This is a genomic window from Streptomyces sp. NBC_00569, from assembly GCF_036345255.1.
Classification (GTDB): domain Bacteria; phylum Actinomycetota; class Actinomycetes; order Streptomycetales; family Streptomycetaceae; genus Streptomyces.
Genome location: NZ_CP107783.1, coordinates 1247995 through 1363337, shown reverse-complemented (window position 1 = coordinate 1363337; position 115343 = coordinate 1247995). Strand labels below are relative to the sequence as shown.

Here is a 115343-nt window from a genome sequence, read left to right as displayed (position 1 = left end):
CGCTATGGTCATGAACGGCCTCGCCGAACTCCCGATTTGGGTTGAGTGCCCGAACTAAGACTTGTCCCGTAAACGATCTTCGGCATGGTCGGGTGCCGTTGGCCGTCGCGGTACGGGCTGTCCATCCAGCGAGGTTGAGGTTGTGCATGCGGGCGATGCCGCGCATGGCGTGGTGGACGCCGTCTCCCTTGAGGCGACAATCACGCAGAATCTTCCAGCACTTCATGCGGGCGAAGACGTGCTCGACGCGAGCTCTCACCTGCTTGTGGGACGTGTTGTGTGTGACCTTCCAGTCGGGAAGTTCCTCGCCCGTGCGGCGGCGATGCGGCATCACCAGGCCGGTACCCGGATAGCCGCCGTCCGCGATCGTAGTGGTGGCACCAACCGCGTCCCTGGCGCCGGATTCCGCCCATGCCTTGCAGTCATTGCGGTTGCCCGGAAGAGGCCGGCCGACCACGACGACGAGCCGGCTGTCGGCGTCGATGACGACTTGGTGGTTGGTGGAGTATCGATAGTTCTTGGACTGCTCCGCGACTGAGTGGTCACGGGTGGGGACCAGGGTGCCGTCCACGATGAGGACGGCACCCTTGGCGAACCGCTCGCGCTGCCGCAGCGCAAGTTTCGGGCCGAGGTGGTCGACACCCCGAACAGCGGGGCCAGTTGTCGCAGCGTGAGGTTGGTGCGCCAGTAACCAGCAGCAGGCGATCCTCCAGCGGCAGCTTCCATGGCCGCCCCCGGACCGAGGCGTCCGCTTCCTCCCGGCGTAGCTGCTTCACCAACTTCCCAAAGACCCGCGGGCTCAGCCCGCTGAAAGGGGCTATCCAAGTCGGCTCCGACGCCGTGATCACGCCAGCCACATCAAGATCATCCCAAGGGGACGGCTCGATCTCGATCACCCAGTCCTTCAGTTGAGGACCTTGACGTACCAGTGATCCGCCTTGCCATGCCCTTCGTAGGGTCCGGTTTCCTCGTAACCGTGCCTGGTGTACAAAGCCCGTGCCTCAGTGAGTTGGGTGTTGGTCTCGCACACGATCCGGGCAGCGCCCAGCCTCCTGGCTGATTGCTCGACGGCGAGGAGGAGGCCCCGGCCCAACCCCGCTCCCCGCCCAGCGGGGCGCACGAACATCCGCTTGAGCTCCGCAGTCTCCGGAGCACCTCTGAGCAGCCGCAACCCTGCGCAGCCCAGGAACTCACCCTCATCCCCGCGCGCAACGAGAAACTCGCCGTCGGGCGGGCTGAGCGCATGGTGAGGATCTTCAGCAAGCACCGCTTGCAGCTCTGCCTCTGTACCTGGGCGCCCCAGCACCCGCCGCCCCATCTCGGTGAAGTACTCCCGCATCACCTCATCGACATCCGCGCCAATGACAGGCTCCGCCTTGATAGTCCACGTTGGCATGCAGGCCATGGTCCCCGAGCGACCTGTGGCCGTCCACCGTCCTCCCGACAGGTTTCCAACCAACCACCACGCCACAGAGATCGTTTACGGGACAAGCCTTGGTGTCTCGTGATCCGGATTGCTTCACGTCCGGGGTGGTGTGCGTGGTGCCGTGCCGCACACAGTCGTGCTGCGTTGATCGAGGAGGGTGGACAGGCAAGTGTATGGCCTACACACTTAACGAATGATCAACGGAGTTCTTGACCAGGCGCAGCCCTTCGGCCCCCTCGGCAAGGGCGAGCGCCTTGCCCTGGTGGACGTCGGGTCGGGCGTCTTCGAGGGCTACTGCCACGGTGGCCGCGCGCAGGAGCGCGCCTATGGAGGAGCGGTCGTCGGCCAGGCCCTGGCCGCGGCGTACCGCACCGTCGAGGACGACCGGTCCGTGCACTCCCTGCACGCCTACTTCCTGCGCGCCGTCACGCCCGAACTTCCCACGAGGTACGTGTCCGACGCGGTCCGGGACGGGCGCAGCTACTCCGTGCGCCAGGTGACCGCGTCGCAGGGCGGCAAGGAGGCGCTCACGATGAGCGTGTCCTTCAAACTGCCGCAGCCGGAGGGGAGTCGGCGGCAGCCCGGTATGCCGGACGTCCCGGGTCCCGAAGGCCTCGACGACGGCTTCGCGTTCCGTCCGGCGACGCATCCGCTGCGTACGGCGGTGGAGTGCCGGCAGGTGCCGGACGCCGTCGGTCCGGACGAGGGGCAGATCGAACGCTTCGCCTGGTTTCGCTCGGTCGGCGCGCTCCCCGACGACCCCGCGCTGCATGCCTGCGCCCTCGCGTACATCTCCGACGCGCCACTGGCCCCCACGGCGCTCGTGCCGTACGGCGAACCGCGGCCGGTCGGTGTCGTCCTCGCCTCGCTGGACCACGCCATGTGGTTCCACCGCCCGTTCCGTGCCGACGAGTGGCTCCTGTACGCCTGCCGCAGCCGCCTCGCCGGCGACGGACGCACTCTGGCGTACGGCGAGTTCTGGGACCGGCGCGGGCAGCTCGTCGCGTCGGTGGTCCAGGAGGCGCTGCTGCGGGCCAGGGCCTAGCCCTGGCCCGCGTCACCGGCGAAGGCCTCCAGCTGCCGCCTCGACTGCTCGATCCGCTGCGCCCCGGGAACGCCGTCACCCGGACGGCGCCCTCTTGCGTGCGTTCAACGCATTGACGCCGTGCTGTGGGGCCGCGATGCTCACGGTCCGCGCCTGTCCTGCGACCACTCGCCGAAGCCGACGCCGATGGAGGACTCCCGCATGGGCCCGTTCCTGCCCGACGCCGTACGACAGCACGCCGCGCTCACCCCTGGCGCTCCCGCCGTGACAGAAGGTTCCCGGACGCTGACCTACGCCGAGCTCGAACGGCGCGGCAACCGAGTCGCGCAGGCACTCCTCGCCGCGGGTCTGCCCCGGGGCACGCGCGTCGGCTATCTCGTCCGCCCCGGAGTCCTCTCGGCGGAGCTCCTGATGGGCTGTGCCAAGGCGGGCTTCGTCGCCACCCCGCTGAACTGGCGCCTTGCCGGGCCCGAACTGGTCGCGGTCGCCCAGGACGCCGAACTCGGGATCGTCCTGACCCAGACCGAATTCCTGCCCGGAGCGCGTGCGGTGCGGGCCGCGCTGCCCGGCATCACCCTCGTCACCGAGAGCGGGGCGGACGCGGGTGAGTGCACGTACGAGAACTGGCTGGCCGCGGCGGGTGACGCCGATCCGGGTGCCGGGAGCGAGGACGCGGTCTTCCTCCAGCTGTACACCTCCGGCACCACCGGGCTGCCCAAGGGTGTCCAGCTCACGCTGAACAACTGCTCCGCGGATGAAGCCCAGTTGCGTGAGATGGGCTGGACGACCGCGTCCGTCTCCCTGAACGTCATGCCTGTCTTCCACATCGCCGGGACCGGCTGGCTGGTGAACGCGCTCGCCGCGGGCGCCCACACGGTGCTGGTCCCCGACCTCGTGCCGTCCGCCGTGGTCGACCTCATGGAGCGCCACCGGGTCACGCACGTCTTCTTCGTGCCCGCCGTGCTCCACGTGCTGACGACGCTGCCCGACATCCGCGAACGCGACTTCTCCGCGCTCCGGTTGATCGTCTACGGGGCCTCGCCGATCACGCCCGTTCTGCTGCGCCGCTCCATGGAGATCTTCGGCTGCGGTTTTTACCAGAAGTACGGTCTGACCGAGACGACCGGCTCCGCCGTGCGGTTGCTGCCCGAGGACCACGTCGTGGACGGACCGCGCTCCGCGCTCCTGCGTTCGGCGGGCAACGTGTGGCCCGGCGTCGAGGTGGCCGTCGCGGACCCGGTCACCGGAGATCATGTGGCGCCGGGAGTGGTGGGGGAGATCCTCACCCGCTCCCACCAGGTCACCCCGGGCTACTGGAAACGGCCCGAGGAGAACGAGGCGCTGTTCACCGCCGACGGCTGGCTCAGGACCGGCGACGCCGGCTACCTCGACAAGGACGGCTACCTGTTCATCACCGACCGGATGAAGGACATGGTGATCACGGGCGGAGAGAACGTGTATCCGATCGAGGTCGAGTCCGTGCTCGCCGAGCACCCCGGTGTCCTGGACGTGGCCGTCTTCGGTACCCCCGACGACAAGTGGGGTGAGGCCGTCACCGCCGCCGTCGTGCGGCGGCCCGGGGCGGACGCGGTCACCGCGCAGGACCTCATCGACTTCACGCGCGAGCGCATCGCCTCGTACAAGAAGCCGCGGATCGTCCACTTCGTGGCGGAGCTGCCCCGCAACCCCAGCGGCAAGATCCTCAAGCGGGTCCTTCGCCAGGAACTCACCCATCGCGTCGATTGAACGACCGTTAAGCCGGTGGGCGGTGCCAGGCCCGGGGACCTGGCCTGGAAATGCGTGACAAAGGCCCCAAAGTTATGCTCGGAGGGTTCCCGTCGTCGACGGCGCGGGGCCGGACGGAGCGCGGGAGGCGACCGGCCCGGCCGGCCGGGGTCCTTGCTCACTTCTCCGGAGCGAACGCATGGCAGGAAGGCGCAGGGCGGAGATCGGCCTGGGGGAGCGCCTTGCGCTGAACCGTGTGGGCACCTTCGAGTGGGACCTGTCGGAGGGGACCTTCGAGCTCGACGCGGCGGGCCTCGCCGTGTACGACATCGGACCCGATGAGTACGACGGCCGGCCCGAGTCCCTGCTGTCGCGCGTCTCCCCCGAGGAGGGCGCCCGGACGGGCGCCGCCGCGATGTCGGCGATCCACGCGGGACGCTCCTCCTACGGTGCCTACTTCCGCGTACGGCGCCGCGACGGCCGGGAGCAGTGGACCCATCTGCGGGGCCGGATCCTCAGGGACGAGCACGGCACACCCCGGCACGTGGTCGGCATCGTGCGCGACGCCGACGGGGACCGTGCCCAGCTCGCCATGACCAGCCCCGTACAGCTCGCGGGGTGGCAGCGGATGACCACCGTCCTCCAGGCCACCGCCGACGCCCTGTCCCGGGCCATGACGGTGGCCGACGTGACCGCCGTCCTCACCGGCGAGGGCGGGCTCGAACTCTTCGGGGCCGACGGACTCGTCCTCGGTCTCGTCGAGGGCGACACGCTCCAACTCGTCGCCCTGGCGGGCGAGTCGACGCCCGAGCTCGACGAACTCAAGCTGCACCGCATCGACGAGTCGCTGCCCCTCGCCGAGGCGGTGATCACCCAGCGCCCGCGTTTCGTGACCTCCCTGCGCGAACTCGCCGACGCCTTCCCGCGTCTCGGTCCGTACGCCGAGCGCCTTGATCTGGACGCCGCCGCGTTCCTGCCGCTGGTCGCCCAGGCCCGCTCCGTCGGGGGTCTCGCGCTGCTGTTCCGGGGGCGCGAGGAGTTCACGGCCGAGGACCGCGACCTGTGCCTCGGCCTAGCGGGCATCGTCGCCCAGTCCCTCCAGCGGGCCATCCTCTTCGACGGCGAACGCGACTTCGCGACGGGGCTCCAGTCGACCATGCTGCCCCAGCACATCCCCAAGTTCCCGGGCGTCGAGATCGCCGCCCGCTACCACGCCGCGGGCAGCGGCCGACAGGTGGGCGGCGACTGGTACGACGTGATCTCACTGCCCCGACGCAGGATCGGCGTAGTCGTCGGTGACGTCGAGGGGCACGACACCCAGGCCGCCGCCGTCATGGGCCAGTTGCGCATCGCGCTGCGCGCCTACGCGGGCGAGGGCCACCCGCCGTCCACGGTCATCGCGCGTGCCTCGCGCTTCCTCGCCGAGCTCGACACCGACCGCTTCGCCACCTGCACGTACGCCCAGGTCGACCCCGCCACCGGAGACGTACGGGCCATCAGGGCCGGCCACATGGAACCGGTGCTCCGGCACGCCGACGGCCGCGTCAGCACCCCGCCGGTGCGCGGCGGGCTCCCGTTGGGCCTGGCGACGGAGTTCGAGCAGGAGGAGTACCCCGAGACGCGGCTCGACCTGCTGCCCGGCGAGGCGATCGTCCTGTTCACCGACGGCCTCGTCGAGCATCCGGGGCGCGACATCGCGGCAGGCGTGCAGGCCGTGACCGAAGCGGTGCGCAACGGGCCCGTCCGGGCGTGCGCCGTCGCCGAGCGTCTGTCGGAGCGGGTGTCGCAGGTCAGGCCGACCGCCGATGACGTGGCGCTGCTCGTCCTGTGCCGGGACCTCGACCAGGGCACTCCGCTCGCGCCGCGCATCCACCAGTACCTCCACACCGCGGACCCCCAGGGGCTCGCCGAGACCCGCACGGCGCTGCGAAGTGCCCTGGAGGACTGGGGATTCGGCGCGGTGGCGGACGACGTGGAGCTCGCCGCCGGTGAGCTGATGGTGAACGCGCTCCTGCACACGGAGGCCGGCGCCGTCATCACCCTCGAAGTGCTGCCGGGACCGGCCCGGCGCGTCCGGCTCTGGGTCAAGGACCGGTCGAGCGTGTTCCCGCGCCGCCGCACACCGGGCGAGGCCGCGACATCGGGTCGCGGGCTGCTGCTCGTCGACGCGGTCGCGGACTGTTGGGGTGTCGAGCCGCGGGGTGAGGGGAAGGCGGTGTGGTGCGAGTTCGTGGAGACGGAGCCGGAGCCGCCCGGCGGTAGGTGACACAAAAGAACTGGGTAGGCGGCCGTGCCTAGGACACGGCGAGGTCCTCGCCGGTCTCGTCGAGGTGGGCCGCCATGGCCGCCACGGCTTCCTCCGGGGCGCCCGATGCGATGGCGGCCAGGATCCGCCGGTGGGCCGTGATCGTCGCCCGTTGGCTGTCGCCCCGGCGGGACCTCCCCTCGTAGCTGGCGAGCCGGTGCGCGGTGAGGATGTCCGAGAGCGATTCCAGGACGAGTTCCAGCATGCCGTTCCCGGCCATGCGGGCGATCTCGTGGTGGAAGGCGAGGTCGAGGGCCACGAAGCGGTCGCGGTCCTCGACGGCGTCCTCCATCTCGTCGAGCAGGGTGCCGGCCGCGTCCGCCGAGGCCTCGCCGGACGCGACCCGGGCCGCCGCGCGGGATGCCAGCGCTCCCTCGATCGCGCCGCGCGCGTCCAGGACGTCGGCGACCTCCAACGACTGCTGGCGCAGGCGGAATTGGAGGATCTGCCCGAACACCCGCGCCGAGGGGACGTTGACCCTGGCCGGCCGGCCCTGGCTCGACACGAGGATCTCGCGGGCGGACAGCACCCGGATCGCCTCGCGCACCGCGAGCCGGTTGACCCCGAACCTGGCCGCGAGTTCGCCCTCCGAGGGCACGTCGTCGCCGGGCTCGAGCCCCGACTCCTCGATCAGATCGACGATCTCGCCGGCGACCTGGTCGAACAGCGTGGTGCGGCGCACTGCCACGTGGGAACTCCTTCGGGGGATGTGCCGGGCGGGCCCCAGCGTACCGTCGGCGTCACGGCGGGAATCAGGCGTGTGCGCTGCTCAGCACCACGTACTCCCACTGCCCGAGCGGGCGCGACAGCAGTGGGCGGCCGTCGCGCCAGGCGGCGGTGAGGCGTTCGCCCCGGGCCGTCACCTGGACCACCGAGCGCGGTTCCGGCATGCCCTGCGGCAGCCGGAGCCGGAAGTCGTCGGCCTCGTCCGGCGACGCGTTCCACACCACGACGCGCCAGTGGGTGCCGTCGGTCAACGCCTGTGTGACGAGCCACGGATGTCCCGTGGCCCGCGCGTGCGCGCCCCGCGACAGCCAGTCGAGCACGGCGCCCAACTGGGCCTCGCGCTGCGCGTTCATCAAGGTCATGCCGGGGGTGTGCGCGGGCCAGGGCGTGACGGCGACCCGGCCGCCCAGCGCGTTCTCGTACAGGACGAGTCCGCTGCCCCTCTCACGGTCGAGCTGGTCGCGGACGACGCTGGCGACGCGCGCGTCCGGCGCGGGGTCGAACGCGACCACGGTGGAGCGGTCGTAGCTCTCGGTGTCCAGGGAGATCGCGCAGCCGGGGCGCAGCGAGAACTCGGGGTCGGTGCAGATCTCGCGGGCGTGGCCCTCGGGGGACCGCCTCGCTCCGGTCGCGCCGATCAGCGGGCCGTAGCCGCGCTCGAAGAGGATCCGGGCCGCCACCGAGTCGAGCAGGAGTCCCTGGCTGAGCCACTCGCGCAGTTCGGCGTCACCGAAGGCCCAAGTCGCCTCGCCCGAAAGGGCGTTGACGCTCGCTCCGCCCCGGGCGGTGACGGCGTGGCCCGCGGCGCCGAGCAGTCCGGCCCATGAGCCGTGCGGGACGACGAGGGACTGCCAGCCCGCACGCTCCGTGTGGGTGTGCCTGCCGGTGCGCTCCGACCAGGGCAGCCCGACGCCGACCGTGCGGAAGGTCTTGGGGAACGTCTCCGACAGCCAGTCGAAGGTGTCCCGCCACTCCGCGAGGAACGCGGCGCGGCGGGGTTCGTCGTCGGGGTGGTTGCCGAGGAAGTCGTAGAGGCTGATCGCGAGGCCGTCGCTGCCGAGGATGTGGGCCAGGGACATCTGCGCGCCCGTCTGGCGGAAGGACTTGTTCCACTGTCCGTAGGGCCAGCACTCGATCTCGGGGAAGCTGCGCAGGCCGGTGGGCTGCACCGCGCGCTGCATGTCCAACTGCTGAATCGCGCGCGGCAGTTCGGGTCCGGCGCCGTCCGAGTAGCCCCAGAAGTGCGGTCGGTGCACGGTGGGGAGGTCGAGCCAGGCCTGCCAGTCGCGGCCCTCGGCGGCGTGGGAGTCCGTGCGCGAGGACATGAGGCCGAGCCGGTCCCCGAGAATCTCCCGCCAGGACCCGAGGAGTTCGCGCTGGGTGGTGTCCCAGAAGTCGAGCCACCGTTCCCGCCAGGGGTGCGGGTCGCCGGGCGCGGTGCAGGCCGCGACCAGTTCCTCCCGCGTCGTCGTGATCCCGGTGCGGCGGGCGAACTCGGCCAGGTGGAGCGGGCAGAAGCAGCCGCCCCAGTCGAGCGGGCGGTGGTTGTGCAGCCGGATGTCGTCCTCGATCCACACCGTGTCGACGTCCTCGGCGGCGTAGAGACGCAGGGTCTGCGCGAAGTATGCGCGCCAGGCCGGGTCGAGCGGGCACACCTGCACGGCGGCGGCCGTCCCGTGCTGGTCGGTCATCGTCTGCCACGTCTGGCCGGGCTCGAGGGAGCGGGCCCAGTCGCTGTGGCCCACGGTGTGGCCGGGGTTGAGGCTCACGGCGACGCCTTCGGCGCGGAGCCGGGTGCGCCACGGCCGCGTGGCCGCCAGCCAGTGCGCGACGCGGTCGAGGCTCTCGTGGCCGTCGTTGAACTCCAGGCCGAAGAGGAATACGCAGATCTCCTCGGCCCGCGCCTCCCGCGCCAGGGCCAGCAGCCTGTCGCCGGCCTGCTTCGGATCGTCGGCCGGATCCACCTGGAGGCGGAGCACATAGCGTGAGGTCACTCGTTCGCACCTTCGGTCTCGGGGCCCGGCCGGGGGGCGCGGCGCGGGGCGACCCCTAGCGTCGCTACTTAGCAGCTAAGCTGTCAAGGGTTACCAAAAGCCGGATGAGCGTCCGGGCAGGCGGAGCGAACGAGGAGTGGCGATGGGGCGGTTGGCGGACCGGGTGGTCCTGGTGACGGGCGGGGCGCGCGGCATCGGCCGGGCGGTCGTCGAGACGGCCGTGCGCGAGGACGCGGCCGTGGCGTTCCTCGACCTGGACGAGGAGGCCGGAGCGGCGCTGCGCGACGAACTCGCCGGCAAGGGTGCCCGCGTGGCCTTCCGCCGGGTCGACGTCACGGACGGGCGGTCGGTCGCCGACGCCGTGAACGACGTGGCCGCCGCGCTCGGACCGGTCGACATCCTGGTCAACAACGCTGGGCGCAACGTCTACGCCGACCCCGTCGCGATGACCGAGGCCGAGTGGGACCAGGTCTTCGACGTCGACCTGAAGGCGGCCTTCCTGTGCGCGAAGCACACCCTGCCGTCGATGATCGAGCGGGGCAGCGGGGCGATCGTGAACATCGCGTCCCTGCACGCCAAGCTGACCTGCGCCGGCATGTACCCGTACGCGGCGGCCAAGTCCGGTCTCGTCGGGCTGACCCGCTCGATGGCTCTGGAGGTCGCGCCTCACGGCGTACGGGTCAACGCGGTCAGCCCCGGTTACATCAGGACGGCCCTGGTCGACGAGTACTTCGACCAGAACCCGGACCGGGACGCCGAGCGCAAGACGCTCGACGTCCATCCGCTGGGCCGCATCGGCACCCCCGAGGAGGTCGCCGAAGTGGTGTGCTTCCTCGCGTCCGACGCGGCGTCCTTCGTCACCGGGGCGGAGTGGGCCGTGGACGGCGGGCTCGGCGTGCGGTTCGCCTGATCTCCGCCACGGGGGGAGCCGCCGTGACCGGTCGGCCGGGGATCAGCCGACCCCGGTCGCGGCGGCGATGCGCTCCCGGGTGTGCCGCAGTTCGGTGACCACCGGCCGGCCCGTCACCAGTTCGCCGCCGTCCACGAAGCCCTCCTCGCGGTCGCGCAGCGCGTCGATCAGCCGTCCGCGCCAGCGCTCCAGCAGCGCGGCGTGCTCGGGCCGCCGCGCCAGGTTCACCAACTCCTTCGGATCCTCGGCGAGGTCGAAGAGCTGCTCGTGCCCGTCGCCCGACATCCACAGATACTTGTGCCGCCCGTCGGTCACCCACTGCAGCGACTGCCCCAGATAGGTGTGCTCGCCGTGCAGATACTCCCGCCAGTCGTCCGGGCGTTCACCGCGCAGGAACGGCAGCAGGCTGCGCCCGTCGACACTGTCCGGCACCGGAAGTCCCGCCGCCTCCAGCAGCGTCGGCATCACGTCGCGCAGTTCCACGACCTCGTCGGCCACCGAACCGCCCGCTCCGCCGCGCATCGACGGCGCGAGGTTCATCAGGATCGGCACCCGCGCCGAGCCCTCGAAGCCGAGTGCCTTGCGGAACATGTGGTGGTCGCCCATCATCTCGCCGTGGTCCGACACGAAGCAGAACATCGTGTCGTCACCGAGACCCGCCTCGACCAGCGCCTCGCGGAACCGCTTGATCTGCAGGTCGATATGCGCCATGTGCCCGTAGTAGCCCGCCCGTGCCCGGTGGACCAGACGCGGATCGATCACGCCGACGGCGGCCTCGTGGAAGCCGTCCTTGCGGTACGGCGCATAGTCGTCGACCCAGTCACCGACCACGGGTTCGTACGGGTCGAGGGCCATGTACTGGTCGAAGGCCCACTCGGGCGGGTCGTACGGATGGTGCGGCCGGTGGAACGACAGGTAGAGGAAGAACGGCTTGGTGGGATCCCGGCGCGGCAGCCACTCGATCGCCTCGGTCACCGCCCACGTCGTCGGATGGAGCGCCTCGGGCTTGTCCCAGGGGCGCGCGACGATGGAGTTGCAGCTGACGCCGTGGTCCGCGTAGTCGGCGGCCGGCGTCATCCCGGGCTGGCGGCGCAGCCAGGGCACGTAGTCGTCGAAGAACTCGAAGTTACGGCTGTGACGCCTGCGGGCGTGGTGCAGATAGCCGTCGTGCAGCCGCACGTCGTCGAAGCCGAGGCGGGCGCGCTCCGGGAAGACGTGCATCTTGCCGACGGCCTGCGTCTGGTAGCCGCCGCGCCGGAACTCGCCCGGCAGCGTCACCGGGTGGACCTGCTCGAAGGGCACCCCCTCGCGGTAGCCGACCCGACCGTGCCGCTCCTGTGACTGGCCGGTGAAGAGGGCCACGCGGGCGGGGACACAGGTCGGCGTCGCGGAGTAGGCGCGGTCGAAACGCACGCCTTCGCCCGCGAGTTCGTCCAGGTGAGGGGTGTGGACGTCGGGGTGGCCCGCGGCGGAGAGGCAGTCGCCCCTCCACTGGTCCACACAGATCAGTACGACATTGGGCTGGCGCAAGAGGAGCTCCGGGTCCGGGAATCCCGTCGGCCCCGGTCACCGCCGACGGGTGGGCGACGGTGACGATCATGCCTGGAGCGGGCCGACCCGAACAGGGTGCGCGCGCGATCTGGTCGGACGGGCGATCAGGTCGGGCCGGCGCTGTCGACTTGGCGACAAGAAGTCATGACGCGCTCAGCAGCGCGGCGACGTGCCCGCGGCGGCGGCCCGGCTCCGGTACTCCGTCGGCGTGATGTCCACCAGCAGCGAGAGGTGGAACAGCTCCGGGTCGGAGCGGCGGATCAGCTTCGGTGTGCGCCGGATGACCAGCTGCCGGAACGTGGCAGGCCACACGGACACCGCACCGAGGTCGAGGACCCGCTGGGTGGCCGGGAAGCCATGGGCGCGGTCGCTGGTCATCCGCACCGGCGCGTGGGTCCGCCCCACCCGCTCCGCCCAGTACGCCAGACGGTCCGCCGTCGGCACTTCCCCGCTCCGGAAAACCGTCTCGTTCAGCACGCGTCCTTCTCCCCGTCCGTGTGCGTCAGAAGATCAGACACGTCGGCGACAAACGTCCGATGGACGGGTCCGGGCCTCACCCGGGGCGACGCCCTAGGCTTCACGAGGCACAGGCCACGACCTCAGGAGCGCGCACCGTGTACGACCCCGCACCGGCCCACCCGTACCCCGACAGCACCAGCCCGCAGGAGGCTCCCGCCCCGCACCCGCTGCTGGCGCCCGTGCTGGGCCTCCTGGGCACCTGGCGTGGCCGCGGCCAGGGCGGATACCCCACGCTCGACGGGGACTTCACGTACGGGCAGGAGGTCGTCCTCAGCCACGACGGCCGGCCGTTCCTGCGTTTCGAGGCCCGGGCCTGGCTGCTCGACGGCGACGGTGCGCCGCTGCGGCCGTCGGCCCGGGAGAGCGGCTGGTGGCGGCTCCAGCCCGAGGGCCGGGTGGAGGCGCTGATCACGCAGCCGACCGGCATCGCGGAGATCGCCGTCGGTTCCGCGGACGGCAACACGGTCGACCTCTCCACCGACCAGGTGGCGCTCACCCCCACCGCCAAGGAGGTCAAGGCCACGCGCCGCCGCTACGCGCTGGCCGACGACGGCACCCTCATGTTCACCCACGACCTCGAGGCCGTCGGCATGCCGCTCCAGCACCATCTGTCGGCACGGCTGCGGCGCGAGGCCTAGCTCACGGGTCGATCGGGTCAACGGCCGTCGCGGACACGGGACTTAGGGCAAGGGCATTCACGTGAAGGGTTGGCAGAAAGTGGCCACCCGGTGGTTACCCGGAAGTAACTGTGGCTGCTTTGATGTGGCGTGCTCACGTCCCTCACAGCATCCCCACAAGAAACGGGAGGCCACGTGTCCCGCGTTGCCCGCCGCACGACCGGTTCCGCCCTCGCCGTCACCCTCGCCGCCGCCTCCGCGGTCCTGACCGCCCCGCAGGCGTCGGCGGCGACGTCGGCCGATACGCCCAGGCTCAAGGTCCTGACGTACAACACGTTCCTGATGAGCACCAACCTCTACCCCAACTGGGGTCAGGCGCACCGGGCGGCGGCCATCCCGGCCGCGCCCTTCTTCCAGGGCAACGACGTCGTCGTGCTCCAGGAGGCGTTCGACAACACCACGTCGGACGCGCTGAAGAGCAACGCGTCGGCGCAGTACCCGTACCAGACCCCCGTCGTGGGGCGGTCCAAGGACGGCTGGGACGCCACCGGCGGCTCCTACTCGTCGACGACGCCCGAGGACGGCGGCGTGACGCTGCTCAGCAAGTGGCCGATCGTGCACAAGGAGCAGTACGTCTACAAGGACGCGTGCGGCTCCGACTGGTGGTCCAACAAGGGCTTCGTCTACGCCGTCCTCGATGTGAACGGCGCGAAGGTGCACGTGGTCGGGACGCACACCCAGTCCACCGACTCCGGGTGCGGGGCCGGTGAGGCGGTCAAGGACCGCAGCCTCCAGTTCAAGGCCATCAAGTCGTTCCTCGACGCCAAGCACATCCCGGCCGGCGAGCAGGTCATGGTGGCGGGCGACCTCAACGTCGACTCGCACGGCGGGGAGTACGCCTCCATGCTCGCCGACGGCGGATTCGTCGGGGCCGACGCGCGGACCGGGCACCCGTACTCGTTCGACACCGGGACCAACTCGATCGCGAGCTACCGCTACCCGGGCGAGCCCAAGGAGGACCTGGACTACGTCCTGCACGTCCAGGGCCACGTGCGGCCGGCCGGATGGGTCAACAACGTGGTCAAGGAGACCACCGCGCCCTGGACCGTCAGCAGTTGGGGCACCAGCTACACGTACACCAACCTGTCGGACCACTACCCGCTCCAGGCCGGACGGCAGTGACCCGCGCCCGGCGCCGGGAGCAGGGTCAGAACGCGTCCGCCAGGAACGCGAGGCCCGCGATCAGGCCGATGTAGGCGAGCACGGCCAGGGCGCACACGAACAGCAGCAGCCAGCCGACCACGATGCCGAGGAGCGCCGTCCCGCGCCCCTCGCCGTCGAGGCGGCGCCCGCGGAAGCGGCCGACGTGGCCGGCCGGGACGGCGATCAGGGCGCTCAACACGGCCATGCCGACGAAGATGCCGGGGTTCAGCCAGGCGAGGCCGGTGTAGAAGTTGGCGAGCGACGCGACGCCGAAGCCCGCGAAGGCGATGCTCACCTTCGCGGGCCGGTTCCTGCCGCCGAGGCCGTGCCCGGACCCTGTCCGTGCCTGTGTGCTCTGCGAGCCGCCGCTCACGGTGCCCCCCTGGGCTGGTGTCCGGTGCAAGGCGTGAATCCTACGGGGGCGCCGCGACAGGGCTCGACACAGGTGCCTGCCCACGAGCACGGCCTCTCCTGTGGCGCCCGGCGACCCCCTCCGCAAGGCTGGAAGGGGGGCCGCCGCACGGATCAGGAAGGGCCCCTCATGCCGGACGCGCAGGACCCCGCCCCACACTCCGCCTCGGCGCGGGGCGTACGCGTCACGGAGAACGGGCCGTACCTCGTCACCGGCGGAGTCCCCCTCATCCAGCTGGTCATCGTCACCGACGCGCGGGGCCAGTCCGTCGAGTGGTGGCAGCAGCGCACGTACGACACCGAGGAGACGTACGAGCTGTGCCGCTGCGGGCAGTCCGCGAACAAGCCGTTCTGCGACCGCAGTCATGAGCGGGCCGGGTTCGACGGCACCGAGACCGCGAGCCGGCTGCCCTATCTGGAGCAGGCCGACGAGCAGGACGGACCCGAGCTCACCCTCACCGACGCCCAGCCCCTGTGCGCCTTCGCGCGGTTCTGCGACGCGGACGGGCAGGTGTGGAACCTCGTCGAGGAGAAGGGCACCGCCGACGTCGTGGAACGGGAGACGGGCGACTGCCCCTCAGGGCGCCTCGTCGCCTGGAACCTCGCCGAGCGGCGCCCCGTCGAGCCCGAACTCCCGCCGTCCATCGGCATCATCGAGGACCCGCAGGAAGGCGTCAGCGGAGGGATCTGGGTGCGCGGCGGCATCCCGGTGACCGCCGCCGACGGCACGACGTACGAAGTCCGCAACCGCGTGACCCTGTGCCGCTGCGGAGCCTCGCGCAACAAGCCGTTCTGCGACGGCACCCACGCGTCGATCGGCTTCAAGGACACCTGACCCCACCGCGCCCCCGTACCCGCGGCCGTACGCCGTACGGGTCATCCAGCGCGCCGCCGTCCGCGCCTGCCACTGGAATGGACGAGTGCCCCCATGGAGCGGACCCCTCACCCAGAGCCCCGGCAGCGCGACGCCCGACGACTGTCTGGCGCGCAACGACTGGATCTGCGGCGAGTATCTGAGCACCCGCCGTCACATCCTCCTCGACGCGGTCGTCCAGCACCTCCAGCTCACCGCGCTCGCCGTCCGGATCGCACTGGTGCTCGCCGTGCCGCTGGCCGTCGTCGCGCGCCGCTGGTCCCTCGCGTCGGGCCCGGTCCTCGCCCTGACGACGATCCTCTACACGATCCCGTCGCTCGCCATGTTCTCGCTGCTGCTGCCCGCGTACGGTCTGTCCGCGTCCCTCGTCGTCGCGGGGCTCGTCCTGTACTCTCTCACCCTCCTCGTGCGGAACATCCTCGCGGGCCTGCGCGCGGTCCCCGAAGGCACCCGGCAGGCGGCGCGCGGCATGGGATACGGACCGGTCAGGCTGCTGCTCACGGTGGAGCTGCCTCTCGCCCTGCCGGCCGCGATGGCGGGCCTGCGCATCGCCATGGTCTCCGCCGTCTCCCTCGTGACGGTGGGCGCCATCGTCGGCTACGGCGGCCTCGGCAACCTCATCTACGCGGGCATGAACACGTTCTTCAAGGCCCAGGTCCTCACCGCGTCCGTGCTGTGCGTCGTCATCGCGGTAGCCGCCGACCTGCTGCTGCTCGGCGTACAGCGGATCCTCACTCCCTGGACGAGAGCGAGCCACGGGTGAAGACCCTCACCGACGCCTGGGACTGGCTCGCCGACGCCTCGCACTGGTCCGGCGACGACGGCGTCTGGCACCGGCTCGCCCAGCACCTCGCCCTCACCGTCGTCTGCCTCGTCATCAGCTGCCTGATCGCCCTGCCCGTCGCGCTCGTCCTCGGGCACCTCGGCAAGGGCGGCGCGCTCGCCGGGAACATCTCCAACGTCGGCCGTGCCGTCCCCACCTTCGCCGTCCTCGTGCTGCTCCTGCTCACCCCGCTCGGCAGGTTCGGAGAGGGGCCCACGGTCGTCGCCCTGGTCCTCTTCGCGGTCCCGCCGCTGCTCACGAACGCCTACGTCGGGATGCGCGGAGTCGACCGTGACATCGTCCAGGCCGCTCGTGGCATGGGGATGACCGGACGGCAGATGCTGTTCCAGGTCGAGGTGCCCCTCGCCCTGCCGATGATCATGAACGGGGTGCGGATCGCCGCGGTGCAGCTCGTCGCCACCGCGACGATCGCGGCCCTCGCGGGCGGCGGCGGCCTCGGCCGGATCATCACCGCCGGATTCAACCTGGCGAGCACCCCGCAGGTCGTCGCGGGCGCCGTCCTCGTCGCCGTCTTCGCGCTGCTTGTCGAGGGCGCCTTCGAGCTCGCCGAACGGTTCGCGCCCGCCCTGGCTCGGAGGAAGGCCTGATGGCGGCCTTACGACGACGGGCCGCAGCAGCAGCCGTAGTCCTGCCGCTCCTCCTGGTCGGCGCCTGCGGCGGCGGCCCCTCCCTGGAGAACCAGGGCGCGGTCACCGCCCCGCCCGGCGACAGCAAGCACCTGACCATCGGCACGGCCGGCTTCACCGAGAGCGACCTGCTCGCCCAGATGTACGCCCTGCTCCTGAAGCAGGCCGGCTACAGCACCAAGATCCTGTCCGTCGCCAACCGCGAACTGTACGAACCCGCCCTGGAATCCGGCCAGATCGATGTCGTGCCCGAGTACGCGGCGACCTTCGCCGACTGGCTCAACGCCAAGACGAACGGCGCCAAGGCCCCGCCCGTCGGATCGCCCGACCTCGACGCCACCATGAAGGCACTGCACGGCCTCGCCGCCCCGCGCGGACTCGCCGTCCTCGCCCCCGGCAAGGCCGTCGACCAGAACGCCTTCGCCGTGACCACCGCCTACGCGAGGCGGCACCGCCTCAAGACCCTCAGCGACCTCGGCGCGTCCGGCCTGAAGGTGCGCCTCGCCGCGGGCGACGAGTGCGTCCAGCGGCCCTACTGCGAGCCGGGCCTGAAGAAGACGTACGGCATCGACGTCACCGGCGTCGACCCCAAGGGCGTCGGCACCACCCAGTCGAAGAAGGCGGTGCAGGACGGCAAGGACCAGATGATGCTCACCACGACGACCGACGCGACCCTGTCCGACTTCGGCCTCGTGCTGCTCGCCGACGACAGACATCTGCAGAACGCCGACTACATCGTGCCGGTGGTCAACCGGGCGCGGGCGGGCAGCGAGCGCGTCGCCGAGATCCTCGGCGCGCTGAACTCCGTACTGACCACGCAGGACCTGGCGTCCATGAACCAGCAGGTGGACAGCTGGCGCAGGCTCCCGGAGGACGTGGCGCGCTCGTACCTGGAGTCGAAGGGTCTGCTCAAGAGCTGACTTTGCCTGAGGGGCGACGGGCCGCTCACGCGTCGGCGACCGACTCGAAACTCACCTCGTCCCGCGCCACGCCCTGGGCGTCCGCGTCCACCGAACGGCGCAGCGCCTCGTGGAGCTTCGCCGGGGTCAGGACGCCGAGGAAATGGGCGCCGTCGAGGACCGCGACCCAGCCCGCGTCGTGCTGGAGCATCACGCCGAACGCCTGCTTGAGCGGGGCGCCGACGGGCACCCATGCGTTCATGCGGTGGGCCAGGTCGCCGACCAGCCCCTCCTCGCCCGCGAGCGACAGCTCGTCGATGCCGACCCAGCCGTGCAGATCGCCGTCCGTGTCGAGGACGACGGACCAGCGCGCCCCCTCGTCACGCAGCCGCGCGGCGGCCTGCCGGGCGGGCTCGCCGGCGCGGGTCACGGCGGGCTGGTCCAGGTCGTCCGGCTCGATCTCCGTCACGGAGAGCCGCTTCAGACCACGGTCGGCGCCGACGAACTCGGCGACGTACGGCGTCGCGGGCGTGCCGAGCACCGCGCCCGGAGTGTCGAACTGCTCGATACGGCCCTGTCCGTACACCGCGATCCGGTCGCCCAGCCTGACGGCCTCCTCGATGTCGTGCGTGACCAGGAGAACCGTCTTGCGCACCGCGGCCTGCATGCGCAGGAACTCGTCCTGCAACTGCTCGCGGACCACCGGGTCGACGGCGCCGAACGGCTCGTCCATCAGGAGCACCGGCGGGTCGGCGGCGAGCGCGCGGGCCACACCGACGCGCTGGCGCTGGCCGCCCGACAGCTGCTCGGGGTAGCGGGAGCCGTACTGCTTCGGGTCGAGTCCGACCAGGTCGAGCAGTTCGGCGGCCCGGGCGCGCGCCTTGGACTTCTTCCAGCCGATCAGCGCGGGCACGGTCGCCGTGTTGTCGAGAATCGTGCGGTGCGGGAAGAGGCCGACCTGCTGGATCACGTATCCGATGCGGCGGCGCAGCTTGACCGGGTCGACCTGCGAGATGTCCTCGCCGTCGACGAGGATCCGGCCCGACGTGGGCTCGATGAGGCGGTTGACCATCATCATCGTGGTGGTCTTCCCGCAGCCCGACGGGCCGACCAGGGTGACCAGTTCGCCCTCGCCGACCTCGAAGGACAGATCGTCCACGGCCGTGGTGCCGTCCGCGTACCGCTTGGTGACTCGGTCGAACCGGATCATTCCCTCACGCTAACCGCGACGGTCACTCCCCGCTCACCAGCACCACCTCCAGGGTGCGCGGGCCGTGCACGCCCTCGACCCGGTCGAGTTCGATGTCACTGGTGGCGGAGGGACCGGAGATCCACGTCAGGGGCCGCGTCGGGTCGAGCCGCTCCAGGGCCTGCGGAACCGACGAGACGACCTGGTCCGGGACGCGCACGACGCAGATGTGGTGATCGGGGATCAGCGTGATGCGGCGGCGCCCCTGGTCGGGCGAGCCGTCGAGCACGATGGTGCCGGTCTCGGCGACGGCGACCGCGCAACCGGTGACCACGCTCCCCACCTTGTCCACGTCGTGCGTGGTGCTCACGGCACGGTCGTGCACCCGGGTGGGATCGGCGGCGGACATCCACTCGGGCGGAAGGCCCGGGGGCACGAGCACGTACTGCGGTCCCCGCGCTGCGAGCAGCCTCATGATCAGGTCCGGGAGCTCCTCCTCGTCCTGGCAGCGATGCACGATCGCCCGGTAGTCCGCCAGGTTCGCGGCGAGCAGGCCGACGGTCTCCTCGGTCGTCCGGGAGCCGTGCTCACGCCGGTACTCCCGGTCCACGGCCGTCTCGTACGACGTCTGCGCATCGCCCCGGGGCGCCTCGCCCAGCGCGCGCCGGACCCGGCCGAGGATGATGTCCCTGCTGCTCACTTGCCGCTCTCCTTCTTGCCGTGCGTGCGCTGCCACCAGTCCCTGAACGGCTCCGCCGGCACCTGCGGCAGATCCCGCGTCGCGCTCCAGGCCCGGCCGGGGCCGGGGAGCGTACGGGGATGGAAGCGGCGCGTGCGCGAGGCCACGCGCTGGCCCGCACGCAGCGCTCCGGGATGGACGAACGCCCAGCCGGCCGCGCGCATGGCGGCCCGCTCCGCCGCATGGCCCTTCGCCGGCTTCAGGACCACCCTGTTGCCCTGCCGGGTGGCCGGTCCGCCCTGCACGACCCGCTCCCGCAGGTGCACGAGCACTTCGGGGATGTCGATGGCGACGGGGCAGACCTCGTAGCAGGCGCCGCACAGGCTGGAGGCGTAGGGGAGTGAGGCGTCGATCTCGCTTGTGGTGCCCCTGAGTTGGGGGCTGAGGATCGCGCCGATGGGGCCGGGGTAGACGGAGCCGTACGCGTGGCCGCCGGCCCTCTCGTAGACCGGGCACACGTTGAGGCAGGCCGAGCAGCGGATGCAGCGCAGGGCCTGGCGGCCGACCTCGTCGGCGAGGGTGTCGGTGCGGCCGTTGTCGAGGAGGACCAGGTGGAAGGCGCGCGGGCCGTCCGCGGTCTCGGTGTCGCTGGTCCCGGTCCACATCGACGTGTACGGGTTCATGCGTTCGGCCGTCGAGGAGCGGGGGAGTGTCTGGAGGAAGACCTCGAGGTCGCGCCAGGTGGGGACGATCTTCTCGATGCCGACGACCGAGATCAGGGTCTCGGGCAGGGTGAGGCACATGCGGCCGTTGCCCTCGGACTCCACGACGACGAGGGTGCCGGTCTCGGCGACCATGAAGTTCGCCCCGGAGATGCCGACCTTGGCGCGCAGGAATTTCTCGCGCAGGTGGAGGCGCGCGGCTTCGGCCAAGTCGGCGGGGGTGTCGGTGAGGTCCTCGGGGGCCGGGCGGCCCCACTCGCCCATCTCCTTGGCGAAGATGTCGCGGATCTCGCCGCGGTTGCGGTGGATGGCGGGGACGAGGATGTGGGAGGGGCGGTCGTGGCCGAGCTGCACGATCAGTTCGGCGAGGTCGGTCTCGTAGGCGGCGATCCCGGCTTCTTCGAGCGCTTCGTTGAGTCCGATCTCCTGGGTGGCCATCGACTTGACCTTGACCACTTCGGACTCGCCGGTCTCCTTGACCAGGCGTGTCACGATCCGGTTGGCCTCGGCGGCGTCGGCGGCCCAGTGGACGACGCCGCCCGCCGCGGTGACGGCCTCCTCCAACTGCACGAGGTAGGTGTCGAGATGGCGCAGTGTGTGGTCCTTGATCTGCTTGCCGGCCTCGCGCAGGAGCGCCCAGTCGTCGAGCTCCGCGACGGCCTTGGCCCGCTTGTCGCGGATGGTGTGCGTGGCGTGCCGGAGGTTGGCGCGCAGGGTGGTGTTGCCGACGGCCTCGTGGGCGGCGACGGGAAACGCGGGCATGCCGACGAACGTGCCGCTCATGACAGGGGCTCCTCTTCCGTGCTCGCCAGGATCTCCGCGATGTGGACGGGGCGCATCGAGGTGTGCAGGCGGGACATCGTGCCACCTAGGTGCATCAGGCAGGAGTTGTCCGCCGCGCACAGGACGTCGGCGCCGGTCGATCCGGCGTTGCGGACCTTGTCCTCGCCCATGGCAGCCGAGACATCGGAGTTCTTGACGGCGAAGGTGCCGCCGAACCCGCAACACTCCTGGGCACCCGGCAGCTCCTTGAGGTCGAGTCCCTTGACCGCCTTGAGCAGTTGGTAGGGCCGGTCGCCGAGCCCGAGGGAGCGCAGGCCGTGGCACGTCGGGTGGTACGTCACGGTGTGCGGGTAGTACGCGCCCACGTCCGTCACCCCGAGCACGTCCACGAGGAACTCGGTGAGCTCGTACGTCTTCGGCACGACCGGTGCGAGAGCGGCCGCGAGCCCGTCGCCGCGGCCCTCCGCGCGGGCCCGCTCGCCCATGCGCGGGTACAGCTCGCGCACCATCGCCCCGCACGACCCGGACGGCGTCACGATCGCGTCGTATTCACCGAATACATCGGAGAACTTCCGGGCGAGCGGCTCCGCCTCATGGCGATAGCCGGTGTTGTAGTGCGCCTGCCCGCAACAGGTCTGCCCCATCGGGAAGTCGATGTCGACACCCAGCCTGGTCAGCAGTTTCACCACCGCACGGCCGGTGTCCGGATAGAGCGTGTCGTTGACACACGTCAGGAACAGTGCGACGCGCATCGCGGCCCCTTCGTATCGATCATCGGATGGGTGCAGGGTACGCGGCAGGCGGCCCGGAGGGGAGACACCTGGCGTCACCGTTCGGTGAGGCGCCGTTCGGCGGCCCGCCACGCGGTGTCGTTCCCCCGCGGCTCGTACCGGGTCAGGGGCTGGGTTCGGGCGAGGAGTTCGCGCATCGCCGCCCGGTCGCCGACGAGGCCGTGGGCGCGCGCCTGCACGAGTACGTTGCCCAGGGCCGCCGCCTCGGCGGGGCCCGCCACGACCGGGAGACCGCAGGCGTCGGCGGTCAACTGGCACAGCAGCGCGTTACGGGCGCCGCCGCCCACGATGTGCACGACGTCGACCGGGTGGTCGGCCAGGTGCGCCGCGTCGGCTATCGCCCGCCGGTGCGCGAGCGCCAGGGAGTCGAGGATGCACCTGGTCGTCTCGGCCCGGGTGCGCGGCACGGGCAGGCCGGTGGCCCGGCAGGCTTCCGCGATGCGCTCGGGCATGCGCCCCGGGGCGAGGAACACGGCGTCCCCCGCGTCCACCACCGACCGCAGCGGCGCGACGTCCCCCGCCTCCCGCAGCAGCGCCCCGAGTTCGGGATCCCCCCAGGCGCGCAGGCACTCCTGGAGCAGCCACAGGCCCATGATGTTGCGCAGATGGCGGACCGTGCCGTCCAGTCCCAGCTCGTTCGTGAAGTTTGCGGTACGGCTCGCTTCGCTCAGGACGGGGGCATCGAGTTCGAGACCGGCCAGCGACCAGGTGCCGGTGCAGATGTAGGCGAACCGCTCGCCGGGAGCGGCCGGGACGGCGGCCACCGCAGAGGCTGTGTCGTGCGAGCCGACGGCCGTCACCGGAACCGGACCCGTCAGCCCCGTCTCCTCCAGCACCTCCGGCAGCAACTGACCCGCCGGGTCCCCGGGCCGCCGCAGCGGCGGGAGGAGCCCGAGATCGACCCCGAGGCGCTCGGCGACCGTGGACGCCCAGTCGCCGGTGCGCGGGTCGATCAGCTGAGTGGTCGAGGCGTTGGTCAGCTCCGTGCCCTGCTCGCCTGTCAGCCAGTACGAGATCAGATCAGGGATCAGCAACAGCCGTCGCGCAGAGGCGAGTTGAGCGGATCCCTGTGCCGCCACGAGCTGGTAGAGCGTGTTGAACGGCGCGTACTGCAACCCCGTCGCCGCGTACAGCTCGGCCGCCGGCATGCTCGCCCACACCTTCTCCGCCACGCCCTCCGTGCGCCCGTCGCGGTAGTGCACGGGATGGCCGAGCAGTGCGCCGTCCGCGTCGAGGAGGCCGTAGTCCACGGCCCAGCTGTCGATGCCGACGGACGCGATCCGCCCGCCCGCCGTGGCGCCGGCGGCGCGCAGCCCGTCCAGCACGCCCGCGTACAGGCCGAGCACGTCCCAGCGCAGCCCCTCCGGAAGCCGCACCGGACGGTTGGGGAAGCGGTGGGCCTCCGCCAGGGCGAGGGTGCCGGGGCCGACCCGGCCGACCATGACGCGCCCGCTGGAAGCACCCAGGTCGACCGCGGCGAACGCGCCCGTCCGGGCGGGAACCGGAGGCGCCATGGCCGCGCTCATCGCAGGAAGGCCGCGGCGACGCCGGCGTCCACCGGAATGTGCAGCCCCGTCGTGTGCGTGAGGTCCCCGCCGGTCAGGGCGAACACCGCGTTGGCGACATGCTCGGGCAGTACCTCGCGCTTGAGGATGGTCCGCTGCGCGTAGAACTCGCCGAGCTTGTCCTCCTCGATCCCGTACGTCGCCGCGCGCTGCGCGCCCCAGCCGCCCGCGAAGATCCCGGAGCCGCGCACCACTCCGTCCGGATTCACGCCGTTGACCCGGATGCCGTGCTCTCCCAACTCGGCTGCCAGAAGCCGGACCTGATGTGCCTGGTCGGCCTTGGTCGCGGAGTACGCGATGTTGTTCGGGCCCGCGAACACCGCGTTCTTCGAGGCGATGTACACGAGGTCGCCGCCGAGCCCCTGCGCCCGCATGACACGCGCGGCCTCGCGTGACACGAGGAAGGAGCCGCGCGCCATGATGTCGTGCTGGAGGTCCCAGTCCCGGGCCGTCGTCTCCAGGAGCGGCTTCGAGATGGAGATGCCCGCGTTGTTCACCACGAGGTCGACGCCGCCGAACGCCAGGACCGCCGCGCCGAAAGCGGCGATGATCTGCTCCTCCGACGTCACATCGACCGTGACGGCAACCGCCTTGTCGGGACCGCCCAACTCCTCGGCCACGGCGGCCGCGTTGTCCCCGTCCAGATCCGCGACGACCACGCACGCGCCCTCCGCCACGAGCCTGCGGGCGATCGCCTTCCCGATCCCGCTGCCCGCGCCCGTCACGAGCGCGACCCGGGTGGCGAGCGGCTCGGGCTTCGGCATCCTCCGGAGCTTGGCCTCCTCCAGGGACCAGTACTCGATGCGGAACTTCTCCGACTCCTCGATCGGCGCGTAGGCCGACACGGCCTCGGCGCCGCGCATCACATTGATCGCGTTGACGTAGAACTCGCCCGCGACACGCGCCGTCTGCTTGTCCTTGCCGAAGCTGAACATGCCGACCCCGGGGACGAGCACGATCGCCGGATCGGCACCCCGCATCGCCGGGGAGTCAGGGCCCGCGTGCCGCGTGTAGTAGGCCGCGTACTCCTCGCGGTACTCGGCGTGCAGCTGCCTCAGCCGCGCGACCGCCTCGTCCAGGGGGGCCGTCGGCGGCAGGTCGAGGACCAGGGGCCTGACCTTCGTCCGGAGGAAGTGGTCGGGGCAGGACGTGCCGAGGGCCGCGAGGCGCGGGTGCTCGGTGCGCGACAGGAAGTCGAGCACGACGTCCGAGTCGTCGAAGTGGCCCACCTGGGGCCGGTCCTGGGAGGCGAGCGCCCTGATGAACGGGGCGAGTGCGGCGGCCCGCTCCCGGCGGGCGGCCGGTCCGCCGCCGGTGTACCCCGCGAGCAGCGGGCCGAACGGCTCGGCCCTGCCCCGCTCGGCGAGGAACGCCTCCGCGGTACGGATGATGTGCAGGGAGCGCCGCTCGCACTCCTGTGCCGTGTCGCCCCACGCCGTGATGCCGTGACCGCCCAGGACGCAGCCGATCGCCCTCGGGTTGGCCTTCTTGACCGCCGCGATGTCCAGGCCCAGCTGGAATCCGGGCCTGCGCCACGGCACCCACACCACCGTGTCGCCGAAGCACTCGGCGGTCAGCTTCTCGCCGTCCGCGGCGCAGGCGAGAGCGATCCCGGAGTCGGGGTGCAGGTGGTCCACGTGCGCCGCGTCCACCAGTCCGTGCATCGCGGTGTCGATGGACGGCGCGGCGCCGCCCCTGCCGTGCAGGCAGTAGTCGAACGCGGCGACCATCTCGTCCTCGCGCTCCACCCCCGGATACACGCTCTCCAGGGTGCGCAGCCGGTCCAGGCGCAGGGCGGCGAGCCCGTCGGCCGTGAGCGTCCCCAGGTCGCCGCCCGAGCCCTTGACCCACATCAGCTCGACGTCACCACCCGTCACCGGGTCGGTCGACGTGCCCTTCGCCGAGGTGTTGCCCCCCGCGTAGTTCGTATTGCGCGGATCCGCGCCCAACCGGTGCGAACGGGCCAGGAGTTCGCTCACGCACGCGTGCTGCTCCGTCATGTCGCTCATGCCCCCCATCCGGCCTGCTCGCCTCCGACGCGGTCCTTCACGATCCGCTCCTGCCATCCTGACCGCCGGTAGGCCCCCATGGGATCCGGGTCGAGCCCCAGTTCTTCCCTGACCTCCTCCAGCAGGGGACGCACGTCCGTGTTGTACGCGTCCATCAGCACCCCGTTGGCCGCCAGCACATCGCCCTCCCGCTGGGCCGCGGCGAGCGCCTCGGCGTCGACGAGCAGCGCCTTGGCCGTGGCCTCCTGGACGTTCATCACCGAGCGGATGATCGCGGGGATCTTGGCCTCGATGTTGTGGCACTGGTCGAGCATGAACGCGATCCCGGAGTCGGTCTCCAGACCGCCGCCCCGCCGCACCTCGTACAGGATCCGGAACAGCTGGAAGGGGTCCGCCGCGCCGACCATCAGGTCGTCGTCCGCGTAGAAGCGCGAGTTGAAGTCGAACGCGCCGAGGCGTCCCTCCCGCAGCAGGAACGCGACGATGAACTCGATGTTCGTGCCCGGCGCGTGATGCCCGGTGTCCACACACACCTGCGCCTTCTCGCCGAGCCTGAGGCAGTGCGCGTACGACGTGCCCCAGTCCGGCACGTCGGTGGCGTAGAAGGCGGGCTCGAAGAGCTTGTACTCGAGCACCATGCGCTGGTCGTCGCCAAGCCGGTCGTACACGGTCCGCAGCGCCTCGGCGAGCCGGTCCTGGCGGTCCCGGAGGTCGTCCTGGCCGGGGTAGTTGGTGCCGTCGGAGAACCACAGCTTCAGATCGCGCGAGCCGGTGGCGTCCATGATGTCGACGCACTCCAGGAGGTGGCCGACGGCCTTGCGGCGCACCGCGGGGTCCGGGTTGGTGACGCTGCCCAGCTTGTAGTCGTCGTCCTGGAAGACATTGGAGTTGACCGCGCCCAGCTTCACGCCGCGCTCCTCGGCGTACGCGGCGAGCTTCGCGTATCCCTCGGGTCCGCCCTCGACGCGGTCCCACGGTATGTGCAGCGCCACGGTCGGCGCGGCGCCTGTGAACGCGTGGACCTGCGCGGCGTCGTCGAGCTTCTCCCGCGGGGTGCGGGGCACGCCGGCCTGGGCGAACACCTTGAAGCGGGTGCCCGAGTTTCCGTATGCCCAGGACGGTGTCTCGATCGACTGGCGCTTCAGGACGGCCTTGGCGGCCGTTGTCCGCGCCTCGTGTGCTGTGGACCCGGTCATGTCTCTCCTGTGAACGAACGATCGTTGTGAAACGATTCAAAGCCTGACGCTAAAGGGCCGTGCGGGGCGTGTCAACGGCCCCGCACGGCCTTGTCGGTGACGGTGCCCGCGGCGCGATCTCCCAGGCCGCAGGCGCAGTTCAGCCTTCGTGCGTCAGCGTGAAGCGGTGGGTGCCGGGGGTGAGGGCGGAGACCGTCACGCGGCCGGAGTCCAGGCGCACCCCGGACGCCGCGGATCTGCCGTTCCGCCAGAGCGTCCGTCCGCCCGAGCGCACCGTCGCGCCCCGGCCGCCGTCCGTGGGCAGCGCGACCACCCCCCGGGTGCCCCGCGGCGCACGTACGGTCAAGGTGTACGTGTCACCCTCGCGCTCCCACTCCACACCCAACGGTCCGTGTGGTGTGGGTAGTTCACCCCGGGCCCAGCGCACCGAGCCGGTGAACGGACGCACCTCCCAGGCGGCGTACCCCGGCGACGTCGGCCTGGCGCCGAGCAGCTGATGGGTGAGCGCGGGCAGCACTCCCGTGGACCATCCGTGCGCCATGCTCGTGTACGCGCCCTCGTACAGCGAGCCGTTCGGACCGATGCCCTCCCAGTGGGTGATGCCGGGGTCGTGGCTGTCCATCCACCCGTAGGTGCGCTTGATCTGGTCGATCGCCGAGTCGGCGAGGCCGCTCTCGAAGCGCGCCACGAACTCCGGGTACGAGGTGAAGGCGTACACCCGCTGGGAGGCGCCACCGAAGAGGGTGTCGTTGTCCATGAAGGCATTGCCGTAACGGAGTTTCGTCGTCGCGTCCAGGTGGGCGAGCGCCGACGCCGCCCGCTCCGCGCCCGCGACGCCCGACGTGATGGCGATCGCGTTGCCGTCCTGCGCGTGCCGGACGGCGCCGGTCGCGGAGTCCAGATAGGCGCCCGCCGCCTCGTCCCACAGATGCGTGTTGACCGCCTGGGCGACCTTGTCCGCCCGCTCCCGCCACCGCCCCGCGTCCGCGTCATGACCCACGTGCTCCGCGATCCGGGCCGCGTCCTTCAGGGCCTGCACGTAGTTGGCGTTGTAGTACGTGATCCGGCCCGTGCGCCCGAGGAACGCGTAATCCCCGTACCCCGACGTGCCGTTGAGGCCCTTGCTCAGCAAGCCCGCGTCGTCCGTCACGCTCGGGTACCACGTGTCGAGGACCTTGACGAGCTGCGGGTAGTAGCGCTCGGCGTAGTCCTTGTCGCCGGTGTACAGGACGTAGTCCCAGCTGCACGTCACCCACCACAGCGGGTAGTCGAACAGAGGGAGCGTGTACTGGTTGATGGAGGCCGGCGGGATCCAGCCGTCGGCCCGCTGGTGCTCGGCGAGGTCCGCCAGCACGTTGCGCGCGGCCTCGGCCGCGTCGTCGTGCGTGAGATAGAGGGTGCGCCCCGCCACCGCCACGTCACCGACGTACGGATCCCGGTCGCGCTTCGCGCCGTCGTGCAGGACGAGCTTCCCGTCGAGCGATGCGCTGAAGGCGCCCCGCGGGTCCACGTCGTCCTCGCGGAAGGTGTCGACGACCAGCTCGTTCGTGTACGAGGCGCCGTACCAGTAGCGGTTCAGCTCCTCGTCGGAGCACAGGAACCAGCCGCGGTACGACTCCGGTGTGCCGAGATACGCAGTGAAGTCGAGCGACACGGCGTCCACGGCGACGGTGCCCCACGGCTGCGCGGCGGGCGCGTCGGACGGCAGCGCGTCCAGCGTGATCTTGAGATAGCGGAAGCCGTGCAGGCCGTCCGCGTACACCTTGTCGCCGCCCGAGGCGTAGCCCTTCTTGTCCGTCCACTGGGCGCCGGCCGCGGGCACGGCGTACTGGTCCGTTCCCTTCGAGGCGCCGCCCGCCTGGTCGTTGCGGGTGAAGTCGGAGCGGTCGGTGAGGAACTGGAGCGTCTCGGAGAAGGCGAGGCGCACCCCGGGACGGTTGCCGGACGCCGAGGCGAAGTCGACCTTCGGGTGGCCGACGACGACCTTGCCGAAGTCGAGTGTCACGCTCGGTGCCACGACCGGGTCCACGGCCTCGGGCCAGATCTCGTTGATCCGCGTGAACACGCCCTGCCCGAGGTCCTGGGCCGAGGTGACCGTGATCCGCACCCGCGCCGTGGACACCGGCGCGTCGAAGCGGACGGCGCGCTGCACCGCGCTGTTGCCGGTGACGGCGGCGACCTTCCGCCAGTCCGAGTCGACCCAGGCGTCCACCGTGAAGTCCGTGGGTACGCCGTCCGTGTCGGACACCAAGGTCAGGCCCGAGAGCGTGCGCGCCTCGGGCACCGTCACCGTCAGGGTGTCGGGGAAGGATCGCTCGGTGTCGTCGTTCCAGAAGGTGTCGAGGTCGCCGTCGACGGCGTGCTGCGCGTCGTACGTGCGCGGTCGGCCGTCGCCTCCGTTGTTGCCGGCGTGGGTGGTGGAGCCCTCGGCGGTGGTGCCGTCGGGCCAGCGCGGCGGCGCGGGAGGTTCGGGGCGGCGCAGGACGGTGACCTGGCCGCCAGGTTCGAGGAGGGCGTCGGGACGCGTCACGTCACCGGCCGACCGGACGATCCGCACCGGCCGCACCGTGCGGCCGGACGGCGCCTGGACGTAGCGGTGCCAGGCCGCGTCCGGGACCTGTCCGGCACCCGAGCCCGCAACCGGTGCGGTTGCCGCGGCCGTTACCGCGCCCAGGAGGGGCAGCCCGGCCGCGGCCAGCACCGCCCCGCCCACACCTGCTCCGAGCACGGCACGCCGGTCGGGCCCCTGTGCTGTCTTCACGTCATCCGTCACGTCTGTGTGCCTCCGTCCGCCCGCGCCGGGACGGGGCAGGAGTGAATCGATGTGGGCATGGGCTCATCTCGGCCTCGTGGTCCGTCAGTCGGAGAAGCGGTGGGTGCCGGACGCCGCGGCGAAGACGGCGCAGCCGTCGTCCATGCGGAGGAACTTCGCGGTCCCGTGGGTCACTTGGGCCACGTCGGACGCGGGGATCCACACCTCGGCGGTCGTGTTGGCCGGCACGGTGAGGGTGAGCCGGAAGCCGCCCGAGTCCACCGACCACTTGGTGCTGATCGGCCCCTGGACGGAGTCGTAGCGCCCCTCCGCCCGCGTGATCCCGCCCCCGGGCCGTGGCCGCACGAGGATCTTGCGGAAGCCCGGCTCGGCCGGCGCGATACCGGCGATGTTCGCGTACATCCACTCGCCGACCGAGCCGTACGCGTAGTGGTTGAACGAGTTCATCCCGGCGTCCTGGAAGCTGCCGTCCGGCTTGATGGAGTCCCAGCGCTCCCACATCGTCGTCGCGCCCTTGTCGATCTGGTAGCCCCAGCTGGGGAAGGACCGCTGGACGAGCAGCCGGTAGGCGACGTCGGTGTGTCCGGCCGCGGTGAGGACCGGCAGCAGGCGCGGCGTGCCGAGGAACCCCGTCGACAGGTGCCAGTCCTTGGCCTTGACGAGAGCGACGAGACGGTCGGCGGCAGGGCCGCGGTCGCTCTCCGCGAGCAGGTCCATCGACAGGGCGAGCACGTACGCGGTCTGCGTGTCGCCCTTCACCTTGCCGCCGTCCGAGACGTACGCCGCGCGGAACGCGTCGCGCACACTGCCGAACAGGGACGTGTACGGCGCCGGGTCCTTGCCCAGCGCCTTCGCCGCCCGTGCGACGAGGTCGGCGGCGTGGGCGAAGCAGGCCGTCCCGATGACGTCCTTGGGCGTCTCGTCCTGGAGGTTGAGCCAGTCCCCGAAGCCTTCGGCCGGGCGCAGGAATCCGCTGCTGTGCTTCTCCAGGTAGTCGAGCCACTTCAGCATCGACGGCCACGACTCCTCGAGGACGCGCGTGTCGCCGTACGCCTGGTACAGCGCCCACGGGACGGTCACGCCCGCGTCGCCCCAGCCCGCGACGCCGTTCCCGACGCCGGGCATGTCGGGGGCCACGTTCGTGAACGCGCCCTCGTCGCTCTGGCCGTCGCGCAGGTCGCCCAGCCACTTGGTGAGGAAGCGGGCCGACTCCATGTTGTAGGCGGCCGTCGGCGCGAAGACGTTGATGTCACCGGTCCAGCCGAGCCGCTCGTCGCGCGCCGGGGTGTCGGTGGGGATCGAGACGAAGTTGCCGCGCTGCCCCCAAGTGATGTTCTGGTGCAGCTGGTTGAGCATCGGCACGTTCGTCGAGAAGTCCATGGTGAAGGGTGCCGCCGTATGGATGACCCGCCCCACGACGGCGTCGAGCGGCGGCTTGCCGGGGTAGCCGGTCACCTCGACGTAGCGGAAGCCGTGGAAGGTGAAGCGCGGCTCGTACGTCTCCTTGCCGCCGCCCTTGAGGGTGTACGTGTCGGTGGCCTTCGCCGTCCGGAGGTTGGCGGTGTAGATCGTGCCGTCCGGGTTGAGGACCTCGGCGTGCCGCAGCCGTACGGTGGTGCCGGCCTTCCCGGCGACGGTGAGGCGGACCGCCCCGACCATGTTCTGACCGAGGTCGTAGACGAACACGCCGGGCTTCGGCTCGGTCATCTTCCGTGCGGGCAGCTCGCGTTCGAGGCGGGTGGGCCCGCCCGCCTCGGCCACCAGGGCGGCGCTCACCTTGTCGACGGCGGTGGCCGCGACCCAGGCGGAGTCGTCGAACCCGGCGCGCGTCCAGCCCTCGGTCTCCAGGCGTGCGTCGTACTCCTCGCCCGCCATCAGGTCGGCCTCGGTGACGGGCCCGGTCGTGGCGCGCCAGTCGGTGCCGGACAGCACCCGCTCGGTCGATCCGTCGGTGTACGTGACCTCCAACTGGGCCAGGAACGCGGGCCGTTCGCCGTACTGATGCGGGCCGAACCAGGCGATGTTCCCGGCGTACCAGCCCGCGGCGACCGTCGCCCCGAGCGCGTTGGCCCCGGACTTCACCAGCCCGGTCACGTCGTACGTCTGGTACTGGACGCGCTTGCGGTAGTCCGTCCAGCCCGGCGCGAGCCGGTCCTGGCCGACCCGCTCGCCGTTGATGTGGGCCTCGTACAGGCCGAGGGCCGACGCGTAGAGGCGCGCCCGCGCGACCGACCGGCCCTTGAGCCGGAACTCGTGGCGCAGCTGGGCGGCGGGGGAGTGGGATGGTGTGACCTTGCCCCAAGGGCCCGAGCCCCACTTCGCGAGGGGCTTCGCGGCCTTCCACGAAGTGTCGTCGAACCCGGCCGACTTCCAGTCGCCGGCGGGCTCCTGGTCGGCGGCCTTCCAGTCGGCGCCGGTGACGAAGGTCTTCACGCCGTCGGCCGTCGTCAGCTCCAGGAGGCCGAGCAGGCCGGCGGGGCTGTCCGTGGCGTTGACGGCGGAGACGGCCAACGTGGCCGCACCGGCGCGGAGCTGGGCGGTCACGTCGACGACGGCCGGGCGGCGCCAGTTCTCGGCCGGGCCGTCCGGGTCGGCGTGCGCCACCTCGGTGCCGTTCACGTAGGCGGTGTAGCCGTCGTCGGCGGTCATCACCAGGCGGGCCCGGGTCAGACCTTCCGGTATGTCGGCAAGGCCGCGGAAGTAGCGGGTTCCCGCCGGGGCGCCGGCGGACGGGTCGCCCTCGGGGAACCAGATCCAGGAGGCGTCGTCGAGCGCGGGCGCCCCGATCAGCGCCGCGGGCGCGCCGATCCACCGGGCGGACCAGTCGGACGCGGCGGTCAGACCGGTCTCCCACCAGGACGGCTCGCTCCACTCCGAGGCTCGGCCCGCGGTGTCCCAGACCCGGACCGACCAGTAGTAGCGGGTACGCGCGGCCAGGGCGGGGCCCGCGTAGGGGACGAGGGTGGACTCGGGGGACGCGACCTTGCCGCTGTCCCACACATCGGGGTCGTTCAGGCGGCTCGCAGTCGTGGCGACACGTATTTGATAGGCGCTCTGGGCCCGCCCCGGTTCGTCCGACTCCAGGGGCCAACTCAGCCTGGGATGCGGCACGTCGAGGCCGAGCGCCTGGCTCACGTACTCGACGGTGGGTGCGCTCACGCGCACGGCCTTCGTGGCCCGAGCTCCTGCGGCGGCACCCGAGGCGGGCGCCGCCTGCGCGGCTCCCGGTGCGGCGGAGGCGATGGCCGTCCCCAGGGCGGCCGTCGCGGTCGTGCTGAGCAGTCGTCTTCTGCTGATCACACTCGGCTCCATACGACTCGGCTATGAATCGTTTCAGCATGGGAAGCTAAAGTGACGAAAGTGGCCTGTCAAGGGTTTGCTGCAGCGCTACAAAGGGTTGAGAGATTTCCAAGTCCCCACCATTGACGCCGCAGTTGGTGCGGGACTAGCTTCCGTGCAATCCGTTTGAAACCTTTCATAGTCAGCTCTTCAGACCCGATCGGTGCCATTCCCATGAGAGAGCCCCCCGTCCTGGCCGTAGAGGGACTCGACAAGTCCTTCGGTGCCGTGCGCGCCCTCCACGGCGTGTCCCTGCAGCTCCACGCCGGAGAGGCGCACGCCCTCGCCGGAGAGAACGGCGCGGGGAAGTCCACCCTCATCAAGACGCTCGCCGGGGTCCACCGGCCCGACGCCGGCACCGTGCTCATCGACGGCGAGCCCGTCACCCTGCACGGACCCGCCGACGCCCGCGACGCCGGGATCGCGGTCATCTACCAGGAGCCCACGCTCTTTCCGGACCTCTCCGTCGCCGAGAACATCTTCATGGGGCGCCAGCCCCGCCGCTCCCTCGGCCGGATCGACCACAAGGCTGTCAACGCCGCCGCCGCCGCGCTCTTCGCGCGCCTCGGCGTCGACCTCGCCCCCGAGCAGCCCGCGCGCGGCCTGTCCATCGCCGACCAGCAGATCGTGGAGATCGCCAAGGCCCTCTCCTTCGACGCCCGGGTCCTGATCATGGACGAGCCGACCGCCGCGCTCACCGGCAGCGAAGTGGCCCGCCTCTTCGCCGTGGTGCGCACCCTGCGCGAGCAGGGCTCCGCCATCCTCTTCATCTCCCACCGTCTGGAGGAGATCTTCGGGCTCTGCCAGCGCGTCACGACCCTGCGCGACGGCGCCCTGATCGCGAGCGAATCCGTCGATGGCCTCACGGAGGACGACCTCGTACGCCGCATGGTCGGCCGCGACCTCGACGAGCTCTACCCCAAGCAGACCACCGACATCGGCGCGGTCGCCCTGAGCGTGCGCCGGCTGACCCGCGAAGGCGTCTTCACCGACGTGTCGTTCGACGTGCGGCGCGGCGAGATCGTCGGCCTCGCGGGGCTCGTCGGGGCCGGTCGCAGCGAGGTCGCCCGTGCGGTCTTCGGCATCGACCGCCGGGACGCGGGCACCGTCGAGGTCGACGGCCGCGCGCTCGCCAACGGCGCCCCCAGCATCGCCATGGCCGCCGGACTCGCCCTCGTGCCCGAGGACCGGCGCGCCCAGGGACTCGTGATGGGCATGTCGATCGAACGCAACATCGGGCTCACGGGGCTGCGCACGACCGCGCGGGCCGGGCTCATGGACCGCGGGGCCGAGCGCAGCCGCTCACTGGACTGGGCCGTGAAACTCCAGGTCAAGTACGCGCGGATCGCCGACGCGGTCGGCACCCTGTCCGGCGGCAACCAGCAGAAGGTCGTCCTCGCGAAGTGGCTCGCCACCGGCCCCCGCGTGCTGATCGTCGACGAGCCGACGCGCGGCATCGACGTCGGCACCAAGGCCGAGGTGCACCGGCTGCTGTCCGCACTCGCCGCGGACGGCGTCGCGGTGCTGATGATCTCGTCCGACCTGCCGGAGATCCTCGGCATGGCGGATCGCGTACTCGTCATGCACGAGGGCCGTCTCACGGCGGAGATCCCGCGCACCGAGGCGACGGAGGAGTCCGTGATGGCGGCGGCGACAGGGAGGGCGGCGTGATGCGCGGCCCGAGCGAAGCGAACCCCGGAAGGAGGACCCCATGACCGTCACCGCGCAGCCGCCCGCGCCCGCAGTCGACCCGGACAAGGCCGGCGGTACCCGGCTCGTCGACCGTGTGTTCAAGATGCGTGAACTCGCCATCCTGCTGGTCTTCCTGGTGATGATCGGCGTCACCCAGGCCGGCAACACCGAGTTCCTCTCGGAGCAGGGCATCAAGGACCTGCTCCTCAACGCCACCATCCTCGTCCTCGTCGCCACCGGGCAGGCGCTGGTCGTGATCACGCGCAACGTCGACCTGTCCGTCGGCTCGACGCTCGGCATCACCGCCTTCGCGGCCGGTGACTTCCTCCACGGCGGCGGCAACTCCGTCGTCGCGATCGTGCTCGCCGTCGCCCTCGGCGTCGGCTGCGGGCTCCTCAACGGCGCCCTCGTCAGCCTCGGCCAGGTACCGGCCCTCGTCGTCACCCTCGGCACGCTCTACGTCATCCGCGGCATCGACTCGATCTGGGTCGGCTCGCGGCAGATCACCGCGTCCGATCTGCCGGGCGGATACGTCGACTTCGGCTCCGGCGGCATCTCCGCGGTGCCGTATCTCGCGCTGATCGCCCTCGCCGTCCTGGTCGCGGTGGCGTACTACCTGCGTCACTTCGGCGGCGGGCGCGAGCTGTATGCGCTCGGCTCCAACCCGGAGGCCGCGCGACTCGCCGGCATCCCCGTGCGCCGGCGGATCCTCGCCGCGTACACCGCGTGCGGAGCACTCGCCGGGCTCGCCGGAGCCCTGTACCTGGCCCGCTTCGGCAACGTCGACTCCGCCACCGGCAACGGCTACGAACTCACCGTCGTCAGCGCCGTCGTGGTCGGCGGCGTCGCCTTCACCGGCGGCTCCGGCAGCGTCTACGGCGCCGCGCTCGGCGCCCTCCTGCTGACGTCCATCAACAGCGTGCTGCCCGCCCTGGGCGTCAGCTCGGTGTGGGTGCTCGCGATCAACGGCGTCCTGCTGGTCCTCGCCATCGCCGTCGACCGGGTCGTCGCCCTGCGCGTCGCCGAGGCACTCAAGAAGAGGGCTGCATTCAACAGAAGGAATGGCCGCCATGGCTGATCTCCCCCTCGCCCGCGCCGTCCGGTGGGACACCGTGGTGAGCGCCCTCCTGGTCGTGCTCCTCCTGGCGTCGTTCTCGTTCGTCGACGGCTTCGGCAACGCGCTCAACCTGTCGTTCCTGCTCGGCAACACCCTGCCCATCGCACTGATCGCGCTCCCGATGACCCTCCTGGTGGTCGCCGGCGAGATCGACCTCTCCGTCGCCTCGACGGCCGGACTGTCCGGGGCCGTGATGGGCTCCCTGTGGAACGCGGGCATGGCCATCGAGACGATCATCCCGCTGTGCCTCGTCCTCGGAGTGGTCTGCGGGCTCGTCAACGGCCTCCTGGTGACCCGCCTCGGCCTGCCGTCCCTCGCCGTCACGATCGGCACCATGGCCGCCTACCGCGGCATCGCCCAGATCATCCTCGGCTCGGACGCGGTCACCGACTTCCCCTCGCAGTACCTGGACTTCGCGGCGGGACGCATCGGCCACACCTTCCTGCCGTACGCGTTCCTGCCCTTCCTCGCGCTGCTCGCGATCGCGGTCGTCATCCTGCACGCGACGCCGTTCGGACGCTCCCTCTTCGCGATCGGCGCCAACGAGGAGGCGGCGCGCTTCGCCGGGATCCGGGTCCGGCGGCACAAGCTGTGGCTGTTCGTCGCCACCGGCCTCATGGCCTCCCTGACCGGCGTTTTCTGGGCCCTGCACTACGCCAGCGCCCGCTACGACAACGCCACCGGGCTCGAACTCTCCGTCGTCGCCGCCGTGCTGCTCGGCGGCATCGACTTCGACGGCGGCAGGGGCACGCTCGGCGGCGCGATCGCCGGAGTGTTCCTGCTCGGCGCCCTCCAGAACGCGATGAGCCTGCTGAACGTCTCCGCCCAGTCGCAGATCGTCGTCACCGGCGTCCTGCTGGTCGTCTCCGTGCTCGGACCCCGCGTCGCCCGGCAGATCGCGACCGCCCGAGCGGGCCGCCAGGCCACCATCCCCTCGCACTGACCTCACGTACCGCCCGAAAGGGGCCCACGATGTCCGCACTCGCACTCCGCCGAGCCTGCCTGGCGCTCGCCGCCGTCACCTCCCTCGCGCTCGCCGCCACCGCCTGCGGCGGCACCACCAAGGACTCGGCCAAGGACGACGACGCCGGCACCTCCTCCCACGCCAAGGCCGACCCGGGAGCCGCGACCAAGAAGGGACTGAAGGTCGCCTTCCTGCCCAAGCAGGTCAACAACCCGTACTTCACCACCGCCGACAAGGGCGGCGAGAAGGCCGTCACCGAGCTCGGCTCGACGTACAAGGAGACCGGCCCCAACAGCGCCACCGACACCAGCGGACAGGTCAGTTACGTCAACACGCTCACCCAGCAGCAGGTCGACGCGATGGCCGTCTCCGCACAGGACCCCGGCGCCCTGTGCACCGCCCTCAAGCAGGCCATGAAGAACGGCATCAAGGTCGTCACGTACGACTCGGACACCAAGCCCGAGTGCCGCAACGCCTTCGTCTCGCAGGCCAGTGCCGAGGCGCTCGGCCGCACCCAGGTCCAGCTCCTGGGCGAACAGATTGGCTACAAGGGCGAGATCGCGATCCTGTCCGCCGCGCAGACCGCGACGAACCAGAACACCTGGATCGACTTCATGAAGGACGAGCTGAAGAAGCCCAAGTACAAGGACATGAAGCTGGTGAAGGTCGCGTACGGCAACGACGACGCCCAGCAGTCCTTCCAGCAGACCCAGGGCCTCCTCCAGGAACACCCCGAGCTCGCCGGGATCATCTCCCCGACCACCGTCGGCATCAAGGCCGCCGCCCAGTACCTGTCGGGCTCCAAGTACAAGGGCAAGGTCGCCCTGACCGGCCTCGGCACCCCCAACGACATGCGCAAGTACGTCAAGAACGGCACCGTCGAGGGCTTCGAGCTGTGGGACCCGGCCAAGCTCGGCGAGCTCGCCGCCCGCACCGCCGTCGCGCTGTCGTCCGGGCAGATCACCGGCAAGGAGGGCGAGACCTTCAAGGCCGGCGCCATGGGCACCTTCACCATCGGCAAGGACGGTGTGATCGACCTCGGCAAGCCGACCGTCTTCGACCGGAAGAACATCGACGACTACCACTTCTGAGGCCGCCGTCCTGCGCGTCCCCCGTCCCACAGCCACCAGCGCATTCACGGGTAATCTGAACCATTCCCGTCGCTCATCGCCCCATGGAGGTCCCCGCCCGATGGCCCAGTCGGTGGGTATCAAGGACGTCGCCCGCGCCGCCGGAGTCTCCGTCGGCACGGTCTCCAACGTCATCAACCGCCCGGACTCCGTCGCCTCCGACACCAGGGCCCGGGTGCTGTCCGCCATCGACCGGCTCGGCTACGTACGCAGCGAGTCGGCGCGCCAGCTGCGCGCCGGCCGCAGCCGCATCATGGGGCTGCTCGTCCTCGACATGGGCAACCCGTTCTTCGTGGACGTCGCGCGCGGCGCCGAACGTGCCGCGCGCGAGGCCGGGCTCGGCGTCATGGTGTGCAACAGCGCGCAGAACCCCTCCGAGGAGGCGGAGTACCTCTCCCTGTTCGCCGAGCAGCGCGTGCGGGGCGTGCTTCTCACCCCGGCCGACGCGAGCGGCCGCAACATCGAGAGCTTCCGCCGGCACGGCATCCCGTTCGTGCTTGTCGACCGCGTTGCCGAGGGCACCTCGGAGTGCTCCGTGTCCGTGGACGACGTCACCGGCGGCGCGCTCGCCGTTCGCCACCTCGTCGACGCCGGACACCGCAGCATCGCCTACGTCAGCGGACCGCCCGCGCTCAACCAGGTCAAGGACCGCCGCACCGGCGCCCTCCAGGCCCTGGCGGAGGCGGGCCTCCCGGCCGGAGCGCTGCGCGAACTGCCCACGGAGCGGCTCGACGTCGCGGCGGGACGCGACGCCGGGGCCCGCCTGCTCGGCCTCGCCGACCGCCCCACCGCCGCGTTCTGCGCCAACGACCTGCTCGCCCTCGGCGTCCTCCAGGCGATGTACGCGGCCGGTGTACGGGTCCCCGAGGACATCGCGATCGTCGGCTACGACGACATCGAGTTCGCGTCGGCCGCCACCGTGCCCCTGACCTCGGTGCGCCAGCCCGCCGTCACCATGGGAGCGATGGCCGCCGAACTCCTCCTGGAGGAGACGGAACCCGCGAGCGGCGAACCCCACCGCCACCGCAGGGTCGTCCTCCAGCCCGAGCTGGTCGTACGGGGGTCGAGTCTGGGCTCGCGCTGACATGTGCTGAACTGAGCGGACACCGCACACCGTATTCCGAACGCCGCCCAGGAGCCCCCTTGACGACCGCCACATACCTCCAGCCCGGTGTCGTCCTCACCGACCGCCGCTTCTCAGTGCCGCTCGACCACGATCACCCCGAGGGCGAGAGCATCGAGCTGTTCGCCCGCGAGGCGGTGGCCATCGGGAAAGAACACGCCAACCTCCCGTGGCTCCTCTACCTCCAGGGCGGCCCCGGATTCGGCGCCAACCGGTTCTCCGGCAAGCAGGCCTGGCTCGGCCGGGCTCTCCAGGACCACCGGGTGCTCCTCCTCGACCAGCGCGGCACGGGCAGCTCCACCCCGGCCAACCGGCAGACGCTCCCGCTGCGCGGCGGCCCGCGCGAACAGGCCGACTACCTCGCGCACTTCCGCGCCGACTCGATCGTCCGCGACTGCGAGGCGATCCGCGGCGAGGTGACCGGCGGCGCCCCGTGGACCGTTCTCGGCCAGAGCTTCGGCGGCTTCTGCGTGACCCACTACCTGTCGACGGCCCCCGAGGGCCTCACCGCCGCTGTCATCACCGGCGGCCTGCCCACGCTCGACGGCCACGCGGACGACGTCTACCGCGCCGCGTACCCGCGCATCGAACGCAAGGTCGCCGCGCACTACGCGCGCTACCCGCAGGACGTCGAGCGCGCCCGCCGCATCGCCGAGTACCTCGCCGAGCACGAGCCCGTACTGAACGGCGGCTACCGGCTGACCGTCGAGGCGTTCCAGTCCCTGGGCATCCTGCTCGGCGGGACCGGCGGCAGCGACCGCCTGCACTACCTCCTCGAGGACGCCTTCGTCCGCACGCCCGCCGGCGTCGAACTGTCCGACGCGTTCCAGGAGGACGTACAGGCCACGCTCTCCTACGCCGGACACCCGCTGTACGCGCTCGTGCACGAGGCCATCTACGGGCAGGACGCCCGGCCCACGAACTGGTCGGCCGAGCGTGTACGCGGCGAGTTCCCCCAGTTCGACGCCGCGAAGACCCTCGCCGGTGACGGGCCCCTGCTCTTCACGGGCGAGTCCGTGCACCCCTGGATGTTCGACTGCGACCCGGCCCTGCGCCCCCTGCGCGAGACCGCCGAACTCCTCGCCGCCCGCACCGACTGGGCCACGCTCTACGACCCCGCGCGCCTGGCCGCCAACGAGGTGCCGGCCGTCGCCGCCGTCTACCACGACGACATGTACGTCGACACGGCCCACGCCCTGCGCACGGCCCGCGCCGTCAAGGGACTGCGCACATGGGTCACCGACGAGTTCGAGCACGACGGTCTGCGGGCCGGAGCGCCGCGCGTCCTCGACCGGCTGCTCGCGATGCTGCGCGGAGACGTCTGAGAGGGCAGGGGCGGGGGAGGCGAGACGGCCTTCCCCGTCCCGCGAACACCCCCGCATCGCGGACGACGCCGCATTAGGGTGCGGCCATGACCGAGCCGAAGATCCAGACCGCCGCCCCCGACGAGCTGCTGCCCATGCCCGAGGACTGGCAGCGCGCCCTCGCCGTCGTGGCACACCCGGACGACCTCGAATACGGATGCTCCGCGGCGATCGCCGGCTGGACCGACGGCGGACGCGAGGTCGCCTACGTCCTGGCCACCCGAGGAGAGGCGGGCATCGACACCCTCGAACCCGCCAAGTGCGCACCCCTGCGCGAGCGGGAGCAGCGCGCGAGCGCCGCCGTCGTCGGCGTGGACACCGTCGAGTTCCTCGACCACAAGGACGGCGTCGTCGAGTACGGGACCGCGCTGCGCCGCGACATCGCCGCCGCGATCCGCAGGCACCGGCCCGAACTCGTCATCACGCTCAACCACCGTGACACATGGGGCGGCGTCGCCTGGAACACCCCCGACCATGTCGCCGTCGGGCGCGCCACCCTCGACGCGGCGGCGGACGCCGGCAACCGCTGGATCTTCCCCGAACTCGTCGAGCAGGGCCTCGCGCCCTGGAACGGCGTGCGCTGGGTCGCCGTCGCGGGCTCGTCGTCGCCCACGCACGCGGTCGACGCGACGCCCGGAATCGAACGGGCCGTGCACTCCCTGCTCGAACACCGCACGTACATCGAGGCGTTGACGGACGAGAACCCCGAGACCTACTGCCGCTCGTTCCTCACCGGCAACGTCCAGGCCGCCGCGGAGCGCTTCGGTGGCACACCGGCCGTACCGTTCGAACTCTTCAGTCGGTAGGGCCCGTCACCTACCCTGCGCCTTCTGATGATGCGTCAGGAAAGTCGGGGTGGTGGCGGGATGATCGACACGACGAGCAACGAACTTCCCGATGACGGTGAAGGCGGGGGCGAGGGGGCGCGGCGGCTCCGGCTGCACGTCGAGGAGGGTGGCATCGGCGTCCTCACCCTGTGCCGGCCGGAGAAGCTGAACGCCTGGAGCTGGGAGTCGAGCCGCCAACTCGGCCTGCTCGCCGACCGGATCCGCTTCGACGACACGATCCGGGTGGTGCTGCTGCGGGCCGAGGGGCGGGCCTTCTGTGCGGGCATCGACATCAAGGCGCCCGGCGGCGGGATCACCGGGCGCTCCGGGTCCGAGCGGACGCGCAACTACTACGAGGGCATCCGCTGGGTCCATGAACGGTTCCGCGCGTTCGCCGGCCTGCCGCAGCCCGTCGTCGCGGCCGTGCAGGGCTACTGCCTCGGTGTCGGGTTCGAGCTGGCGCTGATGGCCGATGTGCGGATCGCGGCCGACGACGCGGTGTTCGCGCTGCCGGAGGCGCGGCTCGGGGTCGCCGTCGACGCGGGTGGCGATCTACGGATCGCGCGGGAGGCGGGCGCGGGCTGGGCCAAGTACCTCGCGCTGACGGGCCGCCGCATCGACGCGGGGACGGCGCACCGGCTGAACCTGATCCAACAGGTCACCGGTGTGGGGGAGTTGGAGGAGTCCGCCCATTCGCTCGCCGCGGAGATCGCGGGGAACGCGCCTCTCGCCGTGCAGGCCGTCAAGCGCGACATCGACGCGTTCGCGGACGCGGGCCTCGGGGCCGCGCTCGACCGCGTGGCGATGAGCGCGGCGCTCACACTCACGTCGCAGGACATCCGGGAGGGGTATACGGCGAAGGCGGAGCGGCGCGAGCCGCGGTTCGAGGGGAAGTAGGGATTGCCGTGCGCTGCGACGCCTCGTACGAGGGCACAGGCAAGGCGCTGGCCGTACCGTCCCCCTCACCGAGCCCCGGGGACCGCTGAGCCGGCCTTTCGCTCGGCGACCGATGCGGGGCTCTGTCGCATGCCCGTAGTGGCCTACGGCTGCTGACCGGTGGCTTTCGGGGCGGGAGCGGGACGTTCTGCCGGCCGTGATGCGGTCATGTCGAGCAGGAGCAGAGCGTCGTGGTCAGGGCTGCCGGGTTCGGCGGTGTAGACGCCGATGCGCTGACCGGGGGTGCCTTCCACGTGCAGGGACTGTGAGGTCAGGGTGACCGTCCCGACTTGGGGATGCTGGAACGTCTTGTGCGCCGGCTTGCGTCCGGTCACTTCGTAGCGCTCCCACAGGCCCGCGAAGTCGGGGCTCTTGAGGAGGAGTTCGCCGACGAGGTTGGTGAGGTCGGGGGCGTCCGGGGCAGTTCCGGCGATGGCGCGCAGGCGGGCGACGCAGGCGGTGATCTGCCGGTCCCAGTCGGGGAAGAGGTCGCGGGCCGCAGGGTGCAGGAAGAGGTAGCGGGCCAGGTTGCGCTGTTTGACGGGCCAGTCGTCCAGGCCCGCGTAGAGGGCGAGGCCGCCGGGGTTCCAGGCGAGCATGTCCATGCTGCGGCTGATGACATAGGCCGGGTTCGGGCGCAGCGATTCGAGCAGCAGTTTGAGGTGGGGGCGCACCGTGCGGCTGGGCGCGGGCGGTGGTTCGGAGACGTAGCGGGCGGCGCGGGCGGCGAGCTCGCGCAGGTGCTGGTGTTCCTGGTCGTCCATGTGCAGGGCGCGGGCGAGCGCGTCGAGGACGGCAGGGCTGGGGCGGGTCTCCTTGCCGCGTTCCAGGCGTACGTAGTAGTCGATGCTGATGCCGGCGAGGGTGGCCAGCTCCTCGCGTCGCAGGCCGGGGGTGCGACGGATGCCGGCGCCGACGGTGAGTCCGACGTGTTCGGGGCTGGTCTGGGTGCGGCGGGCGCGCAGGTAGCGACCCAGCTCGGCGCCCTCGCTGTGCGCGCTCTCGGATGCCATGACTCCAGTCTCACCCGCTCAGTGCCAGCCGCGCAGGCGGGAGGGGGGCCCTGTCATTACCCCTGAAGAACCCGCCCTGCCACACCGGAGCAGTCCAGGCCAAGGTGAAGGAGCAAGACGCCTACACCCCGGAACAGCGCCGGAACCACCCCAGGCATGACGTGGCCGGACGGGCGAGAGCGAGGGTGCCGGGCGACGCCACGAACCTGAGAGGGCGAAATGCGCTACATCAAGCTGCGTGACCTGGAGGTTTCCCGGATCGGTCTCGGTGCGATGGGGATGTCCCACGGCTACACCGGTTCCGGTACCGACGAGGCGGGGTCGATCAGGACGGTGCACCGGGCGCTGGAGCTGGGCGTCACGCTCATCGACACCGCCGAGATCTACGGCCCCTACACCAACGAGGAGCTGCTGGGCCGGGCGCTGAAGGGGCGCCGGGACCAGGTGGTGCTGGCCACGAAGTTCGGCCTGGTCTCCCACGCCGGCGACGGCCCATGGAACCTCGACTCCGGCCCGGCCAATGTCCGTACTGCCGTCGAGGGGTCCCTGAAGCGGCTGGGCACCGATCACATCGACCTGTACTACCAGCACCGGGTGGATCCGAACACGCCGATCGAGGAGACCGCCGGCGCTGTCCGCGAGCTGATCGCCGAGGGCAAGGTGCGCGCGTTCGGCCTCTCGGAGGCCGGCCCTGACACGATCCGCCGCGCCCACGCCGTCCAGCCGATCACCGCGGTCCAGTCGGAATACTCCCTGTGGACGCGCGGGATCGAGGAGCGCATCCTGCCGGTCCTGCGGGAGCTGAACATCGGCCTGGTGCCGTTCTCGCCGCTCGGCCGCGGCTTCCTGACGGGCACGGTCCGCGCCACCGACCAGTTCGACGAGGGCGACTTCCGGCGCGACAACCCCCGCTTCACCGGCGAGAACTTCCAGCGCAACCTGGCGATCGCCGACGAGGTGCAGGGCGTGGCCGCCGAAGTCGGTGTCACGCCCGCGCAGGTGGCCCTGGCCTGGCTGCTCGCCCAGGGCGACGACATCGCCCCGATCCCCGGCACCAAGCGGGTCAGCAGGGTGGAGGAGAACACCGCCGCCGACGCGATCACGCTGACCGGCGAGCAGCTCGACAAGCTCAGCAGCTTGCCACCTGCTGCAGGCGACACGCACACCGAGGCGCAGGCGCAGATGCTCGAACGCTGATCTGCCCCGCCGCGACAGCCCACCCCCCCCGTTTGGAGTGACACCCCTCATGCGCGCAGCAGTGATGTACGGAGCCGGCGACGTCCGTGTCGAGGACCGGCCCGACCCCAAGATCGTCCAGCCGGCCGACGCCGTGGTCCACGTAGTGGCCTCGTGCGTGTGCGGCAGCGACCTGTGGCCCTACCAGTCGATGCCCGCCACCGACACCGGCCGTCCCATGGGGCACGAGTTCCTCGGGGTCGTCGAGGAGACCGGCGTCGACGTGACCGGGCTGAACGCGGGTGACCTGGTCGTCGCCCCGTTCACGTACAGCGACAACACCTGTGACTACTGCGCCGACGGCCTGCACATCTCGTGCCGCAACGGAGGCCGGTACGGGTTCGACGGCGTCGACGGCGGGCAGGGCGAAGCCGTCCGCGTCCCGTACGCCGACGGCACGCTGGTGAAGCTGCCGGTGGCCGCCGACTCCGCGCTGCTCCCGTCCCTGCTGGCGCTGTCGGACGTGATGACCACCGGCCACCACGGGGCGGTCACCGCCGGCATCGGCCGCGGGGACGAGGTGCTGGTCGTCGGTGACGGCGCGGTCGGCCTGTGCGCGGTGATCGCCGCGAAGCGTCTCGGTGCCGAGCGGATCGTCCTCGCCGGCCGACATGAAGCGCGCACCGACCTGGGCCGGAAGTTCGGCGCCACCGACGTTGTCGCCGAGCGCGGTGAGGAGGGCATCGCCCGCATCCGCGAGCTGACCGGCGGCGTCCACAAGGTGATCGAGGCCGTCGGAACCCGACGAGCCCTCGACACGGCCCTGGGCGCGGTCCTGGACGGTGGCATCATCAGCCGGCTCGGTGTTCCGCAGTACGAGCAGGGGCCGATCGGACCGGCTGCCTTCATGCGCAACATCACTCTGACCGGCGGCGCCAGCCCCGCCCGCGCCTACATCGAGCAGCTGCTGCCCGACATCCTGGACGGCACCATCGCCCCCGGCCGCGTCTTCGACAAGACCTTCGCCCTCGAGCAGACGCCCGACGCCTACCGGGCGATGGCCGACCGTCAGGTCCTCAAGTCCCTCATCACCCCCTGACACCGTTCACTCCACCTTCAGCAAAGGAACCTCCCCCCATGCAGTACGTGACCTTGAGCAACGGTGTCGAGATGCCGCTCATCGGATTCGGCGTCTACCAGATACCGGCCGAGGACACCGAGCGCGCCGTGTCCGACGCGCTGGCCGCCGGCTACCGCCTGCTGGACACCGCGGCGGCCTACGGCAACGAAGAAGCCGTGGGCCACGCCATCAGTTCCAGCGGCATCGCCCGCGGGGACCTGTTCGTCACCACCAAGCTCTGGGTCCAGGACGCCCCGGCCGGGGACAACGCCCGCCGTGCCTTCGAGACGTCCCTGAACAAGCTGGGCCTGGACTACCTCGACCTGTATCTGATGCACCAGCCTTTCGGCGATGTCTACGGACAGTGGCGCGCCATGGAGGCGCTCAACGGCGAGGGCCTGGCCAAGGCCATCGGTGTCGCCAACTTCTACCCCGACCGGCTGCTCGACCTGATCGTCAACAACGAGATCACCCCAGCGGTCAACCAGATCGAGACCCACCCCTTCTTCCAACGCGCCGACTACCAGGCCCTGATGCGTGAGCACGGCGTGCAGATCCAGTCCTGGGGCGGCTTCGCCGAAGGCAGGAACGACCTGTTCTCCCACCCGCTCCTGGCCGAGATCGGCAAGGAGTACGGCAAGTCGGTCGCGCAGGTCGTGCTGCGCTGGCTGGCCCAGCGCGGCGTGGTCGCCATCCCCAAGTCGGTGCGTGCCGAGCGCATGGCCGAGAACATCGACGTCTTCGACTTCCAGCTCACCGACGAGCAGGTGGCCCAGATCGCCACCCTCGACACCGGAAGCTCGCTGTTCTTCGACCACCACGACCCCGAGATCGTCACCTGGCTCGCCAAGCGCCGCCTGGAAGCCTGACCGCATCCCCGAAGGGGCGAGCGGCCGGCCGTTTCCCCCTCCCGCCGTCGGATTCCCGCGCGAAGGGCCCCGCCGCGAGTCGGCAGGACCGCACTTCAGCCCAGCGCCGAACGATCCTGCGCGCCGCACTGCTGACCGGCGTCATCGCCGTTCTCAGTCAGCGCAGCAGGGATCGAGGCCGCGAGGCCAGGATCGCCTCGGCCTGGTCACTGATCGTCCGGACCACGTCCGCAGCGGGGCGGACGGCGTCGACGAAGGTCGCCGACTGCCCGTAGAGGATCTCGCTCGTGTCGGGATCGGGCGAGGCCTCGAAGGGGTTGAGGTCTTCCGCGGGCGCGACCTCCTCTTTGCGGTCCCGCAGCGTTGCCTCACGTCCTGACCACTCATCGGTGAACCGGTTGCGGCGGACGCGTGCGCCGATGGTCGCCGGCCAGGGCAGCCCCGACGCGATGTCGTAGGCCCGCGTCCATACGGTGTCTGTGTCATCGCTCTCGACGATCAGGCGCTTGTGGACGTCGTGTACCTCGACCGCCTCGGGCGTGGCGAGAAACGCCGTGCCCAGCCAGGCGCCGTCCGCACCGGCGGTGAGGACCGCCGCGAGTGTTCGGCCGTCGGCAATTCCCCCTGCGGCCAGTACCGGTACATCGGGAAACCGCCTCACGATCCCGGCCAGGAACGGCAGCAGGCCCATCGTCCCGGTGTGGCCACCGGCCTCGGTGCCCTGCGCCACGAGGACATCGGTGCCCGCGGCGACGGCCGTCTCCGCGTCATCGTAGGTCTGGACCTGGCACATCACCCGGGCTCCCGCGTCCTTGGCGCGAGCAAGCCACGGCTGGGGGTTGGCGAACGACAGCGCGACGATCTCTGGTCGCTCCTCCAGCGCGGCGTCGAAATGCGGCTCGGTGAAGGGGAGGAACGGAGTGATGAAGCCGACCCCGAACGGTCGGTCCGTCGTGGCGCGAATGGTCGCGATCTGCGCGCGGACCCAGTCAGGTCCCTTCCAGGGATGCGTACCCCCGAAGGAGCCGAGCCCGCCGGCGGCGGACACCGCGGCGGCCAGTGTCCCGCCGCTGTGCAGGCTCATGGGAGCCGCCATCACCGGGTAACTGATACCGAACATTTCGGTGAATCTCGTATGCAAAACGGACTTACGTTAGCGAAATCAGTGAACCCGACCAAGCGGCAATGCGGCGGGCGGCCCGCGGGCTTCGCCCGCAACGCGAATTGGTGAGCCACCGGCCGATTTCCCCTTTCGCGAGGAACCGCCTACAACGGCCCTTACTGGAACGGTCCTTACTGGAACGGCCCCCTCCCCAGCTGCTCCCGCACGGTCACCACAGGCGGGCTCACCAGTCCTCGCCGTTGCCAGTTCGCCCCGTCCACGACGAGCGTGTGGCCGCTGATGAAGCGGGCGTAGGGGGAGGCGAGGAAGGTGGCGGCCCAGCCCAGCTCGCGGGGCGCGCCGACACGCAGGGCGGGCTGCCGGGCACCGTGGTCGGCGTCGCCCCGTCCGAGGCCCTCGCGGATGTCCCCCGTCATGTCCTCGTGCGGCATGAGCCCCGGCACGAGGCCGTTGACCTGGATCCCGTACGGGCTCCACTCCACGGCCAGCGTCTCCACCAGATTCTTCACGCCCGCCTTGGCCGCCGCGCTGTGGGCAAAGCCGGGGCCGCCCGTCCATGCGTAGGAGGCGCCTACGGCGATCACGGAGCCCGGCGTGCCCGCCGCGAGGTGTCTGCGGCCGAACTCGCGGGTCATGTAGAAGGTGCCGTTGAGGGTGATGTCGACGACGGTGCGCCACGCGTTCGGGCTCATGTCCTCGGCGGGTACGGGGAAGTTGGCGGCCGCGTTGTTGACGAGTACGTCGGGGGTGCGCCCGTGCGCCGCCTCCGCCGTGTCGAAGACCTCGGAGATGCGGTCCGGGTCCCTGATGTCGCAGACCGCGGCTGTCACCGTGGCGCCGTCGCGGCTCACCCCCGACAGTTCCTCCAGTGCGGGCTCCAGGTGCGCGGCCCGGCGGCTCACGATCAACACATCGGCGCCGAGCCGCGCGAACTCGGCGGCGACGGCCTTTCCGAGACCCGTCCCGCCACCCGTGACCAGGACCAGGCTTCCCCGGTACGTTCCCGGAGGGAGCGCTGTCGTGCCGACCGGGGGAGGGGCGGGCAGCCCCCGCGGTGTCGTCGCGCGGGCGGGGCCGGTCGAGTCGGTCATGCCGTATCGATACCGCGTGGACGCCGAAAGCTCCATGCCTGCGGCAGGCCGGCGGCAGCAGGCGCGAAAAAGGGCCCCGGCCTGTTCCCAGATATCCAAGCGACCGCTTAGTATGCGAGCGAGCCCGGTAAGACGAAGCAGTCCCGTGGAGGCCCCGCATGCAGGCATGGCAAGTGCACCGGAACGGCGAGCCGAGCGAGGTGATGGAGCTCGCCGACGTCGAGCGGCCCGTCCCCGGGGACGGGCAGGTCCTGCTCAGGGTGCGCGCGGCGAACATCAACTTCCCGGACGCACTGATGTGCCGGGGCCAGTACCAGGTGCGGCCGCCCATGCCGTTCACGCCCGGCGTGGAGATCTGCGGCGAGACGGAGGACGGCCGGCGCGTCCTGGCCAACCCGGCGCTGCCGCACGGCGGCTTCGCCGAGTACGCCGTGGCGGACGCCGCCGCCCTGCTGCCCGCGCCCGACGCGCTCGACGACGCCGAGGCCGCGGCCCTGCACATCGGCTACCAGACCGGCTGGTTCGGCCTGCACCGCAGGGCGCACCTCCAGGCGGGCGAGACGCTCCTCGTGCACGCGGCGGCCGGCGGCGTCGGCAGTGCCGCGGTGCAGCTCGGCAAGGCCGCCGGCGCCACCGTCATCGGCGTCGTCGGGGGCGAGGAGAAGGTGAAGGTGGCCCGCGACCTGGGCTGCGACGTCGTCGTCGACCGCCGCGCGCAGGACGTCATCGCCGCCGTGAAGGAGGCCACCGGCGGCCGGGGCGCCGACGTCATCTACGACCCGGTCGGCGGTGAGGCGTACACGCAGTCCACGAAGGTCGTCGCCTTCGAGGGGCGGATCGTCGTCGTCGGATTCGCGAGCGGCACGATCCCCAGCCCGGCCCTCAACCACGCCCTGGTGAAGAACTACGCGATCCTCGGCCTGCACTGGGGCCTGTACAACACCAAGGACCCGAAGCTGGTCGCCCACTGCCACGAGCAGCTCACCGAGCTCGCGGCGCGCGGCGCGATCAAGCCGCTGATCAGTGAGCGCGTGCCGCTGGCCGGCGCGGCGGCCGCCGTGCAGCGCGTCGCCGACGGCGTCACCACCGGCCGCGTCGCCGTGGTGCCCGGGCACGAGGGGGCGGTCGCATGACCGACGCCGCCGAACTGCGCCGCCGCACCCAGGAGTTGCTGGCCGCGTATCCGCCCGCGACCACGGACCGTACCGACTTCCTGAAGGCCCGCTTCGACGCCGGTCTTTCGTGGGTGCACTACCCGCAGGGCCTCGGCGGGCTCGGTCTGCCGCGCTCGCTCCAGGCCGTCGTGGACGCCGAACTGGCCGCGGCGGACGCCCCGGACAACGATCCGCGCCGCATCGGCATCGGCCTCGGCATGGCCGCCCCGACGGTGCTCGGCTTCGGGACCGACGAGCAGAAACAGCGCTTCCTGCGCCCGCTGTGGATCGGGGAGGAGGTGTGGTGCCAGCTGTTCAGCGAGCCCGGCGCGGGCTCCGACCTCGCGGCGCTCGGCACCCGCGCCGTGCGCGACGAGGCCACCGGCGACTGGGTGATCAACGGCCAGAAGGTGTGGACGTCCGGCGCCCACACCGCCCGCTGGGCCATCCTCATCGCCCGCACCGATCCGGACGTGCCCAAGCACCGTGGCATCACGTACTTCATCTGTGACATGACCGACCCCGGTGTCGAGGTGCGGCCGCTGCGCCAGATCACCGGCGAGGCCGAGTTCAACGAGGTGTTCCTCACCGACGTCCGCATCCCGGACGCGCACCGGCTCGGCGAGATCGGCGACGGCTGGAAGGTCGCGCAGACCACGCTGATGAACGAGCGTGTGTCGATCGGCGGCTCCCGCATCCCGCGCGAGGGCGGCATGATCTCCGCGGTCGCGAAGACATGGCGCGAGCGCCCCGAGCTGCGCACCCACGATCTGCACCAGCGGCTCCTGAAGCTGTGGGTCGAGGCCGAGGTCGCCCGTCTCACCGGCGAGCGCCTGCGCCAGCAACTGGTCGCGGGTCAGCCGGGCCCCGAGGGCTCCGGCATGAAGCTCGGTTTCGCCCGGCTCAACCAGGAGATCAGCGGCCTGGAGATCGAACTCCTCGGCGAAGAGGGCCTGTTGTACGGCGACTGGACCATGCGCCGGCCGGCCGTCGTGGACTTCCTGGCCCGTGACGCCGGATACCGCTATCTGCGCGCCAAGGGCAACAGCATCGAGGGCGGGACGAGCGAGGTCCTGCTCAACATCGTCGCCGAACGCGTCCTCGGGCTGCCGTCCGAGCCGCGCACCGACAAGGACGTCGCCTGGAAGGACCTCGCGCGATGAGCGATCTGCTGTACACGGAGGAGGAAGAGGCGCTGCGGTCCGCCGTGCGCGGCCTCCTCGCCGCCCACTGCGACGCCGCGTCGGTGCTCGCCCGGGTCGAGACGGACGAGCCGCACGACCGTGCGCTGTGGAAGTCGCTCGCCGAGGGGATGGGGCTCGCGGGCCTGCTGATCCCCGAGGAACTCGGCGGCCAGGGCGCGACACACCGTGAAGCAGCCGTGGTCCTTGAGGAGTTGGGGCGTTCTGTCGCCCCCGTTCCCTATCTCACCAGCGCTGTCGTCGCGACCGAGGCGCTCCTCGACTGCGCGGGCGACGAGGCCTCCGCGCTGCTCGGCGCGCTCGCGTCGGGCCGCACGGTGGGCACGCTCGCCGTGCCCCTGTCGGCCGCGCCCGGTCAGGCCTTCGGCGGGGTACGCGAGGAGGGTGGCCGGCTGGAGGGGCGGGTCACCGGCGTCGCCGACGCGGCGGCGGCCGATGTGCTCCTCGTGCCGACGAGCAGCGGTCTGTACGCGGTCGACGTCACCGGTGACGGCGTCACCGTCGAGGCGCGGACGTCCCTCGATCCCACCCGGCCCGTCGCCACGGTGACCTTCGCCGGCGCACGCGCGCGTGTGCTGACCGACAACGCCGTTCCGGCCGTCCGCCGCGCGCTGCGGGCCGGAGCGGGACTTCTCGCGTCCGAGCAACTCGGCCTCGCCGAATGGTGCTTGACCGAAACGGTCCGCTACACGCGCGAGCGCCACCAGTTCAACCGGCCCGTCGGCTCGTTCCAGGCGCTCAAGCACCGGCTCGCCCAGGTGTGGCTGGAGGTCGTCGGCGTCCGCGCCGCGGCCCGCAGCGCGGCGGACACCCTCGCCGCCGGGAGCGACGACGCCGATGTCGCGGTGGCCGTCGCCCAGGCGTACGCCGGACCCGCGGCCGTCCACGCGGCGGAGGAGGCGCTCCAGCTGCACGGCGGCATCGGCATGACCTGGGAGCACCCCGTCCACCTCTATCTCAAGCGGGCCAAGGCCGACTCGATCGCCCTGGGTTCCGCGGGCAGGCACCGGGAGGAGCTGGCCGAGCTGGTCGACCTCCGGGCGCCCTGACACCGGGCCCGACGGCGGGTTTTACCTTCCCTTGACGAGATGGCATTATTGCGACTCGTTCGCAATAAGAGTTGATCTTCAATAGGGGTGGGCATGGTGGTCAGGCCGGCACGAGGCGCGACAGCGGTGGCGGCGGTCGCCGCATTGTCGGTGACCGCCGCGGCCTGTTCGGCGCCCGGCGGCTCGAGCGGTGGCGGCAAGGGGCGGGCGGGGTCGAGCGCGGTCGTGGGCATCGCCTACGAACCGGACACGCTCAGCCCGCTCCTGGGCTACGGCAAGGACGGCAACTCCAAGATCTTCGACGGGCTGCTCACCCACGACGCGGACATGGAGCTGAAGCCCGCGCTCGCCGCCGCGCTGCCGAAGGTGAGCGCCGACGGCCGCACGTACACGTACAAGCTGCGCGACGGCGTGCGGTTCAGCGACGGGAAGCCCTTCTCGGCGAAGGACGTCGTCTTCACCTACGAGACGATCCTCGACAAGAAGACCAACAACGCATCCAAGACGGAGCTCGACGCCGTCGACAGGGTCGAGGCGAAGGGTGACGACACCGTCGTCTTCCGCCTCAAGTACGCCTACGCCCCGTTCGCCGAGCGCACCGTCCTGCCCATCGCGCCCGAGCACATAGCGGGCAAGCAGGACGTCAACACCGGCGACTTCACCACGAAGCCGGTCGGCACGGGGCCGTACACGCTCGTGAAGTGGTCCAAGGGTGAGAAGCTCACCTTCGAGGCCAACCCCCGCTACTGGGGCGGCGAGCCGAAGGTCAGGAACTTCACCATGGCCATCGTCAAGGACGACGACGTGCGCGCCACCCGGCTGCGCTCCGGAGACCTCGACGGCGCCGTCCTGCCGCCCGACCTCGCCGCGACGTTCAAGAGCGACGGCGACAAGAAGACGTACGCCGCCCGCACCTTCGACTACCGCGTCGTGACCCTGCCCACCGGCAACAAGGTCGCTGGAGACACCGCCGTCAGGCGCGCGCTCGACATCGGCGTCGACCGCAAGGCCATGGTCGACTCGATCCTCCAGGGCGCGGGCAAGGAGGCGTACGGCCCGGTCCCGACCGACAGCCCCTGGTTCACCGAGGGCACCGAGCGCACCCACGACCTCGCGAAGGCCGGGAAGATCCTCGACGCCGCGGGATGGAAGACCGGCAAGGACGGGATCCGGACCAGGAACGGTGTCCGCGCCTCGTTCCCGCTCTGGTACCTGACCGGCGACAAGCTCCGCCAGGACCACGCCCTCGCCTACGCCTCCGACGCCAAGAAGCTCGGCATCCAGATCAAGGTGGAGTCCGGCACCTGGGAGGTCATCGAGCCGCGCATGCCCAAGGACGCGGTCCTCGCGGGCGGCGGCTCCCCGGCCGACCCCGACTTCGACCAGTACACGCTCCTCAAGTCCTCCCTCGCTGGCGACGGCTTCAACAACATGGCCCGGTACGACAACGCGCGTGTCGACAAGGCGCTCGACGCGGCCCGCAGGACCGACGACCGCGACCGGCGCAAGGCCGCCTACGACACCGTGCAGCGCGAACTCGTGAAGAACCCCGGCTACACCTTCCTCACCCACATCGACCACCTCTACGTCGTCGGCAACCGGTTCGGCGACCTCACCACCCAGGTCGAGCCGCACGACCACGGGCTCGCCTCCGGCCCCTGGTGGAACGTCGAGAAGTGGCGGCCGGCCTCGTGAAGCGGCGGCTCCCCTGGGGGCCGATGGCGCGCCTGACGGGACGGCGGATCCTGTTCGTCGTCCCGGTCCTCGCCACCGTGACCTTCGGCGTCTTCGCGATCGCCGCCGCGTCCCCCTTCGACCCCGTCAAGGCCTACGCGGGCTCGGCCGGGCTCACCGCCTCGCAGGACAACCTCGACCAGCTCCGCGCCAACCTCGGCGTCGACCGGCCCCTCGTGACCCGCTGGTGGGACTGGCTGACCTCCGCGCTCCGGGGCGACCTGGGCGACTCCTCCGTACTGCGACAGCCCGTCGCCGACGTCCTCGGCGAACGCATCGGCTGGTCCGTCCTGCTCGCCGCCACCGCCTTCCTCGCCGCCGTCCTGCTCGGCACGGCACTCGGCGTCCTCGCCGCGCGACACCAGGGAGGATGGCTCGACCGGACCGTCAGCGCGCTCGCCTACACCCTCGAAGCAGCGCCCCCGTTCTGGCTCGGCCTGCTCGCCGTATGGCTGTTCGCCCTCGAACTCGGCGCGCTTCCGGCCGGCGGACTCACCGACACCGGCAGCACCACGATCACGGCCGGGCAGGTCGCCTCGCACCTGGTGCTCCCCGCCGCCGTCCTCGCCGTCTCGCAACTGCCCTGGTTCGTCCTGTACGTACGCCAAGGCGTCGGCGACGCACTCGAGGAGGACCCCGTCCGCGGGGCGCGCGCACGCGGACTCGCCCCGCGCACCGTCCTGATCGGCCACGCCCTGCGGTCCGGACTGCTGCCCGTGCTGACGCTCATCGGCTCCCGCGTCCCCGAACTGATCACCGGCGCGCTCCTGGTGGAGACCGTGTTCAGCTGGCCGGGGATCGCCGCGGCGACCGTGCAGGCCGCGACATCCGTGGACTTCCCCCTGCTCGCCGCGCTGACCGTTCTCGCCACGCTCGCCGTACTCCTCGGCAACCTGGCCGCCGACCTCCTGTACGGCCTCGCCGACCCGAGAGTGGGATTCGATGGCTGAGCTCACCTGGCGCGCCCAAGGCGGCGCGCGCCGCTCCACGCGCGCGTGGCGGGTGCGCACGTCCGCCGTCCTCGTCGCGGCGGTCGTCCTCGCCGTCCTCGTCGTGCCGCCCCTCGCGCACCTCGACGAACAGGCCGTCGACCTCGCCGCCAAGCTCCAACCGCCGTCGTGGACACACCCGTTCGGCACCGACGACGTGGGCCGCGACCTGCTGCTGCGCTGCGTGTACGGGCTGCGCGTCTCCCTCCTCGTCGGGGTGGTCGCCGCCGTCGTCGCGACCGCCATCGGCACGGCCGTGGGGGCGCTCGCGGGCGCCGTCGGCGGCTGGACGGACCGGGTCGTCATGCGCCTCGTGGACGTCTTCGCGTCGGTGCCGCACCTGCTCCTCGGCATCTTCATCGTCGCCATGTTCCGGCCGGGCGTCTGGCCGGTCGTCGTCTCCGTGGCACTCACGCACTGGCTGTCCACGGCCCGAATCGTGCGCGCCGAAGTGCTCTCCCTGCGCTCACGGCCGTACATCGACGCGGCCGTGTCCGCGGGCTCGTCGCGCCGGCGGATCGCCGTGCGCCACCTGCTGCCCGGCGTCCTGCCGCAGGCCGCGCTCGCCGCCGTCCTCATGGTGCCGCACGCCGTCTGGCACGAGTCCGCCCTCTCCTTCCTCGGCCTCGGCCTGCCCGCGCACCAGGCGAGCCTGGGCACCCTCGTCCAGTCCGCGCGGGGCTCGCTGCTCGCCGGGGGCTGGTGGCCGACGCTCTTCCCCGGCCTGTTCATCATCGTGCCGACCCTGGCGATCGCGGGCCTCGCGGGCGCTTGGCGGGAACGGCTCAACCCGCGCCGCCGATCGGAGCTCATGCTGTGACCGGGCCTCAACCCGTGCTGTCCGTAGAGGACGTGTCCATACGCTTCCGGATGCGTGACGGCGCGTACGTGCAGGCCGTCAGCGGCGCACGCCTCGACCTCGCGGCCGGCGAGTGCCTGGCCCTCGTCGGCGAGAGCGGCTGCGGCAAGTCGGTGCTCGCGTCGGCCCTCCTCGGGCTCGTGCCGGGCAACGCGGAGACCGCCGGTTCCGCGTTCCTCGGCGGCCTCGACCTGCTCGCCGCCGACGAGCGCACCCTGGCCCGCACGGTCCGCGGCCGCCGCGTAGGCCTCGTACCGCAGAGCCCCGCCGCGCACCTCACACCCGTACGGACGGTCCGCTCCCAACTGGAGGAAGTCGTACGTGAGTTGAACGGTGTGCGGCGCGGTCCACGACTGCGGGCCGCCGCCGAGGAGGCGGCGGAGCGCGCCGCGTTCCCCGTCGGGCATCTCGACCGGCACCCGCACGAACTCTCCGGCGGGCTCGCCCAGCGGGCCGCGACCGCGCTGGCCCTGGTCGGCGACGCGCCCCTGCTCATCGCCGACGAACCCACGACCGGACTCGACCGCGACCTCGTGGAGCGCACCGTCGACGAACTGCGCCGCCACATCGGTTCGGAGCGCGCGCTCCTGCTCATCACGCACGACCTCGAGGCGGCCGAGCGGATCGCCGACCGCGTGGCCGTGATGTACGCGAGCCGCATCGTCGAACTCGCCGACGCCGCCGACTTCTTCGGCACCCCCGGGCCCCGGCACCCGTACGCCCGCGGACTCCTCGACGCCCTGCCGGAGCGGGAGTTCACGCCCGTCCCCGGGATGCCGCCCGAACTGGGCGCGCTCCCGGCGGGCTGCGCGTTCGCCGCGCGCTGCGACCGCGCCACCGGCGTCTGCGGGACCCGCCCCGCACTCACGGACGGCGTGGCCTGTCACCATCCCGCGACCGTCCCGCTGGAGGCGCCACGTGCTTGAACTGATCTCCGTCACCGCGGGTTACGAGCGCGGCAACCCCGTCGTGCGGAACGCCGGCCTGACGATCGCCACCGGAGAGGCCGTCGGACTGCTCGGGCCCAGCGGCTGCGGCAAGTCCACGCTCGCCCGCGTCGCGGCCCTGCTCCACCGCCCCGACTCCGGCCGCGTCGTCATCGACGGGGAACCGGCCCGTGGCTGGCGCCACCGCGCGCCCCGCGAGCAGCGCACCGCGTTCGGCGTGGTCTTCCAGCAGCCGCGCCTGTCGGCCGACCCACGGCTGCGCCTCGCCGACCTCATCGCCGAACCGCTGCGGGCCGCCACCCTGAAACCGGACGATCGTGTCGGCGAGCTGGCCGCGAGCGTCGGCCTGGGCACCGGCCTCCTGTCACGACGCCCCCACGAGGTCAGCGACGGCCAGCTGCAACGCGCCTGCCTCGCACGCGCCCTGGCCCTGCGCCCCCGCTGGCTGATCTGCGACGAGATGACGGCGATGCTCGACGCGTCCACGACGGCCGCCCTGGTGGGCGTCGTGGAGGCCTATCGCGCCGAGACGGGCGCGGGACTGCTGGCGGTGGGCCACGACCGGCGCCTGCTGGAGCGCTGGTGCGGCCGGACGGTGGAGTGGGACGCGCTGGGCTCCGCCGGAGACGGCAGGTGAGCGAGGGCGGGGCCGGCACCCGCCCGGCAGCCCGCCGTTCACCCTGAGCGGGCAGATGAACACGGCATGCAGGTCCGGCCAACTCCCGCCACGGGCATGCCCATTGACACCTACGGGACCTCATACTCGCTGAGGCCCCGTACGGCACTCCCCGGGAGGAACACATGGCCCACCTCACTCGCCGCAGAGCCCTCACCACCCTCGCCGCGGCGGTCGCCGCGACCGTCGCCGTGCCCGGGTACGCGCAGGCGACGGAGCGGGGCCGTGGCCCCCGCCCCCTGCCGCGCGCCCACGCGCACAACGACTACGAGCACCCCCGGCCTCTCCTCGACGCCCTCGACCACCGCTTCGCCAGCGTCGAGGCGGACATCTACCTCGTCGACGGTCAGCTCCTCGTGGCTCATGACCCGGTCGACCTCGACCCGAAGCGCACCCTCGCGGCGCTCTACCTGGAACCGCTGGCAGCCCGCGTCAGGGCCAACCGCGGCTCCGTGTACCGGGGCTATCGCACGCCGCTCCAGCTCCTCGTCGACATCAAGACCGAGGGCGCGGCCACCTACCTCGAACTCGACCGCCAACTGCGCGGCTACCGGAACCTGTTCACCACCTACGCTCACGGCAGGGTCCGCACGGGCGCGGTGACCGCCGTGATCTCAGGGGACCGCGCCGCCCGCGAGCCCATGGAGCAGCAGCGGGTGCGCAGCGCGTTCTACGACGGCCGCCTCACCGACCTCGGCGCCGCCGCGCCCGCCTCCTTCACCCCGCTCATCAGTGACAACTGGGCGAACAACTTCACCTGGCAGGGCGCGGGACCGATCCCGGCCGCCGAGCGCGAGAAGCTGCGCTCCACCGTGTCGGCCGCCCACCGGGAGGGCCGCCGCGTCCGCTTCTGGGCCACGCCCGACGTGGCGGGACCCGAGCGCGACGCCGTGTGGGGCGAGCTGCTCGCCGCCGGCGTGGACCACCTCAACACGGACGACCTCGCGGGTCTCGAAGCGTTCCTCGAAGCCCACGAGAAGTAGGCGTCCACCGCCACATCACTCGTTCGGGGGACACGTCACTCGCCCGGGCGCAGCCTTCGCTACGCCACACTTGCGGCCGAAAGCCGCGGTGTTGGCGTGGCGGAGGAGGTTCGGCGATGTCCCTGTCGATTTCGGTCGTGCTGCTGCTTCTGATCCTGGCGGTGGTCTTCCTGCGCAACGGCGCGATGAAGATCTCCCACGCGATGGTCTGCGTGCTGCTGGGATTCCTGCTGGCCGGCACGAGCATGGCGCCCACGCTGCAGAACGGCCTGACGGCGACGGCGGGGATCGTGAGCAGCCTGCATCCGTGATCGTTCCGCGCCGGCCCACGAGACGAGTGATCGTTTCGGGTTCATGAACAACACCCCTATGTGCATGGACACTTCAAGGGTGGCGCCCTAGCTTCGCGCCATGACGAGCAGAGCCCTGAGCCGTGCCCTCGCCCTGACCATGACGATCGCCGCGGCCGGCGTCGCGTACCCCGCCCAGGCCGACGGCATCCCCAAGGCGCCCGGTCACCGGCTCGTCGAGCAGTACGCGGGCGCACCCGCCGAGGCGCGTCCCGTGCTGGGGCAGGCGCCGCCGCAGCACCCGTATCTCGCGGCGAACGGCCGCAGCGGCATGCACGCGGACGCGGCCGGCAGCGGCACGTACCCCTGGAGCGGGCCGCTGGGAAACACGCCCACGGTGAGCAGCGAGAAGATGGCCGCGCTCGGCGGCGAATGCGCGACGGTGACCTTCGACAAGGACGGCCGCATCGTCACCGTCTGCGGCACGTTCACCGGCTTCCTCGTGAAGCTGCTCGACCCTCGGACCCTCGAGACCCTCGCCGAGTACAAGCTCCCGCAGCGCCCGTCCACCGTCGAGGCCATCACCCGGCTCGACTTCTCGAAGATCTTCAAGGACACCTCCGGCGGCGCCTACTCGTACCTCGACAACGAGGACCGGCTCGTGCTCGCCGACTCGCGGCAGCACATCGTCAGGCTCGCGCACGAGCAGTCGGCGGACGGCAGTTGGCGCTTCCGCGTGACCGACGACTGGGACCTGACGGGACAGGTGCCGCACGACTGCGTGAGCTGGACGAACCTCTACCCGAGCGGCACGTGCGACCCGGTGACCTCGGTGATGCCCGACTGGCAGGGGCGCATCTGGTGGGTGACACGGCAGGGGCGCGTCGGCACGGTCGATCCGGCAGTCGGCACCATCAAGTCCGTCCAGCTGCCGGGGGAGGAGATCCAGAACTCCTTCTCGGTGGCCGAGGACGGTGTCTCGATCGTCTCCGACCATGCGCTCTACAGCTTCGAAGCGGCGGCGGACGGCACTCCCGAGGCTGTGTGGCGCCAGACGTACGACCGCGGCACGGGCACCAAGCCCGGCTCGGTGAACCAGGGTTCGGGCACCACGCCCGACCTGTTCGGCGCGGGCGAGGACTACGTCGCGATCACCGACAACGCCGACGACCGCATGAACATCCTGGTCTACCGCCGCGGCCGCGACGTCCCCGACGACCGGCGTCTCGTCTGCAAGGTCCCCGTCTTCGGCTCCGGTGCCTCCACGACCGACAACTCCCTGATCAGCTACGGCAACAGCCTCGTCGTCGAGAACAACTACGGATACGAGAACATCACCTCGCTCACCTTCGGCCGCTCCGTGGTCGGCGGAGTCACCCGCGTCGACGTACGCAAGGACGGCTCGGGCTGCGACACGGTGTGGGAGAGCAAGGTCCGTTCCCCCTCCACGGTCCCCAAACTCTCCACCGCGAACGGCCTTCTGTACTTCTACACGAAGGACCCCAACTCCCTTGGCGTAGACGCCTGGTACCTCACTGCGGTCGACTTCCGCACGGGCGAGCCCCGCTGGAAGCAACTGGCGGGCACGGGAATCGCCTACGACAACAACTGGGCCCCGGTCACACTCGGCCCGGACGGCACGGCGTACGTGGGGGTCTTCAACGGACTGGTGGCGGTGCGGGACGGCGGATGAGAGGCGCGGCGGGCTCCGAGTAGGCTCTTCTCAACAGAATCCAACAGAACCGAACGTATCGGTCGACGGAGGAGCTCGCTGTGAAGGTATTGATCGCCGGAGGCGCCGGATTCATCGGAAGCACGATCGCCTCGGCCTGCCTGGACACGGGGATCACCCCGGTCATCCTCGACAGCCTGGTGACGGGGAGGCGGGAGTTCACCGAAGGGCGTGTGTTCTACGAGGGTGACATCGCGGACGGCACGCTCGTGGACCGCGTCTTCGCCGAACATCCGGACATCGACGCGGTCATCCAGTGCGCGGCCCTGATCGTGGTGCCGGACTCGGTCGCGGATCCGGTGGGCTACTACGAGGCGAACGTGGCGAAGAGCCTCGACTTCGTCGGCCATCTCCTGCGCAACGGCTGCCGCCGCCTGATCTTCAGCTCCTCGGCCTCGATCTACCGCGCGAACGACGACCTGACCGTGGACGAGGAGTCCGCCGTCGAGCCACTGAGCCCCTACGCCCGCACCAAGGCCGTGTGCGAGGCGATGTTCGCCGACATCGCCGCCACCCGGCCCCTGCGCGTACTGTCTTTGCGCTACTTCAACCCGATCGGCGCCGACCCCAAGATGCGCACGGGCCTGCAACTGCCGCGCCCCAGCCACGCCCTGGGCCAGATGATCCTGGCCCAGGAGGACGGCGTGCCCTTCCGCGTCACCGGCACCGACTACCCGACCCGCGACGGCTCCGGGATCCGGGACTACGTGCATGTCTGGGACCTGGCCACCGCCCATGTGGCCGCCCTGCGGACCTTCGACACCCTCCTCGCCGGGGCGACCACCTCCACCGCCGTCAACCTCGGCACCGGCACGGGCACCACCGTGCGTGAACTCCTCGACGCCTTCAACAGTGTGACGGACGCGCCGATCGCCTCCGTCGACACCGAGCGCCGGCCCGGTGACGTCGTGGGGGCCCATACGCGCAGCGACCGGGCGAAGGAGCTGCTCGGGTGGCAGCCCCGGTACTCGGTCGCCGACGGCATCCGTGACTCCCTTCGATGGACGGCACTCCGGGGCGAGATCCTGGCCGGGTAGGGCGCGGCGGTCAGCGCCGCGAGAAGACCCCGATCCCGTTCGCGACGGCCCGCTCCGGGGGGTCCGTCGGGTGGTTCCTCACGGTCGTCGTCGAGGCGCCCGGGTCTCTGGTGACCAGGGTCGACGAGCCGCCGCCGTCCAGGCTGAACGCGTCGTCCGCGCCCAACCCGCGCATGGCGTCGGCGACTTCCGCGATGGTCAGGCCCGTGCGGTACTGCGGGGCCCCGTCGAGGGCCAGGAGGTACAGGCGGCGGCCGTCGGCCGTGGCGCCCGCGGCGGTACGGACCGCGGCCGTCCTGCCGTCGAGGCCGGGCAGCGGTGCGCCGTCCCGCAGCACGGGGTAGCCGCCGACCGCGAACTGGTAGGGAACATGTGACGTCGCCGCCACCAGGCGGTGCGTGATCCGGACGCGGTCGCCCTCGGACAGCTTCCGCAGCTCCTGCGCGCCCGCCTCGCGCCCGACGAGGACGGTGGTGCCGGAGGTCACGGGCCCGCTGCCGGGAGTGTCGGCCGATGACACGACGCGGCCGTGGCGCACCGTCACCTCGTACGTGTCCGTGCTGCACGGCGCGGCCCGGTTCGTGTCGGTGCCGCAGGTGGCGCGCACCCGCGACACGGCGCCCCAGTCGGAGGTGAACGCGCCGACCGAACCGACCGGCAGGGCGTACTGGTTGAGGCCGCCGAGCGGCAGCCGTCGCCCGTCGGCGTCCACCGACCCTTCGAGGGTCATGCGGTCGAGACGGACCCGGCGGTCCACGCCCACGCCGAACACGTCCTCGGTGGTGGTGCCGGGCGGGAGCGCGGGGCCGAAGCGCTGGCCGTCCGGCACGGCGGACTTGAGCGTCCGGCCGCTCGCGACGGCCGGACCGACGGAGGCGCCGGTGGCCTCCACGCCGGGGTGCTGGGACTCGGTGATGTTGAAGAAGTCGCCGTTGACGCCGCCGACCGCGCCGCTCGCGTCGGCCAGCGAGGAGACGGTGGCCCGGCCGCCGACGGCGTCCGGGTGCAGCAGATCGACCCGCACTCGCGCATTGCGCAGGTCGACGCTCAGCACATGGGCGTGCGTGAGTCCCTTCGCCGCGGGGATGTCGAACTCCTCGTACGTGACGCCCGGGGCGATCACCGTGCCGCCGCCCTCCGCGCCACTGGCCGGCGCGGCCCCGGCGAGAACGGTGCCGGCCAGCGCGCCGAATGCGGCACAGGCCGCCAGCGCCGATCTGTAGCGTCCGTCGCGATGTCTCACGTGACCCCCTGCTGTCCGTGTAACTCACCCCTGTCACAGGGGAGTTCACCAGACGCGGAGGGGCACGTCGATGGCTAGGTGCCGACCAGCCGGGAACGGATCAGGAAACGTACACCTTCGGGTGCTTCCAGGGAGAAGCCGCTTCCACGGCCCTCGACCACGTCGACGATCAGCCGGGTGTGGCTCCACACCTCGAACTGGCTCTTCGACATCCAGAACGCGACCGGCTCCGCGACGCCCTCCACGGTCAGGGACGCGAGCCGCACGTCGCTGCCGCCCGTGCGGAACTCGCCCGCCGGGTAGCACATGGGAGCACTGCCGTCGCAGCAGCCGCCGGACTGATGGAACATCAGGGGTCCGTGGGCCGTGCGCAGCCGCCGCAGCAGATCGGCGGCCGCAGGGGTCAGCTCCACACGCGGGGCCTCGTCACTCACGGCGGGCTCCTTCCGTAGGACGGTGTCGCGGGGTCACAGTCAACTCCCCGCTACGTTGCAGGAAGGTTGCGCCCCGTGCCAGGGCCCCGGGATCTAAGAATCCTCGGGGACCAGCCGTTCGCGCAGGAAGGACACGACGCGTTCGCGGGCGGCGAGCGCAGGGTTGCCCGGCTCCTCGCGCACCTCCGCGGTGAGCACCGCGTGCGCGGACTTGGCGAAGCCGCCCGCGTTGCCCGGGGACGAGTCCAGTTCGATGACCTCGAACGCGTCGCCGAGGTGCTCGCGCAGCGTGCGGAACCGCTGGCCGGGCACCGCCCTGTCCTCGCTGAAGCGCAGGCCGAGCACGCACAGGCCGGACTCCTTGGTGCGGCTGACGACCGTGTCGAACTCGGCGCGGGACAGGCCCGGGTCGACGCGCCGCGCCCCGCTGACCGCGAACGGGACCGACGGCTGGCTGAGCACGGGCGCGAGCACGACGTCGTCCACCGCGGCCGCGAGAGCGAAGCCTCCGGTGAAGCACATGCCGATGACACCGACCCCGGGACCCGGTGTGCGCGCGGCCAGGTCGCGGGCCAGCGCGCGCAGATAGTCGGCGATCGGCCGTCGCGCGTTCGTGGCGAAGGCGCGGAACTCGGAGGCGACGCAGAGCCGGGCCACGGTCTTGAGCGCGTAGCCGACGGACTCCTCGCGGCCCGGCTCGCCGAACGGGGACGGGATCGCGACCGTGAACCCCTGTGCCACCAGATGGTCGCCGAGGCCGAGCACGGCGGGCGTGATGCCGGGGATCTCCGGGATCAGCACGACACCGGGGCCGCTGCCCTTCTCGTACACGTCGTAGGTGAGCCCGGCGCCCGTGAACGGTGCCTTCTGCCAGCCGGTGAGATCAGAGGTCGGTGCCGATCCGGTCACGACGTTTCTCCTTGGACTCCAGTGAGCAACGAGCGGGCGTGGCCCACGATCTCACGCGGCGAACGCCGAGATCTTCAGGGTGTCCGAAAGGACCTGCCACACCGCCAGGGCGAACAGCCCGCTCACCATGCCGCAGCCGTTGGTGCAGGTCGTCGCCTCGTCGTACCAGGCGCGCACGGTCAGGAAATGCATGCCGAGGGTCCGCGAGAAGGAGAACCGGATGTGGAGACCGTCCCCGAGGCTGTGGCCCGGCAGCGTGGTGATCTGGAAGTAGGTACGCCCCACGCGCTCGACGGACACGGGGTTGTCGCCCACCAGCGCACACCGATCGCCCTGCCGGACCGGCCCCCGGCAGCCGGTGCCGGCCACGGGGAACAGCCAGAAGTGCTGCGTGAGCTGGGACCGGATGTCGTGCGGGGTGGTGAACGGATGCAGCCCGAGGCTGAAGTTGTACTCGTACAGCCAGTTCACCCCGGCGCACGGGTAGGCGTCGGTGCCGCACTCCGCGCGGCGGCTCTCGGCCCGGGCGGCGGGTGGCTGCGGCCCGGCGACGAGGACGCTCCCCAGGACGACCGCCAGTGCGGCCCGCGCCCACGTGAGACGCCGCATGCGCACTCCCTACGTCCTCACGGCCGGATGATCCCCGTAAAGCACCGTAAGCGGGACGGGGTGGTAAGGGGCGGCGCGGTGGGGCAGTCGGCCCAAGGCTCGCGTCGGCGGACGCGTCCGGGGCCAGCTCACCGGTCCGTCGGTTGTTCCTGCCGGCCCAGGCGTACGGCGCGGGGTGTGGCGCCCCACCAGCGTCGGCAGCAGCGGTTGAGGGCCGACTGCTCGGAGAGGCCGAGGAGCAGGGCGACCTGCCCGAGGGGGAGGTCGGTGCCGGTGAGGTAGCGGTGGGCGGCGGTGCGGCGCTCCTCGTCGATGACCTCGGCGAACGTCGTGCCCGCGGCGCGCAGCCGCCGCTGGAGGGTGCGCGGATGGACGTTGAGCAGGCCGGCGACGGCCCCGATCCCGGGCGACGACGTGCCGAGCGACTGCTCGACGACGGCCCGGACACTGCCCACGACGTCCGCCGGCTCCCTCGGCAGCTGCTCGTCGAGGTAGGCGAGCGCGAGGTGGCGCAGATGTGAGTTGCTGCCGCCGAGCGACCGGTTGGCCAGGCTCAGGGGGACGCGCAGCAGCGCCTCGGGGCGGTCGGCCTTGACGGGTACGCCGAAGAAGTCCTCGTACACGGACAGCGGGGCGAGCAGGGGGTGGGGGAGTTCCACGGAGCCCAGTCCGTACGGGCCGACCAGATATCCGATGGCGCGGTGTATGAAGCCGAGGGAGAGGTCGATGCCCTGCGGCGGTGCCACGACCCCCTCGCGCACGCCGTAGCGCAGCGCGGCCATCCCCGGAGTGCCGTACGGATCGGGTTCGAGGCTGAGATTCACCGAGCGGGCGTGGACGAAGAGGTAGCGGGTCGTGCATTCCAGGGCGTCGCCGAGGGTGTCGGAGTTCTGGATGGCGAGGGCCAGGGCGCCGAGCATGCCCAGGTCCTGCCGGGCGGCGATGCGCAGCCCCAGGTCGGCGCAGCCGAGGTCCGCGGCGGCGAGTTCGAGCACCGTCGCCATCGCCTCCTCCGGCACCAGGAGGTCGTCCACGTCGAGCGCGGCCGGTGGGCAACCGGCCTGCCGGGCGTACGAGTCGGCGTCTCCGCCGAGCTCCGCCACCGTGGCGCGAAAGCCGCGCAGCCCCGCCGATCTGATCACGGACATGTCGCCCAGGGTCAAAGATCTGTCGCGCCAAGTCAATTCCTGAGGGGTGTGCTTCCCGACACTGGGAAACATGACGCACACCGCAGACTCCAGCACCGCCGGCTCCGGGGCCCCGGCCGAGCACATCGACGTGGTGATCGTGGGCGCCGGCCTGTCCGGTGTCGGCGCCGCGTACCGGCTCCAGACCGAGTGCCCGGAACGCTCGTACGCGATCGTCGAGGCGCGGCAGTCCATGGGCGGGACCTGGGACCTGTTCCGCTACCCGGGCGTGCGCTCGGACTCCGACATGTTCACGTTGGGCTACCCGTTCAAGCCCTGGCGCGACCGCAAGGTGCTCGCCGACGGCGGGTCCATCCTGAGCTACATCAAGGAGACGGCGGCCGAGTTCGGCATCGACCGCCGGATCCGCTACGGCACCAAGGTGCTCGCCGCCGACTGGTCGACGAAGGCGGCGCGCTGGACCGTGACGCTGGAGCGCACCGACGAGGACGGCCACCGCACGCAGTCCACCGTCACCTGCGACTTCCTCTACTCCTGCGCGGGCTACTACGACTACGACAAGGGGCACACCCCCGAGTTCGAGGGCGCCGACTCCTTCTCCGGCACGGTCGTGCACCCGCAGTTCTGGCCCGAGGACCTGGACTACGCGGGCAAGCGCGTCGTCGTCATCGGCAGCGGCGCCACCGCGGTCACGCTGGTTCCCGCGATGGCGCGGAGCGCCGCCCACGTCACCATGCTCCAGCGCTCCCCGACCTGGATCAGCTCGCTGCCCTCGCGCGACCGGCTCGCCGACGGCATCCGCGCCGCCCTGCCCGCGGGAGCGGCCCACCGCGTGGTGCGCGGCAAGAACATCCTGTTCGCGATCGGCGTCTACCAGTTCTGCCGGCGCAGCCCGAAGGTGGCACGGCGCGTGCTCACCGGGCTCAACAAGCGCATCGTCAAGGACGACCGGCTGGTCGACGAGCACCTCACGCCGTCGTACGACCCGTGGGACCAGCGTTTGTGCGCGGTGCCCGACGCGGACCTGTTCAAGGTCCTCAGGTCGGGCGACGCCGAGATCGTCACCGACCACATCGACCGTTTCGTCCCCGAAGGCATCCGCCTGAAGTCGGGGCGCGTCGTGCAGGCCGACGTCATCGTGTCCGCGACCGGCCTCAAGCTTCTCGCCTTCGGCGGGATCGCGCCACGTGTCGACGGTGAACTCGTCCCCCTGAACCGGCAGTTCGTGTGGCGTGGCGCGATGATGACCGGCGTCCCCAACTTCGCGGTGTGCATCGGCTACACCAACGCCTCCTGGACGCTGCGCGCCGACCTCACGTCCCGGCTGGTGTGCAAGGTGCTCAACCACATGCGCCGCCACGACTACGCGGCGGTGGAGCCGAGGCCGACGGGCGCCCTGAACGAGCGCCCGCTGCTCGACCTCGCCTCCGGATACGTGCAGCGCTCCATCGACGCGTTCCCCCGGCAGGGCGACCGCAGCCCGTGGAAGGTCCGGCAGAACTACGTGCTCGACGCCGCGTCGACCCTGCGCACCAACCTGCACCGGACGCTGGCCCCCACCCCGGGGTCCACGGTCCGCGCGGCCCGCGGCCGCATGGGCGAGGAGCCGGTCGAGGCGGCGGCGACGGCAGGGTGACGCGTCGCTGTCCGCGTGCCGACCCCTGTACGGCACGGTGACGCGCCGCGCCGCCGTGCGGCCTCGCGCTGGAACTACCCCTCGTCGACGAGCGAGTCGAGGATGGCGCGGACGGTCTCCTCGGTGATGTCCGGGTGGAGGAAGGCGAGGCGGGCGACCGTCTCGCCCTCCCAGACGCTCGGGGTGACGAAGGCGGTGCCCGAGGCGAGCAGCCTCTTGGACCAGGCGTAGTAGTCCTCCGGCCGCCAGCCGGTGCGACGCACGAGGACCACCGTCAATTCGGGTTCGCGCAGCAGCTCCAGACCCTCGGTCCGCTCGACGAGGCGGGCGGTGCGACGCGCGATGTCCGCGCCCCGGGCGACGGCGTCGCGGTAGGCGTCGGTGCCGTGCACGGCCAGCGAGAACCACAGCGGCAGACCGCGGGGGCGGCGCGTGAGGTGGTACGCGTAGTCGCTCGGGTTCCACTCGGTCTCGTCGTCGGCGCCGTCCGCCCCGTGGATGGCGTCGAGATACGAGGCGTCCTGGGTGTGGACCGCGCGGGCCAGCTTCGGGTCGCGGTAGAGCAGCGCGCCGCAGTCGAAGGGCGCGAACATCCACTTGTGCGGGTCGACGACGAGCGAGTCGGCGTGCTCGATGCCGCGCAGCCGCTCGCGCAGCTCCGGGACGAACAGTGCAGCGCCGCCGTACGCGGCGTCGATGTGCAGCCACAGGTCGCGGGCGCGGGTCTGCTCGGTGACACCCTCGAGGTCGTCGATGATGCCGGCGTTGGTGGTGCCCGCGGTCGCCACGGCGGCGACGACGGGCGCGCCGCCGTCCCGCTCGGCGGCGTCCAGAGCGGCGCGCAGGGCTTCGCCCGTGAGGCGGTGGTCGGAGGTGGGCACCACGAGGGGCTCGACGCCGAGGATGCGCAGCGTGTTGCCGACCGAGGAGTGGACCTGGTCGCTGACCGCGATGCGGACCGGAGCGCGCTCGTCCAGGCCGCGGCGGTGGCGGCCGGTGTCCCGGGCGACGACGAGGGCGGAGAGGTTGCCGGCGGAGCCGCCGCTCACGAAGCAGCCGCCGGCGGCCGCGGGCAGCCCGGCCAGGTCGGCGAACAGCCGCAGCACCTGGTTCTCCGCCGCGACCGCGCCGGACGCCTCCAGCCAGGAGACGCCGTGCAGCGAGGACGCCGAGAGCACCATGTCGAACAGCGCGGCGGCCTTCGTGGGGGCGCCGGGTATGAACGCGAGGAAGGCCGGGTGGTCGCACGAGACGACCGTGGGCTCGAGGGAGTCGGTGTAGGTGCGCAGCACGTCGGCGGGGGACTGCGGGGCGCGTCCGATCGCGTCCTTGAGCGCCAGGGTCAGTTCCTGGTGGTCGCCGAGGCGGCCGAGCGGCGGCGGGTCGAGCCGGAGTCGGTGCAGCAGGTGGTCCATGACCTGCTGAGTGAGGTCCTCGTCGTAAGAGTGCACGGGGCGTCTCTCCTGTCGCGCGCTGCGGAATTGCCTTTTGGGTCTCAGCTGGACCCATTTCGGAGAGTAGGCGTCGCCAAGGGCGCGCGTCAATCGACGGACGCACGTGGATCGGGTGTCGGGTCCGCCCGTGCGGGGCGCGGGAGTGTGCCCGCGGTCAGTCCTGCGCGGCGAACTGGTCCAGCAGCGCCAGGAATTGGCGGTGTGAGTCGTGCAGGTGATCCCGCATCCGCGCCTCGGCCGCGTCCCCGTCGCCGGACAGCACGGCGAGCGCGATGGCCTCGTGTTCCTCCCGGAACGCGGAGCCGAAGTCCCGCTCCGCCGGATACACACGGCTCCAGTCGGATCCGAGCCACAGCGCGTTGCCGCCCACGAACATCTCGGCGCGGGCCCGCGTCACCGCCTCCGCGAGCACCTCGTTGCCGCCGGCGGTCGCGATGCCGAGGTGGAACGCGGTGTCGCAGCGGTGGTACTCGCCGAGGTCGGCGACGTCGGTGGCGAGCATCGCCACGAGTTCGCGGCGGGCCGCGCCCGCCCCGCGCTCGGCGGCGAGGCGCGCCGCGTACGGCTCGATCGCCAGCCGGTACTCCATGTAGTCGCGCAGCGAGGCCCGGATCGTCGCGGTGGTCGCGGCCCGTGAACCGTCCCTGCCGGGCCGGGTGGGTGCCACGCGGGTGCCGCCGTTGCGGCCCAACGTGGTCGTGACCAGGCCTTCGTCGGCCAGCTCACGCACCGCCTGCCTGACGGTGTTGCGCCCCACCCCGAAGGCGGCGGACAGCTCCCGCTCGGTGGGCAGCCGGTCGCCCGGTCCGAAGCCGCCGAGCGCGATGCGCTGCCGGAGCGCCTCGGCCACCACGGCGTGCGATGCCGCCTGGCGCGTTCCGGTCGTCCATTCGTCACGACTCTCGCTGTTGCTCACGGGCCCTCCCAGCTCGCGGGTCACGCGCGTCCCGTCATGCCCCGGATGGCCATGATATTGGACTTGACGCGAACCCTATTGACAGCCCCTGATGAGCGCCTTAGCGTCGCCCCCACGTTTTTGGGTCCATTGCGAACCCAATCGTTGGCCGTGAAGGAGTACGCACATGAGCACAGTCGCAGGTGGCGCCACGGACCCGGGAGCGCGGCGCCGATCCGGGCCGTGGAAGGTCGCCGGGGCCTCGATGATCGGCACCAGCGTCGAGTGGTACGACTTCGGCATCTATGCCACCGCCGCCGCGCTCGTCTTCCCCGAGCTGTTCTTCCCCGAGATGAACCGGGCGCTCGGCACGCTCATGTCGTTCGCGACGCTCTTCGTGGGATCCCTCGGACGCCCGCTCGGCGCGGTCGTGTTCGGGCACATCGGCGACCGCTACGGCCGTAAGCGCGCTCTGATCTGGTCCATGACCCTCATGGGGGGCGCCACCTTCTGTATCGGCCTGCTCCCGGGCTACGCCTCCATCGGCGTCGCCGCGCCGCTCCTGCTCGTCCTCATCCGCATGGTCCAGTCACTCGCGGTCGGCGGCGAGTGGGGCGGCGCCGTGCTCTTCGCCGTCGAACACGCCCCGCCCCGACGCCGGGCGTTCTTCGGCTCCTTCCCTCAAGTCGGCGACGGGGTCGGCTACTTCATGTCCACCGGCGTCTTCGCCCTGGCGGGACTGGCGGGGCACGACGCACTCGTCGGCTGGGCCTGGCGCCTGCCCTTCCTGCTGTCCGCCGTCCTGGTCCTGGTCGGCCTCGTGATCCGCAGCTCCATCGAGGAGTCGCCCGAGTTCGAGGCGGCGCGCCGGGCCGAGGCCGCCGAGGAGAAGCAGGCTGCGCCGCTCGTCGCCGTCGTCCGCGACGCCTGGAAGACCTGGCTGCTCGCCTCGGGCGCCTTCCTCATCACCGTCGGCGGCTACTACGTGGTCGTCACCTTCATGTCGACGTACGCCGTCACCGAACTCGGCTTCACCGACTCGCAGGTGGCGGGTGCCGGCACCGCCGCCTCCGTCGTCGTCATCGTGTGCACCCCGCTGGCGGCGCTGGTCGCCGACCGCCTGGGGCTGCGCCGCGTGACGCTGACCGGCATCCTGTTGCACCTCGTCGTGGCCTTCCCGATGTTCTGGCTCGCCGACACTCGTTCCGTGCCCGGACTCTGGCTCGCGATGTGCCTGCCGATGCTCGCCAGCACCATCGCGTACGCCTCGATCGGCACGCTCATATCCGGCTGGTTCGCTCCTCGGGCGCGCTACACGGGTCTGTCCATGAGCTACCAGACGGCGGGGCTCATCGGCACGCTGGCCCCGGCGGCGGCCACCTGGCTGTTCAGCGCCGCCGGGAATTCATGGACCCCCGTGGCCATTGCCTTCGGTGCCATGGCGCTGGTCAGCGCGGTCTGTCTCGCCGCGTTCCGGCAGGCGCCTCTGGCGCAGGCGGAGCCGGAGGCGGCGCGGGACTCCGAGGAGCGCCGAGCCGCGAAGAGCTGATCCGTAGGAGCGGGATGGCGTGCCCCTGATCGTTGTCCGGGGCTTGCGGGAACTCGCCCTGTGGGTGCGCATCCTCGACGACCTGACACCCGGGCTCGACGTGACCGAGGCCGGGATCGTCGTATGCGTGGTCCTCGCTGTGATCGGCGACGCCGTCACGACGAGAAGCCCCGGCGAACGCCCGGACCTGGCGGACCGCCTGACGGAACCGGGTACAGGGTTGCTTCTCGGGCGGGAGCAGCGGGGGTGGCGGGGTAGAGGGAGCGGCGGGAGCCGCCCGGACGGCGGGAGCGGGTGAGCGGGGCGCGGGTGAGCCGGGAGCGGGCGTGGGTGAGCGGGGCACTGGTGAGCCGGGGCCGTGTGTCCCCGCTTCTCCCGCCGCTCAGCTCCCGTCGGAGAGCCGCGTCGCCGCGTCGGAGAAGTAGCGCAGCGCCGAGTCGCGGGTGCCCGCCACGTGGTGGCGGGCCAGCTCCTCCGCGCGGGCCGCGTCGCGGTCGTGGATCGCCTCGTAGAGGCGCTCGTGCTCCCCGCACATCGGATCGCCGTCGTTGAGTTCGGAGGTCAGCCGGAAGAGCCGGCGCAGCCGCGCGTCGAGGGGCGCCATCAGTTCCTGAAGGAGCGGGTTGCCCGACGCCTCGACGATCTGCTGGTGGAAGTCCGCGTTGTGGGCCACGGCCTGGCGCAGCCGCCCCGCGTCGGAGGACTTACGGCTGCGTGCCAACAGGCGTTCCATCGTGCGCAGTTGAGCGTTCGTGGCGTGGCGCGCGGCGAGCCCCGCCGCCAGGCCTTCGAGGTTCTCGCGGACGTCGAAGAGGTACGTCGCGTCCTGCGCGCCGAAGTTCGTGACCACGGAGCCGCGCCTGGCCTGCACGGTCAGGAACCCCTCCCGTTCGAGCCGCTGCATGGCTTCCCTCAAGGGGATGCGGGAGACACCCAGCTGGTCCGCCAGTTCGCGCTCCACCAGTCGCATGCCGGCCGGGAACGTCCCCTCGATGATCCGCTCGCGGAGTTCCACGTAGACCCGTTCTCTCAGGGACTGGTGGCTCTCACCGATCGTGGGGCGGCGGTCAGCGCGGGTGGTCATCGAGTCCTCTCCAGTGGCGAGCGGGAGCGGCCGTGGCCGCTCCCGGGGGTGCTCCTGATCATCGCAGACCGCGAAAACAAGATCCCACAGACCATTGCCTGGTATTTGGTATACCAGTTAGCTTGTCGGTGCCCGCCGCTCACCAGCAGCGTTCCGCCGGATTCGCCACCGGCTGGTCAGTCGTGCCGGGCACCGAACGAACAGTTGGAGGAAGTCGTGTCGCATCCCGCCGACACCCCGTCGATCCCGCTCGCCCCCGAGGTCCTCAGGAACGCCACGCTGCCCGACGGCCGACGTGCCGACATCCACCTCGCGGACGGCCGGGTCACGGCTTTGGTCGACCAGCCCGACAAGGCCGACAGGGCCGACCGGCCCGACACCGGCCGAGGGCCCGCCGCCGGCCCCGGCGGCATCGACCTCGGGGGCGCTCTCGTCCTGCCGGCGCTCGTCGACGGACACGCCCACCTGGACAAGACACTGCTCGGCGCGCCCTGGCAGCCGCACCTCACCTCGGCCACGCTGCGCGAACACATCGCGAAGGAACGGGCCCTGCGCGCCTCCGCCGGCGTACCCGTGGCCGACCGGGCCACGGCCCTTGCGCACCGCATGGTGTCCCTCGGTACCGGCCATGTGCGGTCGCACGTCGACATCGACCCGGACGTGCGCCTGGACGGCCTGCACGCGCTGGCCGAGGTGCGGGAGAAGTTCCGCGACCGGCTGGGGATCCAGATCGTCGCGTTCCCGCAGAGCGGCGTGGTCACCGCGCCCGGCGTCGCCGACCTCCTCGACGCCGCACTCTCGGAGGGCGCCGACCTGATCGGCGGCCTCGATCCGGCGGGCTTCGACGCAGACGTGGACGGCCAGCTCGACATCGTCTTCGGCCTGGCCGAGCGCCATGGCGCGGGTATCGACATCCACCTGCACGACGGAGGCGTGACCGGCACCCGGCAGCTACGGGACATCGCGCAGCGCACGGCCGCTCTCGGCCTCAACGGCACCGTCACCGTCAGCCACGCCTACGCCCTCGGAGACGTCGACGCCACGGAACTCGACCGCACCGCCACCGCCCTGGCCACGGCCGGAGTGGCGATCATGACCAACGGTCCCCGCCACTCCATGCCGCCCGTGCTGCGCCTGCGCGACCACGGCGTGCGCGTCTTCGCCGGCTCGGACAACATCCGTGACACCTGGTGGCCCTACGGCACCGCCGACATGCTCGAACGCGCCACCGTCATCGGCCTCCAGGGTGACCTGATGAGCGACGCGGAACTGCGCCACGCGGCCTCGATGATCACCGACGAGGCTGCCGCGGCACTCGGCCTCACCGACTACGGCCTCGCCCCCGGCTGCCGCGCGGACCTCGTCGTGATCGCGGCGGGCGGCGTACCGGAAGCGGTCGCGGCCCACCCCCGACGCCTCTTGGTCCTGCACGGCGGACGGGTCGTGGGACCCGCACCCGAGACCGACTACCCCGACTTCGCCGCCATTTCCGTAACGGGCGGCGACGCCTCTGCCCTTCAGGGGGAGCGATGAGCATCCAGCAGTCCACCGCCGAACCCGCCGCAGCAGCCGCCGGCAGACCCGAACCCGGCGAGGCCGGGCGGGGCGCCGACGGAGGTCTCTCCTCCGGACAGATCGGCACCTTCGACCTCGTCTTCTTCGTCGTGGCAGCCGCCGCGCCGCTCACCGTGCTCGCCGGCGTGGCGCCCGTCGCCATCGCCATCGGCGGCCCCGGCGCCCCGCTCGGCTACCTGATCTCAGGAGCGTTGCTCGTCCTCTTCGCCGCGGGCTTCACGGCCATGAGCCTGTACGTCCGCAACGCCGGAGCCTTCTACGCCTACGTGGCCCGCGGCCTCGGCCGCACCCTCGGCGTCGGTATCGCCTACGTCGCCGTCGTGTCGTACAACCTCATCACCCCCGGAGTCGCGGCGGCCTTCGGCTACTTCGCGGCCGGGTCGGTGCACGACGCGACCGGAGCCGACATCCCCTGGTGGGTGCTCTCCGGGATCTGCGTCCTCGCCGTCGGCGTGCTCGGCTGGCTCCGAGTGACCCTCAGCGCCAAGGTCCTCGGCGTCGCATTGATCCTCGAGGTGCTGACCCTGCTCATCATGGACGGCGGCATCCTCGGCCACCGGGGCACGGCAGCGCTCGACGCGCACTCCTTCGACCCGAGCACGCTCGCCACCGGCGGGATCGCGGGCATGTTCGTCATCGTGATCGGTGCCTTCACGGGCTTCGAGGCCACCGCCATCTACGCGGAGGAGGCACGCGAACCCAGCCGCACCGTCCCGCGTGCCACCTTCATCGCCATCGGGTTCCTCGCCCTGTTCTACTCCGTCGGCGCCTGGCTCATCATGGGCGCGTTCGGCACGGACAAGGCGGTCGCCATGGCCCGCGCCGCGGCCGGCCCCGAACTCACCTTCAAGGCAGGCGAGTTGTACGTGGGTGCCTGGCTGGCCGACACCATGCACGCCCTCGTCATCGTGAGCGCCTTCGCGGCCACCCTCGCCTTCCACAACGCCGCCGCGCGCTACCTGTACGCCCTCGGACGCGAAGGACTACTGCCGCGTCGACTGGGCGTCGTCTCCGCCCGGCACGGCTCTCCGGGCATCGCGGTGAGCGCGCAGACCGTCTTCAACCTCCTGGTGATCGTCGTCGGCGCGGTGCTGGCCGCCGACCCGTTCTCCCAGGTCCTGATCTGGACCAACAGCATCGCCGTCCTCGGCATCATGGTCATGCAGGCCCTCGCGGCCCTCGCCGTGTGGGCCTTCTTCCGCCGGGACCGACGGGGCATGTCGGCCGCCCGGGTGGTCTGGTCCCCGCTGATCGCGTTCGCCGGTCTCGCGCTCCTCACCGTCCTGGCGGTGCTCCACTTCGACCTTCTGACGGGCGCCTCCGGGACGGTGAACGCCGTCCTCCTGGCACCCCTGCCCGTGGTCCTCGCGGCAGGCATCTGCATCGCTCTGCGCATCCGGAGCCGCGACCCGCAGCGCTACGCCCGGCTGACCAACATCGACGTCGAAAGGGACTGAGACCCGTGGCTCCCGGCGGCGAGGTACGCGGACGGTGCGCCCGCCCCGGCGTACCTCACCGCCGGGCGATGAGTCCCAGGGGAGTGCGCGGTCTATGTATGTACGAAGGCCGGAAGCCCCCGCGGCACAGGTCGCAATCCCTGGGAGAAGTGATGGGCACCGTAGTGATGCACAACGTCGTTTCCGTGGACGGCTTCATCGCCGACCCGGAGGATCAGGTCGGCCCCCTTTTCGACTGGTACGCGAACGGCGACGCCGAGATCGGCGTGAACGACAAGGTGTCGGTGTCCCAGGTCTCGGCCGAGTACGTCCGGCCGATGTGGGCGGCCATCGGGGCGATGGTGATCGGGCGGCACCTGTTCGACATCACCAACGGCTGGGAGGGGGCACCGCCGGCGGGGGAGCACGTGGTCGTGGTGTCCCACCGGCCGAGGCCCGAGGGCTGGCACCCCGAGGCGGCGTACTACTTCGTGGACGACGTGGCGCAGGCAGTCGCCAAGGCCAAGGAGCTCGCGGGGGACCGCACCGTCGCCGTGGCCGCCGGCGAGGTGGGCGGGCAGGCGCTCGCCCTGGGCGTGGTGGACGAGGTGGCCATGGACGTCGTGCCCGTCGTCTTCGGCTCCGGCAAACGGTACTTCGGCCCCGTCGACGCCCAGCATCTCCTCGAGGATCCCCACGTGGTGATCCAGGGCGACCGCGTACTGCACCTCCGCTACAAGGTCCGCCGATAGTCAGGAGGTGAGGACGGAAACGACCCGCTCGGTCATGTCCTGGCGCGTGTGTCCGATCAGGCCGGGCCCGACGGCGTATGTGCGACGGCATGTCCCGTGCCGGCCGGCATCGCGCCCGCCGCCGCACTGCCTGCCAACAGGGAACGTCGCGAGAGGAATGTCATGACGTCGATCCTGCCGTCGGCGCCGAGCACTTCCATCAGGGAAGGCCCCCACGCCCACCCTGATCGATCCCGGAGCCCCGGGCGGACGCCTGGGCGAGGAAACGTTGCCGTTCGACGATCGCCCGGTCGATCTCGCCCGTCGCGACCAGCTCGCCCGTACAGTCCACGGCCCGTACGAGGAAGGTGAGCCGTCGGCCCTCAGCCTCTGCGGGCGGTTCCGCGAGGACGTCGACCCAGGCACCCACCCGTGTGGCACGAAGGTGCTTGATGCGCACACCGGTTCCGACCGTCGTCCGGCCCGGCGTCGTGAAGGGAGCGGCGGCCCGTACGGTGGCCGCCTCCATCCACGCGATCAGCCACGGGGTGGCGAGAACGGGCAGGTCACCGCTTCCCACCGCCCTCGCGGTGTGGGCGTCGGACACCTCGTGGCGCATCACACCACGCTAGCCCGGGCCCGGAGTCTCGCGCGCGTCGGACGCCGGTCGTCAGCGCTGGTGGTGGAGGCGCTCCAGCAGGAGGTAGGCACGCTGCTCGGCGGCGGCGAGTTCGGCGGGATCGATCCCTGCCGGCCAGACTTCGCCCGCGGCGGCGTCGTCGGCATCACGCAACTCGACCACTGCGAGCACCAGTTGGACCTGCACCTCCGGGAACTGGGGTCCCGAGCCTTCGGCCAGCGACCGTTCCGCGTGATCGGATGCCCGCGTGCAGGCGGCCAGCGCACGCTCGACGCGCAGCGCGGCACGGTCGTGGACGACCACAAGCGCGCAGGCGAGCCCGACGACGATGCCGAGCACGCTGCCCAGCACGCGGTCGGCGACGAGTTGCCCGGCGGGGGCGGGCGAGGCCAGGTCGCTCATCAGGAGGGCCAGCGGGGTGAGGAAGACGACGCCGAGGCCGTAGTTGCGCGGGACGAAGTACTCGAGGAGGAATTCGAGGAGCACGATGACGCAGGCCAGCGCCACCGGCTCGGGGTCCGTGGCCAACACGCCCAGGGCGAGGAGCAGGCCGACGACCGTGCCGAGGGTGCGCTGGACGGCGCGCTGGGCCGTGGTGCGCAGGTTGACGGAGTGCAGTACGGCGGCGGCGGAGATCGACGCCCAGTAGCTGTGCTCGAGTCCTCCGGCCACGGCCAGCCCGCCCGCGATCCCGGTGCCCAGGACCATCCGCACCGCGGGAACGGCGAGGACGGCGCGGTGTTCGGGGCCGCCGGCGCGTCGTCCCATCAGGAGTTCGGTGGCGCGCCAGGTGACAGGTTGGCCCGGTCCGGTGGCGGGGGCCACAGGAGTCATGGGCGCGTCCACGCCGTCCTGCGCCGCCGGAGACGCGAGGGGCAGCCCGGGCAGGAGTGCCGGCGGCCGGCGGCGCCGCTCGGTGAGGACATCAGCCTGTCGGAGCAGTTGATCCGCCGTCGCGGCGGGGTCGGCCGGCGGCCGGCGCGCCGAGTTGATCAGCAGCGACCAGGACAGGTCGGTGAGGCGTACGAAGATTCCCTCCCGGCCTGCCCGGTCCGTCTGCGTGGGAGGCGCGACACCGAGGGAGTGGTACGCCTGGAGCACCGCGACGGTCGTGCGGTGTCGCGCCTGCTGTACGTCCGGGCCCGGTCCTCCGGGCTCGGTGAGCAGTCCGGCGAGCTCCCGTAGTGCCCTGGCGACGGCGAATCTCTGCGGCCGGTCCGGGTGCGTCAGCCAGCCGGACACTCCGAGTACCCAGGCGACCGTGGCCCCGGCCGCGGTGAGCCCGGTCTGCGGGAGAACGTCGGCGGTGGTGGGTGAGCCGTTGGCCGCCACCGCGAAGGAGAACAGCAGGAGCACCGCGCCGAGCCCGCTCAACCGGGTCGCGTCACACGTCAGCTTCGCCAGCCCGGCGACCACCGCCGTCGCCGTGACCACAGCGGCGGCGCCCCAGCCCCCGGCTCCCGGACGGACCCAGGCGGCGAGAGCGGACCCGCAGCCCACCAACGCCGTCATCGCCACCGCCACCATCGCGAGCACGCGAGAGCGGCGCGGGTAGGGCAGGTTGCGCCCGAACGTCGTCGTGAAGGCGCCCAGCATGGCGTACACGGAGAGGTCGGGCCGACCCGCGAACGCCACCGGCAGTGCCACCAGCGCCATCGCCAAGGCGCCGCGCGCGGCGAAGAGAAGTGCCCCGTCCGCCCGATGGAGCGCGAGTGAGCCGCGCGGGGAGAGCAGGCGCACCGCGCTGACCACGGCAGGCCGCCAACCGTGCCTGGTCACGGCGGCGAGTGGGCGGCGGGAAGTAGGCATGTCCGGTATATACCACCGGCTCCGAGCGGGGGTTCTGATCTGAACGCAGCCGAGTCGAGCTGCGTCGAGCCGAGTCGATTCGAGCTGCGTCGAGTCGAGCCGGGTCGGGGCAGATCGAGCTGAACCCAGTCTGTGTCCCCGCAGCGGGGTTCGCCAGGCTGGCCCGTGGCGGAAAGACTAATGTGCTGATCCATGAGCACATGGCTGCCCTTGTCCGCGGTCCCCCGGCTCGGTGTCTCCGTGGTTGCCGGTGCGGTGGTCGGGGCGATCGTCGGGGTGGTGAACAACGCCGCGCTGGGTGTTCTCTCCGGTATCGCCGCGACGGAGCTGGTCTTCGTGCTGGCGGGCTGGGCGGTGCTGTGGCCGATGGATGCCAGAGCCACCCGTGCCAACGCCCGACGTGAGGACTTCCAGCCCGTCACCGACGAGCTCGTGATCGTCGGCGTCGCGCTGTGCGGCCTGGTCGCCACCGTGCTGCTTCTCCTGCTCGGCAAGTCCGAGAGCGGCCACGCCGCGGCGGCCGTCGCCCTCGGTGGCGTGTTCATGGCCTGGGCGGCGCTCCATCTGATGTACGCCACGCGTTACGCGTACTTGTACTACACAGCCGCCGGCGGGATCGACTTCAACAACGACGACCCGCCCGCGTACCGGGACTTCCTCTATTTCAGCTACAACCTCGGCATGACCTATCAGGTGTCCGACACCAACGTCTCGACCTCGACGATCCGTTCGGTGGTGTTGCGGCACTCGCTGCTGTCCTACGTCTTCGGCACCAGCATCCTCGCCACGACCATCAACCTCGTCACAGGAATCGTCACCGGCTGACATCGGCCGTGGAGTGACATGACCGGGAATCGGCGGTGTCATGGACGACAAAGTCGGCAGCCAGGCCCCGGGCGACGCGCGTGCCGTGGAGGAGCTGATCGCGGAGCAGCGCCGCAGGATCCATGAGTACGTCGGACTACGGGAACAGCAGGCGAGCGGGCCGGGCACAGGAGAGGTACCGGAACAGGACGCGGCCGGGATGCCGCCCTGCGAGGCGAAGGAACTCTTCGACGCGATGCCGGTCCCCGGGCTGCTGATCGAACCGGTCCTCGCCGCCGACGGAACGCTGGACTTCCTCTACGCCGGGCAGAACGCGGCGTGCCGCCGTTACGCCGCCGCCGTCGCGCCCGAGTGGGAGTCGTGGTCCCAGCCATGGCCGGGACGTGTGCGTCTGTTCGACCTGTTCCCCAGCATGGAGAACAGCAGGGTGCCGCGCCTGCTCGCCGACGCGTACCGGACGGGCCGGCCGCAGGGGCCGGTGTCCGGGGAGTGGTTCGTGCACGCGCCCAACGGTCCCGTCGTGCGCATCAGCAACGAGGTACGTGCCGCCCGCTGTGGCGGCCATCTGCTGCTGACCTGGGAACGGGGGCACCGCGAGACGCTGACCCGGGCCGCCCAGCGGATGGCCCAGGTCTGCTGGGCGGAGTGGAACCTCGGCGACAGCGCGGTCCTCGGGTCGTACGGGATGCAGCAGGTCCTCGGCCTCGGCCCCGTGGCACCCGTGCCCGGCCTCCCGGACCTGGCGGCGATGACGGATCCGGGGGACCGGGGGACCCTCTACGAGGTGCTGACGGACGTGATCGTGCGGGGTCGCAGCGCGGAGTGCGAACTGACCCTTACGCGGGTGCCGGCCCGGATCGTACGGTTCTCGGCCGAACCCGTGCGGCTCCAGGGCGGCCCCGTCTGGGGGGTGCGCGGCGTCATCATGGACATCACCCGCGGCCGGCGCAGCCGCGAGCGTGCCCAGCACGCCGAACAGGAGGCTCACTCGGAGCGGGAGCGCACCCGAGGCCTCACCGACGTCGCCGTCACCCTGCGCGACGCGGTGGTGCCCCGCTTCGCGAACGAGCTGGCTCCCCTGGGCCTCGACACCGCGGCGGTGTACTGCCCGGACCCCGAAGCCGCGGGGGTCGGGGGGGACTGGTTCAAGGCCCGCGTGCTGCCCAGCGGCCGGGCGCTCCTCGCGATCGGCGACGCGCGCGGGCACGGTCTGGAGGCGGTCACCCTCATGGCCAAACTCCGCTACGCCCTGGCCGGCCTCGCCTACACCGACGAGCCGGTCGAGAAGCTGACCGCCTGGCTCAACCATGTCGCCTGCGACGATGGGCCGGAGTCCACCGCCACCGCCATCGTGGCCCGCTTCCACCCCGCCACGTCGCTCCTGCGCTGGGTGTGCGCCGGCCACCCCCGGCCCGTACTGGTGCGCGGAGGAAGCGCCCGCCTGCTCTCCTACCCGCCGGACGGCCCGGGGTTGCCGCTCGGGGTCGTGCCGGGGGCGACGTACACCGCCACGGAGACGACGCTGTCACCGGGCGATGTGGTGCTGATGTACACCGACGGGCTCGTCGAGCGGCGCGGCAGCGACCTCGACACCGACATGGCGCGCCTGCTGCGCGTGGCGGAACGCCTGGCCCGAGGAGGCATCACAGCCGGCCACGACGGCCTGGAGCGCTACGGGCAGGCCGTCGCGCAGGACATGGCCGGTGCCCACCAGACCGATGACGCGACGCTGCTCCTCGTGCGGCGCCTGCGCGTGCCGACGTCGCCGCCCGGCGGTCCTGAACACTGACCCCCGCCGTTCCCCGCCGGCAGGACGTCCGGGCCGGGCAGGGGGACACTGAGAGGGGCAAGGCGCCGCTCAGCCCCTATTTGTCGTTGCCCTCGGCGCGGATTTCGATCTTTCGCCGCGTCACCGCAGCGGTCTTCGGCAGGCGCAGCGTCAGAACGCCGTCCGCCATATCTGCCTGGATACGATCGATATCGACATCGCCGGGAACACGAACTCCGTAGGAGAAGGTCCCTGACCGGCGACGCAGAGCATTTCCGTCCGTGGTTTCCTCGACGGAACCGGAGATGTGCAGTTCCCTGCCGTCCACCTCTACGTTCACGCGCTCACGACGGACACCGGGCAGTTCCGCGCGCACCACGTAAGCGACACCCGAGTCCGCTTCCTCCACCACAGGCATCCAGTGCTGCGAAGGGCCTGCCGGCTGCGAAGAACGCTCCAGCAGACGGCTCACCTCGCCCCACAGATGCTGGAGCTCCGATGCCGGATCGGCCCCGGCCCACCAGGCAGTTCGTGCCGGATGTGACCGCGTGATGTCTGCGCGTTCATCCATGATGCTCTCCGACTCCATCGACTCATCCGGCGCTCACCCGCCGGATTCCCTGACGTCAGCCTGCGCCCCGGGCCCCACCCCCGCAAACAGGCCCACGCCATCGGGTCGCATTCCCCTACTGACGTGAATCCGGCGCTCAGGGGCGCCGATTTCGCTGCTGTTGCGGCCCAGCTGACATCGCGCTTGAGTTGAACCAATCTCTCTCGGCATCAGGAGCTGGCATGTCGATGTCCTTCGGTTCAGGGTTCGGCTCGTCCGACCCCTTCAGTGACTTGTTCAACCGATTCTTCGGAATGTCGCCGGCTTCCTCACCGCCAGCCGTCCAACGCGTGCCGATCGGACGGCTGTTGACGGATTCGTCGCAGGAACTCCTCGGTCTCGCCGCTCAGAAAGCGATCGAGGACGGGACCTCCGATCTCGACACCGAGCACCTGCTCTGGGCGACCACGAAGATCGGTCCGACACGGAAACTGCTCTCCCATATCGGAGTGGACCCCGACGCCCTGTCGAAGGAAGTCGCCGCGGTCCTGCCGCAGGAGTCCGGCCAGCCGTCGGCGGAGCCCGGACTCACCCCGGCGGCCAAGCGCACGCTCCAGGCCGCCTACTCGCACTCGCAGGCCGCCGGGGCCTCGTACATCGGCCCCGAGCACATCCTCGCGGCGCTCCTGAGCGACTCCGACAGCGGCGCCGCCCGACTGCTGCGCGCGCAGGGCTTCAGCCCGGACCGCCTGGAGAACCTCGCGGACCAGACGTCCCGCTCGGAAGGGCCCGCGGAGGCCAAGAAACCGGCGACGACCCTCGACGAGTACGGCCGGGACCTGACGGAGGACGCGAAGGCCGGGATGCTCGACCCGGTGGTGGGGCGGGCCGACGAGATCGAGCAGACCATCGAGATCCTCTCGCGGCGCTCCAAGAACAATCCCGTGCTCATCGGCGAGCCCGGCGTCGGAAAGACCGCCATCGTGGAGGGCCTGGCCCAGCGCATCGTGGCGGGCGAAGTCCCACAGACCCTCAAGGACAAGCGAGTTGTCTCCCTCGACCTCTCCGGCATGGTGGCCGGCGCGCAGTACCGCGGCCAGTTCGAGGAGCGCCTGAAGAAGGTCATCGAGGACGTCCAGGACGCCGGCGGCAGCATCATCCTGTTCATCGACGAGCTGCACACCGTCGTGGGCGCGGGAGCGACCGGCGAGGGCGCCATGGACGCGGGCAACATGCTGAAGCCCGCCCTCGCGCGCGGCGAGCTGCAGCTCGTGGGCGCGACGACCATCGACGAGTACCGCAAACACATCGAGAAGGACGCGGCGCTGGAGCGCCGCTTCCAGCCCGTACTGATTCCGGAGCCGACCGTCGAGCAGACGGTGCAGATCCTGGAGGGGCTGCGCGACGCGTACGAGGCCCACCACCAGGTCCGCTTCGCCGACGGCGCCCTGGCGGCGGCCGCCGAGCTCTCCGACCGCTACATCAGCGACCGGTTCCTGCCCGACAAGGCCATCGACCTGATGGACCAGGCAGGCGCGCGCGTGCGGCTGCGCAGCGCCGGGCGCTCCACCGAGGTCGTCAGCCGCGAGGACCGCATCGCCAAGCTTCGGCGTGAGCAGCAAGAGGCCGTGGCCGGTGAGGACTTCGAGAAGGCGTCGGAGTTCAAGCGGCAGATCGCCGAGCTGGAGGGCGAACTCGCGGGCATCGAGGAGCGGCGCGAGGGCGTCGTCTCGGTCACCGAGGCGGACATCGCCGACGTCGTCTCCCGCCGCACCGGCATCCCCGTCTCCCAGCTCACCGCGAGCGAGAAGGAGAAGCTCCTCAACCTCGAAGCGGAGATGCACTCGAGGATCGTCGGCCAGAACGAGGCGGTCACCGCGGTCTCCGAGGCCGTGCGGCGCAACCGCGCGGGCATGGGCGATCCCAACCGTCCCGTGGGCTCCTTCCTCTTCCTGGGCCCCACCGGCGTCGGCAAGACCGAACTCGCGAAGACCCTCGCCGACCTGCTGTTCGGCGACGAGGATCACATGATCCGCTTCGACATGAGCGAGTTCCAGGAGAAGCACACCGTCGCCCGCCTCGTCGGCGCCCCTCCCGGATACGTCGGTTACGAGGAGGCCGGCCAGCTCACCGAGAAGGTCCGCCGGCAGCCGTACAGCGTCGTGCTGTTCGACGAGGTGGAGAAGGCACACCCCGACGTCTTCAACACCCTGCTCCAGATCCTCGACGACGGACGTCTCACCGACGGCCAGGGCCGCACGGTCGACTTCCGCCACTGCGTCATCATCATGACCTCGAACATCGGCGCCCACCGGATCCTCGCGCACCACGGCGACGTGTCCGAGATCAAGGGCGATCTCATGGAGGACCTGCAGGGCCGGTTCCTGCCCGAGTTCCTCAACCGCATCGACGACATCATCATCTTCCACGGCCTCACCGAGGACGACCTGTCGCAGATCGTGGACCACCTCCTGGACCGGAGCAAGCGCCGGGTGCTCGGCCAGGGCATGACCCTGGACGTCACCGAGGCGGCCAAGAAGCTCCTCGTCGCCCACGGCCACCAGCCGGAGTTCGGCGCGCGTCCGCTGCGGCGCACGATCCAGGCCGAACTCGACAACAGGATCGCGTCGATCCTGCTGAGCGGTGACGCGGAGCCCGGGGACACCATCGTCGCGGACGTGGTGAACGACACCATCCACTGCACCGTGCGCAAGGACGACGTCGCGAAGGACGCGAAGGCCGAAGGCGCCGCGGAGGAACCGCCCGCGGCCGAGGCGCAGCAGACTCCCGACGCCTGATCCGGTCGGGCGCGCCTGACGGCGCCTGAACCAAGGAGGACACATGGTCCATCACCACAAGTCCAACCGAGCCGTCGAGGGCAACCCCGACGACCGACGGGGCATGCCCCTGCGCCCCGACGTGGATGCCCTCGAAAGGCGCACCCAGGAGGACCTGCGGGACGTCGGGCTGCGCGTGAAGAAGCCCGAGCGGCCCGCGAAACAGTACGAGGCGATCCAGAACGAGGTCGACCGCGAGGTCGACAGCGGCGAGATGCCGAGCGGCAAGATGTCCCGGGCACAGCGGGACGCGTTCCCGCCGACCCGCTACGACAGGTGACCTTCCCGCACACCGGCCACGACGGGCGAAGGGAGCCAGGAATGAGCGGAGAGCCCGAACCGATGAGCGACGCCGAGCGCCGCGCACTCGAGCAGGAGCTCGCCGACGTGACGGCCGAACGCAACGCGGACGCCGCCACGTTGCAGGACACCACCGAGGTGGGCGACCACGCCGACCAGGCCGACGAGTTGATCCGCTCCGACGAGGTGGACCGCCTCGACGCGCGCATCGACGAGATCAAGGTGCGCCTGCGCGGCGCCGCCGACGCGGGCTCGCCCAGCACGGACGTGGTGGGTGTGGGCAGCACGGTCGAGGTGCGGTACGCGGACGGTTCGGTGGCGACCGTCCAGATCGGCGAGGGCGCGGCGGTCCTCGACCCGACACTGGTCACCGCCGACAGCCCGCTCGGCAGCGCGCTGCTGGGACACCGGGCCGGCGACAGCGTCAGCTACGACGCGCCCGACGGGCGGGCGACGGTCACGGTCGTGTCCCTCGGCGCGTAGCCGGACGCGTCTACGGGACCGCGGGATCGCCCGGGAGGCGTTCCAGCGCGGCGGCCACGTCGGTGTGACGGGCGACTTCCACCAGTGCGCGGGCCATGACCGAGCCCGGCTCGCGGGCCGTGACCACCAGACCGACCGGCACCGTCCGGGCGGGCTCGACGAGGGGCACCGCCCGCATGCCGTGCGGGACGCCGAAGACGTGCAGCCACGCGTGCGGGACGACGCTCGCCCACCGGCCCGTCCTGACATGGGCGAACAGCGCGCCCACCGAGTCGGTCTCGATCCGGGGCGACGGCCGGGTCCCGGCCTCGGCGAACACCTCGTCCAGCACCCGGCGCCCCTGCATGGAGTCGGTCAGCAGGCACAGCGCCAGCAGCGACGCTTCTTCCCACGTCGCCGTCGTCCGATGAGCCAGGGCATCGGCGGCCGTGATCAGGAGCACGTACCGCTCCTGATACAGCGGGACGGTGTGGAAGTGCTCCGCGAGGTCCTCGTGCAGATACGTGATTCCGGCGTCGATCTCGAAGTTCTGCAACTGCCTCAGGATGTCCCGCGACTGGAGATCCGCTTTCACCTCCACGGTCACCAGCGGGTGCTCCGCGCAGAACGGGCCGGTCAGCAGGGAGACGGCGCCGGACGCGGTCGGGACCGAGCCGATCCGCATCCGGCCGCTCAGCCCGGTGCGCAGCGCGCCGACCTCGTCCTTGAGCGCGTCGCGATCGGCCAGGATCCGCTGCGCCCACACCACGATGCGCTCACCCTCGGGCGTGAGGCCCTCGTACTTGCGGCCGCGCCGGACCAGCGGCACGTCCAGCTCCTCCTCCAGCTTGCGGATCGCCTCCGAGAGGGCGGGCTGGGAGACGTAGCAGGCCTGGGCGGCGCGGGCGAAGTGGCGCTCCCGCGAGAGGGCCACCAGGTATTCGAGTTGGCGAAACAGCACGCCACGGGTCTACCCGACGGCCCAGGGGAAAGCGAATCGGGCCCGCCGGCCGCCGGACGAGTCACCGGTCAGGACCTCAGGGCACGGGCACCTGTGCCAGCCGCTCGGCACCGGTGTAGACGTTCATCGAGGTGCCGCGCAGGAATCCGATCAGGGTCAGGCCGCTCTCGGCGGCGAGGTCCACGGCGAGCGACGACGGGGCGGAGACGGCCGCCAGCATCGGGATTCCCGCCATCAGCGCCTTCTGCACCAGCTCGAAGGAGGCCCGGCCGCTCACCATCAGAACGGTCTCGCGCAGCGGCAGCAGCCCCTCGCGCAGTGCGTGGCCGACGACCTTGTCGACGGCGTTGTGCCGGCCGACGTCCTCGCGCAGGCACAGCATCTCCCCGTCGGCGCCGAACAGGGCGGCGGCGTGCAGGCCGCCCGTGCTGTCGAACACCTTCTGGGCCGCCCGCAGCCGGTCCGGCAACGCCGTCACCAGCTCGGGGCCGACGCGCAGCGGATCCTCGGAGACGGTCCACGCCGCCGAGGTGCGCACCGCGTCCAGGCTCGCCTTGCCGCACAGCCCGCACGAGGACGTCGTGTAGAAGTTCCGCTCGAGAGAGGCGTCGGGGGCGGCCACGCCGGGGCCCAGGGCCACATCCACGACGTTGTACGTGTTGCCGCCGTCGGACGTGGCGCCCGCGCAGTAGCGGATCCCGGCCACATCGCCGGCGGAGTGCACCACGCCCTCGCTCACCAGGAACCCGGCCGCGAGATCGAAGTCGTCGCCCGGTGTCCGCATGGTCACCGTGAGCGGACGCCCGCCCACCCTGATCTCCATCGGCTCCTCGACGGCCATGGTGTCGGGCCGGTACGAGGACACCCCGTCCCGAACTCGCAGCACACGCCGGCGCGCGGTCACGCGTCCCATGATGTTGCTCCTCTCCTCGGAGCAGTACTCCGATGTGTCGACGATATGACCCACGGCGGGCCGCGTCCTGCGGCCGTGCGCTCAAGGAAGACCCAGTCGGCTGTGCGTCGCCGTGACGGCCAGGCACACCAGGCCCACGGCCGCCGTGCCCGCCGGGAGCTCAGGGCAGGCGCGGTGTCGGCACCCGCCGTGAGGGCCGGCGGGAGAGCGGTGCGCGGAAGCCGCGCAGGTGGCACCCTTATGGAGGACCGCCGCCGGGGGGCTTCGCCTCCCTCAGGCCGGACGCCGGGGGAGTCCGTATCCGGCGCCGAGCAGGGCCGGCCAAGGGCTGGGCGGCGGTGCCCGTCGTGAGCGTCGGCGCCTTCGGGTCAGCTCGGAGTGGCGACGGGCTCCAGGCGCACCACAACTCCCTTGGAAGTGGGGCAGTTGCTGATGTCGGCGACGCTGTCCAGCGGGACCAGGACGTTCGTCTCGGGGTAGTAGGCCGCAGCGGATCCGCGGCTCGCCGGGTAGGCGACGACCTTGAAGTTCTCGGCGCGGCGCTCCCTGTCGTCGTGCCAGACGCTGACCAGGTCGACCATGTCGCCGTCCTCGATGCCGAGCGCCTTGAGGTCGGCGGGGTTCACCATGACGACGCGGCGGGCGTTGTGGATGCCGCGGTAACGGTCGTTGGGCGCGTACCAGACGGTGTTCCACTGGTCGTGCGAACGCAGCGTCTGGAGCAGCAGGTGGCCCTCGGGCACGTGCGGCATCGTGAAGTCGTTCTGCGTGAACACGGCCTTGCCGCTGGGGGTGTTGAAGACACCGTGGTTGGCCGGGTTGGGCAGGTTGAAGCCTCCCGGCGCGGAGACTCGCACGTTGAAGTCCTCGAAGCCCGGGACGACGCGCGAGATCCGGTCGCGGACGGTGCCGTAGTCGTCCTCGAAGCCCTGCCACGGGATGCCGTACTTGTCGCCGATGGTCGCGAGGGCCATGCGGCTGATGATGGCGACCTCGCTGAGCAGGTGCGGGGAGGCCGGCGGCAGCTTGCCGCGGGAGGCGTGCACGTCGCTCATCGAGTCCTCGACGGTGATGAACTGTTCGCCGGTGGCCTGGAAGTCCTTGTCGCTGCGGCCCAGGGTGGGCAGGATCAGCGCCGTCTCGCCGCACACGGTGTGGGAGCGGTTGAGCTTCGTCGAGACGTGGGCCGTCAGGCTGCAGTTGCGCATCGCCTGCTCGGTGACCTCGCTGTCGGGGGTGGCGCGCACGAAGTTGCCGGCGACGCCGAGGAAGAACTTGGCGCGCCTCTCGTACATGGCGCGGATGCCGTCGACGGCGTCCAGGCCGTGGTGGCTGGGCGGCGTGAAGCCGAATTCCTTGCCCAGGGAGTCCAGGAACTTCTGCGGCATCCGCTCCCACACGCCCATCGTGCGGTCGCCCTGCACGTTGCTGTGGCCGCGCACCGGGCACGCGCCCGCGCCGGGCTTGCCGATGTTGCCGCGCAGCATGAGGAAGTTGATGACTTCGCGGATGGAGGGGACTCCGTGCTTGTGCTGGGTGAGGCCCATCGCCCAGCACACGATGACCGACCTGGCCTTCAGGACGCGCTCGAAGACCTCGTCGATCTCCTCACGGGACAGGCCGGTGGCGTCGTGGATGTGCTCCCAGGTGACCTGGCGCGCGTGCTTCTCGAAGGCCTCGAAGCCGATGGTGTTCTTCTCGATGAACGCGTGGTCGATCACCGTGCCGGGGTTGGCGTCCTCGGCCTCCAGGAGCAGCAGGTTCAGGGCCTGGAACAGGGCGAGGTCGCCGCCGGCCCTGATGTGCAGGAACTGGTCGGCGATCTGCGTGCCCTTGCCGATGATGCCGCGCGGGCGCTGGGGGTGCTTGAAGCGCAGCAGGCCGGCCTCGGGGAGCGTGTTGACGGCGACGACCTTGCCGCCGTTGCGCTTGGTCTCCTCCAGCGAGGACAGCATGCGCGGGTGGTTGGTGCCCGGGTTCTGGCCCACGACGAAGACCAGGTCGGAGTTCTCCAGGTCGTCGAGGGAGACCGTGCCCTTGCCGACTCCCAGGGTCTCCGACATGGCCGAGCCGCTGGACTCGTGGCACATGTTGGAGCAGTCCGGCAGATTGTTGGTGCCGTACGCGCGGGCGAAGAGCTGGAGGAGGAACGCGGCCTCGTTGTTGAGGCGGCCGGAGACGTAGAAGAGAGCCTCGTCGGGGGAGGTGAGCTGCTTGAGCTCCTTGGCGAGGATGCCGAACGCCTCGTCCCAGCCGATCGGTTCGTAGTGCGTCGCGCCGGGGCGCTTGACCATCGGCTCGGTCAGCCGGCCCTGCTGGTTGAGCCAGTAGTCCGACTTGGCGGCCAGTTCGGCGATCGAGTGCTCGCGGAAGAAGTCACGGGTGACGCGGCGCGAGGTGGCCTCGTCGTTGATGTGCTTGGCGCCGTTCTCGCAGTACTCGTTCATGTGCCGCTTGCCCGGCGCGGGCTCGGGCCAGGCACAGCCGGGGCAGTCGATGCCCTTGGCCTGGTTGATGTTCAGCAGCGTCAGCATGGTGCGGCGCGGGGACGTCTGGCTGAGGGAGTACTCCAGCGCGTGCGTCACGGCGGGCAGACCCGTCGCCCAGGTCTTGGGGGGCGTGACCGTCAGGTCGTCGACCGGGTCCTCGATGCCGCTGCTCATGATCTGGTCTGCCTCTTTCTTCCATGGACCTGGGTGGACGGGTCCCCGGGAACCGGCGGCCTGTTTTTCGTTTTCGCTTTTACGCGGTGTACCTATGCGTGCCGGTCACGTTTATGCCTCATGGCCGCGAGAGAAGCATCCTGCAATTCACGGACGCCGTCAAAGAGGCGTTTCCGATCACCTGATAGGTGCCGCTTATCACCGCGGATCCCTTGTCCCGCCTGGGGTCTGAGACCTGATAGCCCTGACTGATGATGCCATCGAGGGCCCCTCTTTGACTTCTCCGGGCCATTTATCGATGATGATCGACGAGCGGGGAACGGGTGGAGTGGGGAAAGGTTGCGGATTCCGACCCCTGGATAATTCGCGAGGCCTGGTCTCTAATGATTCACCGACCCCGGTTTCCGGTATTTCATGGGAGGGCGCAACCGTGCTTGATCACAGCGACGATCCGGCCGACCCCGGTCCGCCCCGGCACCACACCGTGGAACGGCTTCCGGTCCGTGTGGAGCGGCCCGGCATTCCGTCGCCCCTCGTGGACCGCTTCGGGCGGGTCCACACGGACCTGCGGGTCTCGCTGACCGACCGCTGCAACCTGCGGTGCACCTACTGCATGCCGGCCGAGGGGCTGGACTGGCTGCCCCGTGCCGAAGTCCTCACCGACGACGAGGTCGTACGTCTGGTCCGTATCGGCACCGGGCGCCTGGGGATCACCGAGGTCCGGCTGACCGGTGGTGAGCCGCTGCTGCGCCGGGGCCTGCCCGGTCTGGTGGCCCGCCTGTCCGCCCTGGACCCGGCCCCGGAACTGTCGATCACCACCAACGGCATCGGTCTGGCGCGCAGTGCGGTCGCCCTGCGGGAGGCCGGGCTGAGCCGGGTCAACGTCAGCCTCGACACGCTGCGCCCGGAGCGGTTCGCCGAGATCACCCGGCGCGACCGGATCAAGGACGTACTGGCCGGCCTCTCGGCCGCGCGTGACGCGGGACTGAACCCCGTGAAGATCAACGCGGTGCCGGTGCGGGGGGTCAACGACGACGAGATCGTCGACCTGACCGCGTTCGCGATGGAGCACGGCTGTCAGATGCGGTTCATCGAATCGATGCCGCTCGATGCTCAGGGTGCCTGGGACCGGGACCGGATGGTCACGGCGGCGGAGGTCCTCGACCGGCTCGGCGAGCGCTTCGAGCTGGTACCGGTCGGGCGGCAGGACAACGCGCCCGCGGAGGAGTGGCGGATCGCCGGCACGGACGCCCTGGTGGGTGTCATCGCCAGTGTCACCCGACCGTTCTGCGGAACTTGCGACCGCGTGCGGCTGACGGCCGACGGGCAGTTGCGCAACTGCCTCTTCGCCACCGAGGAGTCCGACCTGCGGTCCCTGCTGCGCTGTGGCGCCGACGACGCGACGGTGGAGGCGGCGTGGCGGACCTCGGTCGGCGGCAAGGGCCCCGGCCACGCGATCGACAGCCCGGAGTTCCGCCGCCCGGACCGCCCGATGTCGGCCATCGGCGGCTGACGGGCCCAGAGCCGCCCGAGACGGACAACGGGCGGAAGAGACGAACAAAGGTGAGCTGGATGCGCAAATGGATCGAGGACGTCAAGTCCGAACTCGGTGTCGACCTTGACGTCGACGTCGCCGAACTGCTCGACATGACGAAGGTCGTCGCCCATGGTGTGGCCCGCCCGGCGGCGCCACTGACCTCGTTCCTGGTCGGCTATGCCGCCGCGCGGGCGGGCGGCGGGCCCGAGGCCGTCGCCGAGGCGAACCGCAGGGTGACGGCGCTGGCCGAGCGCTGGGCTGCCGAGCCCGAGAACAGCGCGGGCACCGCATGACCCCGGCAGGCACACACATCCTGGACGGCGCCGGGCGAGCGGTCGTGACGGCAGGCACCCACATGGCCTGGGAACGGGCCCGGCAGACGGCACGGGTCTGCGCCGGACAGCCGCTGCCCGTCGTCACGCGGTCCCTGGCGGACGCGCTCGGCCACGCTCTCGCCGAACCGCTGACGGCCCTCACCGATCTGCCGCCGTTCGACACGTCCGCGATGGACGGCTGGGCCGTGGCCGGGCCGGGACCGTGGCTGGTGTGCGGCGCCGCCGTCCTCGCCGGCGACCGGTGCGCGCCGCTCAGCGGCCACGGCACCGCCGTCCCCATCGCCACCGGCGCCCGGCTGCCGACGGGCGCAACGGCCGTACTGCGCAGGGAACACGGGGAGTTCGACGCCGAGGGCGGCACGCTGCACGACCGCTTCGACGGGCCCGGGTCGGTGGCTCCGGGCCGTGACATCCGGCCGCGTGGCCAGGAGTGCCACGCGGGCGAGGCGCTGATCCCGGCCGGTGTCACGGTGACCCCGGCCGTGCTGGGACTCGCCGCGGCGGCGGGGTACGACCGGCTCGCCGTGCACCGCCGCCCGACCGTCGAACTCCTGGTACTGGGCGATGAGTTGCTGGAGTCCGGTCTGCCCCGGCACGGGCAGGTGCGCGACGCGCTCGGTCCCATGCTTCCGCCGTGGCTGAGAAGTTGCGGCGCCGACGTGATCGGCAGCCGCCGCGTGGCGGACGACGTGGGGCTGCTGCGGGAGGCCGTGACCTGCTCGCCCGCCGATGTCGTCGTCACCACTGGCAGCACCGCCGCCGGTCCGGTGGACTTCCTGCACGCCACCCTCGATGAGGCGGGCGCCCGCCTGCTCGTCGACTCCGTCGCCGTACGGCCAGGACACCCCATGCTGCTCGCCGAGCTGCCGCCGACCCCCGACGGCCGGACCCGCCGGCTGGTCGGCCTGCCCGGCAACCCACTTGCCGCCGTCGCCGGCACGGTGACACTGGCCGCGCCGCTGCTGCGCCGCCTCGGCGGGCACACGGACGCGGAACCCTGCCGGATGCGCGCCGCCGCCCCGCTGCCGGGGCACCCGCGGGACACCCGGCTGCTGCCGGTGCGACGCACGGACCATGAAGTGGCACCGCTCCCCTTCGACGGCCCGGCGATGCTGCGCGGGCTGGTGTTCGCCGACGGTCTCGCGGTCGTCCCGCCCGGAGGCGTGCCCGCCGGGGCCACCGCGGAGATTCTGGACGTACCCGGATCGTGACCGCGTGGGAACCCATGACGGCAACAGCGGTCTTTATCGGCGCGGGCTTCGGAATTGTCACCATTGGGTACCGGCCCGAGCCCGGCTGCAACCTCCTGGACCCGCAACGGGTCTACCTGGCAGAGAACGCGTCACGCGCATCGAGCGCCCTGCCACGAAAGGCCCTTCCATGGGGGACACACGCAGACGGGGAGCCGTCGCACTGGGGATCACCGGACTCGTCGCGCCGCTGACACTCGCGCTGGGCGCCGCGCCCGCGCAGGCCGCGAGCTGCACGACGTCGACCGGTCCCTACCAGAAGCAGGTGGAGCGGTTCCTCGGCCGACCGGTCGACGGAAAGCAGTCCGCCGCGGACTGCAAGGCCGTCCAGGCCTTCCAGAACAAGCACGGGATTAGCCCGAACATCGGCTACGCGGGGCCTGTCACGTGGGGCGTGATGGACCTGATGAACAAGCAGAAGGCCGTCGGCAGCAATCCCAACAAAGACGGCAAATGCCCCGTGAACAAGGGCCGCATCGCCTGCGTGAACCTGACGCTTCAGCTCAGCTGGATCCAGGACGGCAAGAACCTCGTCTACGGGCCGGTGCCGGTCCGCACCGGCCGTGACGGCTACGAGACCCGCACCGGTCTGAAGAAGATCTACTGGCGGCACATCGACCACGTGTCGAGCATCTACAACGTGCCCATGCCCTACAGCCAGTTCTTCGACGGCGGCCAGGCCTTCCACTCGGTCGGCGTGAGCATGTGGAACCCGCCCGGCTCGCACGGCTGCGTCAACATGACCAGCACCACCGCGAAGAAGTACTGGTCCCTGCTGAAGACGGGGGACGACGTCTACGTCTACGGCCGCAAGCCGGGCACCTGAGCCCGGCGGGCCGCCACGAGGCCCCAGCTGTCGCCGTTCCCCTGGTCTTGTGCCTTCCAGGTACGGGAGTTGACGGACAGTCATGAAACGGGGAACGGCTCCAAGCTCTGGTACCACTGCTCCGTCGTCGACACATACGGCCACGACTGGACGTGCGCCCGGGTGGCGGGCACGAACGCGTCGGGGTGGATGTCCAACGACGACCTCACCGACCGGTCGGGGCGTCGACGCGCTGCTGAGTCCCTTTCGCCGCCGGCCGCTCAGGCCATCCCGTAGCGCGCTTCGATCCCCGCGATCACGAGGGCGAGACCGTCCTCGAAGTGCCGCTCGTAGTCCTCGAAGATCTCCGCGCCCGCCGCGGCCGACAACGGGAAGTCGGCCATCCGGCGGGCGCGTTCGTCGACGTCGTACCCCTCGCGGCGCTCGCCCGGCAGGGGCTGAACGCCCTGCTCCTCGGTGACGAAACCGAGGGTGTACATGTACGCGGTCGTGGTGGCCCGCACCGCCTGGGTGAGCGTGAACCCGGCAGTGGTGAACAGACGCAGTGTCCGCTCCATCTCGACCGCGTGCAGTGTGCCGGTGAAGCGTGAGCCGCTGAAGACCTTGGCGCCGTCGCGGTGACTGAGGAGCGCGGTGCGCAGTCCGCGGTTCGCCGTCAGCAGGCGCTCCCGCCAGGTGGCGTCGGGAGCGAGCGGGGCGTCCGCCGTCATGCGGCGGTACATCTCCGTCGCCATCTCGTCCAGCAGTTCCTGCTTGTTCTTGAAGTGCCAGTAGAGCGCGGGCGCCTGGACGTTCAGCTCCTTGGCGATGGCGCGGAGCGTGAGGCCGTCGAGGCCGACGTCGTCGAGCAGGCGCAGCGCGGTGTCGACGACCTGCGTCTTGTCCAGCTTGGGGGATCTCTGGGTAGCCACACTTGACAGTTTAACGCCGTTAAGCGCATGCTGCGGAGCATGGAACTTAACGGCGTTAAGGAGCTGGTCATGGGCACCGGTACGGACACGATCACGCACACGATCACGCACACCGAGGTCCTCGTCGTCGGCGCCGGGCCGACCGGCCTCGCCCTCGCCGTCGACCTCGCCCGGCGTGGGGTCGACGCCCTCGTCGTCGAGCGCGCCGACGCGCTCTTCCCCGGGTCACGCGGCAAGGGGATCCAGCCGCGCACGAGGGAGGTCTTCCACGACCTCGGCGTGCTGGACGCGATCCACGCCGTGGGTGGCCCCTATCCCGTCGGCATGATCTGGCAGGACGGCACACGGGTCGGCGAGCACAGGATGTTCGACCCGGCGGAGGCGAGTGACGACTCCCCGTACACCGACCCGTGGATGGTGCCGCAGTGGCGCACGCAGCAGATCCTGTTCGAGCGGCTCACGGAACTCGGCGGGCGGGTGGAGTTCGGCCGCGAGCTGGTGGCGGTCGAACAGGACGCGGACACGGTGACCGCGCACTTCGCCGCCGGAGACCCGGTCCGCGCGCGGTACGCCGTCGCGGCCGACGGCGGCCGCTCGGCCGTGCGCCGCGCGCTGGGCATCGGCATGACCGGCGAGACCGTCGACCCGCACCCGATGCTCGTGGCGGACGTGCGCATCACCGGCCTCGACCGCGACAACTGGCATGTGTTCCCGCCCCGCGAGGGGAGCGACGGCTTCCTCGCGATCTGTCCGCTCGCCGGCATCGAGGACTTCCAGGTGACCGCGCAGTTCCCCGAGGGAACCGTGCCCGACCTCTCCCTCGACGGCATCCGCAAGGTGGTCGCCGCGCGCTCCCACCTCGCCCCCGAGGACGTGACCGAAGTCCGCTGGGCCTCGGACTTCCGGCCCCGGGCCGCGCTGGCCGACCGCTTCCGCGCGGGGCGCGTCCTTCTGGCCGGGGACGCCGCGCACGTCCACTCGCCGGCCGGGGGCCAGGGGCTGAACACCAGCGTCCAGGACGCGTACAACCTGGGATGGAAGCTGGGCGCGGTGCTGCGCGACAACGTCCCGGACACCCTTGTCGGGACGTACGAGGAGGAACGCCGCCCCGTCGCCGCGCACATGCTCGGCATCTCGACGGGCGTGCACCGCGGAGAGATCCGTCGCGGCGAGGCGACCCGCCAACTGGGCCTGGGCTACCGCGAATCGTCCCTCGCCGTCGACACCCGCGCCGCCGCGGGCCCGGTGCGCGCGGGCGACCGGGCGCCGGACACAACGGCGGACGGCGTCCGGCTCTTCGACATCTTCCGCGGCCCGCACTGGACGCTGCTCACGGTGGGCACGGACGCCGGACTCCCCGAGCTCGCCGTCCCCACGGCCCGCATCCCGGCCTGCGAGGCGTACGGCACGGGCGTGTACCTGGTCCGGCCCGACGGCTACGTGGGGTGGGCGGGCGACACGGCCGACGGCCTCGCGCAGTACGCGCGGCGGATGGGTCTTCAGGCGCGCGAGCTCTAGGGCACGCGAGCGACCCCGACGTAGAACCCGCTCAGCTCGTCCTCGGGTGCGGGCGTGTCCTTGTACCACTTCGTCGCCGTGACGAGCCCCGGCTCCACCAGCTCCAGGCCCTCGAAGAACGGCTCGACCTCGGCCCGCGTCCGCATCCGCAGTGGGATCTCGCCCTGCCGGTACGTGTTCTTCACCGTCTTCGCGAGGTGCGGGTGCTCATCGGTGGTGCCGTGGGAGAACACGAGGTAACTGCCCGAGGGCAGGGCGTCGACGAGGGTCCGCGCAAGACCGTACGGGTCCTCCTCGTCGGTGATGAAGTGCATCAGAGCGAGCATCGACAGCGCGAGGGGCCGGCTGAAGTCCAGGAACGTACGGGCGTGGTCGAGGATGACCTCGGGCTGACGGACGTCCGCCTCGATGTAGTCGGTCGCCCCCTCCGGAGTGCTGACCAGCAGCGCCTGCGCGTGCCGCAGCACGATGGGGTCGTTGTCGGTGTACGCGACCCGCGCCGACGGCACGACGCCCTGCACGATCTGGTGCAGGTTCGGCCTCGTCGGGATGCCCGTGCCGACGTCGAGGAACTGGTCGATGCCGTTGCCCGCCAGCCACGCCGCCGCACGGTGCATGAACGCGCGGTTGCGCCGGGCGTTGAGACGCGACTCCGGCGGCAGCTTCTCCCCGACTTCCTGATCGACCGGATAGTTGTCCTTCCCGCCGAGCAGCCAGTCGTAGACACGCGCCGGGTGAGCCCTGCCCGTGTCGATACGGCTTCCGGAGGACTGTGCCGTCATGCGTGACTCCAGCGTGTACTAGATCGCTGACCGACTCACCGGGACCGCTGCGCGCACCCTGTGGCCCAGGCCGTGAAGGACCTCGCGATTATGTCACCGGCCACACCTTCGCGCAGAGCTGCCGGTGAGAGGCGCGGAGGCCATCTCGCCCACGCTGCAAGCGCGTTGGGGTAGGACCGTCGCGGACTCGGTACGGCGGGCGGCGCCTGCGACGCCGTACCGAGCCCGGTTCCTCAGAGCGTCGGTCAGGCCGTGGTCAGCGTCAGACCGTACCGGTTGAGGATCTCGTTGATCGGCTGGTACCAGGTCTCACCGCCGCCGGAGCAGTCGCCCCAGCCGCCCGAGGTGACACCCTGGGCCTGGTCGCCGCTGATGAACGAGCCGCCCGAGTCGCCCGGTTCGGCGCACACGTTCGTCTTGGTCATCTCGTGCACCGCGCCCTGGCTGTAGTTCACGGTCTCGTTCTTGGCCAGCACATTGCCGCAGTGCCAGTGCGAGGTGGAGCCCGAACGGCAGATGGACGCGCCGATCGGCGCCTCGGCGGAGCCGCGCACCAACTGGTCCGGGACGGTGCCCCAGCCGAGGACCACGGGGACGGTCCACCAGCCGCTGCCGACGTTGACCCAGGCGTAGTCGTTGTCCGGGAACGACGACCCCTGGAAGTTGCCGATGTACGAGCCGTCCCAGCCGTTCACGGCGGCACCGGCGCCGCTGCAGTGGCCGGCGGTGACGAACCCGCCGTTCACCGAGAAGCCGATCGAGCAGCGGACGTTGCCCGTGTAGTAGGGGTCCCCTCCGACCGTGCCGGCGGCGAGGGTGCGGGGCGCGTGGGCCGTCTTCTCGACGGTGACGGGGCCGGCCTCGCGGGCCTGCGCGAGGAAGTGCCTGACATCGTTGTCGCCCTGCCGTCCGGCCAGGGTCTCGACCACGATCCGGTTGGACGCCGGATCGACGTGCCAACTTGCCACGCCCTTGGGCGCCTCGAGGGCGTCGATGCGTTCCTTGGCCGCGTCGAGCTGCTTGGCGCTGTACTTCACCAGCTTGGCCTCGGCGCCCGTGGAGCGCACGGCCGCGGCCTTGTTCGGGTCGGTGACGGCCACGGTCAGGTGGCCGCTCTCCGGTGTGAACCAGGCGCCGCCGTAGGACGATCCGGCGGCTCGCCGCGCCTTTCCTTCGACGGCCGTGGCCTTCTTCTCCGTGCTCAGCCGGGCCTCGGCCTGACTCTTGGTGAGGCCGAAGTCGCGCTGCATGGCGGCGAGCATGGACCCGGAGGCCGGTGCCTTCTCGTCCGCGGGGGTGGCGGCACCGGCCGGGACCGGTGCGAACCCGGCCGACACTCCGGCGACGAGTAATGCGGACAGGGCGATGCGCAGGGGTTTCGTGCGTCTCATGGGGTTGGCCCTTCGTTGTTCCAGCTTCGTGGGGGTGGAACAGCAAAGCCTGGGAGCGCTCCCAGGAAATGCCCGCTGGGGAGCCTATCGAAGGATCATGGACAGGTCCATGCCAATGCCTTCGCGATGTGCCGGGGTGTGACCCGTCCTACCTCCGGCCCGATGCGGGTGCCTCAGGCCTCCGTCTCACGGATCAAGTGCACGGCTGCGCTGGACCAGTCGCCGGGCGGCAGACCGAGGTGCATGCCGTACCCGGTGAGCACGGCGGCCTGGTGCACGGCGCCGGTGCGCGCGTCGCGGTAGCGGGCCTCGGGAGTCAATCCCCTCAGGCGCACGGGTGGTTGTGGACTTCCATGGCGGGAGGTGCGCCGCCACGCGAGCAGCAGGGTCTCCGAGGTGTCCGGCGCGGTGTACTGCACCACCGAGGGTGTGTCGTCGGAGGGGGGCGACAGGCGGTCCAGCCTGCCGTGCTGCACGAGATGACGCAACCTGTTCGGCCAGATGGACATCTCCCTCGGCACCTCGTCGTCCGAACAGCGCGCTCAGAACACGTGGGAGCAGATCAAGGCGCGCACCAGGGACGGCGAGCCAGACCCCGAACTGGAGGCGGCCTACCTGCAGTTCGGGCGATACCTGATGATCTCCGGGTCCCGGGGCAGCCTGCCGCTCAATCTTCAGGGGCTGTGGCTCGACGGCAACGACCCGGACTGGATGGGCGACTACCACACCGACATCAACATCCAGATGAACTACTGGATGGCCGACCGGGCCGGCCTCTCGCAGTGCTTCGACGCGCTCACCGACTACTGCCTCGCCCAGCTGCCGTCCTGGACCGAACTCACCCACACCCTCTTCAACGACCCGCGCAACCGCTACCGCAACTCCAGCGGAAGGATCGCCGGCTGGACCGTCGGAATCTCGGCCAACGTCCATGGAGGCATGGGCTGGTGGTGGCATCCAGCGGGCAACGCGTGGCTGTGCAACACCCTCTGGGAACGCTACGAATTCACCTGCTCCTCCTCCTACTTGGCGAAGATCCACCCGCTGCTCAAGGGTGCCTGCGAGTTCTGGGAGGCCCGGCTCGTCACCACGACGGTGACCGATCCGGACACCGGTGCCGAGGCGGAGGTGCTCATCGCCGACAGCGACTGGTCCCCCGAACATGGCCCGCTCGACGCCAAGGGCATCACGTACGCCCAGGAACTGGTGTGGGCCCTGTTCGCCAACTACCGCACGGCATCCGAGGTGCTGAAGAGGGACACCGCCCACGCCGACGAGATCGCCCCGCTCCAGAAGCGGCTGTACCTGCCGCGGGTGAGCCCCAGGACCGGCTGGCTGGAGGAGTGGATGTCTCCCGACAACCTCGGTGAGACGACCCATCGGCATCTGTCCCCACTGGTCGGACTCTTCCCCGGAGACCGCATCCGGCCGGACGGCTCCACGCCGGCAGCCCTGCTCGACGGCGCCACCGCCCTGCTCACCGCCCGCGGCACGCAGAGCTTCGGGTGGGCGAACGCCTGGCGCAGCCTGTGCTGGGCGAGGCTCAAGAACGCGGGCAAGGCCTACGAGGTGTTCGTGAACAACCTCAGGCCGTCGACCGACGGGAGCAACGGCACCGCCCCCAACCTCTTCGACATCTACGAGGTGGAGAAGGGCCGGGGCGTCTTCCAGATCGACGCCAACTTCGGCACTCCCGCCGCGGCGATGGAAATGCTCCTGTACTCGCGCCCGGGCCACGTCGAACTCCTTCCGGCGCTCCCGGACGCGTGGTCCACGTCCGGTTCGGTCACCGGCATGGGCGCGCGCGGCGGCTTCGTCGTCGATCTGCGCTGGCGGGATGGCAGGCCCACGGAGGCCAGGATCCGCAGCGTCGGCGGGCGGACGACCACGGTGTCGTACGGCGGGACGTCCCGGAAGGTCACCATGGAGCCGGGCGAGTCCACGGTCCTGAGGGAGTTCGACCGGTGAGGCGGCAAGTAGTCATGCCCAGTACGTCAGTTGGCCTGTGGCGCCGCCTCGCGGCCATCGCTGTGACGCTGGTGATCGCCGCTTCCTGGGCACCCGCGGCCGCGTCCGCCACCGCCCGTGCGGGCCCGTCGGGAGCCCGGCACGAGGTGATCACCTGGGGCGCGAGTGCCGACCGGATGGGCGACGCGGTATCCGATCACAGCTACCGGCTCGTGGTGCGCACCAGTGTCGGAGGGGACGGCCTGCGCATCCGGCTGTCCAACGCCTTCGGCGACCAGCCGGCGACCTTCGACAGTGCCTACGCCGGCCTCCAGCGCGAGGGTGCGGAACTGGTCCGCGACAGCAACCGGCGTCTGACCTTCGGCGGGGCGCGCTCCGTCACCGTGCCCGCGGGCGACACCGCGTACAGCGACCCGCTGCCCGGACGGCTGCCCGCCGAGACGAAGCTGGTCGTCAGCGTGCACACTGCGCGGGCCGCGGGTACGGCGACGGGCCACTCCATGGCCATGCAGACGTCGTACGCGGCCGACGGCGACCACGCCGCGGAGGAAGGCACGGACAACTGGACCGAGCGGATCGGCTCCTGGTTCTACCTCGACTCCGTCACCGTACGGACCGGCGCGGAGACGGGCGCCGTCGTGGCGCTCGGCGACTCCGTCACCGACGGCTGGCAGTCGACCGCCGACCTCGACAGGCGCTGGCCCGACTACCTCTCCCGCCGCTTGCAGAGCGCGGACGACCTGGAAGTCAAGGGCGTTGCCAACGAAGGAATTTCGGGGAACAAGGTGCTCGCGGACGGCGCCGGTCAGAGTGCGCTGCACCGCCTCGACCGTGACGTGCTCTCGCACCCCGGTGTGCGCACCGTGTTCCTCTTCGAGGGCGTCAACGACATCAAGGCCCACACGGGCGTCACGGCCCAGGACATGATCGACGGCTGTCGCACGATCGCCGAACGGGCTCATGCGGCAGGGAAGTGCGTCGTCGGAGCCACCATCGCGCCCTTCAAGGGCTGGTCCGAATGGGACCCCGCGACCGAGGCGGTACGCCTTCAGGTGAACGAATTCATCAGGGACAGCGGCGAGTTCGACTCGGTCACCGACTTCGACCGCACCCTGCGCAGCCCCTACGACCACGAGCGGATCCTCCCGTTCTTCGACGGCGGCGACCACCTGCACCCCAACGACAAGGGCATGCAGGCGATGGCCGACTCGGTCGACGTCGATGCTCTGCGGGCCTGTTGACGGCAGCACCGACTCTTCATCACCGCGCCACGCAGCCGGGTGCCGCTGGGCAACTGAAGCCGCGACAATGACGCGGGCATGTCAGCTTCGATCGTGCGTGTCCCACTCCCCACGGTTCATCAGGAGGACGCAGTGAAGAAGAGCTCACGGATCCGCAGAGCGGCACTCACCCTCGGCAGCGCCGTCGCGCTGGTCATCGTTTTCCCGGGCATCGCGCTCGCGGACCCGCCCCCGGCGCTGCCCGCCAACGCGGACGGCCTGGAGCAGACGTTCCAGCCGGCGTACGACTACGACGGTGACGGCTGCTACCCGACGCCCGCCATCGGCCCGGACGGGGCCATCAACCCCGGCCTCAAACCGTCCGGGGCCGTCAACGGCCAGTGTCACGACTCCTGGGACCTCGACAGCACCAACGGATACGCCCGCTCCAAGTGCAACAACGGCTGGTGCGCCATCATGTACGGCCTGTACTTCGAGAAGGACCAGGCGGTCGCGGGCAGCGGCCTCGGCGGGCACCGCAACGACTGGGAGCACGTCGTGGTGTGGGTCCAGAACAACGAGGCCAAGTACGTGTCCACCTCGGCCCACGGCAACTTCAACGTGTACAGCAGTGACCAGATCCGCTGGGACGGCACCCACCCCAAGGCCGTCTACCACAAGGACGGCCTCGGCACGCACTGCTTCCGCCCCGCGACCACCAACGACGAGCCGCCGGAGAACCACCGTCACACCTGGCAGTTCCCGAGCCTCGTCGGCTGGAACGGCTACCCCTCGGGCCTGCGGGAGAAGCTGAGCCAGGCCGACTTCGGCAGCGCCGTCTTCGGCCTCAAGGACGGCAACTTCAACTACCACCTCGAGAAGGCCGAGCCGGCAGGCATCCCCTTCGATCCCAACGCCTGAGCGGGCAGCGGGAAAAAGCGAAGCAGATCACCGTTCCGATCGAGTTCGCGCTCCAGTGGGACGACGAGCACATCCCGCGCGAGTCCGGTCTGGCGCTGTTCGACGCCTTCGCCTCGAAGGACAAGACGCTGCACGCCAACGCGGGCCGGCACAAGGAACTGCCCAGGTTCGAGGCCGACAGCGCGGTCCACTTCTTCGTCCGCCATCCAGGCGGGGCGGCCACGTCACCGGTGTGACCTGATCCGGCCCGACGGCAGCGGCGTCCCGGCGCCGCTGCCCACCGGTGGGACCGGAGGCAGGTGGCGGCTCCCGGCGAATGGAAGTTAGCCTGCGCTGCGGCGCTGATCGGCGGAGATTGGCCGCCGATCCCCTGGGAGGTCATTCGTGGACGTGTCACTTCCGGTCCTCCTTGAGGACCACCCGGTCGTCGCCAGCGTCATGGACGACGACGGGCTGCGCGCCGTCATGGACTCCGAGTGCAAGGTCGTCTTCCTGCTGTACGGGTCCCTGCTGAACCTCCCCGCGATCGTGCAGCAGCTCAAGGACGGCGGCAAGGTCGTCCTGGTCAACGTGGACCTCCTCGAAGGGTTCAGCGGCAAGGACATCGTGGTGCAGTACGTGAAGGAGCACACCTCCGCCGACGGGGTGCTCAGCTCCAAGGCGCACATGGTGCGTGCCGCCCGCGAGGTCGGTCTGTTCGCCGTCCACCGGTTCTTCCTCATCGACTCGAAGTCGTACCGCAATCTCGCGCCGCAGGTTCGCCAGTCCAAGGCCGACTGCGTGGAGATCCTGCCGGGCTGTATGCCGCGGGTCATCTCGTGGGCCGTACAGGACATCGAAGTGCCTCTCATCGCGGGCGGGCTCGTGTGCGACCGCGAGGATGTGTTCGCGGCACTGAAGGCGGGGGCCGCGGCCATCGCCTCGTCGAATCGAGAGGTCTGGGCGATGTAAGGTCCCGGCCCTGTGGACGTCCGGGCCCGTAAGGGAATGTGTCGCAGGACTCTATTGACACCTCGGATCGGCCCTGCCTAGCATGGCGAAAGCGCCCGGAGTTCATGTCATGGCCACGGGCGCGACAATCAAATAAAGGTTCCGGCCTCGCGCCGGGACAGTTACTAGAGACCAGAGAACAGTAACCTCCGAACATCGGAGTTTGCTGTTCTTTTTTTGTGCCCATTTCCTGTCCATGACGAGGTGGCTGCGGTGATCCGGATGAACAAGGCCCAGAAGTGGCTGAGCTTCTTCGCGCTCTCCATGACCGGCGGAATCATTTTCCAGGTCGCCTACATCAGGTTCGTGTACCTCGAACCTACCTATACGGCGCTGAATCTCAGCTCGCAGCAGTACGGAAACATCATCTCGGCATTCGGCGCCGTGGCCATCGTCATGTATTTCTTCGGCGGCTGGTTCTCCGACAAGTTCTCGCCGAAACTCCTCATCGTGATTTCGCTCGTCGGAATGGGAATCGCCGACATCTGTCTCGCCGCCGTTCCCGGATTCTGGGGAATCGTGGCGGTGCACATCCTGATGGCCGTCGTCGGCATGGGTCTGTACTGGTCGGCGCTGGTGAAGTCGATCAGCATGCTCGGCGACTCCGGTGAGCAGGGGCGGCTCTTCGGGTTCCTCGAAGGCACCCGCGGCATCGTCTCGACGGCCATCGGCTTCATCGGCACCGCGATCGTTTCCGCCTCCGTCGTGCCCGCGCACGGTGTCCTCACGCTGATCCGGATCTACGGCGTGCTGAGCTTCGTGTTCGCCGCCGTCGTGCTGCTCGTCGTACGCGAGGACAAGGCGAGGCTCGCCGGGCTCGACTCGGCGACCGTCACCCTCAAGCAGCTCCTCGCGGCGGCCCGCAACCGGTACACCTGGCTCATCGGCGGCACCGCCATGCTGATGTACTGCTTCTACACGACGCTCGGCTACTTCTCGCCGCTGCTCCAGGACAACTACGGCGTCTCCGCCTCCATGATCGCCGTCATCGGCGTCGTGCGGTCCTACGTCTTCCAGTTCGTCGCCGGACCCGCGGGCGGCGTCGTCGTGGACAAGGTGACGCGCTCCTCCGCGGTGTTCCTGCGCTGGATGTTCGCCGGCGGCGCCGTGCTCGCCGGACTCTTCCTCGTCCTGCCGCGGACCGCCTCGCTGGCCTGGCTCGCGCTGGTCATGATGTTCGTCCTGTGCGCACTGGTCTTCGCCTCGCGCGGCGTCTACTGGTCCACGGTCGGCGAGGTGGAGGTCCCCGAGCAGGAGCGCGGGGGCGTCATCGGGCTCGCCTCCGGCCTCGCGTATCTGCCGGACGCGTTCCTGCCGTCCCTGTGCGCCTGGTGGATCGGTGACTCCTCGGCGAGCCCGAGGGTGCCCGAACAGGGCGGCGGCTACAGCGCGCTGTTCGTCTTCCTGCTCGTGGCCGCACTGCTCGGCCTGGTGATGACGACGCTCACCGCCCGCACCCGCCGGCGCGAACTGGCTGCCCGCCGTACGGCCCCCGTGAGTGACCGCGTCCTGGCAGGGGTCTGATCGCCGGGTCCTTCGGCTCGCTGTCCCGAACGCGTAGAACGTATCCGTACAGAGTTTTACAAAGACGTGCAAAGACCTCGGCGGGCTCACTGAGCCTCGGGGCGCGCTCCGCAGCGGGCCTTCGCCTCCGTGGTGTGAACAGGGGCGTTCAGGAGTCGACCAGCGCCAGTGCTTCGTTGAGGTTGTGCTCGGCGATGGCCGCCATGAACGCCCGGTCGGGGAAGTCCCCGTCGAGCAGCCTCAGCGGTCCCGCAGTCAGCGAGAGCCGCTGGGCCAGCAGGTAGAGCGCGAGCCGGTCCTCGTCCAGTCCGTCCACCTGCAGTGGCCGGTACGCGTCATGCAGCCGGATCCGCAGGAACACGTGCTCCCACTCGACGTCGAAGTACATCAAGCCCTCGATGTCGATCGCCACGGGGTTCCCGGCCGGGTCGACGAGCACGTGGTCGGGTCCCAGTTCGCCGTGGACGACCGCGTACTCCGCGCGCGGGCGCACTGCCGCCGCGAGATCCAGCAACCGCTGCTCAAGCCGTTCACGCGCTCCCGCGATCCGTGGATCACGCGACGCCGCCTCGGTGAGGTCCCGCAGCGCACGGTCCAGGACTACTCCCTCGCACGACGTTCCGCGCGAGGTACCTCCCCCGTCGACGACGGCCACCTTGCCGTAGGCGGGAGCTCGATGACGCCGCATCGAGGCCAGTGCCTCCCCGAGCCGGGCCATGACCGGCCCGGCCGCGCGCGGGTCGCGTGCGAGCAGTTCCTCCAGGTTCTCGCCCCGGAGGTCCTCGACGATCGCGAGGTCGGCCGGACAGTGAGTGCCGTCGCGGTCGACGAGGCGGATCGCCGGGACGCGGACGCCGAGGGTGTCCAACCGCGCGTGTGCGGCCTCGAACAGGCCGATCCCGAGACCGGGGGAGAACGGGTCGGTGAGGTCGCCGTCGTCCTCGGCCGCCGGCCAGTAGTTCTCGGCGTCGTCCCACAGGTAGGCGATCGCCGTCGTCGCGTCGTCCATCACCAGGCGGTACACGCCCTTCTTGCTCCCACCCGCGACCCGCTCGACCGCCGCCAACCGGCGCCCGCCACCCAGCGCGGCCTGCGCCGCACCCGCCAACCGCTCCCGCGTCACTAGTCCGGGTGCCACGTCCCCGACCGCCTCTCCGCCGCAGCCACAACGACCCGGGCAACCTACGGGATCAGCGACGCGGAGGCGATCGGTTTGTGGAGGTGGGGGCTCAGAACGCCCAGCGCGTGTGGGAGTAGACCCCGTCGTCCCGGCCGAAGCCGTATGCCGTGGCCGGGGACACCGCGAACACCATCGCGTCGCCCTTCCGGAACGCGTCCCCGATCCCGTGGAAAGTGCCCTCCGGGGAGGTGATGTGTGCCCCGTACTTCGCTTCGTACGCCGTGATCACCTCCTCGAGCACCGCCGGATCGGCAACCGGCGCCGCCTTGCCCTCGACCACGACGTCGAGCCCTTCGGTGAGCGAGTTCCGTCCGGTGGTCAGCGCGCAGTGCCCGTCTTGAGCGAGGTTCCGCGCCTTCTGTTCGCCCGGGCCGGTGGAGAAGTACAGCACCCCGTCGTGCCAGGCGGCGATGACCGGAGTGACGTGCAGGCGTCCGTCGGGGCGCACCGTGGACACCCAGAAGATCTCGGCGGCCTCCAGCTGCCGCTGGGCTTCGGGCCAGTCGGTGGCGGTGACTTCGGTTGCGCCCGGACGGGGGCGGAGCGCGGAGCTGTAGCGTGCGTCGAGCTCGGTCGTGGGCTGCTTCGCAGGTCCCTGGGTCGGCATGGTGGATCTCCTTTCCTCTCCCCTGTAACGATCCGCCGCCCATGCGGTCATCGCGTGACGTCGGCCCCGCCGGTCACGCGGGGCGGTCACGTCGTGGCGCGGGACGCGTAGGCACGGACGTCCGCGTCGGGGTCGGCGGTCGCGTCGGCGAGGGCCGCGCGGGCGTCGGGGTCGGCGCGGTGGGCGAGGAGTGACAGGACGACGGCCTTGCGGACGTCCGCGTCGGGGTCGGTGGATGCCTTGGCGAGGGCGGGAACCGCTGTGGCGAGCCGGGCCGTTCGCAGGGCGGTCGCGGCGCCGGCCCGAACCTGCCAGGCGGAGTCGTCGAGCGCGGCCACGGCCCGTTCGGTGTACGGGGGCGGACATCCCGTATCGGCGAGTGCCGTGAGAGCGGCTGCCCTCACCAGCGGGTCGGAGTCGTAGAGGAGCGGCGCGAGCGGGGCCGGCGACGGGTCGCGCACCGCCGCGAGACCGCGGGCGACCGCGACTCTGACCTCGCGGGCCGGATCTGCCGTGGCCGCCGAAAGCTGAGCGGCCGCGTCCACCGAGACCAGGGCCCGGACGGCTCGGATACGGACGTCGATGTCGGTGTCCGCGAGCACGGCGGCGTACACCGAGGCGTCGCCGAGCCGCAGTTCCCGCAGGACGTCGAGCGCGGCGCCCCGCACCGCCGGGTCCGCCGTACCGAGGGCTGCTCGCAGACGGGACCCCAACTCGGGCTCTGCCGAAAGGACTTCAGCCAGTTCGCGCAGCGCTCCCGCGGCGGCCTGCCGGACCTGGGGCGCGGCATCCCGCAGCCGTGCGGCGAGCGCGGGACCGGCCCCGGCGGGCACCGTCTCGGCGAGGACGGAGACGGCGGCCGCCCGCACCGCCGGGTCGGAGTCCTCAAGGTAGGCGGAGAGTGCGTCCAGATCGGGAGACTCTTCGGCCAGGGTGAGGAGAGCGAGGAGGGTGGGGCTCGATGAGGGAACCCGGGTCGCCGGGGGCGAGGGGGCCGGCGTGGCGGACGCCGCCGGGCGGGCGGCCGGAGCGACGTTCCGCTGCCCCGCCGTCGCCACCGGTACCAACGCGACCTCGCCCAGCACCCGCTCCGCCCCGGCCGCCGACGGCTCGAACTCCGGCACCGGAACGACGTACGGTTCGACCGGCCGGGCCCTGAACTCCATGCCCCCCGTAGGGGACTTGTACAGGTCGAGATGGTGCAGCCACCCCGCGTCGTCACGCTCCGGGTGGTCGAGCCGCTCGTGATACAGGCCCCAGCGCGACTCGGTCCTCGCCAGCGAGGCACGCGCCGCCATCTCCGCGCAGTCCCGGATGAACGACACCTCCGCACACCGCATCAGCTCATGGGCGGTGCGCGCCCCCATCCCGGCGATCTCGCCGGTCATCCGTTCGAAGGCCTCCACAGCCAGGGACAGCTTCGCCCCGGCCTTCGGCGGCGCCACGTAGTCGTTCACGAACCGCCGCAGTTTGTACTCGACTTGAGGCTGCGGCGGCCCGTCGGGGTGACGCAGCGGCCGGTAGATCAGCTCATGAGCGGTGGCGAGCTGATCGCCGGGCAACTCTCCCTCGTAGGACCGGAACCGCGACGCGTCCTCGCCGGCCAGGTCCCCGAAGACGAACGCGCCGATCATGTAGTTGTGCGGTACGCAGGCCAGGTCGCCGGCCGCGTACAGGCGCGGCACGGTGGTGCGGGCGTGCGCGTCGACCCGCACGCCGGACGCCGAGTGGCCGCCGCACAGGCCGATCTCCGAGATGTGCATCTCGATGTCATGCGTGCGGTAGTCGTGGCCGCGGCCCTCGTGGAAGGTGGCGCGCGTGGGCCGCTCGGTCGTGTGCAGGATCGACTCGACAGCGTTGATGGTCTCCTCCGGCAGATGGCTGAGCTTGAGGTACACCGGGGCTCGGTCGGAGGCGAGTTCGGCCGCGAACTCGGCCATCATCTGCCCCGACCAGTAGTCCGACTCCACGAACCGCTCGCCGTGCCGGTTCACCTGGTAGCCGCCGAACGGGTTCGCGACATACGCGCAGGCCGGCCCGTTGTAGTCCTTGATCAGCGGGTTGATCTGGAAGCACTCGATCCCGGTGAGCGCTGCGCCCGCGTGGTACGCCATGGCGTAGCCGTCGCCCGCGTTCGTCGGGTTCTCGTACGTGCCGTAGAGATAGCCGGACGCGGGCAGGCCGAGGCGGCCGCATGCCCCGGTGGCCAGGATCACCGCACCCGCCCGCACGGTGACGAACTCGCCTGTACGGGTGTTGAATCCGGCCGCACCCACGGCACGGCCGTCCACGGTGAGTACGCGGACCGGCATCACCCGGTTCTCGATGCGGATCCGCTCGCGCATCTCGCGGCGCCGCAACTGCCGGTAGAGGACCTTCTTGACGTCCTTGCCCTCCGGCATCGGCAGCACGTACGAACCGGAGCGGTGCACCTGGCGGACCGCGTACTCGCCGTGCTCGTCCTTCTCGAACTTCACGCCGTACGACTCCAGGCGCTTGACCATCGCGAAGCCTCGGGTCGCCGTCTGGCGCACGGTGGACTGGTCGACGATGCCGTCGTTGGCGCGGGTGATCTCCGCGACGTAGTCGTCCGGTTCGGCCCGGCCCGGGACGACCGCGTTGTTCACGCCGTCCATCCCCATGGCGAGTGCGCCGGAGTGCCGTACGTGTGCCTTCTCCAGGAGCAGTACGTCCGCGCCGCGTTCGGCGGCGGTCAGGGCGGCCATGGTGCCCGCGGTGCCGCCGCCGATGACGAGGACGTCGCAGGAGAGTTCGGTCGCGTCGGAGAGGGCGGGGATGGCCAGGGGGGTGTCCACGGGCGGGCCTTTCACAGGGGTGCGGGTGGTCAGAGGGACGTGAGGATGCGACGGCGGAGGCCCGTGGTGGCGGGCGCGTCGTGTGCGTCCCGCTGCCGGGGGTGCGGGACGGCCAGGACCTCGCCGGAGGAGAGCAGGGCGATCCGGTCACCGAGGTGGAGCGCCTCGTCCACGTCGTGGGTGACGAAGACGACGGTCGCGCCCGTGCCGCGCAGGATGTCCACGAGCAGGTCCTGCATGCCGGCGCGGGTGTGCGGGTCGAGGGCGCCGAACGGCTCGTCCATGAGGACCGCGCGAGGCCGCCCGGCCAGGGCGCGGGCCAGCTGGACGCGCTGCCGTTGCCCGCCGGAGAGCTTCCGCGGCAGCTTGCGCGCATGCTCGGCCAGTCCGACGCGCTCCAGCCACTCGTCGGCGACAATCCGTCGCTCCTCCCGTCCCAACCGCCCTATGGCCAGAGGGAGTTCGACGTTGGCACGGGCGCTGCGCCACGGCAGCAGGGCGTTCTCCTGGAAGACCAGCGCCCGGTCGGCGGCGGGCCCGCCGATGGGCTCCCCGTCCTGCGTGACCTGCCCGCCCAACGGAGGCAGCAGCCCGGCGAGGGTGCGAAGGAGCGTCGACTTGCCGCACCCGGACGGGCCGAGCACGGCCACGAGTTCGCCCGGCGCGATCCGGAGGCGCACGGTGCCGGGCAGGGGCTGTCCTTCGCGGTGGCCGAGCCGCACGTCCTCCAGAGCGAGTTCGGCACCCGGTCGGAGCGAAGCAGTACGCGTCGGAGTCATGAGACGGGCTCCTTCTCCAGGGCCGGGGCGGGGGACGAAAGGGCCGGGGGAGCGGCGGCGCGGCGCGCGGCACGGGACGGCGCCCGCTCGGGCGGCCGCGGCAGCCAGGCGGTGGCGCGGCGGCCGAGGAACTCCACCGCCGTGGACGTGAGCCGGCCGAGGGCGCCGATGGTGACCATGCCGACGAAGACGCCGGGGTAGTCGACCACCGTGTAGTCCTGCCACGTGCGGTAGCCGACCCCGTACTCACCGGAGATCATCTCCGCCGAGATCACACAGATCCACGCGACGCCGATGCCCACCGAGAGCCCGCCGAAGATGCCCGGCAACGCGCCGGGCAGCACCACCGAGAACAGCACCCGCAGCCGGCCGCCGCCCATGGTGAGCACGGCCTCCTCCCACACCGGCGTCAGCGCACGCACCGCGTGCCGCGTCGACACAAGGACCGGGAAGAACGCGGCGGTGAACGTGATGAACACGATGCCCTGCTCGTTGCTGGGCAGCAGCAGGATCGCGACCGGGACCAGGGCGATCGCCGGGATCGGCCGCGCCACCTCCATCAGCGGGCCGAGCAGATCGGCGACCCACCGGGACCGCGCGATCGCGGTGCCCGCAGCCACACCGAGCACCGCGGCCAGCAGGAACCCGATCACGATGCGGCGCAGGCTGTAGGCGACGTCCTGCCAGTACGGGGCGGTGCCCAGCCGGTCACCGAAGGCGGACGCCACCTCGCCGACCGTGGGGAACTGCCCGAACCGCAGCCAGAGTTCGACGTCCAGAGAGGTCAGCAGCTGCCAGAGCCCGAGGGCCGCGGCGAGCGACGCCGCCCGGATCAGGCGGCGGCCCGCGCTCATGACGCGAGCCTCACGGCGTCCGCGTAGCCGACGACCCTGGCGCCGGCGTGCCGCTCGATGTACGTCCGCGCGTGGCTCGGGGTGACGAAGGCGCGCAGGTCGGAGCCGTCCGCCACCCACACCGCGCGGTCGGCGAACCACAGAGTGCCGGTCAGCGCGTCGGGTACGTACGCGGCCCGGACCTCAGCTCCCTTCAGCGCCCTGAGGAGCTGCTTCGGACTGTCGAAGGTGCGGGTGGAGTCCTGACCCTTCAGCCACAGCTCGGACTTGGCGGCGCCCGCCCTCGGATACGCCGGTGCGTGCGTGGCTCGCTTCAGCGGCTCAGGGTCGACGAAGGAGTCCACGTCGACGTCGCCCACCAGCTTGGCCGCCCTGAGGATCGGGACGTCCTTCTTCAGCGCGGCGATCAACTCGGGCCGCAGCGCCGGGTCGAAGGTGGCGATGCCGTGGGCGCCGTTGTAGAGGTAGACCGCCTCGGCGGGCAGGCCGGTCTCCTCGGCCACCGACTCGGCGGCCGCGACCGGCCTCTTGCGGAGGTAGTCGGTGGCCCGCCTCTGAGCCTGGAGGAAGTCGTCGAGGACCCCGCCGCGCTCCTCGGCGAACTTCTCCCGGACGGTGACTCCGTGGAACGTCGGCAGATTCAGGTCGGCCCCGTCGTACAGGGCCTTCGCCTTGCCCTCGTACGCCAACTGGCCCGGCCAGGCGACGAACTGGGACAGGGCGTCGACGCTGCCCGCGGTCAGGGCGGACGCGCCCACGCTGGGCTGTTGGTTGAGTTTTCTGATGCCCTTCTCCGGGTCGATCCCGGCCTTCTTCAGGGCTCGTACGAGGGTGCCGTCGGCGGCCGAGCCGACGCTGGTGGACACCTTCCTGCCGCGCAGGTCGGCCAGTGACCTCAGGTGCGAACCGGGCGCGGTGACCACGGTGTTGAGGCCGCCGCGCAGGTTGTAGCCGGTGACGGAGACGAGCCGCGTCGGCTGACCCAGCTGCTTGCCCCGGGCCGCGTTGATCAGCAGGGGGAAGTCGCCCATCGACCCGATGTCGATCTTCCCGGCGGTCATCTGGGCGGTGATGGGGGCGCCGGTCGCGAAGTCCTGCCACTTCACCTTGTAGGTCCTGCCGTCCTTCTTGCCGCGGGCCGCGAGTTCCTCCTCGAAGTAGCCGAGGGAGCGCAGCAGCGTTCCGGCGGTGACGGTGTTGATGGTCTTCGACTGGTATCCGACGGTCACCGTGACGGTCTTGGAGTCCTCGGCCCCGGCGGCGCCACCGCAGGCCGTGACCAGGGGCAGCAGCAGGGCCGGCGGCAGAAGCCGAGCGAGTGTCGCAACGGGTCGATGAAACACGGCAGTCGGGCCTTTCACCGGAGCAGGTAGGGCATGTTGACGGTGACCGCGCCGGTGGGGCACCGGGCCGCGCACGGGCCGCAGTACCAGCACTCGTCGACGTGCATGTACGCCTTGCCGTTGTCCTCGCGGATCGCGAGCGAGTCGAGCGGACACATGTCTACGCAGAGCGTGCAGCCGTCGATACACCGCGACTCGTCGATGGTCACGGGTACGTCGGCGCGCTGCGGGACAACGGGCATGGCTGTCTCCAGGGAGGGTCGTAGAGGGAACGTGGGGTGGGTCAGACGGAGTGGCGGCGAAGGACGCCGCTCATGGTGATGCGGTCGCCGCGGAAGCGGATGAACTCCAGGTCCACGGGCCGCCCGTCGGGCAGATGGGTGAGCCGCTCCAGCATCAGAACGGCGCTCCCGCGCGGCGCCTCGAGGACCGCGGCGGAGTGCGCGTCGGCGTTCACGGCTTCGAGAGTGATCTCGGCATGCCCCAGCGGGCCGCCGGTCAGTGTCTCCAGGAGCCGGAACACGTCCGTGTTCTCCAGATCGCAGCCGAGCAGGTCACCGCCGACATCCATGGGCAGGTACGACAGGTCCAGGGACAGTGGCAGTCCGTCCAGTCGCCGCAGCCGCTCGATACAGAGCACGTCGGTGTGGTCGGGCAGACCGAGCCGGCGCGCCACCGGGCCGGGAGCGCTGACCGGCCCGACGGTGCGGACCTCGTTGGTGACCCGGCCGTGCTCGTGCAGGGTCTCGGCCAGGCCTTGCAGCCGGTCGAGGCCGTGCGGGTACTTCTCGCAGACCACGACGGTGCCGACGCCGGCCTTCCGCTCGACGAGCTGCTCGCCGCGCAACAGGTCGAGGGCCTGCCGGACGGTGTTGCGGCTGGCGCGGTAGTCGGCGGCGATGACGTCCTCCAGAGGGAGGACGCCGCGCGGGAATCCGCCCGACAGGATCTGGTGGCGCAGCAGATCCGCGAGCTGCCGGGCCTGGTCCGCACGCAGCCGCCGACGGCGCGCGGCGGCGACCGGAAGCGAGGCGGGGATACGTTCGGCTGGCATGGCAGGGAACGTACCGGCGCCGCGGCTCCGATGGTGTTGCGGCAGTATTGCGCCACCTGACGGCTCCGGCCGCACCGCTCTGACCTGCCTGAATCGACGGCGGACGACCAAGATCCGCCACTTGACCGCCCACTACGTGGACAGCGGTCGGTCGGCACGGTCGCGGGAGTGCGGGCAGGAGGGCGGGCGGCCGGCTCGCCCCCGGCACGGCGGCGGGCGACGATGGAGGACGGGGCCGGTTCCGGGGGCCAGGTACGGGGAGGTACCCGTGGAGCACGCCCGAACAACCGACGTACTGATCGTGGGCGCCGGCCCGGTCGGGCTGAGCGCCGCCGCGGAGCTGCGGCGGCACGGGGTGCGCTGCCGCCTCGTCGACCGCCTGCCGGCCCGCCTCCCCTACGCCAAAGCGGTCGGTATCCAGCCGCGCACACTCGAGATCTGGGACCGGATGGGCCTGGCCCGCGCCGCGCTGGAGGCCGCCGTCCCGATGCGCGGCCAGCTGATCTACGTCAACGGCCGGGAGCAGGCCCGCATCGACCTCGTCCTGCCGCCCGAAGTGCCCTACGGATTCGCCGCACTGCCGCAGTACGAGACCGAACGCCTCATCGAGGAGTACGTCGGCGACCTCGGCACGTTCATCGAACGCGGTACCGAACTGCTGTCGTTCACCCAGGACGAGGAGGGGGTCACGGCCCTGCTGCGCACCGACTCCGGTGCCGAGGAGGAGTTGCGCCTCCGCTATCTCGTCGGCTGCGACGGAGCGCACAGCACCGTCCGCAAAGGGCTGGGCCTGAGCTTCGAAGGAGGGGCCTTCGACGAGGGCTACATGCTGGCCGACGTCGAGGCCGACTGGGACATGCCGCACGGCTACGGCGTACGGTCCCTGCACCGCGCCGACGACGGTTCCACCGACGACCTGCTGGTCTGCATCCCGCTGCCCGGGAACGGCCGCTACCGCATGTCCACGCTGGTCCCGCCCGAGCTCGGCGAGCAGGGCGCCGACCGCGGGTCCACGCGGGGGGACGGTGTCGCGCACGGCCTGCAGAGCGGTGGCGCTCCCGAGCTGTCCCACATCCAGGCAGTCGTCGACCGCCTCGCCCCTGCGCCGGCCACCCTCTCCCACATGCGCTGGTCGTCCATCTTCCGCATCAGCCACCGCATCGTCGACCGCTACGCCGACGGACGCGTCTTCGTCGCGGGCGACGCCGCCCACATCCATCCGCCCACCGGCGCCCAGGGCATGAACACCGGCATCCAGGACGCGTGCAACCTGGCCTGGAAGCTCGCCCTCGTCATCCGGGGCGAGGCCGGACCCGCCCTGCTCACCAGCTACGACGCGGAGCGCCGCCCGGTCGGCGAGGAGGTCGTCGGCCGGACCGTGCGGCATGCCACGCACGGCATCGAAGCCGACCCCGACGCGCCGCGGACCATCATGCTCCGCGAGGCCCAACTGCTCATCGGCTACCGGGACGGACCGCTCGCCGGGAGCCCGAACGGGTCCGCCGACGCGCCCCAGCCCGGTGACCGCGCCCCGGACTGCACCGGGCTCGCCGAGCCCGTCGCCGCGTACCCGTTGCGCCTGCTCGACATCCTGCGCGGCCGCACGGCACACGTCGTGCTCCTGTACGGGGCCGACGCCGACGGCCTGGCCGGGGCCGCCGGGACGATCCAGGCCGCGGGGGAACCGACCGACGGCACGCTCCCCGGGGCCGGACTGGAGGCTGTCGCCGTCCTCGCCCGCGATGCCGAGCCGGCCGGGCTCGACCCCCTGGCCGTGGCCGGATACCGTGACGCCGCCGGGGAGTTCGCCCGGCTCTACCGCCCCGACGGCCCGACCGGCTTCGTCGTACGCCCCGACGGACACCTGGGCGCCCGCTTCCCCCTCGCCGACACGGCGGCGGCCCTGTCCGACTACCTCACGGCGCTGTCCCCGCCGGCGTGATCACCACCGTCCGTCGCCCGCTCCCGATTGAGTAGCCGTACTCAGGCCACCCGCCTTCCGGGCCGCCACGATGAGGTGACCGAGAAGAAGGAGCGCCCGGATGTCCCTGATCGCAGCTGCTCGTCGCCGGACGGCGAACAATCCGGCCTCGCCGGCGGCCCCGTTCGCGGCCCCGTCGTCGGTGCTGCCCGGTGTCTGCGTCGCCGTCGTGGTCGTGGGGCTCGCCGTCTCCGCTTGGGCACCGCA

Annotated in this window: 99 protein-coding genes and 4 pseudogenes (2 of these 103 only partly in view); 58 read left to right on the top strand and 45 right to left on the bottom strand. The window is 71.2% G+C overall.

The window, feature by feature from the left end; genetic code table 11:
* On the top strand, positions 1-58 hold the 3' end of the coding sequence (locus OHO83_RS46895) for a cytochrome P450 (protein ID WP_353963513.1). 413 nt of this gene lie to the left of the window's left edge; only the last 58 of its 471 coding nucleotides appear in the window; its start codon lies off the left edge, out of view; it ends in the stop codon at positions 56-58.
* 66 nt (positions 59-124) lie between these two features.
* Here the strand turns inward: OHO83_RS46895 and OHO83_RS06295 are convergent.
* A pseudogene (locus tag OHO83_RS06295) lies at positions 125-857 on the bottom strand (transposase); the annotation flags it as partial.
* A 47-nt stretch (positions 858-904) separates the two neighbouring features.
* Entirely contained in the window at positions 905-1396 is a 492-nt protein-coding gene (locus OHO83_RS06290) for a GNAT family N-acetyltransferase (protein ID WP_266678022.1), read from the bottom strand.
* Positions 1397-1619: 223 nt separating this feature from the next.
* On the opposite strand from OHO83_RS06290, the gene OHO83_RS06285 reads away from it, so the two are divergent.
* From OHO83_RS06285 to OHO83_RS06275, 3 genes are all read left to right on the top strand, one after another.
* Entirely contained in the window at positions 1620-2471 is an 852-nt protein-coding gene (locus OHO83_RS06285; protein WP_266678024.1) for an acyl-CoA thioesterase, read from the top strand.
* A gap of 201 nt (positions 2472-2672) precedes the next feature.
* Positions 2673-4217, top strand: coding sequence for a long-chain-fatty-acid--CoA ligase (locus OHO83_RS06280; protein WP_266678026.1), 1545 nt, complete (start codon positions 2673-2675; stop codon positions 4215-4217).
* A gap of 178 nt (positions 4218-4395) precedes the next feature.
* Positions 4396-6462: a SpoIIE family protein phosphatase gene (locus tag OHO83_RS06275; protein WP_266678028.1), complete on the top strand. Its 2067-nt coding sequence runs from the start codon at positions 4396-4398 to the stop codon at positions 6460-6462.
* A 28-nt stretch (positions 6463-6490) separates the two neighbouring features.
* Here the strand turns inward: OHO83_RS06275 and OHO83_RS06270 are convergent, their stop codons facing one another.
* Both OHO83_RS06270 and OHO83_RS06265 read right to left on the bottom strand, forming a co-directional pair.
* Positions 6491-7189 carry a FadR/GntR family transcriptional regulator gene (locus OHO83_RS06270; protein ID WP_266678030.1) on the bottom strand — a complete coding sequence of 233 codons (699 nt, stop codon included), beginning with the start codon at positions 7187-7189 and terminating at the stop codon, positions 6491-6493.
* Positions 7190-7253: 64 nt separating this feature from the next.
* Positions 7254-9221 (bottom strand): hypothetical protein, encoded by a 1968-nt coding sequence (locus tag OHO83_RS06265; protein ID WP_266678032.1) that lies wholly within the window; start codon positions 9219-9221, stop codon positions 7254-7256.
* Between the two features lie 142 nt (positions 9222-9363).
* Here OHO83_RS06265 and OHO83_RS06260 point away from each other — a divergent pair, with 142 nt between their 5' ends.
* Positions 9364-10131: a glucose 1-dehydrogenase gene (locus OHO83_RS06260; protein ID WP_266678033.1), complete on the top strand. Its 768-nt coding sequence runs from the start codon at positions 9364-9366 to the stop codon at positions 10129-10131.
* A gap of 42 nt (positions 10132-10173) precedes the next feature.
* On the opposite strand, the gene OHO83_RS06255 is transcribed toward OHO83_RS06260, so the two are convergent.
* Together OHO83_RS06255 and OHO83_RS06250 are read right to left on the bottom strand one after the other, a co-directional pair.
* Entirely contained in the window at positions 10174-11661 is a 1488-nt protein-coding gene (locus tag OHO83_RS06255; RefSeq protein WP_266678035.1) for an arylsulfatase, read from the bottom strand.
* Between the two features lie 174 nt (positions 11662-11835).
* Entirely contained in the window at positions 11836-12159 is a 324-nt protein-coding gene (locus tag OHO83_RS06250) for a hypothetical protein (protein WP_266678037.1), read from the bottom strand.
* A gap of 137 nt (positions 12160-12296) precedes the next feature.
* On the opposite strand from OHO83_RS06250, the gene OHO83_RS06245 reads away from it, so the two are divergent.
* Positions 12297-12839 carry an FABP family protein gene (locus OHO83_RS06245; protein WP_266678039.1) on the top strand — a complete coding sequence of 181 codons (543 nt, stop codon included), beginning with the start codon at positions 12297-12299 and terminating at the stop codon, positions 12837-12839.
* 174 nt (positions 12840-13013) lie between these two features.
* Entirely contained in the window at positions 13014-14000 is a 987-nt protein-coding gene (sph, locus tag OHO83_RS06240; RefSeq protein ID WP_266678041.1) for a sphingomyelin phosphodiesterase, read from the top strand.
* A gap of 25 nt (positions 14001-14025) precedes the next feature.
* On the opposite strand, the gene OHO83_RS06235 is transcribed toward sph, so the two are convergent.
* The gene (locus tag OHO83_RS06235; protein WP_266678043.1) at positions 14026-14424 is read right to left on the bottom strand and encodes a hypothetical protein; all 399 of its coding nucleotides are present in this window, start codon (positions 14422-14424) and stop codon (positions 14026-14028) included.
* 138 nt (positions 14425-14562) lie between these two features.
* Here OHO83_RS06235 and OHO83_RS06230 point away from each other — a divergent pair, with 138 nt between their 5' ends.
* From OHO83_RS06230 to OHO83_RS06215, 4 genes are all read left to right on the top strand, one after another.
* Complete coding sequence (locus OHO83_RS06230; RefSeq protein WP_266678045.1) at positions 14563-15267, top strand: CDGSH iron-sulfur domain-containing protein; 705 nt, start codon at positions 14563-14565, stop codon at positions 15265-15267.
* An 85-nt stretch (positions 15268-15352) separates the two neighbouring features.
* On the top strand, positions 15353-16069 hold the full coding sequence (locus OHO83_RS06225; RefSeq protein ID WP_330278855.1) for an ABC transporter permease: 717 nt from the start codon (positions 15353-15355) through the stop codon (positions 16067-16069).
* Positions 16066-16737, top strand: coding sequence for an ABC transporter permease (locus OHO83_RS06220; RefSeq protein ID WP_266678049.1), 672 nt, complete (start codon positions 16066-16068; stop codon positions 16735-16737). The genes OHO83_RS06225 and OHO83_RS06220 overlap by 4 nt, the downstream gene beginning before the upstream one ends.
* Positions 16737-17696 (top strand): ABC transporter substrate-binding protein, encoded by a 960-nt coding sequence (locus OHO83_RS06215; RefSeq protein WP_266678051.1) that lies wholly within the window; start codon positions 16737-16739, stop codon positions 17694-17696. Before OHO83_RS06220 ends, OHO83_RS06215 begins: the two co-directional genes overlap by 1 nt.
* 25 nt (positions 17697-17721) lie before the next feature.
* Here OHO83_RS06215 and OHO83_RS06210 read toward each other — a convergent pair whose 3' ends face one another.
* The 9 genes from OHO83_RS06210 to OHO83_RS06170 all read right to left on the bottom strand — a co-directional run bounded on the left by OHO83_RS06210 (position 17722) and on the right by OHO83_RS06170 (position 32682).
* Complete coding sequence (locus OHO83_RS06210; RefSeq protein WP_266678053.1) at positions 17722-18885, bottom strand: ABC transporter ATP-binding protein; 1164 nt, start codon at positions 18883-18885, stop codon at positions 17722-17724.
* A 22-nt stretch (positions 18886-18907) separates the two neighbouring features.
* Positions 18908-19564 (bottom strand): LutC/YkgG family protein, encoded by a 657-nt coding sequence (locus tag OHO83_RS06205; RefSeq protein ID WP_266678055.1) that lies wholly within the window; start codon positions 19562-19564, stop codon positions 18908-18910.
* Positions 19561-21048, bottom strand: a complete 1488-nt coding sequence (locus OHO83_RS06200) for a LutB/LldF family L-lactate oxidation iron-sulfur protein (protein WP_266678057.1) — start codon at positions 21046-21048, stop codon at positions 19561-19563. The genes OHO83_RS06205 and OHO83_RS06200 overlap by 4 nt, the downstream gene beginning before the upstream one ends.
* Entirely contained in the window at positions 21045-21800 is a 756-nt protein-coding gene (locus OHO83_RS06195; RefSeq protein WP_266678059.1) for a (Fe-S)-binding protein, read from the bottom strand. The genes OHO83_RS06200 and OHO83_RS06195 overlap by 4 nt, the downstream gene beginning before the upstream one ends.
* A 74-nt stretch (positions 21801-21874) precedes the next feature.
* Positions 21875-23353 (bottom strand): rhamnulokinase, encoded by a 1479-nt coding sequence (locus tag OHO83_RS06190; protein ID WP_266678061.1) that lies wholly within the window; start codon positions 23351-23353, stop codon positions 21875-21877.
* 8 nt (positions 23354-23361) lie between these two features.
* Positions 23362-25404, bottom strand: coding sequence for a bifunctional aldolase/short-chain dehydrogenase (locus OHO83_RS06185; RefSeq protein ID WP_266680172.1), 2043 nt, complete (start codon positions 25402-25404; stop codon positions 23362-23364).
* A 5-nt stretch (positions 25405-25409) separates the two neighbouring features.
* Positions 25410-26609: an L-rhamnose isomerase gene (gene rhaI, locus OHO83_RS06180; RefSeq protein WP_266678063.1), complete on the bottom strand. Its 1200-nt coding sequence runs from the start codon at positions 26607-26609 to the stop codon at positions 25410-25412.
* A gap of 139 nt (positions 26610-26748) precedes the next feature.
* Positions 26749-29382: an alpha-L-rhamnosidase-related protein gene (locus tag OHO83_RS06175; protein WP_266678065.1), complete on the bottom strand. Its 2634-nt coding sequence runs from the start codon at positions 29380-29382 to the stop codon at positions 26749-26751.
* 84 nt (positions 29383-29466) lie between these two features.
* Complete coding sequence (locus tag OHO83_RS06170; RefSeq protein WP_330278854.1) at positions 29467-32682, bottom strand: alpha-L-rhamnosidase; 3216 nt, start codon at positions 32680-32682, stop codon at positions 29467-29469.
* A gap of 213 nt (positions 32683-32895) precedes the next feature.
* Between OHO83_RS06170 and OHO83_RS06165 the strand changes: the two genes are divergently transcribed.
* The 8 genes from OHO83_RS06165 to OHO83_RS06130 all read left to right on the top strand — a co-directional run bounded on the left by OHO83_RS06165 (position 32896) and on the right by OHO83_RS06130 (position 41835).
* Positions 32896-34392 carry a sugar ABC transporter ATP-binding protein gene (locus tag OHO83_RS06165; RefSeq protein WP_266678069.1) on the top strand — a complete coding sequence of 499 codons (1497 nt, stop codon included), beginning with the start codon at positions 32896-32898 and terminating at the stop codon, positions 34390-34392.
* A gap of 40 nt (positions 34393-34432) precedes the next feature.
* Positions 34433-35491, top strand: coding sequence for an ABC transporter permease (locus OHO83_RS06160; protein WP_266678071.1), 1059 nt, complete (start codon positions 34433-34435; stop codon positions 35489-35491).
* Positions 35484-36473: an ABC transporter permease gene (locus tag OHO83_RS06155; protein ID WP_266678073.1), complete on the top strand. Its 990-nt coding sequence runs from the start codon at positions 35484-35486 to the stop codon at positions 36471-36473. The genes OHO83_RS06160 and OHO83_RS06155 overlap by 8 nt, the downstream gene beginning before the upstream one ends.
* Positions 36474-36502: 29 nt before the next feature.
* The gene (gene rhaS, locus OHO83_RS06150; RefSeq protein ID WP_266678075.1) at positions 36503-37585 is read left to right on the top strand and encodes a rhamnose ABC transporter substrate-binding protein; all 1083 of its coding nucleotides are present in this window, start codon (positions 36503-36505) and stop codon (positions 37583-37585) included.
* 100 nt (positions 37586-37685) lie between these two features.
* A complete protein-coding gene (locus OHO83_RS06145; protein WP_266678077.1) occupies positions 37686-38708 on the top strand; it encodes a LacI family DNA-binding transcriptional regulator in 1023 nt (340 codons plus the stop codon).
* Positions 38709-38767: 59 nt separating this feature from the next.
* A complete protein-coding gene (locus OHO83_RS06140; protein WP_266678079.1) occupies positions 38768-40072 on the top strand; it encodes an alpha/beta fold hydrolase in 1305 nt (434 codons plus the stop codon).
* An 86-nt stretch (positions 40073-40158) separates the two neighbouring features.
* Positions 40159-40917: a PIG-L deacetylase family protein gene (locus OHO83_RS06135; protein ID WP_266678081.1), complete on the top strand. Its 759-nt coding sequence runs from the start codon at positions 40159-40161 to the stop codon at positions 40915-40917.
* A 60-nt stretch (positions 40918-40977) separates the two neighbouring features.
* On the top strand, positions 40978-41835 hold the full coding sequence (locus tag OHO83_RS06130) for an enoyl-CoA hydratase/isomerase family protein (RefSeq protein WP_266678083.1): 858 nt from the start codon (positions 40978-40980) through the stop codon (positions 41833-41835).
* A 143-nt stretch (positions 41836-41978) separates the two neighbouring features.
* On the opposite strand, the gene OHO83_RS06125 is transcribed toward OHO83_RS06130, so the two are convergent.
* Positions 41979-42887, bottom strand: a complete 909-nt coding sequence (locus tag OHO83_RS06125; protein ID WP_266678085.1) for a helix-turn-helix transcriptional regulator — start codon at positions 42885-42887, stop codon at positions 41979-41981.
* Positions 42888-43106: 219 nt separating this feature from the next.
* On the opposite strand from OHO83_RS06125, the gene OHO83_RS06120 reads away from it, so the two are divergent.
* Genes OHO83_RS06120 through OHO83_RS06110 form a run of 3 tightly spaced genes read left to right on the top strand, consistent with a single transcriptional unit; the run spans position 43107 to position 46052 of the window.
* Positions 43107-44084 carry an aldo/keto reductase gene (locus OHO83_RS06120; RefSeq protein ID WP_266678086.1) on the top strand — a complete coding sequence of 326 codons (978 nt, stop codon included), beginning with the start codon at positions 43107-43109 and terminating at the stop codon, positions 44082-44084.
* Positions 44085-44133: 49 nt separating this feature from the next.
* Positions 44134-45162: a zinc-binding dehydrogenase gene (locus tag OHO83_RS06115; RefSeq protein ID WP_266678087.1), complete on the top strand. Its 1029-nt coding sequence runs from the start codon at positions 44134-44136 to the stop codon at positions 45160-45162.
* 38 nt (positions 45163-45200) lie between these two features.
* Positions 45201-46052, top strand: a complete 852-nt coding sequence (locus OHO83_RS06110) for an aldo/keto reductase (protein WP_266678088.1) — start codon at positions 45201-45203, stop codon at positions 46050-46052.
* A 157-nt stretch (positions 46053-46209) separates the two neighbouring features.
* Here the strand turns inward: OHO83_RS06110 and OHO83_RS06105 are convergent, their stop codons facing one another.
* Positions 46210-47193 carry an NAD(P)H-dependent flavin oxidoreductase gene (locus tag OHO83_RS06105; RefSeq protein WP_266678089.1) on the bottom strand — a complete coding sequence of 328 codons (984 nt, stop codon included), beginning with the start codon at positions 47191-47193 and terminating at the stop codon, positions 46210-46212.
* A 152-nt stretch (positions 47194-47345) separates the two neighbouring features.
* The gene (locus OHO83_RS06100; RefSeq protein WP_266678090.1) at positions 47346-48266 is read right to left on the bottom strand and encodes an SDR family oxidoreductase; all 921 of its coding nucleotides are present in this window, start codon (positions 48264-48266) and stop codon (positions 47346-47348) included.
* A 158-nt stretch (positions 48267-48424) separates the two neighbouring features.
* Here OHO83_RS06100 and OHO83_RS06095 point away from each other — a divergent pair, with 158 nt between their 5' ends.
* The 12 genes from OHO83_RS06095 to galE all read left to right on the top strand — a co-directional run bounded on the left by OHO83_RS06095 (position 48425) and on the right by galE (position 60918).
* A complete protein-coding gene (locus OHO83_RS06095) occupies positions 48425-49399 on the top strand; it encodes an NADPH:quinone oxidoreductase family protein (RefSeq protein WP_266678092.1) in 975 nt (324 codons plus the stop codon).
* Positions 49396-50583 carry an acyl-CoA dehydrogenase family protein gene (locus OHO83_RS06090; protein ID WP_266678094.1) on the top strand — a complete coding sequence of 396 codons (1188 nt, stop codon included), beginning with the start codon at positions 49396-49398 and terminating at the stop codon, positions 50581-50583. Before OHO83_RS06095 ends, OHO83_RS06090 begins: the two co-directional genes overlap by 4 nt.
* Complete coding sequence (locus OHO83_RS06085; RefSeq protein ID WP_266678096.1) at positions 50580-51671, top strand: acyl-CoA dehydrogenase family protein; 1092 nt, start codon at positions 50580-50582, stop codon at positions 51669-51671. The genes OHO83_RS06090 and OHO83_RS06085 overlap by 4 nt, the downstream gene beginning before the upstream one ends.
* 93 nt (positions 51672-51764) lie before the next feature.
* Positions 51765-53366: an ABC transporter substrate-binding protein gene (locus OHO83_RS06080; RefSeq protein ID WP_266678098.1), complete on the top strand. Its 1602-nt coding sequence runs from the start codon at positions 51765-51767 to the stop codon at positions 53364-53366.
* Positions 53367-53389: 23 nt separating this feature from the next.
* A complete protein-coding gene (locus OHO83_RS06075; RefSeq protein WP_266680174.1) occupies positions 53390-54355 on the top strand; it encodes an ABC transporter permease in 966 nt (321 codons plus the stop codon).
* A complete protein-coding gene (locus OHO83_RS06070; RefSeq protein WP_266678100.1) occupies positions 54348-55214 on the top strand; it encodes an ABC transporter permease in 867 nt (288 codons plus the stop codon). Before OHO83_RS06075 ends, OHO83_RS06070 begins: the two co-directional genes overlap by 8 nt.
* The gene (locus tag OHO83_RS06065) at positions 55211-56179 is read left to right on the top strand and encodes an ABC transporter ATP-binding protein (RefSeq protein WP_405634070.1); all 969 of its coding nucleotides are present in this window, start codon (positions 55211-55213) and stop codon (positions 56177-56179) included. Before OHO83_RS06070 ends, OHO83_RS06065 begins: the two co-directional genes overlap by 4 nt.
* The gene (locus tag OHO83_RS06060; RefSeq protein ID WP_266678102.1) at positions 56172-56837 is read left to right on the top strand and encodes an ABC transporter ATP-binding protein; all 666 of its coding nucleotides are present in this window, start codon (positions 56172-56174) and stop codon (positions 56835-56837) included. The genes OHO83_RS06065 and OHO83_RS06060 overlap by 8 nt, the downstream gene beginning before the upstream one ends.
* 164 nt (positions 56838-57001) lie before the next feature.
* Positions 57002-57859 (top strand): phosphatidylinositol-specific phospholipase C/glycerophosphodiester phosphodiesterase family protein, encoded by an 858-nt coding sequence (locus tag OHO83_RS06055; RefSeq protein WP_266678104.1) that lies wholly within the window; start codon positions 57002-57004, stop codon positions 57857-57859.
* Positions 57860-57975: 116 nt separating this feature from the next.
* Complete coding sequence (locus OHO83_RS06050) at positions 57976-58170, top strand: hypothetical protein (RefSeq protein WP_116505884.1); 195 nt, start codon at positions 57976-57978, stop codon at positions 58168-58170.
* A 100-nt stretch (positions 58171-58270) separates the two neighbouring features.
* Positions 58271-59842 carry a hypothetical protein gene (locus OHO83_RS06045; protein WP_266678107.1) on the top strand — a complete coding sequence of 524 codons (1572 nt, stop codon included), beginning with the start codon at positions 58271-58273 and terminating at the stop codon, positions 59840-59842.
* Positions 59843-59922: 80 nt separating this feature from the next.
* Entirely contained in the window at positions 59923-60918 is a 996-nt protein-coding gene (gene galE / locus OHO83_RS06040; RefSeq protein WP_266678109.1) for a UDP-glucose 4-epimerase GalE, read from the top strand.
* Positions 60919-60928: 10 nt separating this feature from the next.
* Here the strand turns inward: galE and OHO83_RS06035 are convergent, their stop codons facing one another.
* From OHO83_RS06035 to OHO83_RS06015, 5 genes are all read right to left on the bottom strand, one after another.
* Entirely contained in the window at positions 60929-62161 is a 1233-nt protein-coding gene (locus OHO83_RS06035; protein WP_266678111.1) for a phosphodiester glycosidase family protein, read from the bottom strand.
* A 74-nt stretch (positions 62162-62235) separates the two neighbouring features.
* On the bottom strand, positions 62236-62595 hold the full coding sequence (locus OHO83_RS06030; protein ID WP_266678113.1) for a DUF779 domain-containing protein: 360 nt from the start codon (positions 62593-62595) through the stop codon (positions 62236-62238).
* Between the two features lie 93 nt (positions 62596-62688).
* The gene (locus tag OHO83_RS06025; RefSeq protein WP_266678115.1) at positions 62689-63504 is read right to left on the bottom strand and encodes a dienelactone hydrolase family protein; all 816 of its coding nucleotides are present in this window, start codon (positions 63502-63504) and stop codon (positions 62689-62691) included.
* 51 nt (positions 63505-63555) lie between these two features.
* Positions 63556-64113, bottom strand: coding sequence for a hypothetical protein (locus tag OHO83_RS06020; protein ID WP_266678117.1), 558 nt, complete (start codon positions 64111-64113; stop codon positions 63556-63558).
* A gap of 128 nt (positions 64114-64241) precedes the next feature.
* Entirely contained in the window at positions 64242-65261 is a 1020-nt protein-coding gene (locus OHO83_RS06015; RefSeq protein WP_266678119.1) for an AraC family transcriptional regulator, read from the bottom strand.
* A 70-nt stretch (positions 65262-65331) separates the two neighbouring features.
* On the opposite strand from OHO83_RS06015, the gene OHO83_RS06010 reads away from it, so the two are divergent.
* Entirely contained in the window at positions 65332-66897 is a 1566-nt protein-coding gene (locus OHO83_RS06010; protein WP_266678121.1) for a flavin-containing monooxygenase, read from the top strand.
* A 74-nt stretch (positions 66898-66971) separates the two neighbouring features.
* Here the strand turns inward: OHO83_RS06010 and OHO83_RS06005 are convergent, their stop codons facing one another.
* A complete protein-coding gene (locus OHO83_RS06005) occupies positions 66972-68348 on the bottom strand; it encodes a pyridoxal phosphate-dependent decarboxylase family protein (protein ID WP_266678123.1) in 1377 nt (458 codons plus the stop codon).
* A 157-nt stretch (positions 68349-68505) separates the two neighbouring features.
* Entirely contained in the window at positions 68506-69267 is a 762-nt protein-coding gene (locus OHO83_RS06000) for a FadR/GntR family transcriptional regulator (RefSeq protein WP_329432413.1), read from the bottom strand.
* Positions 69268-69433: 166 nt separating this feature from the next.
* Here OHO83_RS06000 and OHO83_RS05995 point away from each other — a divergent pair, with 166 nt between their 5' ends.
* Positions 69434-70795 (top strand): MFS transporter, encoded by a 1362-nt coding sequence (locus tag OHO83_RS05995; RefSeq protein ID WP_266678127.1) that lies wholly within the window; start codon positions 69434-69436, stop codon positions 70793-70795.
* A 19-nt stretch (positions 70796-70814) separates the two neighbouring features.
* Positions 70815-71093, top strand: coding sequence for a hypothetical protein (locus OHO83_RS05990; RefSeq protein ID WP_266678129.1), 279 nt, complete (start codon positions 70815-70817; stop codon positions 71091-71093).
* A gap of 84 nt (positions 71094-71177) precedes the next feature.
* Here OHO83_RS05990 and OHO83_RS05985 read toward each other — a convergent pair whose 3' ends face one another.
* A complete protein-coding gene (locus OHO83_RS05985) occupies positions 71178-71879 on the bottom strand; it encodes a GntR family transcriptional regulator (protein WP_266678131.1) in 702 nt (233 codons plus the stop codon).
* Between the two features lie 216 nt (positions 71880-72095).
* Here OHO83_RS05985 and OHO83_RS05980 point away from each other — a divergent pair, with 216 nt between their 5' ends.
* The 3 genes from OHO83_RS05980 (at position 72096) to OHO83_RS05970 (ending at position 75642) form a co-directional block, all read left to right on the top strand.
* Positions 72096-73412, top strand: a complete 1317-nt coding sequence (locus OHO83_RS05980) for an amidohydrolase family protein (protein WP_266678133.1) — start codon at positions 72096-72098, stop codon at positions 73410-73412.
* Positions 73409-74911: an APC family permease gene (locus OHO83_RS05975; RefSeq protein WP_266678135.1), complete on the top strand. Its 1503-nt coding sequence runs from the start codon at positions 73409-73411 to the stop codon at positions 74909-74911. Before OHO83_RS05980 ends, OHO83_RS05975 begins: the two co-directional genes overlap by 4 nt.
* A 152-nt stretch (positions 74912-75063) precedes the next feature.
* Positions 75064-75642: a dihydrofolate reductase family protein gene (locus OHO83_RS05970; RefSeq protein ID WP_266678137.1), complete on the top strand. Its 579-nt coding sequence runs from the start codon at positions 75064-75066 to the stop codon at positions 75640-75642.
* A gap of 199 nt (positions 75643-75841) precedes the next feature.
* On the opposite strand, the gene OHO83_RS05965 is transcribed toward OHO83_RS05970, so the two are convergent.
* Both OHO83_RS05965 and OHO83_RS05960 read right to left on the bottom strand, forming a co-directional pair.
* Positions 75842-76240, bottom strand: a complete 399-nt coding sequence (locus OHO83_RS05965) for a thioesterase family protein (RefSeq protein WP_266678139.1) — start codon at positions 76238-76240, stop codon at positions 75842-75844.
* 51 nt (positions 76241-76291) lie between these two features.
* Positions 76292-78070, bottom strand: a complete 1779-nt coding sequence (locus OHO83_RS05960; RefSeq protein ID WP_266678141.1) for an FUSC family protein — start codon at positions 78068-78070, stop codon at positions 76292-76294.
* A 192-nt stretch (positions 78071-78262) separates the two neighbouring features.
* Between OHO83_RS05960 and OHO83_RS05955 the strand changes: the two genes are divergently transcribed.
* Both OHO83_RS05955 and OHO83_RS05950 read left to right on the top strand, forming a co-directional pair.
* Complete coding sequence (locus OHO83_RS05955; RefSeq protein WP_266678143.1) at positions 78263-78895, top strand: DUF1345 domain-containing protein; 633 nt, start codon at positions 78263-78265, stop codon at positions 78893-78895.
* 40 nt (positions 78896-78935) lie between these two features.
* On the top strand, positions 78936-80684 hold the full coding sequence (locus OHO83_RS05950) for a PP2C family protein-serine/threonine phosphatase (protein WP_266678145.1): 1749 nt from the start codon (positions 78936-78938) through the stop codon (positions 80682-80684).
* Between the two features lie 76 nt (positions 80685-80760).
* Here OHO83_RS05950 and OHO83_RS05945 read toward each other — a convergent pair whose 3' ends face one another.
* Entirely contained in the window at positions 80761-81234 is a 474-nt protein-coding gene (locus tag OHO83_RS05945; RefSeq protein ID WP_266678147.1) for an Hsp20/alpha crystallin family protein, read from the bottom strand.
* A 221-nt stretch (positions 81235-81455) separates the two neighbouring features.
* Here OHO83_RS05945 and OHO83_RS05940 point away from each other — a divergent pair, with 221 nt between their 5' ends.
* From OHO83_RS05940 to OHO83_RS05930, 3 genes are read left to right on the top strand one after another with little or no spacing between them, the layout of a single operon-like run.
* Positions 81456-84011, top strand: coding sequence for an ATP-dependent Clp protease ATP-binding subunit (locus OHO83_RS05940; protein ID WP_266678149.1), 2556 nt, complete (start codon positions 81456-81458; stop codon positions 84009-84011).
* A 43-nt stretch (positions 84012-84054) separates the two neighbouring features.
* A complete protein-coding gene (locus tag OHO83_RS05935; protein ID WP_266678151.1) occupies positions 84055-84330 on the top strand; it encodes a hypothetical protein in 276 nt (91 codons plus the stop codon).
* Between the two features lie 41 nt (positions 84331-84371).
* The gene (locus OHO83_RS05930) at positions 84372-84833 is read left to right on the top strand and encodes a GreA/GreB family elongation factor (RefSeq protein ID WP_266678153.1); all 462 of its coding nucleotides are present in this window, start codon (positions 84372-84374) and stop codon (positions 84831-84833) included.
* Between the two features lie 10 nt (positions 84834-84843).
* Here the strand turns inward: OHO83_RS05930 and OHO83_RS05925 are convergent, their stop codons facing one another.
* The 3 genes from OHO83_RS05925 to OHO83_RS05915 form a co-directional block, all read right to left on the bottom strand.
* A complete protein-coding gene (locus OHO83_RS05925) occupies positions 84844-85773 on the bottom strand; it encodes a LysR family transcriptional regulator (RefSeq protein WP_266678155.1) in 930 nt (309 codons plus the stop codon).
* A gap of 76 nt (positions 85774-85849) precedes the next feature.
* Positions 85850-86686: a formate dehydrogenase accessory sulfurtransferase FdhD gene (gene fdhD, locus OHO83_RS05920; protein WP_266678157.1), complete on the bottom strand. Its 837-nt coding sequence runs from the start codon at positions 86684-86686 to the stop codon at positions 85850-85852.
* Between the two features lie 368 nt (positions 86687-87054).
* A complete protein-coding gene (locus OHO83_RS05915) occupies positions 87055-89349 on the bottom strand; it encodes an FdhF/YdeP family oxidoreductase (RefSeq protein ID WP_266678159.1) in 2295 nt (764 codons plus the stop codon).
* 505 nt (positions 89350-89854) lie between these two features.
* On the opposite strand from OHO83_RS05915, the gene moaA reads away from it, so the two are divergent.
* The 4 genes and pseudogenes from moaA (at position 89855) to OHO83_RS05895 (ending at position 93297) form a co-directional block, all read left to right on the top strand.
* Positions 89855-90862 (top strand): GTP 3',8-cyclase MoaA, encoded by a 1008-nt coding sequence (gene moaA / locus OHO83_RS05910; RefSeq protein WP_266680178.1) that lies wholly within the window; start codon positions 89855-89857, stop codon positions 90860-90862.
* Between the two features lie 68 nt (positions 90863-90930).
* Positions 90931-91179, top strand: a pseudogene (locus OHO83_RS05905) (DUF6457 domain-containing protein); the annotation flags it as partial.
* A 62-nt stretch (positions 91180-91241) separates the two neighbouring features.
* A complete protein-coding gene (locus OHO83_RS05900; protein ID WP_266680180.1) occupies positions 91242-92432 on the top strand; it encodes a molybdopterin molybdotransferase MoeA in 1191 nt (396 codons plus the stop codon).
* A 169-nt stretch (positions 92433-92601) separates the two neighbouring features.
* On the top strand, positions 92602-93297 hold the full coding sequence (locus OHO83_RS05895) for a L,D-transpeptidase family protein (protein ID WP_266678161.1): 696 nt from the start codon (positions 92602-92604) through the stop codon (positions 93295-93297).
* A gap of 260 nt (positions 93298-93557) precedes the next feature.
* Here OHO83_RS05895 and OHO83_RS05890 read toward each other — a convergent pair whose 3' ends face one another.
* Complete coding sequence (locus tag OHO83_RS05890) at positions 93558-94208, bottom strand: TetR/AcrR family transcriptional regulator (RefSeq protein ID WP_266678165.1); 651 nt, start codon at positions 94206-94208, stop codon at positions 93558-93560.
* Between the two features lie 69 nt (positions 94209-94277).
* On the opposite strand from OHO83_RS05890, the gene OHO83_RS05885 reads away from it, so the two are divergent.
* Positions 94278-95726 (top strand): FAD-dependent oxidoreductase, encoded by a 1449-nt coding sequence (locus OHO83_RS05885; protein ID WP_266678167.1) that lies wholly within the window; start codon positions 94278-94280, stop codon positions 95724-95726.
* Here the strand turns inward: OHO83_RS05885 and OHO83_RS05880 are convergent.
* The 3 genes from OHO83_RS05880 to OHO83_RS05870 all read right to left on the bottom strand — a co-directional run bounded on the left by OHO83_RS05880 (position 95723) and on the right by OHO83_RS05870 (position 98408).
* Entirely contained in the window at positions 95723-96508 is a 786-nt protein-coding gene (locus tag OHO83_RS05880; protein ID WP_266678169.1) for an SAM-dependent methyltransferase, read from the bottom strand. The two genes, OHO83_RS05885 and OHO83_RS05880, sit on opposite strands and share 4 nt — an antisense overlap.
* A 245-nt stretch (positions 96509-96753) precedes the next feature.
* On the bottom strand, positions 96754-97899 hold the full coding sequence (locus OHO83_RS05875) for a S1 family peptidase (RefSeq protein ID WP_266678171.1): 1146 nt from the start codon (positions 97897-97899) through the stop codon (positions 96754-96756).
* Between the two features lie 173 nt (positions 97900-98072).
* Positions 98073-98408, bottom strand: a complete 336-nt coding sequence (locus OHO83_RS05870; protein ID WP_266678173.1) for a GH36 C-terminal domain-containing protein — start codon at positions 98406-98408, stop codon at positions 98073-98075.
* On the opposite strand from OHO83_RS05870, the pseudogene OHO83_RS05865 reads away from it, so the two are divergent.
* The 6 genes and pseudogenes from OHO83_RS05865 to OHO83_RS05840 form a co-directional block, all read left to right on the top strand.
* Positions 98383-99867: pseudogene (locus OHO83_RS05865) on the top strand (glycosyl hydrolase family 95 catalytic domain-containing protein); the annotation flags it as partial. The gene OHO83_RS05870 and the pseudogene OHO83_RS05865 sit on opposite strands and share 26 nt — an antisense overlap.
* Before the next feature lie 14 nt (positions 99868-99881).
* Positions 99882-101108: an SGNH/GDSL hydrolase family protein gene (locus tag OHO83_RS05860; protein ID WP_266678175.1), complete on the top strand. Its 1227-nt coding sequence runs from the start codon at positions 99882-99884 to the stop codon at positions 101106-101108.
* Between the two features lie 132 nt (positions 101109-101240).
* Entirely contained in the window at positions 101241-102008 is a 768-nt protein-coding gene (locus OHO83_RS05855; protein WP_266678177.1) for an NPP1 family protein, read from the top strand.
* Between the two features lie 11 nt (positions 102009-102019).
* Positions 102020-102244 (top strand): annotated as a pseudogene (locus OHO83_RS05850) (alpha/beta hydrolase); the annotation flags it as partial.
* A gap of 148 nt (positions 102245-102392) precedes the next feature.
* Complete coding sequence (locus OHO83_RS05845; RefSeq protein ID WP_266678179.1) at positions 102393-102959, top strand: glycerol-3-phosphate responsive antiterminator; 567 nt, start codon at positions 102393-102395, stop codon at positions 102957-102959.
* Positions 102960-103202: 243 nt separating this feature from the next.
* On the top strand, positions 103203-104522 hold the full coding sequence (locus OHO83_RS05840; RefSeq protein WP_266678181.1) for an MFS transporter: 1320 nt from the start codon (positions 103203-103205) through the stop codon (positions 104520-104522).
* A 148-nt stretch (positions 104523-104670) separates the two neighbouring features.
* On the opposite strand, the gene OHO83_RS05835 is transcribed toward OHO83_RS05840, so the two are convergent.
* From OHO83_RS05835 to OHO83_RS05800, 8 genes are all read right to left on the bottom strand, one after another.
* Positions 104671-105645, bottom strand: a complete 975-nt coding sequence (locus tag OHO83_RS05835) for a phosphotransferase family protein (protein WP_266680182.1) — start codon at positions 105643-105645, stop codon at positions 104671-104673.
* 106 nt (positions 105646-105751) lie between these two features.
* Complete coding sequence (locus OHO83_RS05830) at positions 105752-106309, bottom strand: pyridoxamine 5'-phosphate oxidase family protein (RefSeq protein WP_330278853.1); 558 nt, start codon at positions 106307-106309, stop codon at positions 105752-105754.
* A gap of 86 nt (positions 106310-106395) precedes the next feature.
* Positions 106396-109107 carry a fumarate reductase/succinate dehydrogenase flavoprotein subunit gene (locus OHO83_RS05825; RefSeq protein ID WP_266680184.1) on the bottom strand — a complete coding sequence of 904 codons (2712 nt, stop codon included), beginning with the start codon at positions 109105-109107 and terminating at the stop codon, positions 106396-106398.
* A 47-nt stretch (positions 109108-109154) separates the two neighbouring features.
* Positions 109155-109904, bottom strand: coding sequence for an ABC transporter ATP-binding protein (locus tag OHO83_RS05820; protein ID WP_330278852.1), 750 nt, complete (start codon positions 109902-109904; stop codon positions 109155-109157).
* Positions 109901-110758, bottom strand: coding sequence for an ABC transporter permease (locus OHO83_RS05815; protein WP_266678187.1), 858 nt, complete (start codon positions 110756-110758; stop codon positions 109901-109903). Before OHO83_RS05815 ends, OHO83_RS05820 begins: the two co-directional genes overlap by 4 nt.
* Positions 110755-112101, bottom strand: coding sequence for an ABC transporter substrate-binding protein (locus OHO83_RS05810; protein WP_330278851.1), 1347 nt, complete (start codon positions 112099-112101; stop codon positions 110755-110757). The genes OHO83_RS05815 and OHO83_RS05810 overlap by 4 nt, the downstream gene beginning before the upstream one ends.
* Before the next feature lie 14 nt (positions 112102-112115).
* Entirely contained in the window at positions 112116-112343 is a 228-nt protein-coding gene (locus OHO83_RS05805) for a 4Fe-4S dicluster domain-containing protein (protein ID WP_055563275.1), read from the bottom strand.
* A gap of 41 nt (positions 112344-112384) precedes the next feature.
* The gene (locus tag OHO83_RS05800) at positions 112385-113155 is read right to left on the bottom strand and encodes a GntR family transcriptional regulator (RefSeq protein WP_330278850.1); all 771 of its coding nucleotides are present in this window, start codon (positions 113153-113155) and stop codon (positions 112385-112387) included.
* Between the two features lie 268 nt (positions 113156-113423).
* On the opposite strand from OHO83_RS05800, the gene OHO83_RS05795 reads away from it, so the two are divergent.
* Positions 113424-115097 carry an FAD-dependent monooxygenase gene (locus tag OHO83_RS05795; RefSeq protein ID WP_330278849.1) on the top strand — a complete coding sequence of 558 codons (1674 nt, stop codon included), beginning with the start codon at positions 113424-113426 and terminating at the stop codon, positions 115095-115097.
* Between the two features lie 100 nt (positions 115098-115197).
* Positions 115198-115343 carry the start of a DUF2238 domain-containing protein gene (locus OHO83_RS05790; RefSeq protein ID WP_330278848.1) on the top strand. It continues 535 nt past the right edge of the window, so only the first 146 of its 681 coding nucleotides appear in the window; the start codon lies at positions 115198-115200; the stop codon falls past the right edge of the window.

Excerpts from the sequence above, each read along its gene's own strand:
- OHO83_RS06290 (WP_266678022.1), bottom strand. The coding sequence starts at position 1,396 with ATGCCAACGTGGACTATCAAGGCGGAGCCTGTCATTGGCGCGGATGTC.
- OHO83_RS06285 (WP_266678024.1), top strand. The coding sequence starts at position 1,620 with ATGATCAACGGAGTTCTTGACCAGGCGCAGCCCTTCGGCCCCCTCGGC.
- OHO83_RS06280 (WP_266678026.1), top strand. The coding sequence starts at position 2,673 with ATGGGCCCGTTCCTGCCCGACGCCGTACGACAGCACGCCGCGCTCACC.
- OHO83_RS06275 (WP_266678028.1), top strand. The coding sequence starts at position 4,396 with ATGGCAGGAAGGCGCAGGGCGGAGATCGGCCTGGGGGAGCGCCTTGCG.
- OHO83_RS06260 (WP_266678033.1), top strand. The coding sequence starts at position 9,364 with ATGGGGCGGTTGGCGGACCGGGTGGTCCTGGTGACGGGCGGGGCGCGC.
- OHO83_RS06230 (WP_266678045.1), top strand. The coding sequence starts at position 14,563 with ATGCCGGACGCGCAGGACCCCGCCCCACACTCCGCCTCGGCGCGGGGC.
- OHO83_RS06215 (WP_266678051.1), top strand. The coding sequence starts at position 16,737 with ATGGCGGCCTTACGACGACGGGCCGCAGCAGCAGCCGTAGTCCTGCCG.
- OHO83_RS06210 (WP_266678053.1), bottom strand. The coding sequence starts at position 18,885 with ATGATCCGGTTCGACCGAGTCACCAAGCGGTACGCGGACGGCACCACG.
- OHO83_RS06200 (WP_266678057.1), bottom strand. The coding sequence starts at position 21,048 with ATGAGCGGCACGTTCGTCGGCATGCCCGCGTTTCCCGTCGCCGCCCAC.
- OHO83_RS06195 (WP_266678059.1), bottom strand. The coding sequence starts at position 21,800 with ATGCGCGTCGCACTGTTCCTGACGTGTGTCAACGACACGCTCTATCCG.
- OHO83_RS06190 (WP_266678061.1), bottom strand. The coding sequence starts at position 23,353 with ATGGCGCCTCCGGTTCCCGCCCGGACGGGCGCGTTCGCCGCGGTCGAC.
- OHO83_RS06185 (WP_266680172.1), bottom strand. The coding sequence starts at position 25,404 with ATGACGGAGCAGCACGCGTGCGTGAGCGAACTCCTGGCCCGTTCGCAC.
- rhaI (WP_266678063.1), bottom strand. The coding sequence starts at position 26,609 with ATGACCGGGTCCACAGCACACGAGGCGCGGACAACGGCCGCCAAGGCC.
- OHO83_RS06165 (WP_266678069.1), top strand. The coding sequence starts at position 32,896 with ATGAGAGAGCCCCCCGTCCTGGCCGTAGAGGGACTCGACAAGTCCTTC.
- OHO83_RS06160 (WP_266678071.1), top strand. The coding sequence starts at position 34,433 with ATGACCGTCACCGCGCAGCCGCCCGCGCCCGCAGTCGACCCGGACAAG.
- OHO83_RS06155 (WP_266678073.1), top strand. The coding sequence starts at position 35,484 with ATGGCTGATCTCCCCCTCGCCCGCGCCGTCCGGTGGGACACCGTGGTG.
- rhaS (WP_266678075.1), top strand. The coding sequence starts at position 36,503 with ATGTCCGCACTCGCACTCCGCCGAGCCTGCCTGGCGCTCGCCGCCGTC.
- OHO83_RS06145 (WP_266678077.1), top strand. The coding sequence starts at position 37,686 with ATGGCCCAGTCGGTGGGTATCAAGGACGTCGCCCGCGCCGCCGGAGTC.
- OHO83_RS06135 (WP_266678081.1), top strand. The coding sequence starts at position 40,159 with ATGACCGAGCCGAAGATCCAGACCGCCGCCCCCGACGAGCTGCTGCCC.
- OHO83_RS06130 (WP_266678083.1), top strand. The coding sequence starts at position 40,978 with ATGATCGACACGACGAGCAACGAACTTCCCGATGACGGTGAAGGCGGG.
- OHO83_RS06125 (WP_266678085.1), bottom strand. The coding sequence starts at position 42,887 with ATGGCATCCGAGAGCGCGCACAGCGAGGGCGCCGAGCTGGGTCGCTAC.
- OHO83_RS06120 (WP_266678086.1), top strand. The coding sequence starts at position 43,107 with ATGCGCTACATCAAGCTGCGTGACCTGGAGGTTTCCCGGATCGGTCTC.
- OHO83_RS06115 (WP_266678087.1), top strand. The coding sequence starts at position 44,134 with ATGCGCGCAGCAGTGATGTACGGAGCCGGCGACGTCCGTGTCGAGGAC.
- OHO83_RS06110 (WP_266678088.1), top strand. The coding sequence starts at position 45,201 with ATGCAGTACGTGACCTTGAGCAACGGTGTCGAGATGCCGCTCATCGGA.
- OHO83_RS06100 (WP_266678090.1), bottom strand. The coding sequence starts at position 48,266 with ATGACCGACTCGACCGGCCCCGCCCGCGCGACGACACCGCGGGGGCTG.
- OHO83_RS06095 (WP_266678092.1), top strand. The coding sequence starts at position 48,425 with ATGCAGGCATGGCAAGTGCACCGGAACGGCGAGCCGAGCGAGGTGATG.
- OHO83_RS06090 (WP_266678094.1), top strand. The coding sequence starts at position 49,396 with ATGACCGACGCCGCCGAACTGCGCCGCCGCACCCAGGAGTTGCTGGCC.
- OHO83_RS06085 (WP_266678096.1), top strand. The coding sequence starts at position 50,580 with ATGAGCGATCTGCTGTACACGGAGGAGGAAGAGGCGCTGCGGTCCGCC.
- OHO83_RS06080 (WP_266678098.1), top strand. The coding sequence starts at position 51,765 with ATGGTGGTCAGGCCGGCACGAGGCGCGACAGCGGTGGCGGCGGTCGCC.
- OHO83_RS06075 (WP_266680174.1), top strand. The coding sequence starts at position 53,390 with ATGGCGCGCCTGACGGGACGGCGGATCCTGTTCGTCGTCCCGGTCCTC.
- OHO83_RS06070 (WP_266678100.1), top strand. The coding sequence starts at position 54,348 with ATGGCTGAGCTCACCTGGCGCGCCCAAGGCGGCGCGCGCCGCTCCACG.
- OHO83_RS06055 (WP_266678104.1), top strand. The coding sequence starts at position 57,002 with ATGGCCCACCTCACTCGCCGCAGAGCCCTCACCACCCTCGCCGCGGCG.
- OHO83_RS06050 (WP_116505884.1), top strand. The coding sequence starts at position 57,976 with ATGTCCCTGTCGATTTCGGTCGTGCTGCTGCTTCTGATCCTGGCGGTG.
- OHO83_RS06045 (WP_266678107.1), top strand. The coding sequence starts at position 58,271 with ATGACGAGCAGAGCCCTGAGCCGTGCCCTCGCCCTGACCATGACGATC.
- OHO83_RS06020 (WP_266678117.1), bottom strand. The coding sequence starts at position 64,113 with ATGCGGCGTCTCACGTGGGCGCGGGCCGCACTGGCGGTCGTCCTGGGG.
- OHO83_RS06015 (WP_266678119.1), bottom strand. The coding sequence starts at position 65,261 with ATGTCCGTGATCAGATCGGCGGGGCTGCGCGGCTTTCGCGCCACGGTG.
- OHO83_RS06010 (WP_266678121.1), top strand. The coding sequence starts at position 65,332 with ATGACGCACACCGCAGACTCCAGCACCGCCGGCTCCGGGGCCCCGGCC.
- OHO83_RS05995 (WP_266678127.1), top strand. The coding sequence starts at position 69,434 with ATGAGCACAGTCGCAGGTGGCGCCACGGACCCGGGAGCGCGGCGCCGA.
- OHO83_RS05985 (WP_266678131.1), bottom strand. The coding sequence starts at position 71,879 with ATGACCACCCGCGCTGACCGCCGCCCCACGATCGGTGAGAGCCACCAG.
- OHO83_RS05975 (WP_266678135.1), top strand. The coding sequence starts at position 73,409 with ATGAGCATCCAGCAGTCCACCGCCGAACCCGCCGCAGCAGCCGCCGGC.
- OHO83_RS05970 (WP_266678137.1), top strand. The coding sequence starts at position 75,064 with ATGGGCACCGTAGTGATGCACAACGTCGTTTCCGTGGACGGCTTCATC.
- OHO83_RS05965 (WP_266678139.1), bottom strand. The coding sequence starts at position 76,240 with ATGCGCCACGAGGTGTCCGACGCCCACACCGCGAGGGCGGTGGGAAGC.
- OHO83_RS05960 (WP_266678141.1), bottom strand. The coding sequence starts at position 78,070 with ATGCCTACTTCCCGCCGCCCACTCGCCGCCGTGACCAGGCACGGTTGG.
- OHO83_RS05955 (WP_266678143.1), top strand. The coding sequence starts at position 78,263 with ATGAGCACATGGCTGCCCTTGTCCGCGGTCCCCCGGCTCGGTGTCTCC.
- OHO83_RS05950 (WP_266678145.1), top strand. The coding sequence starts at position 78,936 with ATGGACGACAAAGTCGGCAGCCAGGCCCCGGGCGACGCGCGTGCCGTG.
- OHO83_RS05945 (WP_266678147.1), bottom strand. The coding sequence starts at position 81,234 with ATGGATGAACGCGCAGACATCACGCGGTCACATCCGGCACGAACTGCC.
- OHO83_RS05940 (WP_266678149.1), top strand. The coding sequence starts at position 81,456 with ATGTCGATGTCCTTCGGTTCAGGGTTCGGCTCGTCCGACCCCTTCAGT.
- OHO83_RS05935 (WP_266678151.1), top strand. The coding sequence starts at position 84,055 with ATGGTCCATCACCACAAGTCCAACCGAGCCGTCGAGGGCAACCCCGAC.
- OHO83_RS05930 (WP_266678153.1), top strand. The coding sequence starts at position 84,372 with ATGAGCGGAGAGCCCGAACCGATGAGCGACGCCGAGCGCCGCGCACTC.
- fdhD (WP_266678157.1), bottom strand. The coding sequence starts at position 86,686 with ATGGGACGCGTGACCGCGCGCCGGCGTGTGCTGCGAGTTCGGGACGGG.
- OHO83_RS05915 (WP_266678159.1), bottom strand. The coding sequence starts at position 89,349 with ATGAGCAGCGGCATCGAGGACCCGGTCGACGACCTGACGGTCACGCCC.
- OHO83_RS05900 (WP_266680180.1), top strand. The coding sequence starts at position 91,242 with ATGGCCTGGGAACGGGCCCGGCAGACGGCACGGGTCTGCGCCGGACAG.
- OHO83_RS05895 (WP_266678161.1), top strand. The coding sequence starts at position 92,602 with ATGGGGGACACACGCAGACGGGGAGCCGTCGCACTGGGGATCACCGGA.
- OHO83_RS05885 (WP_266678167.1), top strand. The coding sequence starts at position 94,278 with ATGGGCACCGGTACGGACACGATCACGCACACGATCACGCACACCGAG.
- OHO83_RS05880 (WP_266678169.1), bottom strand. The coding sequence starts at position 96,508 with ATGACGGCACAGTCCTCCGGAAGCCGTATCGACACGGGCAGGGCTCAC.
- OHO83_RS05875 (WP_266678171.1), bottom strand. The coding sequence starts at position 97,899 with ATGAGACGCACGAAACCCCTGCGCATCGCCCTGTCCGCATTACTCGTC.
- OHO83_RS05870 (WP_266678173.1), bottom strand. The coding sequence starts at position 98,408 with ATGTCCATCTGGCCGAACAGGTTGCGTCATCTCGTGCAGCACGGCAGG.
- OHO83_RS05860 (WP_266678175.1), top strand. The coding sequence starts at position 99,882 with ATGCCCAGTACGTCAGTTGGCCTGTGGCGCCGCCTCGCGGCCATCGCT.
- OHO83_RS05830 (WP_330278853.1), bottom strand. The coding sequence starts at position 106,309 with ATGCCGACCCAGGGACCTGCGAAGCAGCCCACGACCGAGCTCGACGCA.
- OHO83_RS05820 (WP_330278852.1), bottom strand. The coding sequence starts at position 109,904 with ATGACTCCGACGCGTACTGCTTCGCTCCGACCGGGTGCCGAACTCGCT.
- OHO83_RS05815 (WP_266678187.1), bottom strand. The coding sequence starts at position 110,758 with ATGAGCGCGGGCCGCCGCCTGATCCGGGCGGCGTCGCTCGCCGCGGCC.
- OHO83_RS05805 (WP_055563275.1), bottom strand. The coding sequence starts at position 112,343 with ATGCCCGTTGTCCCGCAGCGCGCCGACGTACCCGTGACCATCGACGAG.
- OHO83_RS05800 (WP_330278850.1), bottom strand. The coding sequence starts at position 113,155 with ATGCCAGCCGAACGTATCCCCGCCTCGCTTCCGGTCGCCGCCGCGCGC.